This is a genomic window from Paenirhizobium selenitireducens ATCC BAA-1503, from assembly GCF_000518785.1.
In the GTDB taxonomy this organism is placed as follows: domain Bacteria; phylum Pseudomonadota; class Alphaproteobacteria; order Rhizobiales; family Rhizobiaceae; genus Allorhizobium; species Allorhizobium selenitireducens.
On sequence record NZ_JAEG01000015.1, the window covers coordinates 1 to 115,343 of the forward strand.

At 63.6% G+C, this 115,343-nt stretch carries 100 protein-coding genes (1 of these 100 running past the window's edge); 50 read left to right on the top strand and 50 right to left on the bottom strand.

All coding sequences use genetic code 11. The features are described from left to right. Positions 1-874: 874 nt before the first annotated feature. From L867_RS0117320 to L867_RS0117340, 5 genes are all read left to right on the top strand, one after another. Positions 875-1,963 carry a polysaccharide biosynthesis/export family protein gene (locus L867_RS0117320; protein ID WP_232363961.1) on the top strand — a complete coding sequence of 363 codons (1,089 nt, stop codon included), beginning with the start codon at positions 875-877 and terminating at the stop codon, positions 1,961-1,963. Positions 1,964-2,092: 129 nt separating this feature from the next. After that, entirely contained in the window at positions 2,093-2,755 is a 663-nt protein-coding gene (locus L867_RS26525) for a hypothetical protein (RefSeq protein WP_051439060.1), read from the top strand. A gap of 77 nt (positions 2,756-2,832) precedes the next feature. Further along, positions 2,833-5,112: a polysaccharide biosynthesis tyrosine autokinase gene (locus L867_RS0117330; RefSeq protein ID WP_028738050.1), complete on the top strand. Its 2,280-nt coding sequence runs from the start codon at positions 2,833-2,835 to the stop codon at positions 5,110-5,112. A 9-nt stretch (positions 5,113-5,121) separates the two neighbouring features. Beyond that, positions 5,122-5,820 (top strand): hypothetical protein, encoded by a 699-nt coding sequence (locus L867_RS0117335; RefSeq protein ID WP_028738051.1) that lies wholly within the window; start codon positions 5,122-5,124, stop codon positions 5,818-5,820. A 286-nt stretch (positions 5,821-6,106) separates the two neighbouring features. Continuing rightward, on the top strand, positions 6,107-6,772 hold the full coding sequence (locus L867_RS0117340) for a sugar transferase (protein ID WP_232363964.1): 666 nt from the start codon (positions 6,107-6,109) through the stop codon (positions 6,770-6,772). Positions 6,773-7,289: 517 nt separating this feature from the next. Here the strand turns inward: L867_RS0117340 and L867_RS28025 are convergent. From L867_RS28025 to hutF, 8 genes are all read right to left on the bottom strand, one after another. Further along, a complete protein-coding gene (locus tag L867_RS28025) occupies positions 7,290-7,688 on the bottom strand; it encodes a DMT family transporter (RefSeq protein ID WP_232363962.1) in 399 nt (132 codons plus the stop codon). Between the two features lie 15 nt (positions 7,689-7,703). Beyond that, positions 7,704-8,207: a DMT family transporter gene (locus L867_RS28030; RefSeq protein ID WP_232363963.1), complete on the bottom strand. Its 504-nt coding sequence runs from the start codon at positions 8,205-8,207 to the stop codon at positions 7,704-7,706. A gap of 275 nt (positions 8,208-8,482) precedes the next feature. Continuing rightward, positions 8,483-9,055 (bottom strand): HutD/Ves family protein, encoded by a 573-nt coding sequence (locus L867_RS0117355; protein ID WP_028738053.1) that lies wholly within the window; start codon positions 9,053-9,055, stop codon positions 8,483-8,485. 11 nt (positions 9,056-9,066) lie between these two features. Further along, positions 9,067-10,740 (bottom strand): urocanate hydratase, encoded by a 1,674-nt coding sequence (gene hutU, locus L867_RS0117360; RefSeq protein WP_028738054.1) that lies wholly within the window; start codon positions 10,738-10,740, stop codon positions 9,067-9,069. Positions 10,741-10,948: 208 nt separating this feature from the next. Further along, on the bottom strand, positions 10,949-11,761 hold the full coding sequence (gene hutG, locus L867_RS0117365; RefSeq protein ID WP_028738055.1) for an N-formylglutamate deformylase: 813 nt from the start codon (positions 11,759-11,761) through the stop codon (positions 10,949-10,951). A gap of 244 nt (positions 11,762-12,005) precedes the next feature. Beyond that, positions 12,006-13,541, bottom strand: a complete 1,536-nt coding sequence (gene hutH / locus L867_RS0117370) for a histidine ammonia-lyase (protein WP_028738056.1) — start codon at positions 13,539-13,541, stop codon at positions 12,006-12,008. Beyond that, positions 13,538-14,776, bottom strand: coding sequence for an imidazolonepropionase (hutI, locus tag L867_RS0117375; RefSeq protein ID WP_037173750.1), 1,239 nt, complete (start codon positions 14,774-14,776; stop codon positions 13,538-13,540). Before hutI ends, hutH begins: the two co-directional genes overlap by 4 nt. 33 nt (positions 14,777-14,809) lie before the next feature. Then, positions 14,810-16,180 carry a formimidoylglutamate deiminase gene (gene hutF / locus L867_RS0117380; protein WP_028738058.1) on the bottom strand — a complete coding sequence of 457 codons (1,371 nt, stop codon included), beginning with the start codon at positions 16,178-16,180 and terminating at the stop codon, positions 14,810-14,812. 136 nt (positions 16,181-16,316) lie between these two features. On the opposite strand from hutF, the gene hutC reads away from it, so the two are divergent. Further along, entirely contained in the window at positions 16,317-17,051 is a 735-nt protein-coding gene (gene hutC / locus L867_RS0117385) for a histidine utilization repressor (RefSeq protein WP_028738059.1), read from the top strand. Between the two features lie 42 nt (positions 17,052-17,093). Here the strand turns inward: hutC and L867_RS0117390 are convergent, their stop codons facing one another. From L867_RS0117390 to L867_RS0117425, 7 genes are all read right to left on the bottom strand, one after another. After that, positions 17,094-17,786: a response regulator gene (locus L867_RS0117390; protein WP_028738060.1), complete on the bottom strand. Its 693-nt coding sequence runs from the start codon at positions 17,784-17,786 to the stop codon at positions 17,094-17,096. After that, on the bottom strand, positions 17,783-20,473 hold the full coding sequence (locus L867_RS0117395; RefSeq protein ID WP_028738061.1) for a sensor histidine kinase: 2,691 nt from the start codon (positions 20,471-20,473) through the stop codon (positions 17,783-17,785). The genes L867_RS0117390 and L867_RS0117395 overlap by 4 nt, the downstream gene beginning before the upstream one ends. Positions 20,474-20,481: 8 nt before the next feature. Continuing rightward, positions 20,482-21,051, bottom strand: coding sequence for a potassium-transporting ATPase subunit KdpC (kdpC, locus tag L867_RS0117400; protein WP_028738062.1), 570 nt, complete (start codon positions 21,049-21,051; stop codon positions 20,482-20,484). 2 nt (positions 21,052-21,053) lie between these two features. Next, positions 21,054-23,090 (bottom strand): potassium-transporting ATPase subunit KdpB, encoded by a 2,037-nt coding sequence (gene kdpB / locus L867_RS0117405; RefSeq protein WP_028738063.1) that lies wholly within the window; start codon positions 23,088-23,090, stop codon positions 21,054-21,056. Between the two features lie 11 nt (positions 23,091-23,101). Next, the gene (gene kdpA, locus L867_RS0117410; protein WP_028738064.1) at positions 23,102-24,811 is read right to left on the bottom strand and encodes a potassium-transporting ATPase subunit KdpA; all 1,710 of its coding nucleotides are present in this window, start codon (positions 24,809-24,811) and stop codon (positions 23,102-23,104) included. 18 nt (positions 24,812-24,829) lie between these two features. Beyond that, positions 24,830-24,931, bottom strand: a complete 102-nt coding sequence (gene kdpF, locus L867_RS28215) for a K(+)-transporting ATPase subunit F (RefSeq protein WP_084638606.1) — start codon at positions 24,929-24,931, stop codon at positions 24,830-24,832. A gap of 289 nt (positions 24,932-25,220) precedes the next feature. Further along, the gene (locus L867_RS0117425) at positions 25,221-26,669 is read right to left on the bottom strand and encodes an O-antigen ligase family protein (RefSeq protein WP_051439061.1); all 1,449 of its coding nucleotides are present in this window, start codon (positions 26,667-26,669) and stop codon (positions 25,221-25,223) included. A gap of 534 nt (positions 26,670-27,203) precedes the next feature. Here L867_RS0117425 and gmd point away from each other — a divergent pair. From gmd to L867_RS0117490, 13 genes are all read left to right on the top strand, one after another. After that, complete coding sequence (gmd, locus tag L867_RS0117430) at positions 27,204-28,265, top strand: GDP-mannose 4,6-dehydratase (RefSeq protein WP_028738066.1); 1,062 nt, start codon at positions 27,204-27,206, stop codon at positions 28,263-28,265. Between the two features lie 3 nt (positions 28,266-28,268). Beyond that, entirely contained in the window at positions 28,269-29,228 is a 960-nt protein-coding gene (fcl, locus tag L867_RS25615) for a GDP-L-fucose synthase (protein ID WP_051439062.1), read from the top strand. Beyond that, on the top strand, positions 29,225-30,505 hold the full coding sequence (locus tag L867_RS25620; protein WP_051439063.1) for a WcaI family glycosyltransferase: 1,281 nt from the start codon (positions 29,225-29,227) through the stop codon (positions 30,503-30,505). Before fcl ends, L867_RS25620 begins: the two co-directional genes overlap by 4 nt. 214 nt (positions 30,506-30,719) lie before the next feature. Continuing rightward, positions 30,720-31,571: a nitroreductase family protein gene (locus L867_RS27835; RefSeq protein ID WP_210163650.1), complete on the top strand. Its 852-nt coding sequence runs from the start codon at positions 30,720-30,722 to the stop codon at positions 31,569-31,571. Beyond that, positions 31,571-32,632, top strand: a complete 1,062-nt coding sequence (locus tag L867_RS0117450) for a polysaccharide pyruvyl transferase family protein (RefSeq protein WP_028738067.1) — start codon at positions 31,571-31,573, stop codon at positions 32,630-32,632. The genes L867_RS27835 and L867_RS0117450 overlap by 1 nt, the downstream gene beginning before the upstream one ends. A 47-nt stretch (positions 32,633-32,679) precedes the next feature. Continuing rightward, the gene (locus L867_RS0117455) at positions 32,680-34,104 is read left to right on the top strand and encodes an oligosaccharide flippase family protein (protein WP_028738068.1); all 1,425 of its coding nucleotides are present in this window, start codon (positions 32,680-32,682) and stop codon (positions 34,102-34,104) included. A 17-nt stretch (positions 34,105-34,121) separates the two neighbouring features. Continuing rightward, the gene (locus tag L867_RS0117460) at positions 34,122-35,336 is read left to right on the top strand and encodes a glycosyltransferase family 4 protein (protein WP_169734092.1); all 1,215 of its coding nucleotides are present in this window, start codon (positions 34,122-34,124) and stop codon (positions 35,334-35,336) included. After that, complete coding sequence (locus tag L867_RS0117465; protein WP_146086549.1) at positions 35,333-36,595, top strand: O-antigen ligase family protein; 1,263 nt, start codon at positions 35,333-35,335, stop codon at positions 36,593-36,595. Before L867_RS0117460 ends, L867_RS0117465 begins: the two co-directional genes overlap by 4 nt. A gap of 46 nt (positions 36,596-36,641) precedes the next feature. Then, complete coding sequence (locus tag L867_RS0117470; protein ID WP_028738071.1) at positions 36,642-37,712, top strand: glycosyltransferase family 4 protein; 1,071 nt, start codon at positions 36,642-36,644, stop codon at positions 37,710-37,712. A gap of 29 nt (positions 37,713-37,741) precedes the next feature. Beyond that, on the top strand, positions 37,742-38,920 hold the full coding sequence (locus L867_RS0117475; RefSeq protein WP_169734093.1) for a polysaccharide pyruvyl transferase family protein: 1,179 nt from the start codon (positions 37,742-37,744) through the stop codon (positions 38,918-38,920). Then, positions 38,913-39,491 carry an LbetaH domain-containing protein gene (locus L867_RS25630; protein ID WP_051439064.1) on the top strand — a complete coding sequence of 193 codons (579 nt, stop codon included), beginning with the start codon at positions 38,913-38,915 and terminating at the stop codon, positions 39,489-39,491. Before L867_RS0117475 ends, L867_RS25630 begins: the two co-directional genes overlap by 8 nt. Positions 39,492-39,515: 24 nt before the next feature. Then, positions 39,516-40,511, top strand: a complete 996-nt coding sequence (locus L867_RS0117485; RefSeq protein ID WP_169734094.1) for a nitroreductase family protein — start codon at positions 39,516-39,518, stop codon at positions 40,509-40,511. After that, positions 40,508-41,419, top strand: coding sequence for a glycosyltransferase family 2 protein (locus tag L867_RS0117490; RefSeq protein ID WP_028738074.1), 912 nt, complete (start codon positions 40,508-40,510; stop codon positions 41,417-41,419). The genes L867_RS0117485 and L867_RS0117490 overlap by 4 nt, the downstream gene beginning before the upstream one ends. Positions 41,420-41,488: 69 nt before the next feature. On the opposite strand, the gene L867_RS0117495 is transcribed toward L867_RS0117490, so the two are convergent. Further along, entirely contained in the window at positions 41,489-43,111 is a 1,623-nt protein-coding gene (locus L867_RS0117495) for a hypothetical protein (RefSeq protein ID WP_028738075.1), read from the bottom strand. A 144-nt stretch (positions 43,112-43,255) separates the two neighbouring features. Beyond that, positions 43,256-45,430, bottom strand: a complete 2,175-nt coding sequence (locus L867_RS0117500; RefSeq protein ID WP_028738076.1) for a hypothetical protein — start codon at positions 45,428-45,430, stop codon at positions 43,256-43,258. A 503-nt stretch (positions 45,431-45,933) separates the two neighbouring features. Between L867_RS0117500 and bktB the strand changes: the two genes are divergently transcribed. From bktB to L867_RS0117550, 9 genes are all read left to right on the top strand, one after another. Further along, a complete protein-coding gene (bktB, locus tag L867_RS0117505; protein ID WP_028738077.1) occupies positions 45,934-47,124 on the top strand; it encodes a beta-ketothiolase BktB in 1,191 nt (396 codons plus the stop codon). A 75-nt stretch (positions 47,125-47,199) separates the two neighbouring features. Beyond that, complete coding sequence (locus tag L867_RS0117510) at positions 47,200-48,387, top strand: acetyl-CoA C-acyltransferase (RefSeq protein ID WP_028738078.1); 1,188 nt, start codon at positions 47,200-47,202, stop codon at positions 48,385-48,387. A gap of 90 nt (positions 48,388-48,477) precedes the next feature. Further along, positions 48,478-49,362: a DMT family transporter gene (locus L867_RS0117515; RefSeq protein ID WP_332308406.1), complete on the top strand. Its 885-nt coding sequence runs from the start codon at positions 48,478-48,480 to the stop codon at positions 49,360-49,362. A 425-nt stretch (positions 49,363-49,787) separates the two neighbouring features. Beyond that, the gene (locus L867_RS0117520) at positions 49,788-51,386 is read left to right on the top strand and encodes an ABC transporter substrate-binding protein (RefSeq protein ID WP_028738080.1); all 1,599 of its coding nucleotides are present in this window, start codon (positions 49,788-49,790) and stop codon (positions 51,384-51,386) included. 186 nt (positions 51,387-51,572) lie between these two features. Continuing rightward, positions 51,573-52,577, top strand: a complete 1,005-nt coding sequence (locus L867_RS0117530; RefSeq protein WP_028738081.1) for an ABC transporter permease subunit — start codon at positions 51,573-51,575, stop codon at positions 52,575-52,577. Positions 52,578-52,591: 14 nt separating this feature from the next. Next, positions 52,592-53,500 carry an ABC transporter permease subunit gene (locus L867_RS0117535; RefSeq protein ID WP_028738082.1) on the top strand — a complete coding sequence of 303 codons (909 nt, stop codon included), beginning with the start codon at positions 52,592-52,594 and terminating at the stop codon, positions 53,498-53,500. A gap of 1 nt (position 53,501) precedes the next feature. After that, positions 53,502-54,350, top strand: a complete 849-nt coding sequence (locus L867_RS25635) for an ABC transporter ATP-binding protein (RefSeq protein ID WP_037173770.1) — start codon at positions 53,502-53,504, stop codon at positions 54,348-54,350. Next, positions 54,347-55,198: a dipeptide ABC transporter ATP-binding protein gene (locus L867_RS0117545; RefSeq protein WP_028738083.1), complete on the top strand. Its 852-nt coding sequence runs from the start codon at positions 54,347-54,349 to the stop codon at positions 55,196-55,198. Before L867_RS25635 ends, L867_RS0117545 begins: the two co-directional genes overlap by 4 nt. A gap of 111 nt (positions 55,199-55,309) precedes the next feature. Further along, on the top strand, positions 55,310-56,329 hold the full coding sequence (locus L867_RS0117550) for a GlxA family transcriptional regulator (RefSeq protein WP_028738084.1): 1,020 nt from the start codon (positions 55,310-55,312) through the stop codon (positions 56,327-56,329). Positions 56,330-56,392: 63 nt separating this feature from the next. On the opposite strand, the gene L867_RS27495 is transcribed toward L867_RS0117550, so the two are convergent. The 5 genes from L867_RS27495 to L867_RS0117575 all read right to left on the bottom strand — a co-directional run bounded on the left by L867_RS27495 (position 56,393) and on the right by L867_RS0117575 (position 61,006). Beyond that, on the bottom strand, positions 56,393-56,563 hold the full coding sequence (locus L867_RS27495; protein WP_156951575.1) for a hypothetical protein: 171 nt from the start codon (positions 56,561-56,563) through the stop codon (positions 56,393-56,395). 150 nt (positions 56,564-56,713) lie between these two features. Then, the gene (locus L867_RS0117560) at positions 56,714-58,231 is read right to left on the bottom strand and encodes a tripartite tricarboxylate transporter permease (protein ID WP_028738085.1); all 1,518 of its coding nucleotides are present in this window, start codon (positions 58,229-58,231) and stop codon (positions 56,714-56,716) included. Positions 58,232-58,244: 13 nt separating this feature from the next. Then, on the bottom strand, positions 58,245-58,736 hold the full coding sequence (locus L867_RS0117565; RefSeq protein ID WP_028738086.1) for a tripartite tricarboxylate transporter TctB family protein: 492 nt from the start codon (positions 58,734-58,736) through the stop codon (positions 58,245-58,247). After that, positions 58,733-59,677 (bottom strand): Bug family tripartite tricarboxylate transporter substrate binding protein, encoded by a 945-nt coding sequence (locus L867_RS0117570; RefSeq protein WP_028738087.1) that lies wholly within the window; start codon positions 59,675-59,677, stop codon positions 58,733-58,735. The genes L867_RS0117565 and L867_RS0117570 overlap by 4 nt, the downstream gene beginning before the upstream one ends. A 258-nt stretch (positions 59,678-59,935) precedes the next feature. Then, the gene (locus L867_RS0117575; protein WP_028738088.1) at positions 59,936-61,006 is read right to left on the bottom strand and encodes an ABC transporter substrate-binding protein; all 1,071 of its coding nucleotides are present in this window, start codon (positions 61,004-61,006) and stop codon (positions 59,936-59,938) included. 76 nt (positions 61,007-61,082) lie between these two features. On the opposite strand from L867_RS0117575, the gene L867_RS0117580 reads away from it, so the two are divergent. Both L867_RS0117580 and L867_RS0117585 read left to right on the top strand, forming a co-directional pair. Next, positions 61,083-61,760: a response regulator gene (locus L867_RS0117580; RefSeq protein WP_028738089.1), complete on the top strand. Its 678-nt coding sequence runs from the start codon at positions 61,083-61,085 to the stop codon at positions 61,758-61,760. Next, the gene (locus tag L867_RS0117585) at positions 61,757-63,145 is read left to right on the top strand and encodes a sensor histidine kinase (protein ID WP_028738090.1); all 1,389 of its coding nucleotides are present in this window, start codon (positions 61,757-61,759) and stop codon (positions 63,143-63,145) included. Before L867_RS0117580 ends, L867_RS0117585 begins: the two co-directional genes overlap by 4 nt. Positions 63,146-63,156: 11 nt before the next feature. Here the strand turns inward: L867_RS0117585 and L867_RS0117590 are convergent, their stop codons facing one another. The 12 genes from L867_RS0117590 to L867_RS25640 form a co-directional block, all read right to left on the bottom strand. After that, a complete protein-coding gene (locus L867_RS0117590; RefSeq protein ID WP_028738091.1) occupies positions 63,157-64,269 on the bottom strand; it encodes an ABC transporter permease in 1,113 nt (370 codons plus the stop codon). Positions 64,270-64,273: 4 nt separating this feature from the next. Next, positions 64,274-67,066 carry a ribosome-associated ATPase/putative transporter RbbA gene (gene rbbA / locus L867_RS0117595; protein ID WP_028738092.1) on the bottom strand — a complete coding sequence of 931 codons (2,793 nt, stop codon included), beginning with the start codon at positions 67,064-67,066 and terminating at the stop codon, positions 64,274-64,276. Next, entirely contained in the window at positions 67,063-68,136 is a 1,074-nt protein-coding gene (locus L867_RS0117600) for an HlyD family secretion protein (protein ID WP_037173754.1), read from the bottom strand. Before L867_RS0117600 ends, rbbA begins: the two co-directional genes overlap by 4 nt. A 174-nt stretch (positions 68,137-68,310) precedes the next feature. Continuing rightward, the gene (locus L867_RS0117605) at positions 68,311-69,705 is read right to left on the bottom strand and encodes an amidase (protein ID WP_028738094.1); all 1,395 of its coding nucleotides are present in this window, start codon (positions 69,703-69,705) and stop codon (positions 68,311-68,313) included. A gap of 40 nt (positions 69,706-69,745) precedes the next feature. After that, a complete protein-coding gene (locus tag L867_RS0117610; protein ID WP_028738095.1) occupies positions 69,746-70,747 on the bottom strand; it encodes an ABC transporter ATP-binding protein in 1,002 nt (333 codons plus the stop codon). Positions 70,748-71,054: 307 nt separating this feature from the next. Continuing rightward, positions 71,055-72,035: an ABC transporter ATP-binding protein gene (locus tag L867_RS0117615; protein WP_028738096.1), complete on the bottom strand. Its 981-nt coding sequence runs from the start codon at positions 72,033-72,035 to the stop codon at positions 71,055-71,057. 2 nt (positions 72,036-72,037) lie between these two features. Next, positions 72,038-72,910 carry an ABC transporter permease gene (locus L867_RS0117620; protein WP_028738097.1) on the bottom strand — a complete coding sequence of 291 codons (873 nt, stop codon included), beginning with the start codon at positions 72,908-72,910 and terminating at the stop codon, positions 72,038-72,040. Then, a complete protein-coding gene (locus L867_RS0117625; protein WP_028738098.1) occupies positions 72,907-73,857 on the bottom strand; it encodes an ABC transporter permease in 951 nt (316 codons plus the stop codon). The genes L867_RS0117620 and L867_RS0117625 overlap by 4 nt, the downstream gene beginning before the upstream one ends. Positions 73,858-74,209: 352 nt before the next feature. Further along, positions 74,210-75,733 (bottom strand): ABC transporter substrate-binding protein, encoded by a 1,524-nt coding sequence (locus L867_RS0117635; protein WP_051439066.1) that lies wholly within the window; start codon positions 75,731-75,733, stop codon positions 74,210-74,212. A gap of 127 nt (positions 75,734-75,860) precedes the next feature. Continuing rightward, a complete protein-coding gene (locus tag L867_RS0117640; protein WP_028738100.1) occupies positions 75,861-76,781 on the bottom strand; it encodes a LysR family transcriptional regulator in 921 nt (306 codons plus the stop codon). Positions 76,782-76,925: 144 nt separating this feature from the next. Further along, positions 76,926-77,222 (bottom strand): DUF982 domain-containing protein, encoded by a 297-nt coding sequence (locus L867_RS0117645; RefSeq protein ID WP_028738101.1) that lies wholly within the window; start codon positions 77,220-77,222, stop codon positions 76,926-76,928. A 119-nt stretch (positions 77,223-77,341) separates the two neighbouring features. Then, positions 77,342-78,217, bottom strand: coding sequence for a PfkB family carbohydrate kinase (locus tag L867_RS25640; protein WP_051439067.1), 876 nt, complete (start codon positions 78,215-78,217; stop codon positions 77,342-77,344). Between the two features lie 217 nt (positions 78,218-78,434). On the opposite strand from L867_RS25640, the gene L867_RS0117655 reads away from it, so the two are divergent. Further along, complete coding sequence (locus tag L867_RS0117655; protein WP_028738102.1) at positions 78,435-79,220, top strand: ThuA domain-containing protein; 786 nt, start codon at positions 78,435-78,437, stop codon at positions 79,218-79,220. Beyond that, on the top strand, positions 79,217-80,272 hold the full coding sequence (locus L867_RS0117660) for a Gfo/Idh/MocA family protein (RefSeq protein WP_084638613.1): 1,056 nt from the start codon (positions 79,217-79,219) through the stop codon (positions 80,270-80,272). The genes L867_RS0117655 and L867_RS0117660 overlap by 4 nt, the downstream gene beginning before the upstream one ends. An 87-nt stretch (positions 80,273-80,359) precedes the next feature. On the opposite strand, the gene iolG is transcribed toward L867_RS0117660, so the two are convergent. Further along, on the bottom strand, positions 80,360-81,355 hold the full coding sequence (gene iolG, locus L867_RS0117665; RefSeq protein ID WP_028738104.1) for an inositol 2-dehydrogenase: 996 nt from the start codon (positions 81,353-81,355) through the stop codon (positions 80,360-80,362). 223 nt (positions 81,356-81,578) lie between these two features. Here iolG and L867_RS0117670 point away from each other — a divergent pair, with 223 nt between their 5' ends. From L867_RS0117670 to L867_RS28180, 10 genes are all read left to right on the top strand, one after another. Beyond that, positions 81,579-82,397, top strand: a complete 819-nt coding sequence (locus L867_RS0117670) for a MurR/RpiR family transcriptional regulator (RefSeq protein WP_028738105.1) — start codon at positions 81,579-81,581, stop codon at positions 82,395-82,397. Between the two features lie 132 nt (positions 82,398-82,529). Beyond that, entirely contained in the window at positions 82,530-84,455 is a 1,926-nt protein-coding gene (locus tag L867_RS0117675) for a bifunctional 5-dehydro-2-deoxygluconokinase/5-dehydro-2-deoxyphosphogluconate aldolase (protein WP_028738106.1), read from the top strand. Then, entirely contained in the window at positions 84,452-86,272 is a 1,821-nt protein-coding gene (gene iolD / locus L867_RS0117680; RefSeq protein ID WP_028738107.1) for a 3D-(3,5/4)-trihydroxycyclohexane-1,2-dione acylhydrolase (decyclizing), read from the top strand. The genes L867_RS0117675 and iolD overlap by 4 nt, the downstream gene beginning before the upstream one ends. A gap of 2 nt (positions 86,273-86,274) precedes the next feature. Further along, positions 86,275-87,180 carry a myo-inosose-2 dehydratase gene (gene iolE, locus L867_RS0117685; RefSeq protein WP_028738108.1) on the top strand — a complete coding sequence of 302 codons (906 nt, stop codon included), beginning with the start codon at positions 86,275-86,277 and terminating at the stop codon, positions 87,178-87,180. Further along, positions 87,177-87,422, top strand: a complete 246-nt coding sequence (locus tag L867_RS25645; RefSeq protein WP_037173757.1) for a hypothetical protein — start codon at positions 87,177-87,179, stop codon at positions 87,420-87,422. The genes iolE and L867_RS25645 overlap by 4 nt, the downstream gene beginning before the upstream one ends. Next, positions 87,419-88,228 (top strand): 5-deoxy-glucuronate isomerase, encoded by an 810-nt coding sequence (gene iolB, locus L867_RS0117695; protein WP_028738109.1) that lies wholly within the window; start codon positions 87,419-87,421, stop codon positions 88,226-88,228. Before L867_RS25645 ends, iolB begins: the two co-directional genes overlap by 4 nt. A 42-nt stretch (positions 88,229-88,270) precedes the next feature. Continuing rightward, positions 88,271-89,389 (top strand): Gfo/Idh/MocA family protein, encoded by a 1,119-nt coding sequence (locus L867_RS0117700; protein ID WP_028738110.1) that lies wholly within the window; start codon positions 88,271-88,273, stop codon positions 89,387-89,389. A gap of 110 nt (positions 89,390-89,499) precedes the next feature. Then, positions 89,500-90,213, top strand: coding sequence for an SDR family NAD(P)-dependent oxidoreductase (locus tag L867_RS0117705; RefSeq protein ID WP_104367967.1), 714 nt, complete (start codon positions 89,500-89,502; stop codon positions 90,211-90,213). A gap of 74 nt (positions 90,214-90,287) precedes the next feature. Beyond that, positions 90,288-90,671, top strand: a complete 384-nt coding sequence (locus tag L867_RS25650; RefSeq protein ID WP_332308407.1) for a DUF3833 family protein — start codon at positions 90,288-90,290, stop codon at positions 90,669-90,671. A 27-nt stretch (positions 90,672-90,698) separates the two neighbouring features. Further along, positions 90,699-90,827, top strand: a complete 129-nt coding sequence (locus L867_RS28180; protein ID WP_332308408.1) for a hypothetical protein — start codon at positions 90,699-90,701, stop codon at positions 90,825-90,827. Between the two features lie 70 nt (positions 90,828-90,897). Here the strand turns inward: L867_RS28180 and L867_RS0117715 are convergent, their stop codons facing one another. From L867_RS0117715 to gcvA, 7 genes are all read right to left on the bottom strand, one after another. Further along, the gene (locus L867_RS0117715; RefSeq protein WP_028738112.1) at positions 90,898-91,926 is read right to left on the bottom strand and encodes an ABC transporter permease; all 1,029 of its coding nucleotides are present in this window, start codon (positions 91,924-91,926) and stop codon (positions 90,898-90,900) included. A gap of 36 nt (positions 91,927-91,962) precedes the next feature. Next, positions 91,963-93,501, bottom strand: a complete 1,539-nt coding sequence (locus L867_RS0117720) for a sugar ABC transporter ATP-binding protein (RefSeq protein WP_084638614.1) — start codon at positions 93,499-93,501, stop codon at positions 91,963-91,965. 70 nt (positions 93,502-93,571) lie between these two features. Continuing rightward, positions 93,572-94,501: a sugar ABC transporter substrate-binding protein gene (locus tag L867_RS0117725; RefSeq protein ID WP_028738114.1), complete on the bottom strand. Its 930-nt coding sequence runs from the start codon at positions 94,499-94,501 to the stop codon at positions 93,572-93,574. Positions 94,502-94,916: 415 nt separating this feature from the next. Further along, positions 94,917-95,720, bottom strand: coding sequence for a TIM barrel protein (locus L867_RS0117730; RefSeq protein WP_028738115.1), 804 nt, complete (start codon positions 95,718-95,720; stop codon positions 94,917-94,919). Positions 95,721-95,911: 191 nt separating this feature from the next. Next, a complete protein-coding gene (locus L867_RS0117735) occupies positions 95,912-97,126 on the bottom strand; it encodes a TIGR03862 family flavoprotein (protein WP_028738116.1) in 1,215 nt (404 codons plus the stop codon). Between the two features lie 23 nt (positions 97,127-97,149). Next, complete coding sequence (locus tag L867_RS0117740; RefSeq protein WP_028738117.1) at positions 97,150-98,325, bottom strand: aminotransferase; 1,176 nt, start codon at positions 98,323-98,325, stop codon at positions 97,150-97,152. A gap of 17 nt (positions 98,326-98,342) precedes the next feature. After that, the gene (gene gcvA, locus L867_RS0117745) at positions 98,343-99,353 is read right to left on the bottom strand and encodes a transcriptional regulator GcvA (protein ID WP_028738118.1); all 1,011 of its coding nucleotides are present in this window, start codon (positions 99,351-99,353) and stop codon (positions 98,343-98,345) included. 171 nt (positions 99,354-99,524) lie between these two features. Here gcvA and speB point away from each other — a divergent pair, with 171 nt between their 5' ends. The 7 genes from speB (at position 99,525) to L867_RS0117780 (ending at position 105,265) form a co-directional block, all read left to right on the top strand. Continuing rightward, the gene (gene speB, locus L867_RS0117750; RefSeq protein WP_028738119.1) at positions 99,525-100,580 is read left to right on the top strand and encodes an agmatinase; all 1,056 of its coding nucleotides are present in this window, start codon (positions 99,525-99,527) and stop codon (positions 100,578-100,580) included. A gap of 77 nt (positions 100,581-100,657) precedes the next feature. Next, positions 100,658-101,746, top strand: a complete 1,089-nt coding sequence (locus L867_RS0117755; RefSeq protein WP_028738120.1) for an ABC transporter substrate-binding protein — start codon at positions 100,658-100,660, stop codon at positions 101,744-101,746. A gap of 121 nt (positions 101,747-101,867) precedes the next feature. Then, positions 101,868-102,119 (top strand): type II toxin-antitoxin system Phd/YefM family antitoxin, encoded by a 252-nt coding sequence (locus L867_RS0117760; protein ID WP_028738121.1) that lies wholly within the window; start codon positions 101,868-101,870, stop codon positions 102,117-102,119. Continuing rightward, the gene (locus L867_RS0117765; protein ID WP_028738122.1) at positions 102,116-102,550 is read left to right on the top strand and encodes a type II toxin-antitoxin system VapC family toxin; all 435 of its coding nucleotides are present in this window, start codon (positions 102,116-102,118) and stop codon (positions 102,548-102,550) included. Before L867_RS0117760 ends, L867_RS0117765 begins: the two co-directional genes overlap by 4 nt. A 32-nt stretch (positions 102,551-102,582) precedes the next feature. After that, entirely contained in the window at positions 102,583-103,617 is a 1,035-nt protein-coding gene (locus tag L867_RS0117770) for an ABC transporter ATP-binding protein (protein WP_028738123.1), read from the top strand. Then, positions 103,614-104,468, top strand: coding sequence for an ABC transporter permease (locus tag L867_RS0117775; RefSeq protein WP_028738124.1), 855 nt, complete (start codon positions 103,614-103,616; stop codon positions 104,466-104,468). Before L867_RS0117770 ends, L867_RS0117775 begins: the two co-directional genes overlap by 4 nt. Further along, entirely contained in the window at positions 104,465-105,265 is an 801-nt protein-coding gene (locus L867_RS0117780; RefSeq protein ID WP_028738125.1) for an ABC transporter permease, read from the top strand. Before L867_RS0117775 ends, L867_RS0117780 begins: the two co-directional genes overlap by 4 nt. A 639-nt stretch (positions 105,266-105,904) precedes the next feature. Here L867_RS0117780 and mmsB read toward each other — a convergent pair. The 7 genes from mmsB to L867_RS0117815 form a co-directional block, all read right to left on the bottom strand. Further along, a complete protein-coding gene (gene mmsB, locus L867_RS0117785) occupies positions 105,905-106,780 on the bottom strand; it encodes a 3-hydroxyisobutyrate dehydrogenase (RefSeq protein ID WP_028738126.1) in 876 nt (291 codons plus the stop codon). Between the two features lie 22 nt (positions 106,781-106,802). After that, complete coding sequence (locus tag L867_RS0117790; protein WP_028738127.1) at positions 106,803-108,398, bottom strand: GMC family oxidoreductase; 1,596 nt, start codon at positions 108,396-108,398, stop codon at positions 106,803-106,805. A gap of 309 nt (positions 108,399-108,707) precedes the next feature. Beyond that, positions 108,708-109,706, bottom strand: a complete 999-nt coding sequence (locus L867_RS0117795) for a branched-chain amino acid ABC transporter permease (RefSeq protein ID WP_028738128.1) — start codon at positions 109,704-109,706, stop codon at positions 108,708-108,710. A gap of 1 nt (position 109,707) precedes the next feature. Next, positions 109,708-110,595, bottom strand: a complete 888-nt coding sequence (locus L867_RS0117800) for a branched-chain amino acid ABC transporter permease (RefSeq protein WP_028738129.1) — start codon at positions 110,593-110,595, stop codon at positions 109,708-109,710. 2 nt (positions 110,596-110,597) lie between these two features. Then, a complete protein-coding gene (locus tag L867_RS0117805; RefSeq protein ID WP_028738130.1) occupies positions 110,598-111,299 on the bottom strand; it encodes an ABC transporter ATP-binding protein in 702 nt (233 codons plus the stop codon). Further along, a complete protein-coding gene (locus L867_RS0117810; RefSeq protein ID WP_028738131.1) occupies positions 111,299-112,081 on the bottom strand; it encodes an ABC transporter ATP-binding protein in 783 nt (260 codons plus the stop codon). The genes L867_RS0117805 and L867_RS0117810 overlap by 1 nt, the downstream gene beginning before the upstream one ends. A 10-nt stretch (positions 112,082-112,091) precedes the next feature. After that, the gene (locus L867_RS0117815; RefSeq protein ID WP_028738132.1) at positions 112,092-113,294 is read right to left on the bottom strand and encodes an ABC transporter substrate-binding protein; all 1,203 of its coding nucleotides are present in this window, start codon (positions 113,292-113,294) and stop codon (positions 112,092-112,094) included. A 169-nt stretch (positions 113,295-113,463) separates the two neighbouring features. Between L867_RS0117815 and L867_RS25655 the strand changes: the two genes are divergently transcribed. After that, entirely contained in the window at positions 113,464-114,405 is a 942-nt protein-coding gene (locus L867_RS25655; protein ID WP_051439068.1) for a LysR family transcriptional regulator, read from the top strand. A gap of 4 nt (positions 114,406-114,409) precedes the next feature. Here L867_RS25655 and scpA read toward each other — a convergent pair whose 3' ends face one another. Further along, positions 114,410-115,343, bottom strand: partial view of a methylmalonyl-CoA mutase gene (gene scpA / locus L867_RS0117825; protein WP_028738133.1) — the 3' end only. The gene runs 1,202 nt beyond the window's last position; 934 of the gene's 2,136 nt are visible here — the last part of the coding sequence; its start codon lies beyond the right edge, outside the window; it ends in the stop codon at positions 114,410-114,412.

Sequence of the window (115,343 nt, forward strand, 5' to 3'; positions counted from 1 at the left end):
GCGGCGATGAAGCTGACGGTCGGCGTGTCGCGCAGATTGCGGGCAAAGCCGCCCGGGCCGGCAGCGGCCGAAGGATTGGCACTCATGAAGGCCGTCATGGCGACGACGGCAGTAGCAAGAAGTGTTTTCAGCATGTCTTCAATCCCCGTTCAACCATTGCCGCCTGCTTGCATGCAGGCTGTCCTTCGCGGAATTCATCCGTTGGGACAGAGATTAGCGGGGGTGTTTTGCAGTGCGCTTAAACGGATGCCGACAATTTTAGCGAATTGCCGGTTTTTCCCGTTTCGGCACGCAGAGCGATCCCTGTGATGTCGGATGCTCATCGAGCGTCGCCTTTGGACGAGAGGCCAACCTGGTTCACGAGCGCGCAGGCGCCACAGGAGCTGTTTTGCCTCTTTAGCTCAAAGTGTGAGCGATCTGACGAAAAATGCGGCGACCATTTTTGGTGGAATCACCAAATTTTGTCGAGTAATGCACGCAAATGATGCAAATAGCGATAATAGACTCGCGGATTCTTGAGTCTTTCCAAGGAGGATTCTCCTGGATTTTTGTCTGTCGCAATTATTTCTCATATAGGCAAAGTCATATTTAAGTCGATCGTCATTGTCGTGATAAAACGCGACTTGATATACGGATGCTATGTTGTATCACGGTAACAGTATTGTACTGTTGTTATGAATTTCTGTCGAATCGTGGCACAAAAGGCTTGCGCGCTGCGTGTTGATGATAGTTACATCAATTCAAATTTTAGGATGATCATATGCGCCCCACGTCGTCTAAGCTCACTGTCGTCGTAATTTCATCTCTTCTGGCGAGCTGCGCCGCGGTGCCAAATGCCGGCCCGTCATATCATGCCATCGAGGGTCAGGCGGCTGTGAAGCTGTCGACAAAGGACAAGAAGGTCGGCATCGACTATGTGCTGATCGACATCAACAAGACCATGCTGGGATACTTCCAGTCGGAGACGGTTTCGTCCCTCAAGGATGGCTTCGGTGGTGGCCGCGGCGGCGCGCCGACCATTCCGCTCGGTGTCGGCGATGCTGTCGAAGTCTCGATCTTCGAAGCTCAGGCCGGTGGTCTCTTCATTCCAAGCGATGCGGGCAGCCGTCCCGGCAACTTCATCACCCTGCCGGCCCAGCAGATCGACAGCAATGGCAGCATCTCGGTTCCCTATGCCGGCCGTATCCGCGCCGCGGGGCGTGCCAAGGAGCAGGTCGAGCGCGAGATCGAGGATCTGCTGGCCAACCGCGCCATCGAGCCTCAGGTCGTGATCACGGTCACGGAGCGCAAGTCGAGCCAGGTCGCCGTGCTCGGTGACGTCAATGATCCACAGAAGGTCGAGATTTCCTCGGGTGGCGAGCGCGTGCTCGACGTCATCTCGACGGCGGGCGGCATCAGTGCGCCGGGCATCGAGACCTACATCACCCTGCAGCGCAACGGCCGCACGGCGACGATTTCCTATAACAAGCTGTCCAATTCGCCGAGTGAGAACATCTATGTCGCCCCAGGCGATACGATCTTCGTCAACCGCGAGCGGCGGACCTTCCTGGCCTTCGGTGCTTCCGGCGCCAACGGCCGCTTCGACTTCGAAGAGTCGGCCCTGTCACTCGGTGAGGCACTCGCCAAGTCGGGTGGTCTGCTTGATAACCGTGCAGAGCCGGCGCAGGTCGTGCTCTACCGTACGGTGGATGCGAAGACGCTGCACAAGCTCAATATCGACACGTCGTCATTCCAGACCGATGAGATTCCGGTGGTCTTCCGCGCCAACATGCGCGATCCGTCTTCCTTCTTCGCAGTTCAGAAGTTCGCGATGCAGGACAAGGATATCCTCTATGTCTCGAACCATGACTCGGTCGAGTTGATCAAGTTCCTCGACATCGTCAACTCGGTCTCGTCGACCGCATCCGGCGTCTCGTCGGATGTCGTTGCGACCCGTGATGCGGTCCGGGAAATCGCCAATTGAGTGAAGGCTAAGAATATCGGGCGAGATTAAGCTTATTGTTGCTCGATATTCTACATTGCATTGCAAAAGCCCTTCGCTTGGATTATGACTATTAAAAGTAAATTAACTGCGTTCGGAAGGAAGATGGAGATGACAGTGTCTAAGGTAACCTGCAAGCTCGCTGCGAGCTTTGCTGTCGCTATGCTTGCTTCGAGCGTATTCGTGTCCGGCGCCTCGGCTCAGGAGACGATGGCTCCCGTTGCTTGCTTCCAGTCGCCGGCCAAGCTCAGCGAGGGCGACATTGCCGCATTCCTGGCTACTCCGGCCTCTCTGCTGACGGAAAATCCGAATGGTGGTCTGCCCTTGTCGAGCCGCGTTCGTGCGCTGGCCGGTTCCAGTTCCGGGACGATCGACGCGATCCTGGCCTTGGTTTCGGGCGCCAATGCGGATCAGAAGGCGGCGATCGGTTCCGGTCTGGCCCGCGCGGCCCGTGCTTGCGCGGCGTCCAATCCCGAATATGCGGCGCTGATCCAGGAAAAGGTCGCCGGCGCCAGCTCTCCGGAACTCGTGACGGCCTTCCTGGCTGCCAGCAATGAAGTGCAGACGGCTGCGCTCGGTGGCCTCACGGGTGGGGCAACCGGTGGCGGTGGCGCTGCAGGTATCGGCGGTGGCGGAAATGCTGGTCTCGGTACGGCTGGATTGGGCGGTGACACCGTCTACACCCAGGGCACCGGTGGCTTTTCCGCAAGCGGTAGTGGCCAGTACTTCGGCTCGTCCAGTAACGGTAACGGTAGCGTCAGCCCGACCCAGTAAGGGTTGTGGCGTATCGGTGCTGAATGCCGTCGCGTAAGCGACGGCATACGACGTGTATTGTTTTATGAGGTGCTTTGTTGCTGTCCCCAGATAAGATCGCCTCCCGTGATGCAAATGAGTGGGGATCGGATACTGGACCGGACGCTTCGGGCGACCTCGAAAAACTGATTGCGATGGCGCGCCGCCAGTGGCGTGTGGTGGCCGTGTCGGTCGCTGCGACTGTCGTCGTGGCTTTCGGTTATATATTGACCGCTGTGCCGCTTTATACGGCCAACACCTCCGTTCTCATCGATCGCAGCAAGAGCAGTATCGTCGATCAGTTGTCGGCGATGGGCGGCGTCGATGCGGACGAGGCCTCCATTCTAAGCCAGGTCGAGCTCTTGCGTTCGGACACCATCGCCGGTGCCGTCGTCACGAAGTTGAAGCTCGCCGATGATCCGAGCTTCATGGCTTCGGGCGGTTCTCCGGTTTCTTCGGCCACCGGCCTCATCAGCAGTCTTTTCAATTTCACCGGTTGGTTCGCCCCGAACGTCGAAACCGCCGAGGATATCGAGCGAAAGAAGAATGCAGCGATCTCGCGGCTTCTGTCTGGTCTCGAGGTCTCCCGTGTTGGGCGCACCTTCGTTCTCGAAATCAGCTTTACCTCTCCCAGTGCCGGGCAGTCTGCACGCATCGCCAGGGCCATTGCCGATGCCTATCTGGTCGACAAGCTGGAATCCAAATATGATGCGACGCGCCGCGCCAGCATCTGGCTGCAGGAGCGTATCGACGAGCTGAAGCAGAAGGCGGTCGAATCGGATCTGGCGGTACAGAAGTTTCGGGCCGAGAACGGCCTGGTGACGGCAGATGGACGACTGATCAGCGACCAGCAACTGACCGAGTTGAACAGCGCCCTGATCGTTGCCCAGGCCGATGTCGCCAAGGCCCAGGCGCGGTACGACCGCATCAAGTCGATCATCGATTCCGGACGAACCGACGCAATCGTCACCGACGTGCTCGACAGCTCGATCTCCAACGACTTGCGCAAGAAGTATCTCGAGGCTTCGAAGCTGGAGGCGGAGATCTCGAACCGCCTTGGCCCGAACCATGTCCAGGCCGTGCGCCTTCGTTCCGAAATGAGTGAATTTCAACGGCTTATGTTCGAGGAACTTGGGCGTATTTCCGAAAGCTATCAGAGCGAAGTCACGGTCGCCCAGTCGCGTCTGAAATCGCTGCAGGAAAACGTTGCCTCTGCCCAAGGGGCGAGCGCGGTTGCCGGCGAGAGCCAGGTGCAGTTGCGCGAACTGGAACGCACTGCGGAATCCTACCGCAGCCTGTACCAGACCTTCCTGCAGCGCTTCCAGGAAGCGACCCAGCAGCAATCCTTCCCGGTCACCGAAGCGCGCGTCATTTCGGCAGCCACCGTCCCTGGCGGGCCCAGTCATCCGCGCAAGCCGTTCATCCTGGCGCTCGGCCTTCTGCTTGGTATCGGCATCGGCGGAGCGATCGGTGCTTTCCGCGAGTTCCGCGACCGCTTCTTTCGCACGGGAGATCAGGTCCGTGACGTTCTTGGTGTCGAGTTCCTCGGCAGTGCGCCTCTGGTTGCGGAAAGCGACGCGCCGGTCACCAAAGGCGGCGACCATCCCCGCAATATCCGCCGGGCAAGCGCCATCACCAGCTATGTGCTCGACCATCCGCTTTCGATGTTCGCCGAAACGCTGCGTAGCACCAAGATTGCTGTCGATCTCGGCTCCAAGGTGGGTGGCGCAAAGGTCATTGGCATGATCTCGACCCTGCCGGGCGAGGGCAAGTCTACAGTTGCCATCAACTTTGCGGAGTTGCTTGCGATGCAGGGCGCGAAGACGCTGCTGATCGACGCGGATTTGCGCAATCCTGGAGCCACCCGTGCGATCGGTCGCCATGCCGAGGCTGGTCTGCTCGAGGCGCTGATTGACAATCGGCCGATCCGCGATCTGCTTTTGCTTGATCCGAAGACAAAGCTCGCCTTTCTGCCTGCCGTGGTCACGCGCCGGGTTCCCCATTCCTCGGAACTTCTGGCGTCGCAGGCCATGAATGCGATCATCGAGACGGCCAAGGACAATTTCGACTACATCATTCTCGATCTTCCGCCGCTTGCGCCGGTGGTCGATGCACGCGCCGTTGCAACCCGGGTCGATAGCTTTGTCTACGTCATCGAATGGGGCAAGACGTCGCGCAAGGCCGTCGGGGCGGCATTGTTCGCCGATCAGGAAATCGTCCGAAAATGTGCCGGCGTTGTTCTGAACAAGGTCGATGAGGAGAAGATGAAGCTGTACCGAACCTATGGTTCGAGCGAATATTACTATTCGCGCTATTCCTCCTACTATCACGAGGACTAGGAACTGCTCATGTCGCGCGTCCGACCCGCGATCTCCTTGTTCGTCGTCATGTGCGGACTTTTTCTGGCGTTCTCCATCATGGAACTGAGGGCTACCGCTCGTTTCGGCCAGCTGATGCTGATGGCCCGCTACCTGGAAACGGGGACGCCCGTGACGCGTGCGTCTGTCACAAATCTTGCCGCCTGGGCCGATGGCGTCGTTTCCGACGACTATTGCCGCTCGGATATCGTCCGGGCGGGCCTGACGGTGAAGCTCGCGGAACTCGACCAGCGGAATTCCTACTATGATTACGATGCCTGGGCTGAGGGGCTTGCCGCGACCGAGCGCTACATCCGTCACGCCATTGGCTGTACGCCGACCGACGGCAATTTCTGGCTGAGGCTCGCCATGGTCCGGCGCGCCATCGCCGAACGGCCGGAAGAGATCGCATTTCTCATGCAGCAGTCGGTGAACTATGCCCCGGCCGAGCAGGCGGTTCTGGCCGCCCGCTTCATCGTATGGAATGCCGCTGGCGAGCGGACGCTCCAGGCGGCGCGGGCTGCCGTGGACACGGATGTTCAGACCCTGTTGCGTTACGGGGATGTGCGGCTGATCCGCCAGATCGTGCAGAAGCCTGGCGAGGCGCTCCTGCCCTATCTGCGCAGCGCCACGACCTCGCTGCCTGCAGAGCGCCAAGGCGAGCTGTCAGGCGCCAAGATTGCATTTTGAATGCCAGGCTCGACTCTGCATGGTCGGCGTTTGTGCGCCGCGATGGGCGATTGTTGCGCCGCCGTTGCATTGTCGTGCCGGCGCCGATCCGGTGTGTGTGGCAACAAAACAATACTTTTATATTGAAGGCTTCGTGGGTTAACCAAAGGTTAAAAATGAGGATGACATTTGGTTTTCCCTGTTTTATCTTGAAACCTAGTAAGGTGATCTGTAAAGATTATAGGGGTTCACATTGGCGATTCTCGTTAGGTCCGAGTGCTCAAATCGTCAGAACGATGTTTTCGAGCTGCGCAGTTCAGATGCATATGAATTAAATTATGTTTCGTCTGCTGCTTATCAAGGCAAACCTTATCAATTTGCGGCAAAACGTGCGCTTGACGTGTGTATTTCTGCTGTTGCCCTGCTGATACTTCTGCCATTCCTTCTGGCTGTGGCGCTTCTGATCAAGCTGGACAGTCCCGGCCCTGTGCTATTCAAGCAGGAGCGGTGGGGCATGGGATGCCGCAAGATTCGCGTCTTCAAGTTCCGATCCATGCGGACCGACCGTTGCGACATTAGCGGTGTCAATCAGACCGTCCGCGATGATCCCCGGGTCACCCGTCTCGGCGCCATCATTCGGCGCACCAATATTGATGAATTGCCACAACTGTTGAATGTGCTGAAGGGCGACATGTCGCTGGTCGGACCTCGCTGCCATGCGGTGGGCATGTTGGCGGCGGGCATGCTCTATGAGGAACTGGTGCCTGAATACCACCGCCGACATGTGATGCGGCCGGGCATGACGGGTCTGTCGCAGATGCGCGGCCTTCGCGGCCCGACGGATCGCCAGGGCAAGGCTCGGGCGCGTATAGCCTGCGATCTGCACTACGTGGACAATTTCACGATCTGGCTCGACTTGCGCATCATCTTCGGGACCGTCATTTCCGAGCTCAAGGGCGGCAATGGCTTCTGATCTGCTCGGCGTCGCGCAAGTCGGCACCGGCAATCTTCACGTCTGGCAGGATTGATGCTCTGCGGCCATGGTCTCGGCTTGACCAAGCAGAGACCGGCGTTGCCCTCACGGGGTACGCGGGCTCCCTGTGCGTTGCCGGAGGCGGTTTCTACCTCTCCTTTTTTCAGCAGATGTTGGGACAATTGCTGACCCATCCCGGATTGCAGTGAAGCCAGCGCGGAGACAAGACAATGTCCGTGCCAGGCGATCGGCGGCCGAGGGTTCGTTTGTCACCAAGCCGATCCGATGATCCGGGACGCCGGAGGGCGCAAGAGGCGCGTTGCTTCGCCCTTGCTGCAACCGAGGTCGGCGACCGGGTGCCGGGAGCCAGGTCGGCGTGCCTTCGGATCAACGGGCGGCACGGGGATTTCACCGCGCGCGTGCTGTCGATGCCGTGGCATGGCACAATGTCGAAAGGGCCACCCGTCCTGACCAAAAGCTGCGGATCTGTTCCTTGAGGTCTTCTCGTTCGAGGGCGTCAGCGGCTCTTCCGTCTCCTGCCTTCCAGAGCCGCCATCGCCGCGCCGGACAGAACCAGAGGTAAGGCCAGCAGAAACGCGGGCGCAAACGGGATCCGGAAGAGCAGGAGGTCCGCCAGGACCGGCCAAAGGATTGCGAGGTATTCGAAGGGGGCAAGACGCGAGGCCTCGGCATGGCGGAAGGCGAGCGTCATGGCGATGTGGGCGAGCCCACCGAAAATACCTGCGAAGACAAGCAGCAGCAGGGTCTTTCCATCCGGCGCGACCCAGCCGAATGGCAGGGTCAAAACGCCGCCGATCATCGAGGCCAGCACGAAGTAGAAGGCAATCGCGCCGGGACTCTCGGTTCTGTTGAGGCTTCGCACCATGATCAAGGCGAAGGCGGTGAGAACCCCCATCAGGAGCCCCAGACCTTAGCCTACGAGCCGCGAGGTGTCGGCAATTCCTGCCGCGCCCACTTCTGGCCAGACGAGGGCGACCACGCCTGCGACGCCCAGCCCCACGCCGCAGACGCGCCAGACCGTCGCGCGCTCGGACAGGATGACCACGCCGGCGACCGCGGTGAAGACCGGAGACAAATAGCCGAGCAGCGTCGCCTCGGCGAGCGGCAGCCGGGCGATCGAGGCGAAGGAGGCGAACATGGCGGCGGCTCCGAAGCCGGAGCGCAGCAGGTGGCCCAGCGGACGTCTGGTGGCGAGCCCGCCGGGGAATTCTGCGCGAATCCAGAGGAAGATCGCTAGCGGTATCAGCGCGAAAGCCGAGCGGAAGAAGACGATCTGACCAACCGGGACGTGATCCGACAGCGCTTTCACGAAGATCGCCATCGCGGCGAATAGCAGGCCGGACAGGATCCTGAGCCCTATGCCGAGGCTCGGGCGCTCGGTGGCAGCGCCGGTCATGCTGCTGGTAACCGTCATGTTGCTGCTCGGTCTCGCGCCAGGCTGTCGTGCAGATGGTCGCCGGCCAAGTTGATGAACAGCACCGTCTGCATGATGGCAAGACCCTGCCGCAGCATTTGCCGGGGATCGCCACGCAGATGTGCGCGCGCGCACCGAAGCAGAGAAAGCCGGGATGCCGAGGATGGGGCAGCCGAACATGCCCGTCCAGACGACGGAGAGGGACGGAAGCCGCGTTGGCAGACAATGAGATTGATGGAGGTCCGTGAGACTGAGCCCTGCGAGCCGGGCTTTGGCTACACAGTCGCGCGGCACAGGATGACGAAGATCTCGATCGGCCCGATCGCATCGATAATCGCCTGCTCACCATGCTCAAGTTCCAGCGTATCGAAGCGATTGATCTGCGACCAGCCGCCACCGACCTGAACGCGCATGGCGGCAGTCGGAACCAAAATCGTTTGGTCGGAGGCCTGCAGGCGTTGCGAGGCATGGAAGGTCTCACGGGTCATTGAATGCCGATAGCGCCCGCGCCGCGTCATGACGTTGAGGTCCGTTGTCGGGCCGCCGAGGTTGCGGCTGGCAACGGGCCAGTCGCCGGAGAAACCGAACGGATCGCTTGTGCCCGTAAGGGTGACGGTCCGATCGTCCGGCAAATCGAGCAGCAAGCCGTTTCCCTCAAGAAGCACGATGGTGCGGTCCACGCTGGGAAATAGCGAAAACGGTCCATCCGTGCCGACATGGGCGATGGAGACACGCCAGTCGAACCGATCGGCATCGCTGCCGGCTGGGAATGTCAGAATTTCCTCGGTCATGCCCTGGCCGTTTTTCCAGGGCATGCGTCGGTAGTCTTCGCGCCGGATGATGCGCATCGCGGCTCGCCTCAGTTGCCGAGAATGCCGGGCAGGCGGAGCCCCTTTTCCTCAGCGCAGTCGAGGGCGATTTCGTAACCGGCATCGGCGTGGCGCATGACGCCGGTGGCCGGGTCGTTCCACAGCACGCGCTCGAGCCGCCGGGCCGCATCGTCCGTGCCGTCGGCGCAGATCACCATGCCGGAATGCTGCGAGAAGCCCATTCCGACGCCGCCGCCGTGATGCAGCGACACCCAGGTGGCGCCGGATGCGCAATTGAGCAGCGCGTTGAGCAGCGGCCAGTCGGATACGGCATCCGAGCCGTCCTTCATAGCTTCCGTCTCGCGGTTGGGCGAGGCGACCGAGCCGCTGTCCAGATGATCGCGGCCGATGACGACGGGCGCCTTCAGTTCCCCGCTCCGCACCATCTCGTTGAAGGCGAGACCCAGTTTGTGGCGATCGCCGAGGCCGACCCAGCAGATGCGGGCCGGAAGCCCCTGGAAGGAAATGCGCTCGCGCGCCATGTCCAGCCAGTTGTGCAGGTGCGTGTTGAAGGGCAGCAGTTCCTTCACCTTGGCGTCGGTCTTGTAGATATCCTCCGGATCGCCCGAAAGGGCGGCCCAGCGGAACGGGCCAATGCCGCGGCAGAACAGCGGACGGATATAGGCCGGCACGAAGCCGGGGAAGGCGAAGGCGTTTTCCAAGCCCTCTTCCTTGGCGACCTGGCGGATATTGTTGCCATAGTCGAGGGTGGGCACGCCCCTGTTCCAGAAGTCGACCATGGCCGCGACATGGATCTTCATCGAGGCGCGGGCCGCGGCTTCGACGGCCTTCGGATCGCTCTCCTGTTTGGCGCGCCATTCGGCGACCGTCCAGCCGAGCGGCAGGTAGCCGTGGATCGGATCATGCGCCGAGGTCTGGTCGGTGACGATGTCGGGCCTGACGCCGCGGCGCACCAGTTCGGGGAAGATTTCCGCCGCATTGCCGATCAGGCCGACGGATTTCGCTTCGCCCGCTTTGGTCCACTGGTCGATGAGCGCCAGCGCCTCGTCCAGCGTATGGGCCTTGGCGTCGACATAGCGGGTGCGCAGGCGGAAATCGACGCGGGTCTCGTCGCATTCGACAGCGAGGCAGCAGGCGCCGGCCATGACGGCGGCGAGAGGCTGGGCGCCGCCCATGCCACCGAGGCCACCGGTCAGGATCCACTTACCCTTCAGGTTGCCGCCATAGTGCTGGCGGCCGGCCTCCACGAAGGTCTCGTAGGTGCCCTGCACGATGCCCTGGGTGCCGATATAGATCCACGAACCGGCGGTCATCTGGCCGTACATGGCGAGCCCCTTGCGGTCGAGTTCGTTGAAATGCTCCCAGGTCGCCCAATGTGGCACAAGGTTGGAATTGGCGATCAGAACGCGCGGCGCGTCCTTGTGGGTGCGGAACACGCCGACCGGTTTGCCGGATTGGACGAGCAGCGTTTCCTCCTCGGTCAGGGTCTTCAGCGTTGCGACGATGCGGTCGAAATCCTCCCATGTGCGGGCGGCGCGGCCGATGCCGCCATAGACGACCAGGTCATGCGGCCGTTCGGCGACATCGGGATCGAGATTGTTCATCAGCATGCGCAGCGGCGCCTCGGTCATCCAGCTCAAGGCATTGAGTTCGGTGCCGCGCGGCGCGCGAACGTCGCGGATGTTGTGGCGGGGGTTGGTCATCGGTTTGCTCCTCGGAACGAAAAAATCTGGGTTGCCGGAGGTTTCCCCCACTTCGGCGATACTGATGTCTCCTCCCCAGCGTTGGGGAGATCGTTTTTTCCACCTCCCCCTTGAGGGGGGAGGTCGCAGCGAAGCTGCGGGTGGGGGTGACCATGCGTCGCAGTTGGCCGCGTCACCCCACCCCGGCACTGCGTGCCGACCCTCCCCCTCAAGGGGAGGGTGGAACCAGCCCCGGCGCCAGGGCCTCGATCCGCTCCAGGATCGTCCGCAGCGGCACGCGCAGATTCTCGCCCTTGGCCTCGTCATAGGCGAAGGGCGGCGCTTCCGTTTCCAGATGCGAAATCTGAGAAAGCTCCATCTGGATCGCGTGAACGCCGTCTTCCGGACGCCCGTAATGGCGGGTGGTCCAGCCACCCTTGAAGCGGCCGTTGACGATCGCGGTGTAGCCTTCGGCCGATTGCGCCGTCTCAGCAGCGGCTGCCTCGATGCGGGCATCGCAGGTGCGGCCCATATCCGTGCCGATGTTGAAATCCGGTAGCCGGCCTTCGAACAGGAAGGGGATCAGCGAGCGAATGGAATGGCAGTCGTAGAGAATGGCCACGCCGTGGATTGCCTTGATCCGCTCGATTTCGGCGACAAGGGCGGCGTGATAAGGCGCGTGAGAACTCTTCAGTCGATCGTCGATATCGGCTGCGGTTGGCTCCTCTCCGGTCTTCCAGATCGCCTTGCCATCAAAATCCGTTTCGGGGATCAGCCCGGTGGTGTTCTGGCCGGGGTAAAGGCTCACGCCCGTCGGATCGCGGTTGGCGTCGATGACATAGCGGTGAAAGGTCGCGCGCACCGTCGTCGCCTGGGGGAGGAGACCCGCATAGAGGTGGTGGATGTGCCAGTCGGTATCGGCCAGCAGCCTGCCGTTGTCGTTCAGGCGGTCCCAGATCTCGGGCGGGACCTCGGTTCCGGTGTGGGGGAAGGCGAGGATGACGGGGGACGTGCCTCGGGTGATCTCGAAGGGATGGGTCATTGAAGCCGTCCTCGGCTGTGCGGGAACTCACCCCCCTCTGTCCTGCCGGACATCTCCCCCTCAAGGGGGGAGATCGGCCTGCGACCGGCCGCTCGCACGCCTTTCTCGCCGAACGCGTTCAGCGCATATCTGCCGTCGCGGAACACATGTCCGCTCTGGGAGGGGCCGCGGCCCCATGCGATCTCCCCCCTTGAGGGGGAGATGCCCGGCAGGGCAGAGGGGGGTGCGGAAGACGCGAACATTTTCACCCCTCCAATCCCGGAAGCAGCCCGTCGGAGACGCTGGCTACCAGCGAGCCGTCCGCCACCAGCGCGCTGGCCGCAGCCAGGTCTGGGGCCATGAAACGGTCTTCGTCGAGCGTGGCGACGACGCGGCGCAACACGGCGATGGCCTTCTGCAGTTCCGGGCTGGTGGTCAGGGGCGCGCGAAAATCGATACCCTGCGCCGCCGTCAGTGCCTCGATGCCGATGATGGCGAAAAGGTTTTCCGTCATCTGCAGCAGCCGGCGCGCGCCGTGGCAGGCCATGGAGACGTGGTCCTCCTGGTTGGCCGAGGTCGGCGTCGAATCCACGGAGGCGGGGTGCGACATCTGCTTGTTTTCGCTCATCAGGGCCGCCGAGGTGACCTCGGCAATCATCAGGCCGGAGTTCAGTCCGGGCTTCTTCGCGAGGAATGCCGGCAGCCCATAGGACAGGGCGGGGTCGACCAGCAGGGCGATGCGGCGCTGGGCGATGGCACCGATCTCGCAGACGGCAATGGCGATCTGGTCGGCGGCGAAGGCAACGGGCTCCGCATGGAAGTTGCCGCCGGAAACGACGCTGTCGTCGGAAAGCACCAGCGGATTGTCGGTCACCGCATTGGCTTCGATTTCCAGCGTCCTGCCGGCCATGCGCAGAAGATCAAGGCAGGCGCCGTCGACCTGCGGCTGGCAACGAATGCAATAGGGATCCTGTACCCGCTCGTCACCGTCGAGATGGCTGTCGCGGATCACCGAGCCGGCAAGCAGGCTGCGCAGCGCGGCCGCCGTATCGATCTGGCCCTTGTGACCGCGAAGCGTGTGAATACCCTCGGTGAAGGGCGCCGAAGATCCCATCGCTGCATCGGTGGACAGCGCGCCGGTGATGAGCGCGGCCTGGGCTGCCCGATGGGCGCGAAACAACCCCGCCAGGGCGAGCGCGGTGGAGGCCTGGGTGCCGTTGATCAGCGCCAGGCCTTCCTTGGCCGCGAGGATCACCGGCGTCAGGCCCGCCCGCTTCAAGGCCTCGCCACCAGGCAACCGTTCTCCCTGGTAGAAGGCTTCGGCCTCGCCCATCATCACGGCGGCCATATGGGCGAGCGGGGCGAGATCGCCGGAGGCGCCGACTGAACCTTTTTCCGGGATCAGCGGCGTCACGCCCCTTTCCAGCATGCCCTCGATCAGGCGCACAAGCTCGAGCCGCACGCCGGATGCGCCGCGACCGAGCGAGATCAGTTTCAGCGCCATGATCAGCCGCACGATGTTTTCCGCAAGCGGCTTCCCCACGCCGCAGCAGTGCGAGAGGATCAGGTTGCGCTGGAGCGTTGCGGTGTCGGCCGCGTCGATCTTGATCGAGGCCAGTTTGCCGAAGCCGGTATTGATGCCATAGACCGCCTCGTTGCCGGCGGCGATCGCGGCGATGCGGGCGGCGGCGCGGTCGATGCCGGCGTCAAAGCTGCGATCGAGCTTAACGCTCTCCGATTTCCAGTAGATGGTCGACAGTTCTGCGAGTGAGACGTTGCCGGGGTGTAGCGTGATGGTCATGGATGGGTCCCTCCCGTAATTTCCCCGTTCCAGATGCGCTGGTGCAGCGGGTTGAAGCCGATGCGATAGACGAGTTCTGCCGGGCTCTCGATGTTCCAGATGGCGAGATCCGCCTGTTTTCCGACCTCGATGGTGCCGATGCTGTCGAGGCGCCCAAGCGCGCGCGCGGCCTCGCGGGTCACGCCGGTCAGGCACTCCTCGACGGTGAGGTGAAACAGCGTCGCGCCCATGTTCATGGTCAGCAGCAGCGAGGTGAGTGGCGAGGTGCCGGGATTGCAGTCGGTGGCGAGGGCCATCGCCGTCCCATGCTTGCGGAACAGGTCGATTGGCGGTTTCTTCGTCTCGCGGATGAAGTAATAGGCGCCGGGCAGAAGGACCGCGACCGTGCCGGCGGCGGCCATGGCGGCGGCGCCTGCGTCGTCGGTATGTTCCAGGTGGTCGGCCGAAAGCGCGCCGTATTCCGCCGCCAAGGCCGCGCCATGCAGGTTGGACAACTGGTCGGCATGCAGCTTGACCGGCAGGCCGAGTGCCTTGGCCGCATCGAAGACGATCCGCATCTCGTCGGGCGAAAAGGCGATGCCTTCGCAAAAACCGTCCACGGCATCGACAAGCCCCTGGGCATGGGCTGCCTGCAGCCCGGGCAGCCCGACATCGCGGATGAAGTCGGCGTTGCGGCCCTTGTAGTCAGACGGCACCGCATGAGCGCCGAGATAGGTGGTGGCGAGGTTGAACTTCCGCGTCTGCGTCAAGGACCGCGCGGCGCGCAGCATCTTCAATTCGTCCTCGACCGTCAGGCCATAGCCCGATTTGATTTCGACAGTGGTGACGCCCTCGGCGATCAGCGCATCCAGTCGCGGCAGGCTTTCGGTCACCAGGTCTGCTTCGCTCGCCTCTCTCACCTGCCGGACGGAGGAGACGATGCCACCGCCGGCGCGGGCGATCTCCTCATAGCTCGCCCCCGCCAGCCGCATCTCGAATTCCCTGGCGCGGTTGCCGGCATGAACGAGGTGCGTGTGGCAGTCGATCAGACCCGGCGTTATCCAACGACCCTCGCAGTCTACGACCTGCATACCGGCGGTCGCCGAAAAGCCGGACTCCGCGCCGACATAGGCAATCCGGCCGTTCTCGATGGCGATCACGCCCTTGTCGATAGTGCCCAGTCCCGGCAAGACCTGCGCCATGGTGGCCAGTCGGGCATTTCGCAGCAGCAGGGCCGTGGGTCTGGTTGTCAGCATGAGATTCCGCTTTCCTGCTGCCGGGTTGATGGATCAGGCCAATTTCAGAAGAACGTCGCGGAAAGCGCGATCGATCGCCTCCTCGTCCTTGTGGCGGCCATCCCGCACCACCCATTCACCCGCCGCCATGACATCGCGGACCGCTTCGGCGCCTGTGGCAAACAGCCAGCGGCCGAGGATCTGATCGCCGGATGCCGTGCCGATGAACGGATTGTTGCCGTCGAGAACGACGAGATCGGCACGCGCACCGACGCGGATGCCGGCATTGCCGATGCCTGCCGCCTGGGCGCCACCTTTCAACGCCGCATCGAACAGGGTTCTGGCAACGGATGTGCCGGGGCCGGCGGCAAGCCGGTTGCGGCGACGATCCCGCAGCCGCTGTCCATATTCGAGCAGGCGCAGTTCCTCGGCGACGGTTGTCGCGACATGGCTGTCGGTGCCGATGCCGAAGGTGCCGCCAAGGCCAACAAAGTCGGTCGCCGGGAAAATGCCGTCGCCGAGATTGGCCTCGGTGGCCGGGCAGAGGCCGGCAACGGCGCCTGAGCGCGCGAGGCGGGCCGTTTCGTCCGCTGTCATGTGCGTGGCATGGATGGCGCACCACCTCTGATCCACGGGCATCTCGTCGAGCAGGAATTCCACGGGCCGGCGACCGCTCCAGGCAAGGCAGTCCTCGACCTCGCGTTCCTGCTCGGCTACATGGATATGGATCGGACCGCCTGTCTGTTCGCTGGCGAGCACGGCGCGCATTTCATCGGGCGTCGCAGCGCGCAGCGAATGGATCGCGAGCCCAAGTCTGGCACCCGTTGCCGCGCAGGCCGGCTTCAGCATGTCCAGCAGGTTCAGGAACTGATCGGCATCGTGGAGAAAGGGCCGCTGCCCTTCGCTTGGCTGTACTCCACCAAAACCTGCATGGGCATAGAACACGGGAAGGTGGGTGAGGCCTATGCCGGCCGTCTGCGCCGCCCGCAGGATGCGCAAGGATGTTTCGGACACATTGGCATAGCGGCGGCCGCCGATTGCATGGTGAAGGTAGTGGAATTCGACGACATGGCCGAAACCGCCCTTCAGTAGTTCACTATACAACTTTGACGCAACGATTTCGATCTCATCCGGAGACATCCGGCCGACAAGCCGGTACATCGCCTCCCGCCAGGTCCAGAAACTGTCCTCGGTGGATCCGGCGATCTCGGCAAGGCCGGCCATGGCGCGCTGAAACGCGTGAGAGTGCAGGTTCGTGAGGGCGGGAACCACAGGCCCGCGTGCCTCTGGGAGGTGAGACTTGCCCTCCGCATCCTCTTGAATTGCAAGGATCCTGCCGTCGCCGCCGATCGTCAGGACGACGTCCGACACCCAGCCGTCCGCCAGCAATATCTGCCTGCAAAGGAGTTTCTGCGGTGTGCCCATTTGCCGGACCTTGTAAAGTTGTATAGGGAAGATGTCAGAGATTTGAAAATCCGACAAGTGGGTGCCGAGAAAATTGCGCTTTATTTCCGAAGCGTATTTTGTATGCACGAGACAGCATCATCGAGGAGCATCCAGCATGTCCGAGGCCGACCGTGCCGTTAAGCCCGCGGGTGCGCGCGACACGCCGCTCTATGAGCGTCTGAAGGCCGAGATCAAGCAGCGGATCGACAGCGGCGAGTGGCCGGCCGATCATCGGGTTCCCTCGGAAAACGAGCTGTCCGAGACATTGAATGTCAGCCGCATGACGGCGAACCGCGCGCTTCGGGAACTTGCCATGGAAGGCGTCATCGTCCGGGTAAAGGGGCGCGGCTCGTTCGTTGCCAGCAAGAAGCGCAGCGCGCCCTTCATGGGGGTTCGCAACATCGCCGACGAGATCGCCGAACGGGGATCGCTCCACACGTCGCAGGTCATCCTGGCGCAGACCGAGATCTGCGGACACGAGCTTGCGGAAGCGCTCGGTGTCGAGGTCGGCAGCCCCGCCTTTCATTCCGTCATCCTGCACCATGAAGACGATCTGCCGATCCAGCTGGAGGACCGCTTCGTCAACGCTGCAGTGGCGCCGGGTTATCTCGATCAGGATTTCACGACCACGACGCCGAATGCCTACCTGACGCAGGTCGCGCCGATCTCCCACACGGAGCAGTTCGTCGAGGCCGTGTTGCCACAGTCCTGGGAGTGCAGGCACCTGGCGATCGCCCGATCCGAGCCCTGCCTGCTGATCCGCCGCCGCACCTGGTCGGCGGACCGGATCGTCACCTCCGTCCGCCTTCTCTATCCCGGAAGCCGATACCGGCTGGAAAGCAGTTCGTGAGGCATCGCAATGCCGAGGTTCGGCCCCGGCCATCCGCGCCCGTTATTGTTCGGGGAGCATGAACCTGTAACCGACGCCAGATTCGGTGCGGACGATCCTGGGCTGCGTCGGGTCGCGTTCGATCTTTTGCCTGAGCTGACCGATGAAGACGCGCAGGTAGTGGAGGTCATCGCCGTGGGCTGGGCCCCACACCGACGTCAGCAAGGTGCGATGGGTTACGACGCGGCCCGCATGCCGGGACAGATGCAGAAGCAGGTCGTATTCCTTGGGCGTGAGGCGGATCGTCTCCGTGCCGCGCGAGACCAGGCGGCGGATCGGATCGATGGTCAGGCCGTCGACTTCCATGATCGTTGGGACCGCCTCGCTCCGTCCGCGGTGCCGCAGCGCGCTGCGAATGCGGGCGGTCAGCTCACCGATGCCGAAGGGCTTTTCGACATAGTCATCGGCCCCCAGGTCGAGCGCTGCGATCTTTTCGCTCTCGCGGTCGCGGGCCGAAAGGATGACGATCGGGATATCGCTCCAGCCGCGCAGGCTGGCGATGACCTCCTTGCCGTCCATGTCGGGCAGGCCGAGATCGAGGATCACCAGATCCGGCGCCTGCGTCGCAACCGCCTTCAGCGCCTCCGCGCCCGTCGCTGCTTCAATGACGTCGTAACCCGCCGCCGCAAGCGATGGCTTGAGGAAACGCTGGATCTGCGGCTCGTCGTCGACGACGAGAATACGCGACAGGGTCATCTGGGCTCGGTCCTCGATCCCTCGGCTCCGGGGAAGCGCATCACGACGCGGGTTCCCCTCTTCTTCAGTGCCGGGCTTTCGGCATGGATCTTTCCACCCATCGCTTCGACGAAACCGCGCGCGATGGAGAGGCCAAGGCCCGTTCCGGGCGCTCGCCCGTCCGGCTTGCCCCTGCGATAGAATTTTTCGAAGACCCGGTCCAGATCTTCCTGCGGGATGCCCTTGCCAAGGTCCGTCACCGAAATCAGCACGTCCTTGCCATCGCGCCGCGCATAGACGTTGATCGGCTCCTCGCCGCCATACTTGACCGCATTGTCGAGAAGATTGAACAGAACCTGCGACAGCAGCACGCTGTCGCCCTTGATCAGCGGCAGGTCCGGGGCGATGCCCGTATCGATGACGCGGCCGGGCGCATATTTGCGCGTCCGATCGACGGCGGATTGGATCACGTCGGCGACGTCCACCCAGTCCTGCTTGGGCTTCAGCGTGCCGGCCTCGATGCGCGTCATGTCGAGCAGGTTGGCGACGAAGCGGCTCATCCGACCACTTTCCTCCTCGATGGATTGAAGAAGGTCGTCACGGTTTTCGGGCGTCATGCGCTCGCCGAGTTGGCGAAGACCGGTCACTGCGCCCGTGATGGTCGCGAGCGGCGTTCGCAGATCGTGCGAGATGGAGGAAAGAAGCGCCTCGCGGTAGCGTTCGCCCTCGAGGCGTGCGGCCTGAGTCACCGTTTCCTCGGCGAGCCGGGCGCGGTCCAGCGCGATCGCCGTCTGGTCGAGGATGGCGGTGAGGGAGCGTTCGGCATTGAGGTTGAGCCTTTCCGCCGTATGTTCGATGCCGCAGACGCCGGCGATCCCGTGCGGCCCGAGCAGGGGGCGAAACTCGAAGCGGCTGTTGGGCAGCGTGCCGGTCCCGTGGCCCGCCGGCTCGCGCTTCTCCTGGGCCCAGCGGGCCGCCGCCAGGTCGGTCACATCGAGTTCCGTATCCGGGGGCCACGCCGCGGCGACTGCCAGTTCCTCGTTGCGCACGGTCAGCAGCACGACCTTTCTCCTCAGGCTGGTCTGCAATTGCGACACGGTCAGCCAGATGGCGTCATCGGTCTTTGCGGTGCTCGCCAGCTTTCGCGAGAAGTCGTAGAGGGACTGAAGCGCCGTCGCCCTGATCCGCGCAATCTCGGCCTGTTCGCGGATGCGCGAGGCAAAGCCGCCGGCGATGATGGCGACGGCGAGGAATACGAACAGCGCGAAGACCTCGTGCGGCGCGGCGATCGTGAAGGTGTGCACCGGGTCGATGAAGAAGAAGTTATAGGCCAGCGTGGACATCAGCGCGGCGAGAAATGCGGAGACATAACCACCGGACACCGATGCGCCCAGCACTGCGAGCAGGAAAAGAAGGGAAATGTTCGGCAGATCGATAAACCGGTCGATCACCTTGCCGACTGCGGTGATGGACGCAACAAAGCCGAACGCGATCACGGCGGACTGCGGCAACCGGGCAAGATTCGGTGCCGGCAGCCGCAGCGTCGGCCGCTTCTTTTCATTTTTGTCGGGCGTGACCATGTAGACGCCGAGACCGGCGGCTTTTCTTGACAGGGCATCCGGCAAGGCTCTCGAGAAGAGGCGTTCCAGCCCGCGCCGCCGTCGTGTTCCGATCACGATCTGCGTTGCGTGTTCGCGGCGGGCGAGCTTGAGGATCTCGTCGACAAAATCATTGCCGATGATGCGTCGGGTTTCCGCGCCCAGTTGTTCCGCCAGACGGAAGAGAGCCTCGATCTTCTGAAGGCGTTCGGGTGTTTCGACTTCGCGGTCGGCTCGCTCTATGGATACGACGATCCAGGGCGCGTTCAGCCCCGATGCCAGACGGCTCGCCACCCGGACCACCTTCTCCGAGAGCGCATCGGATCCCACGCAGACGATCAGCCGTTCGCCGGTCGCCCAGGGGCCGTCAATGGCGTTCTGCTTCAGGTAGTCGACCATCTGGTCGTCGACGCGGTCGGCCGTGCGGCGAAGCGCAAGTTCGCGCAGCGCCGTCAGGTTGCCGAGGCGGAAGAACCTGTCGACGGCGCGGCTGGCACTGTCCGGCAGATAGACCTTGCCTTCCTTCAGCCGGTCTATGAGCTCGGTCGGCGGTAGGTCGACGAGGATGACCTCGTCAGCGCGTTTGAGAACCAGATCCGGCACGCGTTCCCGCACGGTGACGCCGGTGATCTGGGCAACGAGATCGGCCAGGCTTTCCAGATGCTGGATGTTGAGGGCCGTCCAGACATCAATGCCGGCCGCGATCAGTTCCTCGATATCCTGGTGCCGCTTGGGGTGGCGGCTGCCTTCGGGGTTGGAATGCGCCAGTTCGTCGACGATGACGATGCGGGGCCTGCGGGCGAGGGCCGCATCGAGGTCGAGTTCCTCCAGCATGCGGCCGCGATGGGCGATGCGTTGTCTCGGCAGGACCTCAAGGCCATCGAGCAGGGCCGCCGTTTCGCCGCGGCCGTGGGTCTCGACCAGGCCGACGACGACATCGATGCCGTCGGCCTTCAACCGCCCGGCGCGCGAGAGCATGGCATAGGTCTTGCCGACGCCGGGGGCGGCGCCCAGGAAAACGGTCAGCTTGCCCCGGCGGTCTTTCACCGCCAGGGCAAGCAGGGCATCCGGATCCGGTCTGCGGGTCTTGTCGCGGTCGTCGTCCGCCATTCGTCGTCTCACGTCTTCAGGGCATCAAGCGTCAGATTGAGCTCTAGCACGTTGATACGCGGTTCACCGACGAAACCGAAGTCGCGATTTTCGATCCCCTGTTCGACCAGATCGGCGACCGCCGCCTCGGACAGTCCCCGGGCCTTGGCGACGCGGGCAATCTGGGCGCGGGCAAACGCCGGCGAGATATGCGGGTCGAGGCCCGAGCCCGAGGTCGTGACGGCATCGGCGGAAACCGGAGCGGCGACGCCGGTTGCCTTCAGCCGTTCGACATCGGCGATAACCCGGTCTCGAAGCTTGACGGACGTGGTGCCCAGGTTGGAGCCGGATGACGCGCCGGCATTGTAGGCGTCCGGTCCGGTCGCGGAGGGGCGCGGCCAGAAATAGCGGTCCGAGGTGAAGGTCTGGCCGATCAGGGCGGAGCCGATCACGGTTCCATCCTTCTCGATCAGGCTGCCGTTCGCGGCAGCCGGCAGGACGGCCTGGGCGATGCCGGTGACCGCCAGCGGAAAGGCGAGGCCGGTCAAGGCCGTCATGGCGACGACGAGAGTGATTGCGGGGCGAAGATGATGGATCATGGTTACACCAGATGAAGAGCGCTGACGGCAAGGTCGATGACCTTGATGCCGGCAAAGGGAAGGATCAGGCCGCCCAGGCCATAGACCAGAAGGTTGCGCCGCAGCAGCGAGGCAGCGCCCGCCGGGCGATAGGCGACGCCCTTGAGGGCCAGCGGTATGAGAGCCACGATGATCAAGGCGTTGAAGATCACCGCCGACAGGATGGCGGATTGCGGCGAGGCCAGCCCCATGACGTTGAGGGCCTCGAGCGCCGGATAGGTGGCGACGAACAGCGCCGGGATGATGGCGAAGTATTTGGCCACATCATTGGCAATGGAGAATGTCGTCAGCGAGCCGCGCGTCATCAACAATTGCTTGCCGATTTCGACGATCTCGATGAGCTTCGTCGGGCTGGAATCGAGGTCGACCATGTTGGCGGCCTCGCGGGCGGCCTGGGTTCCGGTCTGCATGGCGACGCCGACATCGGCCTGGGCAAGCGCCGGCGCATCATTGGTGCCGTCGCCGCACATGGCGATCAGCCGACCGCCCTGCTGTTCGCGCCGGATGAAGGCAAGCTTGTCTTCCGGGGTCGCCTGGGCAAGGTAGTCGTCGACGCCGGCTTCCGAGGCGATAGCCGCGGCGGTCACCGGGTTGTCGCCGGTCACCATCACGGTGCGAATGCCCATGGCGCGGAGTGCGGCGAAGCGCTCCTTGATGCCCGGTTTCACCACATCCTTCAGGTGGATGACGCCGAGCAGCCGGTCGCCATCCGCGACGGCCAGCGGCGTGCCGCCGCTGCGGGCCACCATATCCACCGCACGGCGAAACTCGGACGGCGCGTCGTCTTCGGACACGCCGGCAAATTTCAGCACGGCATCTACCGCGCCCTTCCGTAACTGCCGCCCTCCCTGGTCGATACCCGACAGACGGGTTTCGGCGGTGAAGGCGACGACGGCATCGAAGCGGACCTCGGGCGTGGCAATGCCGTGCTCGCCCGTGGCCAAGGCAACGATGGAACGGCCCTCCGGGGTTTCGTCGGACAAGCTGGCCAGAAGGGCCGCCTCCGCCAGCTGCGCCTGGGTGACGCCCGGAACCGGCAGGAAGTCGCTCGCCATGCGGTTACCGAAGGTGATCGTCCCGGTCTTGTCGAGCAGCAGGGTGTCGACGTCGCCGGCGGCCTCCACTGCGCGTCCGGAGGTGGCGATGACGTTGAAGCGAACGAGACGGTCCATGCCGGCAATGCCGATGGCCGAAAGCAGGCCACCGATCGTCGTCGGAATGAGGGTGACGAGCAGGGCCGCCAGGACCGTGACGGAGATGACCGTGCCGGAATAGCCGGCCAACCCCCAGATGGCGACGCAGACGAAGAGGAAGATCAGCGTCAGGCCGGACAGCAGGATCGACAGCGCGATCTCGTTCGGCGTCTTCTGGCGCTGGGCGCCTTCGATGAGCGCGATCATGCGGTCGACGAAGGAGGAGCCGGGCGCGACGGTGATCTTCACCTTGATCTCGTCGGACAGCACCTGCGTGCCGCCTGTCACGGCCGAACGGTCGCCGCCGGATTCACGGATCACCGGCGCAGATTCCCCGGTGATCGCGCTTTCGTTGACCGAGGCAGCGCCCTCGATCACTTCGCCGTCGCCGGGGATCAGTTCGCCAGCCGCGACGAGGACGATGTCGCCGATCTTGAGGCTGGGGGCGGGCACGGTCTGGGTACTGCCGTCAGACGACAGACGGCGGGCCGTCAGTTCGGACTTGGTGCGCTTCAGGCTGTCGGCCTGGGCGCGACCGCGTCCTTCCGCCACGGCTTCGGCAAAGGTGGCGAAGAGGACGGTGAACCACAGCCAGGCGGCGATCTGGCCGGAGAAGCCGGCGTCGGCCCCGCCATTGGCCAGGTCGCGCAGGAAGAGCAGCGTGACGACGGCTGCCACGACCTCGGTCACGAAGATCACGGGATTGCGCAGCAATTGCCGGGGATCGAGCTTGAGCACCGCGTCGCGCGCGGCCGGCAGGAGGATGGCTGGGTCGAGAAAACCCGGTGCCTTACGGTCTTTTGACATGGAGTGATCCTTCAGAAGGTCTGGCCGGCCAGCATCGCGAAGTGTTCGACGATGGGGCCGAGGGCAAGGGCCGGGAAGAACTGCAGCCCGCCGAGAATGAGGATGATGCCGATGAGCAGGCCGACGAACAGCGGACCGTCGGTCGGGAAAGTGCCCGCGGACGCCGGCGACTTCACCTTGGCGGCCAGCGATCCGGCAATGGCCATGACCGGGACGACATAGGCGAAGCGGCCGAGCAGCATGGCGATGCCGAGCGTCGTGTTGTACCAGGGCGTATTGCCGGTGAGCCCGCCGAAGGCCGAACCGTTATTGCCGGCCGTAGACGTATAGGCATAGAGAATTTCCGACAGGCCATGCGGGCCTGATGTGCCGATACTTGCCACAGCAAAGGGCAACATGGCCGAAACAGCGGTGAAGCCGAGAATGGCAAGCGGCAGGACGAGGACGGCGAGCATGGCATATTTCATCTCGCGGCCCTCGATCTTCTTGCCGAGGAATTCCGGCGTGCGGCCGACCATAAGCCCGGCAACGAAGACGGAAAGCAGGGCGAAGACCAGCATGCCGTAGAGACCTGAGCCGACGCCGCCGGGCAAAACCTCGCCGAGCTGCATCAGGAACATCGGCACGAGGCCGCCAAGGCCGGTGAAGGAACCGTGCATGCCGTTGACGCCGCCGTCCGAAAGGCCAGTGGTGACGGCCGCATAGAGTGCGGTCGTGGCCTGACCGAAGCGGACTTCCTTGCCCTCCATGTTGCCAAGCGCCGGATCGACGCCAAGCGAAGTCAGGATCGGATTGCCCTGGGCTTCCGCCCAATAGGTGACGGCGACGCCGGCGATCAGCAGCACGGCCATGGCCGAGATCAGGGCCCAGCCCTGTCGACGATTGCCGACCATCTGGCCGAAGGTGTAGACGAGCGCCGCCGAAATCGACAGCATGGCGAAGATGTTGAGATAGTTCGACCAGGTCGTCGGGTTCTCGAAGGGATGGGCGGCATTGACGTTGTAGAAGCCGCCGCCGTTGGTGCCGAGCTGCTTGATCGCTTCCTGGGATGCGACAGGCCCGAGCGCGATGACCTGTTGGCCGCCTTCCAGCGTCGTTGCGGTCACCGAGGCGTCGAGCGTCTGCGGCAGGCCCATGGCAACGAAGGCCAGGGCGACGACGATGGCGATCGGCAAAAGCACGTAGAGCGTGGCGCGGGTCATATCGACCCAGAAATTGCCGAGCGTCGAGACCTTGGACCGAACGAAGGCCCGGCTGAAGGCGACGGCGAGTGCCATGCCGGTGGCAGCCGACAGGAAGTTCTGCACGGTAAGGCCGGCCATCTGGGCGAAATGGCCGAGCGTTGTTTCGCCGGCATAATTCTGCCAGTTGGTGTTGGTGACGAAGGACACCGCCGTGTTGAAGGCGAGATCCGGAGCCATGCCGGCAAAACCCTGAGGGTTGAGCGGCAAGTAGGCCTGCAGCCTGAGGATCGCGTAAAGAGCGAGGAAACCGGCTAGCGAAAAGGCCAGCATGGAAACCGTGTAGGCGAGCCAGCCCTGCTCCTTGTCGCGCTGGATGCCGGCGGCTCGATAGAGACCGCCCTCCAGAGGGGCAAGCACGGGTGAGAGAAAGGTGCGCTCGCCGGCAAACACGCGCGCCATGTAAAGCCCGAGCGGCTTGATGGCGACGAGGACGGCGAGGAAGAGGAGGCTGATCTGCAGCCACCCGACAATGGTCATGGGAATACTCCTCGAAAATCAGAAGCGTTCGGGTCGCAGAAGCGTGACCACGAGATAGACGCCAAGGGCGACGGCGACGAAAAGGCCGAAAAGAGGTTCAATCATGCTTGCCTCCGTCATAGCCGGTCGAGGGCGCGGGCGTAGAGGGCCAGCACGAGAAGCGTGCCTCCGCCGAGCGCGAGGAAGATGAGGTCGGACATGTCCGTTTCTCCTGTTGATGCAGGCATAGAATTAAGGACTGTCGGGGTCAGATTTCGATTGCGGAGTCGTCAAGGAGGCATAAGGAAAAGATAAAGGCGACCTTGGAAGGATGCCAAGCTGCCTCAGCAGCGATTGCGCACGGGATCTGCCGACGAGAACTGTCGGATCTGGACCGTCGAACCCGTTCACGGCACCGAAATTGGCCGATCTAGCGGGTTGATCCTGACCTTTTGGTGCGGCCAAGCGAGATGGAAGCCAGCGGTGCCAGCACGGCGGCGAAGAACAACGCCAAACCCGGCAGTTGCAGGGAAAAGTCGAGGGCTGAATGGAGCATGGCGAGAATGAGGATGGCGATGCCCATTGCCGGATAGATCCGGGCCTTGCGCCGCTCCCTGAGGCCGGTCATGAAGCTCTTCATCAGGGCGCCGACGGCGATCACCAGGCTGACCAGGAAGATCGCGCCGAGGCCCAGAGTGCCTTCCAGATAAAAATTGTGGGCCCGGTCCCAGACGCCTTCGATGGAGCATTCCGCCGAGCGGTAGGCGGGGAAACCGGCTTCGAAGGTCCCGAAACCCATGCCGGTCAACGGGTAGTCCGATATTGCGCGAAGAATGCCGGCAGCCACGCACAGGCGGCTTTCGTCCATGCCCCCCACCTCGGCCCTCAGGATGACGCGTCCGGAAAACACCAGTCCGATGGCGATCAGTCCGGCGAGCACGGCTGCCATCGCGATCAGTCTTGAGCGTGTCTGCCTGCTCCTGACCGGAGAAGCGTAGCGCGAGGACTGCTGTCGCGTCGCCACCAGATAGGTGAGGAAAAACAGCATGGCGACAAATGTGCTGGCAATGCCGGCGCGCGACTGGGTCAGCATCAGGCCGGCGAAAGTCGGCACGAGCAGGCAAAGAAGCAGGATGACCTGGCCAGTCCCGCGAGACTTGCGGACAGGTTTTTCGGCGGTCAACCGGCGGAACAGCGCCGTCAGCGTGCCCTCCTGTTCGGATTGCCAGAGCAAACCGCTGAGCAAGACCGTCGTGAAGCCGAGAAAAGTCGCGGCAGTGTTGCGGTTGACGAAGACCGCGGTGAAGTTGCGCAGATAGTCGCGCTTTTCCCAGAACAGCAGGTAGTTGGGAAACACCAGGTACTGGACGAGGCTGAGTGTCGCGACGATGCCGGCGGAGATCGCCAGCGCACGCAGCATGCTGCTTGCCCGCGCCTCCGAATGACAGAAGACGAGCCCGCCCATGAAGGCGACAAACGGGGCGGCTATCTGGATGAGGGCGGATAGCGTATCGGCCGGCGCGACCGAGATCGTGCCGCCGCTGCGTCCGCTGGCCGAATTCGCCTCAGGCCAGCCAGGATTGGCAAAGCCAGTGGCGGAAAGATCGACCGTCTGCAGGAAGATCCATAGCGACATCACAACGAGTATCGACAAGGCGGCACAAAACAACCCGTAGGCGCGCTGCGGCGCTCCCAGAAGGACCGCTGCACCCATTGTCACCACGAGCATCAGCGAGGCGAAGACGTTCGTGCTTTCAATGGACACCGAGCCCCGCGGCAGCAGGCCCGCGACCGCAATCGCAACGAAGGCGAAGAAGAGCGCCCTCTCAAGGCGGCTCGTCATGACACCGTCTTCGCGGCTTTCGCTTGTCAATGACATCGCTCCACTCCCTTGTCGCCTGATTTCCACCCGGCACAGTTCTCAATCCTTGGTCAAACGGTGCTTTGACGCAAGGATATCCGGCGGCACGAAAGGGCGCCGCCTCATCGTCATCACGCCGCCCCGGCCTGTCGGAACAATGAAACGCGGTTGTATCGGTGCTTGGCGCTTGTTGTCCAGCAGTCGACGTGAACGGCGGCAAACAGGATAGAATTTCCTGTCAAACGATGTTCATCCGACGATGAATGGCAATATCGTGACGTTCTTATCCACTTCATCGACCAATTTTGGTTATGAAGCGTTTTTGCCTATTATTTCATCTGAGTTGCCTCATGAATAACGGTTTTCTGCCTCAATAGGCGCAAACGCAATAGGTTTGGTCATTTACTCTGTCCGGGGATTGACGTTAACCAATCATAATCTATCTTGTTGCGCTGCACCACGGCGACTAATAGTGTAAGTCTATCAATGGATACATCGCTTAAATTAAATGTATACGCTGGTGCGCTGGAATATCTGCAAAAAGGGGAATAAATGGCGAAGGTAGCTCTGATAACCGGCGTAACGGGGCAGGATGGGGCCTACTTGGCTGAGCTTTTGCTTGCAAAAGGCTATATCGTCCATGGAATCAAGCGCAGATCATCGTCGTTCAATACAGGGCGGATCGAGCAAATATACCAGGATCCGCATGAGAAGGATCAGCGGTTCAAGCTCCACTATGGCGACCTGACGGATTCCACCAATCTCATCCGGGTCGTGCAGGAGTGCCAGCCGGACGAAATCTACAATCTGGCGGCCCAGTCCCATGTCGCGGTGTCCTTCGAGACGCCGGAATACACCGCGAATTCGGACGCCATCGGCGCGCTCAGGCTCCTTGAGGCCATCCGCATCCTGAAGCTGGAGAACAAGACGCGCTTCTATCAGGCGTCCACGTCCGAGCTCTACGGCCTGGTGCAGGAAGTGCCGCAGAGTGAAAAGACCCCGTTCTATCCCCGCAGCCCCTATGGGGCCGCCAAGCTCTATGCCTACTGGATCGTCGTCAACTACCGCGAAGCCTACGGCATGCATTGCAGCAACGGCATCCTGTTCAACCACGAGAGCCCTCTGCGCGGCGAAACCTTCGTCACCCGCAAGATCTCCCGTGCGGCAGCCGCGATCCGGCTCGGCAAGCAGGAGAAGCTCTATCTCGGCAATCTCGACGCCAAGCGCGACTGGGGCCATGCGCGGGAATATGTGCGCGGCATGTGGCTGATGCTGCAGCAGGATATTCCGGACGACTACGTTCTGGCGACCGGCGAAACCACGGAAGTGCGCAAGTTCGTCGAATGGGCCTTCGAGGACGTCGGCATGCGGCTCGAATGGCGCGGCAACGGTGTGGACGAGAAGGGGTATGACGCTGTCACCGGCAAGTGCATCGTGGAGGTCGATCCTCGCTACTTCCGCCCCACCGAGGTCGACCTGCTGATCGGCGATCCGACCAAGGCGCACGAGAAGCTGGGCTGGAAGCACGAGACGAGCGTCAGGGCGCTGTGCCGGGAAATGGTCAACGAAGACCTCAAGGTAATGCAGACCGCGACGATCATGAAAGAGGCCTGATTGATGTACGATCTGGCTGGAAAGCGGGTTTGGGTCGCGGGGCATCGCGGCATGGTCGGCTCGGCCATCGTTCGCCGGCTTGCCTCGGAAGGCTGCGAGGTGCTGACGGCCGAGCGCGGCGAATTGGACCTGCGGCGGCAGGACTCAGTCGAAGCCTGGATGGAAGAAAAACATCCGGACGCCGTCTTCCTCGCTGCGGCCAAGGTTGGGGGCATTCTCGCCAACGACACCTATCCGGCCGACTTCCTCTACGAGAACCTGATCCTTGAGGCCAACGTCATCCACGCCGCCTACCGCAGCGGTGTTGAGAAGCTGCTCTTTCTTGGTTCTTCCTGCATCTATCCCAAGTTTGCTGCCCAGCCGATCACCGAGGACGCGCTCCTGACCGGCGCACTCGAGCCGACCAACGAATGGTATGCGATCGCCAAGATCGCAGGGATCAAGCTGTGCCAGGCCTATCGACGCCAGCACGGTTGCGATTTCATCTCGGCCATGCCGACCAATCTCTACGGGCCGGGCGACAATTTCGACCTGAATACCAGTCATGTCATGCCGGCGCTGATCCGCAAGGCGCATGACGCGAAGCAATCCGGCGCTGGCGCCATCACGATCTGGGGAACGGGAACGCCGCGCCGTGAATTCCTCCATGTGGATGACTGCGCCGACGCCTGCGTCTTCCTGATGAAGTCCTATTCGCAAGAGAGCCACGTCAATGTCGGCTTCGGCGAGGATCTCACCATTCTCGAGCTCACCAGGCTCGTCTGCGATGTCGTCGGCTTCGGCGGCGGGATCGAGCACGACCTTTCCAAACCCGACGGTACACCGCGCAAGCTGATGAGTGCCGAGCGGCTGCGGAGCATGGGATGGGCGCCCAGGATCCGTCTCGCGCAGGGCATCGCCGAGGCTTACCAGGCGTTTCAGGATGGGCAGTTCGTCGATCGCAAGGCGGAGACCCACGCATGAGCGACATCTTCCGAACCGCCCCGTTGCAGGACCTTCCGGTCGCAAGGCAATCGACTGAAGCTGCAAGCCTGACGGCAAGCAAGGTCCTCGTCTACGGGATGAACTACGCCCCGGAAATGGCGGGCGTCGGGCGCTATACCGGCGAAATCGCCGATCACCTCGCGAGCCTTGGCGTCGATGTGACCGTGGTCACGACCCCGCCGCACTATCCCGGCTGGAAGGTTCAGCAGAGCCATGGCAACCGCTATTCCCGGAAACAGGAGGAGCGCGTTCTGGTGTATCGCGTGCCGCTACTTCTGCGCGAGAAGATGGGCGGCATCTGGCGACTGCTGGCGCCTGCAAGCTTTGCGCTGACCTCGGCGCCCGTGGTGTTCTGGCAGATCGTCAAGCGCCGGCCGGCCACCGTCTTCTGTGTCGAGCCCACCCTTTTTGCCGCACCTGTCGCGCAGTTCGCCGCCTGGCTCGTGGGGGCACGGACCGTTCTGCATGTACAGGACCTCGAAGTCGACGCCGCCTTTGCCGTTGGTCATCTGGCCGGGTTCAAGTGGCTGAAGGCCATCGGCCATGCCTTTGAGCGCATGACGCTTCGCAAGTTCGAAAAGGTGATCACCATTTCCAATCGCATGGCCGAGAAGCTCACGGAAAAGGGAGTTTCGTCGGATCGCGTGGCGATCGTCCGCAACTGGGTGGATCTGTCGCATATCTATCCGATGAACGGCGCAAGTTCCTATCGTGCAGAGTTCGGCTTCTCGGATGAAGATTTTGTCGTGCTGTACTCCGGCAATATCGGAGCCAAGCAGGGGCTGAATATTCTTCTAGAGGCCGCCGAGCGGCTGGCAGACGAGAAACGAATCCATTTCGTGATAGCGGGCGAAGGACCCAACAAAGCGGAACTGAAGGCGCGTTACGGCCATCTTGGCAACGTTCGTTTCCTCCCGTTTCAACCTTATGCTCGGTTGAACGCGTTTCTCAATATGCCGGACCTACACGTCCTTCCGCAAGAGCCGGATGCCGCCGATCTGGTGCTTCCCTCGAAGCTCGGAGGCATGTTGGCAAGTGGCAGGCGGGTGCTGGTGACGGCGAATGAAAATACGGAACTTGCGGAATTTTTGGGTGAGGCGTCCATTCTCATCGCGCCCGGAAACGCGGAGCTGATGGCGGCGCGCATCCGAAGCGCACGCGATGAGGTTGACAGTTCTTATAGTATGAGAATCGAGCGGGCAGCACATTTGGCAAAGGATGTGGGTATGGCCAGCCTCGTCGCGAATCTCACCTGATCGGCAGTTCTGTTTCGGTCTACTGGCGCAAAAAATCATGGCGGTTACCCTCATGACTATTTTCACGAGAGCGCGTGTCTTGCTTAGCGCGGTATATTCTTACTTCGTAGATCTCCGACGATTTTGGAGCTATTCGCAAAATGGTCGGCCTCTGCGCAATCCGGACACTGCGCGTTCTCATATGCTACGGATCTCTCACGCACTGGAAAAAGGCATGGTCCTGCCAGCGCCGCGGCCAGGCTTCGGTCAGGATAAGATAAAGCAATTGCTTGGAATTATTGGGGAAACATCGGAACGATGGAATGTCTCCCATGTCGAGAAAATTTCCTTAGCGACCATCGAGCGGCTGGTTGATTTCCATGCTGCCCGCGATTTGAATCTTCCGGAGATCTCGGCCAAGATTGATGCACTCAAAGCGCGTTTTCCCGAACTGTCTAAAAGCGAAGAGATTGAAGCCGGAGCTATCACCATGCGCCGCGCCGATCTTATCGCCACCTTGCCGAACGATCCGGATGCATTTTTTAAGAGTCGAAGAAGCATTCGGCTCTTCGGTCCCCGCGAAACGTTCGACTTTTCATGCCTGGAACATGCCGTCCGTCTGGCACAGCGTGCTCCCTCGGTCTGCAACCGTCAAACCGGGAAAGCCTACATTTTTACCAAGCCTTCCGACATCGATTTGTTGTTACGTTTTCAGGATGGCAACAAAGGGTTCGGCGACACAGCATCGGCTCTGGTGGTCTGCACGTCGGATCTCAGCAATTTCTACAAAGTCGGGGAGCGGAACCAAGGCTTCGTGGATGGTGGACTGTTCGCCATGGCGCTCGTCTATGCGTTCCATTCACTTGGTGTCGGGACCTGCATGCTGAACTGGAGCCAGCCCGCCCATTCCGACAGCAAGTTCAGGAGCGTGTGCAGGATTCCGGAAAAGGAAGTCATCATCACCATGATTGCTGTCGGCCCACTCAGGGAGGAATATCTGGTCGCACAATCGCCGCGCCGCGAGTTGCAGGATGTCCTCTTCATTGATGATCCGGATCTTGTTTCGCTCCCGCGGAAGGTGATGTGATGAAAGTCGGAATCCTGACCTATCACGACACCAACAACTTCGGCGCGCAGCTTCAGGCCGCCTCGGTTCAACGCTTTCTGGCTAGCGAGGGCTTTGATGCGGAACTGATCGATTTTCGGCCGTATAGGCATGAAATTCGTCGGAACATGACCTTGCTTCGTGCCATCAGGCGTTTGGATTTCAAGGGGCTTAAACGCGAGCTGGCGAGCAACAAGCGCTTTCGCAACTCGATTTTCGGCATGGCAAAAGTCTCGAATCGCAGTGCTTTTTTCAGCTCGCAGATTCCCGCCTTGAGTCAAAGCTATGATGCCCTTGTGTGCGGCAGCGACGAACTTTGGAACTTTGGCAACTATCGTGGCTATATGGCGCCATACATTCTCGATTTTGCCGGCCGTCCGGGCGTGCTTAAGATCAGCTATGCGGCGTCGGTCGGTTCCTACAAGCCGTCGCCGGACATGCGTGCCAGGATGAAAAAGGCCTTGACGGATTTTTCCACCATCCTCGTCCGGGATCCGACGACCTTGGCGTTCGTTGGCGAGTTGGGCCTTGAGGCGAAGCGGGTTGTGGACCCGACCTTTCTGGCGGATCTGGACCCTATCAAACCGCCTATCAGTGATTATGTCATGCTGTCCGGCGCCATGAAGGCGCAGCAAGTGGCGCAGGCTCTAGAGGCAGCGAGGTCGCTGGGACTGAGGGCTGTGACTGTCGGCGTCCGATACCCTGGTCACCCGGACCTCTACGTTCCGGCTACGCCGCGTGAATGGATCGGTTACGTCAAACACGCGCGTTACCACATTACCTCCCTTTTCCATGGCGCTGCTCTTTCCCTGAAGTACGAGACACGTTTCTGCGTATTTCGAACGCTGGGCAAGGAACAGAAGATACTCTCGTTGCTGGAGTGGATGGGGGAGCCTTCGCGTAGCGTAAGTCCGGAAGCGGGTGCGGACGAGATAGATCGTGTGGTCGCCAGTGATTTGTCGGCAGATCTGAGATTGACGCGTGACAGTAGGGTTGCGGAGTCCCGCAAGCTCTTCCTCTCGGCACTCACGGGTAACGGCTGATGTTGCACAAGGGTAGAGGTCCCGGCCGTTCAATCGCAGCCAAGGGTATGGCATGGACTGGCATCACGGTCGTGCTTGCGAAACTCATGTCAATCGTCAGCCAGATTGTCCTGGGTCATCTGCTGAGCGTCGAGACCTACGCCGTTTTTGCTGCTGCCACCGCGGCACTTGCATTCGTGTCAGGTTTCCAAAATTCCGGCGTCGGAAAAGTCCTGGTTCAACGCCAGAGCGAATACGAGCGTATTGCGGCCGATTTTGCCGGATTTGCCTTCTATCTGGGCTCCGCCGGAGCCGTTGTTCTCTTTCTCATCGCATTGGGACTCTCTGCCGGCTACGGCATGCCCGATTTGCTGCCCATACTGGCAGTCAGTGCGATTACGATACCGATCATCAGTATCAATAGCATCTATACGGCCAAGCAGAGCATCGCTCTCAGCTTCAAAACCATATCGATTTATTCTACGACCTATACGGCGATTTACTATATCGCGCTTTTGCTATCCGCCTATTTCGGTACTGAAAGCTTCAGTATAGCTCTGGCCACATTGTTTGCCGCCGTTGCGATGCATCTTGTCTACATCCGCCGAATGGGGGTTCTGGACATAAACTTCAGATTTTCGCCTGCCTCCTTTTGGTCGGTGTTCAGCGCACTGAAATGGACGATGCTGTCCAGTTACATCTTTGGCTTTACCCAGAGTGGGGACTACCTCGTCCTCGGCAGGCTCTTCGACAAAGAACAACTGGGCTATTATTACTTCGGTTTCATGCTGACGGCTAATGTTGGACTTTTGTTGTCCCTGGCGATCAGCCAGACGTTGATGCCGATCTTTTCGAAGATCAAGGACGACACGGTGCGTCTGAAGCGGGCCTTTGCGCAGGCCAGTGAAACCATTATTTTCCTGTCGTCGATCATCTGCCTCGGTATCGTGGCCGTTGCTCCCGAAGCCGTGCATTCTCTTTGGTCAGGGAAATGGGATCCGTCGATCTTCGTTGCGGTCGCGATCGCGGTGACGTTCCCATTGCGCGTCCTCGCATCGATGGCGGCCGTTGCGCTCGAGGCCCGAGGCAGATGGCGTCAGCGCACGATGCTATTGGTCTATGACGCGCTTGGTATCATGATCTTTGCAGCTGTTGGCGCCTGGTTGGGCGCATTGTCGGGCGCGGCCGTCGCTGTTGCCTTCCATCGGGGGGTCACCGGTCTTTTGGCTTTCCCTGTGGCGATGCGCTCCCTTGAATTCCACTACGGTGATATCGGGCGCTATTTCCTGCAATCGGCAACACCCTTCTTCCTGATCGTGGCACTTGTCATTGCTTTCAAACAATGGCTCGGGCCTGTGCCGGGTGCGGTGGAACAACTCCTTATAGCCGCAGGTGTGGCGGGCGCGGCAATAGCCGTCTTTCTCGCGGTGACGTTTTTAACCAATCGCAAGGTGCTGGGCTACTTCGTCCCTGCGATTAACAGGCGGGCATGAGAGCCATGGTACACCGCGTGACCAACCAAAAGGCTGAACCGGCTTCTGTGTCCAGCGAGGTTGCTTTGCTGCATGTCGTCGGCCTCATCCTGGGCAATGAGGGATACGGCGTTCGTCGTGGCTGGCTGAGCCTGCTTTCCGGTTTCCAGGCGCGGGGCGTGCCCGTCTCGGCCCTTGTCCTGCAGGAAGGCGAGATCGCGGCCCTCATTCGGGCGCGCGGCGTCGAGGTCACCGCCGGCGGGCTTCAGCCTCCTCCGGCCCTGCAGGGAAGCGGGGCGGGCAAGTTCCTGCTCTTGCTCAAGCGTGCTGTGACGCAATTGAAGGCCGTTGCCGTGGTTCGCCGGGAGATCCGCAGAAGCGGTGCCGGCACCTTGTTGCTGCGCAGTCCGGCGGAAGTACTGCTCGCCGGTCTTGCCGCGCGATTGTCGGGCATTCGGGCCTATTGGCTCATGCCGAATGCAATCAGCTCGGGTTATCCCTTCGATCTCAACCGACGTGTCTATCGTATCATTTTCAGGCACCTGAACGTCGTGCCGATCGCCAACAGCCGGTTCACCGACACCACGATCGGTCCCGGAGACTTCGAGCGGCACGTCTGCCATCTCGGTATCAGCCCGGCAGAATTCGATCCGGCTGTTCCGGGCACCATTCGTCGCGCGGATCTCGGCATCCCGGAGGATGCCATCGTGCTCGGCGTGTTTGCCCGGATGGTGGCGGACAAGGGTCAGCGGCGGCTCGCCGAAGCCCTTTCGGAACTCGGCGAGGAGGCTGCCCGCGTTCATCTCCTGCTGTGTGGCGGGCCTCTCGACAGCGCCTATGCCACCGAGTTGCAGACCTTCGTCCAGGGCCACGGCCTTGCCGGTCGCGTGCACTTCACCGGCCCGATCAGCGACGTGGCGTCGTATTACAAGATCTGCGACGTCGTGGTGAACAGCCGGCTAGACCCGGAACCCTTCGGCTTTTCGGTGATCGAGGGGATGATGCTCGGCAAGCCGGTGCTCGCCCACAAGGCCGGCGGTCCGGGCGAGACCGTGATCGACGGACAAACCGGGTGGCACATCCAGGGACCCGACAAGGCGGCTTTCATTGCCGCGCTCCGGCGCGTCCTCGCAGATCTGCCGCATCTTACTGAGATGGGCCGGGCGGCCCGCGCGCATGCGCTGGCCCATTTCACCAGCGACAAGATGGTGGGACGCATCGTCGATATCGTCGCCGGAGGGAGACAGGCGTGAACACCCGTCCTCAGCGATCCGTCTGGATTTCAAGGCTGCTGCTCGTTTCCGGGGCGGGCATGGCGCTGGTCTATTCGGGCTACATCCTCGCCTGGGTGAAGACGAGCGGCACGGGTGAGGACAGTTTCGTCGAAATCGCCATCGCGCTGGCGATCGGCATGAGCATGCTCTTTGCGGCGTCCTACAAACGTACCGTCTCGCTGACCGCCTATCACGTGCTCTATCTCCTGCCGATTCTCCTCTATTTTCTCGTTTCGGTGACGTCGGCCTACTACTATCAGGACACCAAGATCTTCCTGTGGCTGCTCTTCGGCGTGGTCTATCTCGGCCTGCTGAGCCAGGCGGACATCGCCAAGTCGCGGGTCGTCGACGGCTTCCTGATGGTCGGCCTGATCGAACTCATGTTCTTCCTCGCCTTCAACCGCGAGGCGATCTTTTCCTACTCCGGCGGCCGGGGTCGCGTTTCCTTCGACAACTCCGCCTACACGCTGACCGCCTATGCCATCGCCGGCGGCACGCTCGCGGCGCTTTACTCGATGGTCTTCATGGGCAAAGCCTGGCTGCGCTCCATCGCCGTGCTCGGCCTTTCCATCATCGTGATCTTGGGAACCGGCACGCGTTCGGTTCTCGTGGGATTGGTGGCCGCAGTTTTCTCGCTCTACTTCTTCAACCGGATCGGCAAGCTCGCGCTACGCCGCGTGGTGATCTACACGGGCACGGCATTCGTGATTGCGGCCTTGGTTTTCTCCTCTGTGCCCAGCCTACGCGACAGGCTTGCCAACACCCTGGACCTGATGATGTCAGGTGTCAGTACATTGTCGGGCAGTACGGAGTACGAAGCCTCTGCAGAAGGACGACGAATTTCCCGCGAGATCGGCATCGACAACTTCATGCGCAATCCGCTTACGGGGGCAGGCTACAGGACCCGCCAGCTCGATTTTCCCTTGCTGCAATCCTATCAGGATTTCGGCATCTTCTTCGGGCTTGCCTTCACCTTCGCCTTTCTCGTTCTTCCCTACCTCGTCGCGTTCAAGGCTTTCAGACGTGGCACGGATTCCGAGAAGTTCATTGCGGCGCTCTTCATCCTGAACTCACCCCGTCTGTTCCTGCACGGTACGACCTACGACTGGGTGATTTTTACCTATGTCATCCCCGTCTACAGCGTCCTGTTGAATCGGCCGGAATGGGGCTTGTTGTTTGCGAGCGGTCCGCCATTGCGCCCAAGCGCCTCGACCCGAATGGAAAACCGGAATGTCTAGAGTCAATGTAATTTATCATCACTTTCCCCACTATCGAAGGCCGGTCATGCGTGAGTTGGTCAAGAGTGGCGTACATGACTATCGGTTTTGGGGAAGCCTTGATGCAATCAACGGCATCAAATCGTTCCAAGGTGACGATTTGATCAAGATATCCCCGCTACGGTTCCGCTTTCGGGGAGCAACATGGGTGTTGAAAGACTATTGGCCCGCAGTTCTTGATCGGACTGCGGACGTGCTTGTAGTCCATGGCCATCCGAATATGCCAGCCAGCTGGCTCATAGGTATCGTCGGGCGGCTCACCGGCAAGAAAGTCATCTTTTGGGCTCACGGCTGGTTGAAGAAAGAAACCCCGCTTAAGTCTCTCATCCGGCGACTCCATTATGGCCTAGGTCACCGTGTAATGACTTATGGCGAGCGCGCCCGGCAATTGGCGGCTGCTACCGGATTTCCGCCCAATAGGATTGTGCCTATTTACAACTCTCTGGACTGGCTGACCGCGCAGGCAGTGTTGGAGGGGCTTGGCGCTGAAGGAACAGATATGGTCCGCCAGCGACTTGGCATCCCCCGAGAGGCATTCGTGGTCAGCTGTGTTGCGCGTCTGACACCGATCTGCCGGTTTGATCTTCTCATTGAAGCGATTGCCCATCTCAAGCGCCGGAATATTGAGGCACAGGTAATTCTGATCGGTGACGGCCCTGAGAGGGTGAAGCTTGAAGAATTGGCGCGGATGTCCAATGTCAATGTTCGCTTCCTCGGGGCAATCTATGAAGAAGATCTGCTTGGCGCATACATCTTCGCCAGCGACGTCACGGCAAGCCCTGGAAAGATAGGGCTGAGTGCCATGCACTCGTTGATGTATGGCACGCCCGTGGTTTCGCACGACGAAATGGATATGCAGATGCCGGAGATCGAGGCGGTCTATCCCGGTAGGACTGGTTCCCTATTCAGGCGCAATGATGTGAACGCTCTTGCCGACGCGCTGGAATACTGGAGCAAGGCCAAGGCAAATCGTGAGGCCACGCGCCTACAATGTCGTGATGTGATCGAGACCCGATACAATCCTGTCACGCAGGCACGCCTCATCAACGACACAATAGACCAGACCCTCGGCGGCTGACTGAGCCCAACGTGCGGAAGATGATGTATATGGCTCGAGCAATGCGCATTGGCATCCTCACCTACCACTTCTCCGAGAACTTCGGAGCGCTGATGCAGGCCTACGGCTTGCGGCAGTGGCTGATCAATCAGGGTCATGATGCCGAATTCGTCAACTATCATCCGCGCTATGTGGAAGAGGGTGGCGACTTCGAGCAAATCTTCAGTCCGGCGCGGTTTCGCCGCAATCTGAAGATCGCCTATCTTCGTCTGTCGACACTCCAGCGAAGGCTGTTCGGCAGCCGCCTTCAGACCGAGCAATTAGAAGCTTTCCGCCGCGAGGTGCTCGGCGTGACTGGACCGCGCCTGGAAAGCCAGGCTGAGGTCGAAGCGTTCTTCGCCAGCGCCGAGGGCCGCTTCGACGTCCTCGTCTGCGGCAGCGACCAGATCTGGAACCCGTCCGCCCAGAAGGGGCTCGACGCCGTCTATTTTCTCGCCATGAGCGATGCCGCCGGTGCGCGCCACGTTGCCTATGCCCCGAGCTTCGGCAAGGGCAGCCTTGACCCTTCCTTCGACACGGAGGTCAGGAACTATCTCTCCGGCATGCATGGACTGTCCGTGCGCGAGCAGAGCGGCGTGGACATCATCCGTCGGATCACCGGTCGGGAGGCCGTGTGTGTACCCGATCCGACCATCCTGCTTGGGGATTTTTCCGGCCTGCTGAAGACGGCCGAAGAAGTCCCGGCAGGGCAGCTCTTCTGCTATGCACTGCGCACGGGAGATGGCATTCGTGAGGTGGCGGAGTTCGTCTCTCAGGCGACCGGTGCGCCGATCGCCTCGCCCTACAATGTCCACCGACGTTGGCGCGAGATTGGCCAGACCGTCTATCCTTCGCCGGCCGGTTGGGTGGCCATGATCGAGAAGTCCTCCTTTGTCGTGACGAATTCCTTCCACGGGACCGTGTTGAGCATCCTGCTGAAAAAGCCGTTCCTGACCGTCGGACTGCCGGGCGCCAAGGGCGGGCTCAACGAACGCGTTCGCAACCTGCTGCAACAGTTGGACCTGATGGACCGCTTCGTCGAAGCGGGCGACCGGCATGCAGTGTCCCAGCGCATCGGGCAACCGATTGACTGGGAAGGAGTGCAGCGCGCAATCGACAACCTGCAGCAGATCGGTCGCAGTTACCTTTTTGAGCAGTTGCAGGAAGTTAGCGGGCGCGGCCATGAGTGAGTTCGCCAATCTGCGCTATGTCGATACCATGCCTAGATCGCTCAAGGTGAAGCGAGGGCTTTGGGTTCTGGTCTGGTTGCTTTTCTTTCGCCCGACGCCTCGCGGCATATTCAACGGCTGGAGGTTGTTTCTTCTGCGCCTGTTCGGTGCCCGCATAGGCAGGGGCTCGAAAGTGGCTGCCTCCTGTTTCGTCTGGGCGCCCTGGAATCTCGAGATGGGGGAGTTCTCGGTTCTGGGCGATGGCGTTGATTGCTACACGATGGACAAGATTCGAATTGGCTCCAAAGTTGCCGTCAGTCAGAGATGCTTCCTCTGCACCGGTTCGCACGACATTACGTCGTTGCGGCGTCCCCTCATCACTAGGCCGATCACAATCGGGGATCATTGCTGGATCGCCGCGGAATCGATGGTCTTGCCAGGTGTCAATATTGCGGAGGGCAGCGTCATAGGCGCGCGCTCTCTGGTTACCAAAGATATGCCGTCATGGTCCGTCTGCGCAGGACATCCCTGCGTCGTTCTTAGACCTCGCAGGTTGGCACCCGAAATCAGTCTGCCGACAAAAGGCGCTTGACCGGCACCGCGATGGAGAATGCTCGTGGCTGAATTCTTAGATAAGATCCGGAAGACTCTCTTGTTCGTGACCGAGTACTTCTCGGACGCCGTCAGCTATTTCCGCTATTGTGGAATTTCTCCATTGCAGGACCCAAGCCGCAAGCTCTTCTACAAAATCCTCATTGAGGCACATGCTCTGGAAAAGGGTCTCTCGTTGGCGCAGCCTCGTCCCCTTTTCGGTGTGTCCAAGATCCGTTTCTTGATCAGTGTCCTCGATCGCTACGATATTTCATTCTCGCGCCTTCCCGGCGAAATGGTGTGCGGCATCTTTCACGCGTATCTGAATTTGCATCAGTCACTCGGCGTCAGCGATCCGCTGCTTCATGATGTGAGAGCGTTTCTGACGCGCTACGAAAGGACTTGGGATATCACGCCGAACGGTGGCGTTCGGCAACTGGACCGCGATGATTACGATCAGATTCCCGATGCCGCACGCCTGATTACCTCCCGTCACAGCACCCGGATGTTCTTGCCGGATCACCTGCGATTGGAAGAAGTCGAGCGGGTCGTACATATCGCCCAATCCTCACCCTCTCAGTGCAATCGTCAGTCTGCGAAGGCCTACTTCTATCAGGAGCGAGCGGATATAGACCGCCTTCTGCGGCTTCAGGCGGGGTCGGCGGGCTTTGCGCAGGACGTCAACAATCTGTTCGTTATCACCTCGGAGCTTGCGGCATGGGGTGGGGCGCAGCAGCGCAATCAGGCCTATGTCGACGGTGCTCTTTTTGCGATGAACCTGATGCTGGCCTGCCATGCTAGCGGTATCGCCTCATGTCCGCTCAATCTGGCTGTGACGCACAAGACTGGTCGTGCGATCTGCGAGGCGGGAGCTATTGGGGAGGGCGAACGGCTTATCATGATGATCGCGGTCGGCAGACCGGCTCACCGCGACAGGCTGAAGATCGCACGATCACCACGCCGCCCGCTTCATGAAATTCTGGTCACGAAGCTGATTGGTGATCACTTGGAGCCACGATGACCTCGATTTCCGTCCTGATCCTCACGTACAACGAAGAAGTTCACATCGCCCGGGCGATCGAGAGCGTCGCCTCATTTGCCACGCAGATCGTGGTCGTCGATTCCTTTTCGTCAGATCGCACCGTGGAGATCGCCCGTTCGCTCGGCGCCACGGTGCTGCAGAACCCGTTCGTGAACCAGGCTCGGCAGTTCCAATGGGGGCTGGACAATGCGGCAATCTCCTCGGACTGGGTCATGCGGCTTGATGCTGATGAAGTGGTCGAACCGGAGCTGGCGCGCGAGATCGCCCAGAAGCTGCCGACGCTCGCGGCCGACGTCGCGGGCGTGAACCTGAAGCGCAAGCATATCTTTCTCGATCGCTTCATCCGCCACGGCGGGCGCTATCCGCTGATCCTGACTCGCCTCTGGCGGCGGGGGCAGGGGCGGGTCGAGGATCGCTGGATGGATGAACACGTCATCGTCTGGGGCGGACGCACTGTCCTGTTCGACAATCCGTTCCGCGATCACAATCTTCATGATCTCGGCTATTTTACCGAGAAGCACAACAAATATGCCACCCGAGAGGCCGTCGACGTGCTCAATCGGCGTTATGGTCTGTTCGCCCAGGATGCCGGGCTGACAAGCGAAGGCACTTCGCTGCAGGCATCCGTGAAGCGCTTCGTCAAGGAGCGTGTCTACAACCGGATCCCGTTTCCGGTCTCGACGCTCGGATATTTCCTGTTCCGCTATGTAATCCAGCTCGGCTTCCTCGATGGCCGGGAGGGGCTCATCTACCATTTCCTGCAGGGCTACTGGTACCGTTTCCTCGTTGGCGCCAAGGTCCTCGAGTTCGACAGGGCCATCCGGCCTCTGTCGACACCCGAGGACAAGCGCCAAGCGCTCGCGCAACTGACGGGCCTGGCACTCTAGTCGCATATCCCTTCGCCGGTTGGAGCAAGGCGACGGGTATTGCCATGCCCGTCGCCTGGCCTGCAACGCTCACCAACCGAGCGCTTCAATGCGGGCAAGGACCGCCGCGGAAACCGCATTCATCGCCGCCACGGTCAGATGCGTTCCGTCCGCCTGCAGGCAGGTGGGAGGCGCGCGCCCGGCCGCCAGGGCGGCCAGATCTTCGGTGGAAGTCGTCGCAAGCGCCTGAAGCGTCGGGTGCGGGTCGATGTAGCGAAGTCCGAAGCGCGAGGACAGCCAGCTGTTGCGGGCATTCGTTGTCGCGATCTCCGCCGCCGAATGGTTCATCCGTCGCACCGACCCGACAAAGACATGCCGGGCGGCAAGGGAGGCCATGCTCTCGAAAGTCGCGGGGTCTGTGGCGGCGTTAGCGCCGTTTGCGTCTCCATCCCAGTGTACCAGTACGCAGCCGTAAAGGCCGGGATTGCTGCGCATGGTGGCGAGTTGCGCCACGACCGTCGAACCGCCTGCGCCTGAAGATACAACCAGGCGGCTTGCGTTGGATGTCTCTATGCCCTGTTCCAGCGAAGAGCCGCCCGTTCCGGCAACATAGCTGTCGCCGATCGCCCAGATGAAGCCAGGCGGAGCGTATTCCTGGGCGAACAGTGCCGCGGACAGAATTGTGCCGGTCCACTCCTCGCCGGCCGCGGGCGAGGCCCCCAGCCGCACCCAGCACGCGCCGGCCGGCGTAAATCCTGCTTGCTGACCGTAAAGATGGGTCTCGTCAAACGCGACGAGGAAGCGGCTCGATCCGTCGGAAGAGATGTGGAGCGTGTGCCCCGCGCCCGGCGTGACGAGATTGGAGGCGATCACGTGGGTGGTTCGGTTGGTGCCGTTGCTGTCGAGGGTGACCGTGATCGTACCATCCGCGTTCAAAGCGGCGCGATAGCGGTTGCGCGCGCCGTCGTCATCGAAGGAGAAAAGAACCCTTGTCGAGGCCGGAAGATTGGCCGGCACGCGAAACTTGATGATGACGGCAAAGGCAGGCGAAGAAAACCCGGCAAAGGCCGTGGCTTCCTTGATCGAAAAGCTGTCGCCGCAGATCGTGCCGCCCGGTCCGCTGACCGTTCGCAGACCGAGATAGTGAGCAGCGCCTTCACCCCCGAATGTTCTAGTGAATGTGGTGGGAACAAGACTCGCATTTTGCGCCAAGGCATTGCTGAGTGGAGACATCGTCGCGGAACGACTGGAAATGACCAGGGGGCTTCCGGTGGCGGTTCCCTTCCGGTAGGTGGCCTTCGCGCGATAAGCCTTGCCCTGTTGGGTCGAGGCTGCACCCGACCGCACGGTCGGATTGGTCAGACCCGTTCCGCTCATTTCCAGTTCGCCGGCGACGATTGCGGCGGTCGCGCCATTGAGGGCCGTCCAGTCTCCGATGCCGAGGGACAGGTCCCCGTTCGGCAGCAGTTCCGGTGCATCGGTCGCGACATGATCGCCGATCTTGCGCGTGCCGCCCGAAGCCGTGCCGCCGACGGCAGCGAGCGCTGCAGCTTCGGTCGCATAGGTGCGACCATCGTACCAGCCGCGGTTGTTTTCGAGGTCGAGGACCAAGGCCGGGCGTCGTCCCGTGCCGTCCTTGGGGACCCACTGGGCGCCGTCGGTGTTCCAGCCTCCGCGCATGTCGAGCCCGATCCCAAGTTTCATGTCGTTCATCGCCCTCTCCTCTTCCGCTCTAGCGTGGCCGACGCGCTGGCAGTCGAGGTTCCAGCCGCGTCGTCCGTCGGATTATGGGGCAGGACGGATGGGCGGGGAAAACGGGTGGCGATTTTGTTCGCGAATGGCGGGTGCCGCGCCCTGCTATGGCTGTTTCACCGGCACCCGCACCTCGCGCATGGTGTTTCCCCGGATGATCAGTTCTTCGACGCCCTGGCCGACATCGACGCCGATATCCGTCCGTTCGATCTCGTTCTGCTCGACCAGGATGTTGCGCATGGACGGCACGACGGAGGAGCGTCCGTCGATCCGAATCGTCGAGGCGGAGCGCAGCCGGTTCTCCCGGATGACGATACCGAAGGTCAAAAGCGTGTCGTTGCCCTTGAATTGCCGGCCGGTTACCGAGATTCCCGAGGTTCGTCTGAACGCGGACGCCGTGGTTTCGTTGCCGAGGAACTGGATGTAGAAGTTCGGCTGCGGGTGGCGGTAGTCGAGCGAGACGGCAGAAAAACCATTGCTTCTGAGCGAGCGGTTGCCGGCGAACACATGCTTGTAGCCGGTGCCGAAAATCTGGGCGGCGCCGACGTCCTGAAACCTGTTCTCGATGATGAGATAGTTTTCCTGAAGCGGTACGATGGTGACCTTGGTGCTGGAGTCCGTCAGCCCGGCGATATCACGGTCCAGTTCGATCAGATCGCCGGTTTTCTTCGCCACGCGGGCCATCAGGCCGAGCCCTCGGCCCTTGAGCACGAACAGCCCCGCGCCCTCCCAGTTCCTATCCTTCGAGATGCCAAGCCCGTCGGCCTTGATCTCGACCGTATTGCCGGATCGTGGCGTGATCGGACCGCGGTAATAGCCGCCGGCCCCGTCGGAGGTCAGTGCCTCCCGGTCCCAGCCGTACATGGTCTCGAAGATGTTGTTGCGGACCAGAACATTGCGCGCGGAGGGGCCGCCGAAGGTGTTGATCCCGCCGCCCGACGCTTGAAGATCGGCGCCGATGAGATGGTTGTTTTCGAACAGCACGCCGTCCGGTGCCGAAATGCCGTACCAGCCGCGTCTGCCAATGCGAAACGTATTGCCGGAGAGGCGAGCGCCGACGGGCCTCGTCATCACGAAGGGGCGCATGGAGGTGAGAATGTCGCAATCTTCGACGACGACGTTGCTGCCGGCCAGCAGGAGGCCGACCACACCGGTCTTGGTATGCTGGCGCATTGCCTCCAGCCGTTTGATCGGCTCGTCGGCTTCCAGGTGGCGCAGAAAGGAAGACGCGCGAACGGTAAGCCTGCGGATCGAGATGTTGCGTCCGTCCGCTCCTTTGGGATCGGCGGAAAAGCCGGCCTTGATGATATGGCGGTGGCGTTCCGCATTGATCGTCAGATCCTCCACGGAGACGTCGCGGTATCCGGAAATGAGCGCATCGGGCGGTATCTCCGTATCCTTCCAGATCAAGGTCACCAGATCCCGGGACTCGCCCCTCAGCGAGACGCCATCCGGGATATGCAGCGCGCCGCTCAGGCGATAGGTGCCGTATTTCAGCGTGAGGGCACCGCCGCCACGCTTGGCGAGGGCGGCCAGGGCCGCGTTGATGCGGGCGGTATCGTCGTTGTCGGGATCGTCCGGTTGTTGGCTCGACAGCTCCATCACCGGGCGGTAGACCGCCTCGACAGCCCCGACTTCGATCGTCCCCGCCTCGCGCCAGGCTGTGGCGCCTCCGCGACCATTCCCCAGGCGGATGCTGTAGGTGTTCGGCGGAAGGTCCGCCGGCAAAAGGAAGGTCGCCGACCAGGGATCTGGTTTCTCTACCTTGATTTCGGTTTCGCGGCCGTCGGGGGCGATAAGCTTGACGGTCGCCTTTTCGCTCAAGGCAATGTTGCGGCCCGAAATCCTCAGCCAGCCGCCGGCGCTTGCGGCCGGTCCCCTGTCGCCCTGGGTCCAGTAGACGTCGGGCGCATTCAGCTGGACCGTCACCGGATCGTCCGCACCGCTGAGGGTTGCGGAATACACGCCAGGTTCCAGGCCGTCGGGCAGCACGAAGGAGAGGGTGCTTTCGGTCTTTGCCAGGACTTCCGCGGGTTGAGACTGGGGAGCAGCGTTTCCCGTATCCCCTGTTCCATCCGGCAACCGGAAAACCTCGACCGTCACGGCGCGATCGAGATCGACGCCGCTCAGTTGCACCGTCTGGCCGGGCTTCACCGGATCGCTGGCCCAGAACACCGTGGGTGTCGCAACCGCCTGTCCCGCCAGGAGAAGAAATGCTGCGGCGGCGCTGATGATTGGCGACAGTCGCCGGCGGACGGCTGAAACGGAATCGGACGTCATGGGCGGGTCTCCCTTTCGGGCGCCATCATCGGCGCAGGCTTGGCATGGCTATCGCGAGGAGCCATATTGCCGCAACCTGACAGTTCGTCTGCCGCGCCGCAACAGGAAGCATGCAGGGGGCCGGCATGCCCAATGTCGACGCCGCCACAAACGCATTTCCGTCGAACAGTTTCCGCGCAGTGCGCCCCGGGCGACACCTACAATCTCGCCTGTCGCTGACCGGTGGACCACACTTCGGCAGCACCGGTCGGAAGTTCGATCAGAAAGCGTCGGTCAGTTTTCAGACCGGCCAGTTCAGTTGCATTCGACCCGGGTGCACCACGGCTCGCACCCATTGCTCCCATATGCCGGGCCTGTGAAACCGATTACAAGGTTTCGGGGCTTGCGGGCCGGGGTTCACAGGATGTACGCCCTTTGACAGGGACGAGTGCCGCGTTCATCGCGGGTCGCCGCCAGGATCGCGTTTTCAGCCCGCCAGCGGGCTTCGGGAGAAGGACAGGACCATGAGCAGAACAGTTGTCATCGCCTCGGGTGTTCGCACCGCCATCGGCGACTTTGGTGGTTCCCTGGCGGGAATTTCGCCCTGCGACCTCGCCGCCAGCGTTGCCCGCGAGGCGATCACGCGTGCCGGCATTTCCCCGTCCGACGTCGGCCAGACGGTGTTCGGTCATGTCATCCACACCGCACCCGAGGACATGTACATTTCCCGCGTCGCCTCGATCCGCGCCGGCGTACCGGAAACCGTTCCGGCCCTGACGCTCAACCGCCTTTGCGGTTCCGGCCTGCAGGCGATCGTCACCGCCGCCGAGCAGATCATGCTCGGCAATGCCGACATCACGCTGGCCGGCGGTGCGGAAAGCATGAGCCGGGCCGGCCACCTGCTGACCCAGGCCCGGCACGGCCAGAAGATGGGCGACACGCTGGCGATCGACATGATGATCGGCGCGCTCACCGATCCCTTCGGCAACGGCCATATGGGCATCACCGCCGAGAACATTTCCGAGCGCACCGGTATCGACCGCGCCGCCCAGGATGCCTTCGCGCTGGAATCGCACAAGCGTGCGGCGCACGCCATTGCCGAGGGCCGCTTCGCCGAGCAGATCCTGCCGCTCACCGTCAAGCAGGGCCGCAAGGAAGTCGTCTTCGACACCGACGAGCACGTCCGCGCCGATGTGAAGCCCGAGGACCTGGCGAAGCTGCGCCCGGCCTTCCGCAAGGAGGGTACGGTCACGGCCGGCAATGCCAGCGGCCTCAACGATGCCGGCGCCGCCGTGGTTTTGATGGAAGAGGGCGTGGCGGCGGCGCGGGGCGTCACTCCGCTTGCCCGCATCGTCGCCTATGGCCTTGGCGGCGTGGCGCCCGAGGTGATGGGCCTTGGTCCCGTGCCCGCTGTCAAGCAGGCGCTGTCGCGCGCGGGCCTGAAGGTTTCCGACATCGACGTCATCGAATCGAACGAGGCTTTCGCGGTCCAGGCCTGCGCCGTTTCGGCAGAACTCGGTTTTGCCGCGGAAAAGGTCAATCCCAACGGCGGCGCGATCGCGCTGGGCCATCCGGTCGGCGCATCGGGGGCGATCATCCTCATCAAGACCATCTATGAACTCAAGCGCACCGGCGCCCGCTATGGTCTCGCCACCATGTGCATTGGCGGCGGGCAGGGCATTGCGGTGATCGTCGAGAACCCGGCCCACGGCTGACGCTGCTTGCCGGGTGTACATGTGAGGCGTTGGTCTTGAGGGTCGTGCACATCGTATCGGGTAGGGGAGAGTGAAATGACCATCGACGATCCGGTCGTCATCGTTGGTTCCGCCCGCACGCCGATGGGCGGTTTCCAGGGCACGCTCGCTGGAATGACCGCCTCCGAACTTGGTGCGGCGGCGATCCGTGCCGCGCTTGAGCGCGGCGGCGTGCCGGCCGATGCGGTCGATGAGGTGGTGTTCGGCTGTGTCCTTCCCGCGGGGCAGGGGCAGGCCCCGGCGCGCCAGGCGGCGCTTGGCGCCGGCTTGCCGTTCTCGACGGGCGCGACCACGGTCAACAAGATGTGCGGCTCGGGCATGAAGGCGGCGATGCTGGCCCATGACCTCATCCTGGCCGGCAGTGCGCAGATCTGCGTTGCCGGCGGCATGGAGAGCATGACCAACGCGCCCTACCTGCTCGACCGCGCGCGGGGCGGTTACCGTCTCGGTCACGGGCGGGTCATCGATCACATGTTCCTCGACGGGCTGGAAGACGCTTATGACAAGGGCCGCCTGATGGGGACCTTCGCCGAGGATTGCGCCGAGGCCTATGAGTTCACCCGCGAGGCCCAGGACGAATACGCGATCGCCTCGCTCGACCGGGCGGTGAGGGCGATCGACACCGGCGCTTTCGGAGAAGAGGTCGTGCCCGTCACGGTGCGCACCGGCAAGGCCGAGCAGGTGATCGACCGCGACGAACAGCCGGGCAAGGCCAAGCCCGACAAGATCCCGACATTGAAGCCCGCCTTTCGTGAGGGCGGCACGGTGACGGCCGCCAATTCCAGTTCGATTTCGGATGGGGCCGCAGCCCTCGTGCTGATGCGCCGTTCCCGTTCCGAGGCTTTGGGGCTGGCGCCGCTGGCCGTCATTCGCGGCCATGCTACTCACGCCCAGGCGCCCGGTCTCTTCGCCACGGCGCCGATCGGCGCACTGCGCAAGCTTTCCGAGCGGACCGGTTGGTCGCTGAAGGACGTCGACCTGTTCGAGATCAACGAAGCTTTCGCGGTCGTCGCCATGGCGGCGATGTGCGACCTCGACCTGCCGCATGACAAGGTCAACGTGCATGGCGGGGCCTGCGCGCTCGGCCACCCGATCGGCGCCTCGGGCGCCCGCGTCATGGTCACGCTGCTGGCGTCGCTTCGTCGCCATGGGCTGAGGCGGGGCATGGCGACGCTGTGCATCGGCGGCGGCGAGGCGACCGCCATCGCCGTCGAACTCTGCTGACGGGGAAATGCTGCCCCCGAAACGAGGGATTGCGACGTTCGCCTTCCCCCTTTACTGAACGCCTTTCCAAGTCGCAGGGACAGACTGCAGTTGCGCATCAAATCAGACCGAGCGGGCTACCTCTTCGCCCTTGCCACCTATGTCATCTTCGCCACGCAGGACGCCATTTCGAAGCATCTGGGCCAGAGTTATTCGCCGGTGATGGTCACCATGATCCGCTACTGGGCCTTCGGTGCCTTTGCCGTCGTGCTGGCGATGCGGGCACCCGGCGGCCTTAAAATGGCGATGACGACCACCCGGCCGTATCTCCAGGTTTTCCGCGGCGTGCTGCTGGCGACGCAGATCGTCACCGCGATCTTCTGCTTCTGGCTGGTCGGGCTCGCCCATTCCCAGGCGATCTTCGCCGCGACCCCGCTGCTCGTCGCCGCTCTTTCCGTGCCGGTTCTCGGCGAACACGTCGGCTGGCGCCGCTGGCTGGCGATCGGCGCCGGCTTCGTCGGTGTGATGTTCATCCTGAAACCGGATGCCGGGATCTTCGATCCGATCCTGCTCTTGGCCGTGCTCAATGCGTTCATGCTGGCCGGCTATGCGCTTGCCACCCGTCTCGTGGCCCGCAGCGACCCGCCGATGACGAGCTTTTTCTACATCGGCGTCGTCGGCGCGGTGGCCATGTCCGTTGTCGGACCCTTCGCCTGGGAGCCTATGGCGCCAAAGGACTGGGGCTGGATGGCGGCGCTCTGCTGCACCGGAATGGTCAGCCACTACTGCCTGATCAAGGCGCTCGACCATCTCGATGCGGTCTTGGTTCAGCCGTTCAGCTATTTGCATCTGGTGATTGCGTGTTTCATCGGCGTCCTGCTGTTCGGCGAGCACTTGTCGGCCAATGTGTGGATCGGTTCGCTCATCGTGGTCGGTGCCGGCATCTTCACCGTCTGGCGCGAGATCCGCGCCAAGCGGATGGCCGCCAACTCCTGACCATCCGCCGCTCGAGCGTCTGCCATGCACCGGTCGGGACAAGCAGGGCGACCCGGTGTGTGGGGAACGGGGCATATCGCCCAAGTTCGATTCGCTTTCGTTTGTCGGCGATTTGCTGCACTGCGAAACTTCTAAAGAAACCGCAAGATTACAAAAACTTGTCCAACATGCAGCAAAATTGCGGCAAAAAGTCTCTTTACAAGCGTGCAACAACGGATAAGACGAAAGGAGTGTGTCGACGATCACGGCCAGCGGGCGAGGGAGCGCAAGCGCTTCGGATGCCTTGTCGGGCTCTGTTCGGACGACTCCGGGCTTCGTGGTGGACATCACGGACTTAAGAACCATGGCGCGATTTTGGGGCGCGCCGTTCAGTACAGAAACCAGCGCATTCGGCTCGGCCGAAATAGCGCAAAGGGGAGAATGTCATGAAGTACAAGTTCGGTTTTGCCGCAGCGGCTCTGCTCGCTGCCACTTTCCTTTCCAGCGCCGCAAGCGCCAAGACCTTCGTTTACTGCTCGGAAGGTTCGCCGGAAGGCTTCGATCCGGGTATGTACACCGCCGGCACCACCTTCGATGCCTCGGCGCATCCGGTCTACAGCCGCCTGATGGAATTCAAGCCGGGCACGACCGAAGCGGAAGCCGGTCTGGCCGAGAGCTATGAAGTGAATGCCGATGGCACAGAATACACCTTCAAGCTGCGTCCGGGCGTCAAGTTCCATACCACCGAATTCTTCACCCCGAGCCGCGAACTCAACGCGGACGACGTCATCTTCTCGCTCGAGCGCCAGATCAAGGCTGACCATCCGTGGGCCCAGTACGTGGCCGGCACCTCGTGGGAATATGCCGCCGGCATGGGCTTCCCGGAACTGATCAAGTCGATCGAGAAGGTTGATGACCTGACCGTCAAGATCACGCTGAACCGTCCGGAAGCGCCGTTCCTCGCCAACCTCGCCATGCCCTTCGCCTCGATCGTTTCGAAGGAATATGCCGACAAGCTCGAAGCCGAAGGCAAGAAGGAACAGCTGAACCAGATGCCGGTCGGCACCGGTCCGTTCATCTTCGTCGGCTACCAGCAGGACGCAGTCATCCGCTTCAAGAAGAACGCTGACTATTGGGGTGGCGCACCGAAGATCGACGATCTCGTCTTCGCCATCACCACCGATGCTGCCGTTCGCTACCAGAAGCTCAAGGCCGGCGAATGCCACCTGATGCCGTTCCCGAACGCTGCTGACGTTGACGCGATGAAGACCGACGACACCCTGACCGTCATGGAACAGGAAGGCCTGAACGTCGCCTACCTCGCCTACAACACGACCCAGGCTCCGTTCGACAAGCCGGAAGTCCGCAAGGCGCTGAACAAGGCGATCAACAAGTCGGCCATCGTCGATGCCGTGTTCCAGGGCATGGCGACGCCGGCCAAGAACCCGATCCCGCCGACCATGTGGTCCTACAACGACGCGACCCAGGACGACGCCTACGATCTCGACGCTGCCAAGAAGGAACTCGAAGCAGCCGGCGTCAAGGATCTCTCGATGAAGATCTGGGCCATGCCGGTTTCGCGTCCCTACATGCTGAACGCCCGCCGTGCGGCCGAAATCATGCAGGACGACTTCGCCAAGGTCGGCGTCAAGGTCGAGATCGTTTCCTACGAATGGGCTGAATATCTCGACCGTTCGAAGGCCAAGGATCGTGACGGCGCCGTCATGCTCGGCTGGACCGGCGACAATGGCGATCCGGACAACTTCCTCGACACGCTGCTCGGCTGCGAAGCCGTCGGCGGCAACAACCGCGCTCAGTGGTGCAACGAGGAGTTCAATGCACTGGTGAAGAAGGCCAAGATCACTTCGGACCAGGCCGAGCGCACCAAGCTCTACGAAGAAGCCCAGCTGATCTTCAAGCGCGAAGCTCCGTGGGCCACCATCGACCACTCCCTGTCCGTCGTTCCGATGCGCAAGGAAGTCTCGGGCTTCGTTCAGAGCCCGCTCGGTGACTTTACCTTCGAAAACGTGGATATCGCCGAGTAACGGTCGATCCTGATGAATTTTGCCGCGGGACAGCTTGCCTGTCCCGCGGCAATTGCATTACGAACGACCGATAGTCACGGTTGGCCCGTGAACGCCCGGAACGGATCAAAGATCGTCCGGGTCATGATACGCCCGCTGCGTTTACAGCGACCACAGACCTCCAAGAAGAACAACAGCAGGTCCACCATGTTTGGCTTTCTCTTGCGGCGGATTGCCGTTCTGATCCCGACCTTCATCGGGGTCTCCGTCATCGCCTTCGCCTTCATCCGGCTTCTGCCGGGCGATCCGGTCGCCCTTCTTTCCGGCGAACGCGTGATGTCGCCCGAACGACATGCCGAGATCAGTGCGCATCTCGGTCTCGACCGGCCCATCTTCATCCAATATTTCGACTATCTGGGCGGCGTGCTGACCGGGGATTTCGGCACTTCCATCGTCTCCAAGTCGCCGATCCTCGACCAGTTCCTGGCGCTGTTCCCGGCGACGGTGGAATTGTCGCTGTGCGCCATCATCATCGCCATCGTGCTCGGCATTCCGGCCGGCGTGATCGCGGCGATCAAGCGCGGCTCCTTCTTCGACCAGTCGGTCATGGGCGTCGCCCTCGTCGGCTATTCCATGCCGATCTTCTGGTGGGGCCTGCTGCTGATGATCCTGTTCTCCGGCATGCTGCAATGGACGCCGGTGTCGGGGCGCATCTCGCTGATGTTCTTCTTCCCGCCGGTCACCGGCTTCATGCTGATCGACTCGCTGCTGTCGGGCCAGAAGGGCGCCTTCATGTCGGCGCTCAGCCATCTGGTCCTGCCATCGATCGTACTGGCCACCATCCCGCTTGCTGTCATCGCCCGCCAGACCCGCTCGGCCATGCTGGAAGTCCTCTCCGAGGACTATATCCGCACCGCGCGCGCCAAGGGCCTGTCGCCACTGCGCGTCGTCGGCCTGCATGCGCTCAGAAACGCCATGATCCCTGTCATCACCACGATCGGCCTGCAGATCGGCGTCATGCTCGCCGGCGCGATCCTGACCGAGACGATCTTCTCCTGGCCGGGCATCGGCAAGTGGATGGTCGACAGCGTCTTCCGTCGCGACTATCCGGTGATCCAGGGCGGCCTGTTGCTGATCGCCGGCATCATCATGGTCGTCAATCTCATCGTTGATCTGCTCTACGGCCTGATCAACCCGCGCATCCGCCACTAGAAGGAGCAAATCCCATGGCCGATACCGCCACCACTCAACCGGTCTCCACCGCCGCTCTGCGACGCCAGATGCTGGCCGAATTCTGGTTCTACTTCTCGGAAAACCGCGGCGCCGTCATCGGGCTGTTCGTCTTCCTCGCGCTGGTGCTGATCGCCGTCTTCGCACCGCTGGTCGCACCGCATTCGCCCTTCGAGCAATATCGCGACGCGACCCTCCTGCCGCCGTCCTGGCTTGAGGGCGGCAATACGTCGTTCCTGCTCGGCACCGATCCGGTCGGCCGCGACATTCTCTCGCGGCTGATCTACGGCGCGCAGTATTCGCTGTTCATCGGCGTCTTCGTCACCACCCTGTCGCTGTCGACCGGCATCCTGGTCGGCCTGATCGCCGGCTATTATCGCGGCTGGATCGATACCGTCATCATGCGGCTGATGGACATCATCCTGGCTTTCCCGTCCCTGCTTCTGGCGCTGGTGCTCGTCGCCATCCTCGGCCCGAGCCTGACCAACGGCATGATCGCCATTGCGCTGACGCTGCAGCCGCACTTCGTGCGCCTGACGCGTGCCGCCGTGATGACCGAGAAGACCCGCGACTACGTGACCGCAGCCAGGCTCGCCGGCGCCGGCCCGATCCGCCTGATGTTCCGCACCATCCTGCCGAACTGCATGGCACCGCTGATCGTCCAGGCGACGCTGTCCTTCTCCAACGCCATCCTCGATGCGGCCGCGCTCGGCTTTCTCGGCATGGGCGCCCAGCCGCCGGCACCGGAATGGGGCACGATGCTCGCCGAAGCGCGCGAGTTCATCCTGCGCGCCTGGTGGGTGGTTACTTTCCCGGGTCTTGCCATCCTGATCACGGTTCTCGCCATCAATCTGATGGGCGACGGGCTGCGCGATGCCCTCGATCCCAAGCTGAAGAGGTCCTGACATGGCGCTTTTCGAAATCGAAAACCTGACCGTCCAGTTCGAGACGGCGACCGGCTGGTTCAGGGCCGTCGACGGCGTCTCGCTCTCGGTGGAAGCCGGCGAAGTGCTGGCGATCGTCGGCGAGAGCGGTTCCGGCAAGTCCGTCTCCATGCTCGCCGTGATGGGCCTCCTGCCGTGGTCGGCAAAGATCACCGCCGACAAGATGCTTTTCCAGGGCCGCGACATTCAGGGCATTTCACCGGCGGAACGGCGCAAGCTGATCGGCAAGGACATCGCCATGATCTTCCAGGAGCCGGTGGCGAGCCTCAACCCGTGCTTCACCGTCGGCTTCCAGATCGAGGAAGTGCTGCGCATCCATATGGGCCTTGGGCGGCAGGCCCGGCGCGAGCGGGCGATCGCGCTGTTCAAGCTGGTCGGTCTTCCTGATCCGGCCGAGCGGCTGCATCACTTCCCGCACCAGATGTCGGGTGGCCAGTGCCAGCGCGTGATGATCGCCATGGCGATCGCCTGCAATCCGAAGCTCCTGATCGCCGACGAGCCGACCACCGCGCTCGACGTGACGATCCAGAAGCAGATCCTCGACCTTTTGATGAACCTGCAGGCCGAGACCGGCATGGGCCTCATCATGATCACCCACGATATGGGCGTGGTCGCCGAAACCGCCGACCGTGTCATCGTCCAGTACCAGGGGCGCAAGATGGAGGAGGCCGACGTGCTCTCGCTCTTCGAAGCGCCGAAGAGCGCCTATACCAAGGCCCTGCTTTCGGCCCTGCCGGAAAACGCCACGGGCGATCGCCTCACCACCGTGTCCGACTTCATGGCGGGCGCGGCAGCAGGAGAGAACGCATGACCGACAAAGTCCCCATGCTCGAAATCCGCAACATCACGCGCGACTACCACGTGCCTACCGGCTTCCTGAAGCCGGAGAAGGTGGTTCATGCGGTCAAGGGTGTTTCATTCAAGCTCGATGCCGGCAAGACGCTGGCGATCGTCGGCGAGAGCGGTTGCGGCAAGTCGACGCTTGCCCGCATCCTCACCTTCATCGACGAGCCGACGTCCGGTGAGCTGCTGATCGAAGGCAAGCCCGTCGACACCCGTCCGGGGCACCTGACGGCCGACATGCGCCAGAAGGTGCAGATCGTCTTCCAGAACCCCTATGGCTCGCTCAATCCGCGCCAGAAGATCGGCGACGTGCTCGGCGAGCCGCTGCTGATCAACACGAACATGAGTTCGGCGGAGCGCCGCGAACGCGCGACCGAGATGCTGGTCAAGGTCGGCCTTGGCCCGGAACACTACAATCGTTATCCGCACATGTTCTCCGGCGGCCAGCGCCAGCGCATCGCCATTGCCCGCGCGCTGATGCTGAACCCGAAGCTCCTGGTGCTCGACGAGCCGGTCTCGGCGCTCGACCTCTCGGTCCAGGCCCAGGTGCTGAACCTGCTGGCCGACCTGCAGGAAGAGTTCGGCCTCACCTATGTCTTCATCAGCCACGACCTATCGGTGGTGCGCTACATCGCCGACGAGGTGATGGTGATGTACTACGGCGAGGCGGTCGAATACGGCACGCGCGAGGAAGTTTTCTCCGATCCGAAGCACGACTACACCAAGACGCTGTTCGCCGCGACGCCGCGGGCCGACGTGGAGTCCATCCGCGCCCGCATGGCCAAGCGCGTCCGTCCGGTCGCCAAGGCCGGCTGAGGTCCGCTCGACCGTCTGGTTCGAATGCAACGCTTGAAGGCGGGCAGTGGATATTCCTGCCCGCCTTTGCTATGTGCGAAGCTCCTACAGAAACCGGGTCGCGGTCCATTCATGACGCAGGCAAACGCCAGCAAAGCAAAAGCGCAGAAGAGCCAGCCTGTGCTGCGCATCGGTTTCATTCTCGCGCGCAGCTTCACGCTCAGTGCGTTTTCGCTGTTCGCCGATGCGCTGCGCCTCGGCAGCGACGTCGAGGATCGCTCCGGCCGGGTGAATTGCGACTGGGCGGTGCTCGGCAGCACGCGCAATTTCATCACGGCAAGCTGCGGTATCCAGGTCGCGCCGACCGCGCCGCTGGGGAACCCAAAGCAGTTCAGCTACATCGCCGTAGTCGGCGGGCGGCTCAACGTCGCCGAGCCGATCGACCGCGAGGCGATTGCCTTCCTGCACGAGGCCGCTGCGGCCGGAGTACCGATCATCGGGGTTTGCACCGGCAGCTTCATTCTCGCCGAAGCCGGTCTGCTTGAAAACCGCAGCGCCTGCGTCAGCTGGCTGCACTATGTCGAGTTCCGCTCGCGCTTTCCCTCGATCGACGCCACGTCCAAGCGCCTGTTCGTCGAGGACCATGGCCGCATCACCTGCGCCGGCGGATCGAGCGTCGCCGATCTCGCCACCTATCTGATCCGTCGCCATGTCGGCGAGGCTGCCGAGCGCAATGCGCTGGAGATCATGCAGATCACCCGCCGCCGCGATGCCAGCGAGATGCAGACGCGCAATCCACTCGGCTCTACGCCGGTCAGGGACAAGCGCACCAATATGGCGCTGATCATGATGGAGCAGCATATCGAGGATGTGGTCAGCATCGATGATGTGTCGGAAGCGGTCGGCCTGTCGCGCCGTCAGTTGGAGCGGCTGTTCCGAACCGAGTTCGGCGCGACGCCGGTCGCCATGTATATCCGGCTGCGGCTGGAACATGCCCGCCGGCTGGTGGTGTTCACCGACAAGCCGCTGATCGACATCGCGCTGGAGACGGGCTTCGAGAACGTCTCGCACTTCATCCGCAAGTTCCGCAAGGAATTTGCCATCACGCCGGTCGCCGCGCGGCGGCGCCATGCGGCGGAAACCAATGCCTGAAAAAACAAAAGGCCGGCGAAAACGTCGGCCTTGGTCTTGGGTACTGGGAGTTTCGTTCAGCGCTTAGAGGCGAACCTTGCGGAAGCCTTCCGGATCGATGCCGAGCGTGCGCAGATCACGTGCGCGCGGGCTGCGATGAGCCTCGACGGCTGCTGCGGCGGCGCTTGCTGCTCCGATGACGGCGAAGGCCCTACCAAGGAAACCCTTATGCATGGAACCTGTGAGGACAGACATTGTCTTTGCTTTCTCTGTGTGTTGACAAGAGAAAGATGGTCCTCATTAGCGGTTTCTACAATGGCGATAAGTTCAGTGCAGCCATGCAAGAAATGCGGGCCGGAACTCTTAGGTTCCGGCCCGCCTTGATCTTCGTCATTTCTATCGGTGTCAGTCTTCGCTGGCGGCCAGATGCGACAGGACTTCGCCCTTGCCGCGGGCGCGCAGGATCAGCGGCAGGATGAGCGCCGTGGCGGCCAGCAGCAGCAGGCCGGCGGCGATCGGCGAGGTGAAGAGCACCGTCACGTCGCCCTGGCTGATCGACAGTGCGCGGCGCAGCTGCTGCTCGGCCAGCGGCCCAAGGATCAGGCCGACGACCACCGGGGCGATCGGATAGCCGAAGATCCGCATGATGTAGCCCATCACGCCGAAGGCGAGCAGCATGCCGAGTTCGTAGATCGACGGGTTGGCGCCGATGGTGCCGAGCGTCGCGAACAAGAGGATGCCGGCATAGAGCCAGGGCTTGGGGATGGTCAGCAGGCGGACCCACAGGCCGATCAGCGGCAGGTTGAGGATCAGCAGCATGAAGTTGGCGATCAGCAGGCTGGCGATCAGGCCCCAGACGAGCTGCGGGTTGGTGGCAAACAGCAGAGGGCCGGGCTGCAGGCCGTATTGCTGGAAGCCGGCGAGCATGATCGCCGCAGTCGCCGTGGTCGGCAGGCCGAGGGTGAGCAGCGGCACCAGCGTGCCAGCGGCAGAGGCGTTGTTCGCCGCTTCCGGGCCGGCCACGCCTTCGATGGCGCCGTTGCCGAATTCTTCGGGATGCTTGGTCAGCCGTTTTTCCGTCGCATAGGAGAGGAAGGTGCCGATTTCGGCGCCGCCGGCCGGCATGGCGCCGATCGGAAAGCCGATCGCCGTGCCGCGCAGCCAGGGCTTCCAGGAGCGCTTCCAATCGGCTGCTGTCATCCACACCGATCCCTTGACGGCCTCGACCTTGTCCGGGCCGCGATCACCCTGGGCGGCGAGGAACAGGCTTTCGCCGATGGCGAACATGGCGACGGCCAGCGTCGTCACCTCGATGCCGTCGAGCAGGTCGGGTACGCCGAAGCTCATGCGCGTCTGGCCGGTCAGTTGGTCGATGCCTACGGTGGCCAGCGTCAGGCCGATGAACAGCGAGGTCAGGCCGCGCAGCGTCGAGTCGCCGAAGGCTGAGGAGACGGTGACGAAGGCGAGCACCATCAGGGCGAAGTATTCGCGCGGACCGAAGACCAGGGCGAGCTTGACGATGAAGGGCGCGATGAAGGCAAGCGCGATCGTGGCAATCAGGCCGGCGACGAAGGAGCCGATGGCGGCGGTCGCAAGGGCCGGGCCGCCGCGTCCGGCGCGGGCCATCTTGTTACCCTCGAGCGCGGTGACGATCGAGGCGCTCTCGCCGGGCGTGTTGAGCAGGATCGACGTGGTCGAGCCGCCATACATGCCGCCGTAGTAGATGCCGGCGAACATGATCAGCGATCCGGCCGGGTCGAGCTTGAAGGTGATGGGCAGGAGCAGCGCGACGGTGAGCGCCGGGCCGATGCCCGGCAGAACGCCGACGGCCGTTCCGAGCGTCACGCCGACCAGCGCATAGAAGAGGTTCATCGGCTGGGCTGCAACGAGCATGCCCTGCCAGAGGAATTCGAAGGTATCCATGAGTGGCTACTCCTCAGAGGAACAGGCGTTCGAGCGGTCCGGCCGGCAACGAGAGTTGCAGCAACAGGGCGAAGACCAGCCAGACGGCGAGCGAGATCGCGATGCCGATCGGCAGGGAGAACCACAGCTGGCGCTTGCCGAAGGCACGGGCGGTCGCGGCGAAGAGCACGCCGGTGGCGATCGAGAAGCCGAGCGTCGGGAGCAGCAGCATCTGGCCGGCCAGGCCGCCGATGATCCAGGCGACGGGTGCGATCTCCTGATGCTCGCGCTCGGGGAAGTCGCGGCGGAAAGCGGCGATTGCGGTCCAGACGGCAAGGCCGGCAAGACCGAAGGCGATCCATTTCGGCACGGTGCCCGGACCGACGGGGGAATAACCGACGACGTCGCTCAGGCGATCGACGTCCCAGAATATGAGCGCGGCAAGCGCCGCGAGCACCAGGGCGATGACAAGCGCCGCCCCGTCGGGGCGGCGTGTTTCTGTCGTTGAGGTGTTTGCCTCGCTCATTTCACCAACCCGATGTCCTTGAGGACGGCTTCGGTGGCGGTAACGTCCTTGTCGAGCTGGGCCTTGAAGGCGTCGCCGGCGAGGTAGGTGTCCTGCCAGCCCTTGGTCTTCAGGATTTCCTGCCAGCTGGCGGACTTGACCATCTTCTCGACGTCAGCCGAAACGGCGGCGGTCTGTTCCGGGGTGAGGCCCGGAGCAGCGGCCACCATGCGCCAGTTCTCGACGACCACATCGAGGCCGCTTTCCTTCAGCGTCGGTGCGTCGGCATTGGTCAGGCGCTCGGCGCTGGAGACGGCGAGCAGGCGCAGCGTGCCCGACTTGACCTGCGATTCGAATTCGCCGTAGCCGGAAATGCCCGCGGTCACCTGGCTGCCGAGGATGGCGGCCAGAGCCTCGCCACCGCCGGAGAAGGCGATGTAGTTGATCTTGGTCGGATCGACGCCGGCCGCCTTGGCGATCAGGCCGACAGCGATATGGTCGGTGCCGCCGGCGGAACCGCCGGCCCAGGAGACCGAGCCCGGATCCTTCTTCAGCGCCTCGACGAGATCGCCCATGGTCTGGATCGGCGAAGCGGCGGGAACGACGATGGCTTCATACTCGCCGGTCAGGCGCGCGATCGGGGTGACATCCTTCAGCGAAACCGGGGACTTGTTGGTCAGGATCGCGCCGACCATGACATAGCCGCCGACGATGAGCGCGTTCGGATTGCCCTTCGCCTGGTTGGCGAACTGGGCAAGGCCGATCGTGCCGCCGGCGCCCGGAACGTTCTGTACCTGGGCAGCGGGCGAAATGCCTTCCTGCTGCAGCACTGTCTGCATCGAGCGGGCGGTCTGGTCCCAGCCGCCGCCCGGGTTGGCCGGTGCCATGATGGTGTAGTCGGCGGCAAAGGTCGGCAGCGCGATCGCGCCGGCCAGGATGGTTGCCAGGATAAACTGTTTCAAGATGAACTCCTCCGTCAGGCACTGCTCATCGGCAGTGCATTTCTTGTTGAGCGGACAGGGGGAGCGTTCCGGCTAGCGACAGGGCCGTGTCCAGACGGACAGGTGCCGGATCCTACCAGGTCTCCTCCCGACCTTGCCAGCCAAACGCCTCCACGCGTGACCGCACTCGAATAAGATCATACCAAGCTGACATTTGCCTGACATCGCCGGCGTTCTCCCGGCCGTACGATGTGGGCTCACGGAAAAGCATACGCCGAACTATTGCAGCCGCAAGACTTCGTTCCACCGGCTGATCAGCCGCGCGCGCTTCACCTGGTCGAGATAGACCATGAGGCCGGGGCTGACCGGGACGGGCCTGAGCTGCTTGCCGAGCTGTTCCTGCAGCGTGGTGGCGGTGTTCTCGCCGGCGACGTCGGGGCTCACCGCGGCGATCTGCAGCTGCCGCGCCATGATGGTCTGGCCCTCGCGCGACATGAAGAATTCGAGATAGGCCCGCCCGAGGTCGGGCGAGGCGGCGGCCTGCGGCACGAGGCCGATGCGCGACATGACGACCGTATAGTCCTTGGGCAGGACGATGCCGAGATCGGGATGGCGCGAGGCCCAGTCGGCGGCATAGGAGCCGAGGATGTTGTAGCCGAGCACGAAGCGCCCGTCGGCGATGCGCTCAAGGATGGCGGAACTGGTCGAGTAGAGCTTGACCCCGGCGGCCCCCATGGTCTGGATCACCGACCAGATGTCGCCGAACTGTTCCTGGTCCCTTGCCATGAACAGGAAGCCGACGCCGGAGCGTTCGATGTCGTAGGTGCCGATCCGTCCGTAGACGGCATTGCCCTGGCGCTTCAGGTAGTCGACGAATTCGGCGCGGGTGGCGGGCGGCTTTTCCTTGGTGAAGCTCGGCTTGTGATAGACGAAGACGGCGGGCTCGAAGGTCAGCGCGTAGGCCGTGTTGCGCCAGTTGGCCCAGGCCGGCCAGCGCGCGCTCATCGGCAGGTCGCTGCGCTGGGCATAGCCGTCGTTCGACAGCTTCACCTGCAGGTCCATGGCCGACGAGAAGGCGAAATCGGCGGTGCGGGCGCCGCTGTCGGTCTCCTTGACGATGCGGTCGTAGATCTCGCCGGTCAGCATGTCCTCATAGCGCACGGCGACATCGGGATGGGCCGTCTGAAAGGCTTCGATCATCGGCTGGGCGACCGGCTCGTCGAGCGAGGAATAGACGACGAGGGTGCGCGCGTCGGCGCTTCCCGAGCGTGCCGGAAAGAGCGTCGTGCTGGCGCGGGCAGAGAGCGACTGGCCGAGGATGAAGAGAATGATCAGGAGAACAATGCGCATAAATTCATAATGCCGTGGCTGGCAGGCGTTCACAAGCCGCGGGCTCGCCGCTAGAGTGGTGTCGAGGGGGACCATCTTGCGCATACTTCTGGTCGAGGACAACGAGACGCTGGCGGACGGGCTGTCCTCGATCCTCCGTGGCAGCGGCTATGCCGTGGACGTGGTTGGTGACGGCGCATCAGCCGATGCGGTCACGGCGACCGAGACCTTCGATCTCGTCATTCTCGATCTGAACCTGCCGGAAATGGGCGGCCTCCAGGTCCTGCGCTCCATGCGGTCACGGCAGGACAAGGCGGCCGTGCTGATCCTGACGGCGCGCGGCACGACGGAGGAGCGGGTCAAGGGGCTCGATCTCGGCGCTGACGACTACATGACCAAGCCCTTCGACGTCAGCGAGCTCGAGGCGCGCGTGCGTGTTCTGTTGCGCCGCCGCGCCGGACTGCATTCCTCTTCCGTGCAATACGGCAATGTGTCCCTCGATCTCACCTCGCGGTCGTTTTCCGCCGACGGGGTGCTGATCGACCTGCCGGCGCGCGAGCTCGGCATTCTCGAAGTTCTGTTCATGCGGGCCGGCAAGGTGGTGCCCAAGGATGCGATCATCCAGTCGCTGGCCGGCTTCGACGACGACCTCAGCGCCAATGCCATCGAGCAATATGTCAGCCGACTGCGCAAGCGGCTCGGGCCTTATGGCCTCACCGTGCGCACCGCGCGCGGCATCGGCTACTATCTCGACAAGGCGGCAGAACCGGCATGACCGCCGACGTCTATTCGCTGCGCAGGCGATTGCTGGGCTGGCTTCTGCTGGCGACTGCGGTCCTCGGCATCGTCGCCCTCGTCGACACCTATCGCGAGGCGGTGCGCACGGCCGACACTGTTTCCGACCGCGTGCTTGCCGGTTCGGCCATGGCGATCGCCGAGCGGGTGATCGTCTCCGAGGATGGGACACTCGAAGTTGACATTCCCTATGTGGCGCTCGAAATGCTGACCTCGGCGGCCCAGGACCGCGTGTTCTACCGCGTCGACGGGCCGCCCGGCAGTTTCATCACCGGCTACCAGAACCTGCCCACCTTCGTCGATCTCGGCGGCCAGTCGTCCTTCTACACGGACGCGATCTTCCGCGGCGAGCCGATCCGGGTCGCGGTGCTGCAGCGCTCAGCCTCCACCGGTATCGATTCCGTGCCCTTTTCCGTCACGGTCGCGGAAACCACCATCGCCCGACAGCAGCTGGCGCAGGCGATCCTGCTGCGCTCGGCCGCCCGTCTGGCGCTGATGATCGGCGGTGCGGGCGCGATCGTCTGGATCGCGGTCACCTATTCCCTGCGGCCGCTCTATCGCCTGGGCGAAGCGATCGCCGAGCGCAATCCCGACGACCTCCACCCGATCGAGCAGTCCGTGCCGACCGAAGTCCAGGGGCTGGTCGACACCGTCAATTCCTTCATGATCCGCCTCGGCTCGGCGCTTGATGCGCTGCGCAACTTCACCGGCAATGCCAGCCACCAGCTGCGCACGCCGCTGGCCATCATCCGCACCCAGCTGGCGCTGTCAGCCCGGGCGACGACGCTGGAGGAGGCGAGGGCCGCGGCGCTCAAGGGCGACCGCGCCGTCGGCCATGCCGAGCATGTGCTGGCGCAATTGCTGTTGATGGCGAAGATCGACGCCGCCGGCTCGGATCATCGGCCGCCGGTGGCCAAGATCGATCTGGTCCGGCTGGCGCAGGAGATCACGGCCGACAACGTGCCGAAGGCCACCCAGTCCGGTATCGATCTCGGATTCGAGGGCGAGGGGACGGCCCTGGTGCTAGCCGAGCCGCTGCTGATCGGCGAATTGCTCGGCAACCTGATCTCCAATGCGATCGCCTATGCCGGATCGGGTACGGAGGTCACGGTCCGCGTGTGTACCCGTCCCGAAGGCGTCTGCCTCGAAGTGGAGGATGACGGTCCGGGCATCCCGCCTGAGAAGCTCGCCTCGGTGCGGCAGCGCTTTTCCCGCGGAAACAAGGGAGAGGGTGCCGGCCTCGGCCTGCCCATCGTCGAGGAAATCGCCCGCCTCTTTGCCGGACGGCTCGACCTTTCCCAGGGGCCGAGCGGGCGCGGCCTCAAGGCGACAGTCACCTTCCCCCCGGCTGAAGCGGCAAGCTGATCCGGCACCGCCTATTTCAGGAAGGCGCGGAAGCGTCCGAGCGAGAAGAGGAAGAGCACCGTCCCGATCCCGATCAGCCACAGGAAATCCGGCCAGACGACATCCATGCCGGCGCCGCGGAACAGGATCGACTGCGCCATCGCGATGAAGTGCGTGTTGGGTGCGAAGTTCATGATCAGCTGGATGATCTCCGGCATGCTTTCGCGGGGCGTGAGCCCGCCGGACAGCACCTGGAGCGGCAAAAGGATCAGCATCAGCAGCAGGCCGAACTGCGGCATGGACCCGGCAACGGTCGCGAGGAAGATGCCGAGCGAAGTGGTGGCGAAGAGCTGCAGCGCCGTGCCGGCCATAAAGAGGGGCAGCGAGCCCTGGAGCGGCACTTCGAGAATCCAGTGGGCGACGACCACCAGCGAGAAGGCCGATGCCACCAGCACCACCAGGCTCATGGCGAGCACCTTGCTGACCATGATCTCGAAGGCGGTCACCGGCATGACCAGAAGATGCTCGATCGTGCCGTGCTCGCGCTCGCGGATGAGGGCGGCGCCGGTCAGGATGATCGACAGCATGGTGATGTTCATGATGATGTTGTTGATCGCCCCGAACCAGACATTGTTCAGCTGCGGATTGAAGCGCGCCCGCATGGTAAGATCGACCGGCATGCTCACTGTGCTGCGATAGCGGTTGACGAACTCGCTCACCTCGCTGTTGACGATGCTCTGGATGTAGCCAGAGCCGCTGAAGGCCTGGGTCATGCGAGTGGCGTCGACATTGAGCTGGATGGTCGGAACGCGCCCGGCCAGCACGTCCTGCTGGAAGTTGGTTGGTATGTCGAGCGCGAAGGTCGACAGCCCGGCATCCATGCGCTTGTCCATCTCGTTCGCCGTGATGATCTCCGGCTTGGTGAAATAGGGCGGGTAGAAAGCGTCCTGGATACGCAGCGAAAGCTGTGAAAGATCCTCGTCGACGATGGCGATGGCCGCCATGTTGAGCGTCTCGGGCAATGCCCGCGCCTCGGTGTAGATCGACAGCGAGAAGGAATAGAGGATGAAGACCAGCAGCATGCGGTCCTGCATGAGGCCGCGCAGTTCCTTGACGATGAGCTGACCGATATGGCGGATGCGCATGGCCTTACCTCGCCTGCTTTTTCAGGAGAATGGCGGTCAGCCCGAGGAGGATCGGGATGGCGATCAGCAGGTAGATCATCTGCTGCTGAAGGTCGGCAAAGCCGAGAGCCTTGGAGAAAGTACCGCGCGCAATGGTGACGAAATGGGTCGTCGGATAGATGCTGCCGATGAAGGCACCGGCACCCTTGAGCGATGATACCGGGTCGATGATGCCGGCATATTGCACGGCGGGAATGAGGGTCAGAAGTGCCGTGCCGAACAGGGCGGCGATCTGGCTCGACACGAAGGTCGAGACCAGCATGCCGAGCGCCGTCGTCGAGATGACGTAGAAGAGGGCGGCGACGGCGAAGGTCACAAAGCTTCCGGTGAACGGCACCTTGAAGACAAGGATGGCGAAGGCGGTCAGCAGCACGAAGTTCATCATGGCGAGCAGGATATAGGGTAGCTGCTTGCCGATCAGGAATTCCAGCCGGGTCGTCGGGGTCACGTAGAAATTGATGATCGAGCCGAGTTCCTTCTCGCGCACGACGCTGAGCGCGCCCAGGATTGCCGGGATCAGCAGCAGGAGCAGCGGGATGACGGCCGGCACCATGGCCACCAGGCTCTTGACGTCCGGATTGTAGCGGTAGCGGGTTTCGAGCGTGAAATTGCCCCTGGTCGCCTCTTCCCCATAGGCTTCGCGGATCTTTTCCGTGATCCAGTGGGCGTGCATGCCCTGCACATAGCCGCTGACCGTTTCCGCGCGGGTCGGCATGGCGCCGTCGATCCAGGCGCCGATCTCGACCGCGTCGCCGCGCAGGGCGTCCCGACCGAAATTGGGCGGGATCTCGATCGCCAGGCTGATTTCACCGCTGCGCATGCGCTTGTCGAGGTCGGCATAGTCCTTGAGCGGCGGGTGTTCGACGAAGTAGCGCGAGCCGGAAAGCTGTGCGACATAGTCGTCGCTGATCGTGGTCCGGTCGTAGTCGAGCACGGCGAAGCTCAGCTTCTCGATGTCGAGATTGATACCGTAGCCGATCACGAACATCAGGATGACGCTGCCGATGGTCGCCAGCGTGCCGCGGATCGGGTCGCGCTGCAGTTCGAGCGCCTCCCGGCGGGAATAGCTCATCATCCGCCTGAGATCGAAGAAGCGGCTGAAGAGCGACTTCCGCGGCGGTGCCCCGACTACGGCCGCCGGCTCGGCTGCTTCTGTCGTCTCCGGCGCCGCTTCCGCGGCGAACTCGGCATTGCCGGCGATCGCATCCTCCAGATAGGCGATGAAGGCTTCCTCGAGCGAGGCGGCGCCGCGCTTCTCGACGATCCCGTCCGGGGTGTCGCTCACCAGCACCGTGCCGGCATGCATCAGCGAAATGCGGTCGCAGCGCTCGGCCTCGTTCATGAAATGGGTGGAGACGAAGATGGTGACGCCGTCCTTGCGGGAAAGCTCGCCGAGGATCTGCCAGAAGTCGTCGCGGGCAATCGGGTCGACGCCGGAGGTCGGCTCGTCGAGGATCAGGATTTCCGGCGCATGCACCATGGCGACGGCGAGCGACAGGCGCTGGCGAATGCCGAGCGGCAGCGCGTCGGGCATGGCATCCATGACGTCGATGAGGTCGAAGCGCTTTGCCATTTCCGCGACGCGCGCGCCGATGCGCTCCTTCGGCATGTCGAACAGGCGGGCATGCAGGTCGAGATTCTGCCGTACCGTCAGTTCGCCATAGAGCGAAAAAGCCTGGCTCATGTATCCGATGCGGCGCCGGACGGCGAGATCGGAGCCGTCGACGGCGCGGCCGAAAAGCTGCGCCGTGCCTTCGCTGGCGGTCAAAAGCCCGGTCAGCATCTTCATCGTCGTGGTCTTGCCGCAGCCGTTGGAGCCGAGGAAGCCGAAGATCTCGCCGCGCTCGATGCGGAAGCTCACGTCGTTGACGGCGGTGAAATCGCCGAAGCGCATCGACAGGTGGCTCGCCTCGATGGCGATCTCGCCGTCAAGTTCCGGATTGCGCGGCGGAATGGAGAGTTCGCCGTGACCCCTGCGTTTCTCCTCCGGCAAAAGGGCGATGAACGCCTTGTCGAGGTTCGGCGCGCCGGTGCGCTCCAGCAGATCCTGCGGCGTGCCCGTCGCCAGCACCTTGCCGTCGTCCATGGCGACCAGCCAGTCGAAGCGGGCGGCCTCCTCCATATAGGCGGTGGCCACCAGGACGGTCATGCCGGGGCGGCCTTCCCTAATGCGGTCGATCAGTTCCCAGAACTGGCGGCGCGACAGCGGATCGACGCCGGTCGTCGGCTCATCAAGGATCAAGAGGTCCGGATCGTGGATCAGCGCGCAGCACAGGCCGAGCTTCTGCTTCATGCCGCCGGACAGCTTGCCGGCCGGGCGATCGGCGAAGGGTGAGAGGTCGGTGCTCTTCAGCAGTTCGGCGATGCGGCGCTGGCGCTCCTTGCGCCCATGGCCGAACAGGCGGGCGAAGAAATCGACGTTTTCGAAAACCGAGAGCGTCGGATAGAGGTTCTTGCCGAGGCCCTGCGGCATGTAGGCGATGCGCGGGCAGGTGCGGGCCCGGTGGCCGGAATCCGCCATGTCGCCGCCGAGCACGCGAACCGTGCCCTGCTGCACGGCACGGGCGCCCGAGACAAGCGACAAGAGGCTCGATTTGCCGACGCCGTCGGGACCCAGCAGGCCGATCAGGCGGCCGCTCGGCAGATCGAGCGAGATGTCGCTGAGCGCCTGGGTGCGGCCATAGGACAGGGAGACGCCCTTGATGCCGACGACGGTGCCGGACATCCCGGCCGCCTCGTTCCGCGCGGGCTCGCTCATCGGACGACGTCGCCCTCAACACCGGCCGGCCATTGCGCTGCCGGGTCGAGCCGCACATAGGCGACGCCCGGCAGGCCGGTCTTGACCATCTCGATGTGCTTCAGCAGCAGTTCCGGATTGATCTTCGCCTTGACGCGGAACATCAGCTTCTCACGCTCGATCTGCGTTTCAACCGTCTTCGGCGTGAATTGCGCGACATTGGCGACGAAGGAAACGGTTGCCGGAATGATGTATTGCGGCGCAGCGTCGAGTTTCAGGCGCACTTCCGCGCCGATCGCCACCCGGCCCGCCTGGTCGGTCGGCAGGAAGAAGCTCATGTAGACGTCGCCGAGGTCGACCAGGTTGATGACCTTGCCGCCGCCGGCGACGATCTCGCCCGGCTGGGCGACGCGGAACTGGATGCGGCCGTCACGCGGGGCGGTGAGCGTGCTGTCGGCGATGACGGTTTCGATGTTGTCGATCGCGGCTTCCGCCGCATCGGCGGCGGCCTCTGCGTTCACCACCTGGGCCTTGGCATAGCTGATGGCGGCATCGGCTGCGGCCGACTGGGCTTCGGCTGCGGCAAGGGCCGCGCGCGCGCCTTCCGCGGCGGCCTGGTCGTCCTCCAGCGTCTGCTGCGAGATGGTGCTGGAACTGGCGAGCTGCTTGGAGCGCACCATCCGGCGGTCGGCCGAATCCAGCAGGATCTGACGCTGTGAGACGGCGGCGACGGCCGCTGTCTTCTCGGCATTGCGCTGTTCGACGAGCGCCTGGGCGGTTTCGATACCGATATCGGCCCGGCGCTTCTCGGCCTCAGCCTGGCGCAGCTGCGATTCCAGCTGTTTAGTATCCATCTGAGCGAGTTTCTCGCCGGATTTGATGAAGTCGCCTTCGTCGACAAAGATCTCGCTTATGCGTCCGGCGGTCTTGGCCGCGACATCGATCTCGACCGCTTCGATCCGGCCATTGCCGCTGGCGATGCCATCGGCCAGTTCGGATGCCTGCAGCGACTGCCAGAAATAGTAGCCGCCGCCTGCCGCCGCGGCGAGGACAAGAGCGACAATGATCCCGTTTCGGCTGGCTGGTTTCACTGCTTCGATCTCCTGTAGAGCGAGCTTCTCCCACCGTTGAGATCGGCCCCGGTTCATTTCTAATCATTCGATTAAAGCAACATCCTTCTCGCAGGTGCAATAGCGCGGACGTGACAGTTCGACGAAATCCGAAGCGATTTGGAACAGCCGTGAGACAGGGACCCGCGATCGCCCTCACATTGCGGGCGGCTCCGGCCAGTTCTTCACGCCGCCGGTCCACGTCTCATAAAGCTTGGAGAGCTTCAGCACCCGCATGTCGTCGAAGCGCGGGCCGACGATCTGCAGGCCGATCGGCATGCCGCTCTTCGCAAAACCGCAATTGATCGAGGCGGCCGGCTGTTCCGACATGTTCCACGGCACGGTAAAGGCGATGTGCTCGAACGGCTGTTCGGGGTCGTTGGTCGGCGAGGCCCAGTCGGCCGGGTAGGAGACGATCGGATTGGTCGGGGTCAGCACCGCATCGACCGTGGTGAACAGCCGGCCGCAGGTCTTGCGCATCTCGATGGTCTGGCCAAAGCCCTGCACCGCCTCGACGCCGGTGACGTCCGCGCCCTTTTCCGCCCATTGGTAGATGTAGGGCAGGATCTTGGCGCGGCGTTCGTCGGGGAGGTTACGAATGTCGCCCCAGAACTTGGCGCGCCAGAATGCGTCCAGCCCGTCCAGCATCGCTCGCGTCATGACCGGCTCCACCTCGAAGACCACGGCGCCCGCGTCCTCGAAGCGTTTGGCCGCCGCCAGCACCGCGTCGCGGATCTCCGGCTCTGCCTCGAGGCCGCAGCCGGCGTCGAGCATGACGCCGATCCGCATGCCGCGCACGTCGATATCGTGATCCATCCAGTCGAAGTCGTTGGGCGACAGGCTGGTGCCGTCGCGCCAGTCGGGCCGCGACAGTGTCGCCATGGCCATTGCCGCGTCGTCGACGCAACGCGTCATCGGCCCGGCGCAGCGGCCGACATAATAAGGGTCGACCGGAATGCGGCCATGGCTCGGCTTGAAGCCGAACAGCCCGGTCCAGCCGGCCGGCAGGCGCACCGAACCGCCGATGTCGGTACCGATATGCAAGGGGCCGTAGCCGGCCGCGCCGGCTGCCGCCGCCCCTGCGCTCGAGCCGCCGGGGTTCTGGCTGAGATCCCAGGGATTGCGGCTCAAGGGGTGAAAGCTCGACAGGCCGGAGGACAGCATGCCGTAGTCGGGGCAGGTGGTCTTGGCGAAGATCACCGCGCCGTCTTCCTTCATTCGGGCGGCGACCGGCGCGTCCGTCTCCGCCGGGATCAGTTCGACCGCCGCAGTGCCGAGCGGCACCGGCTGGCCCCTGGTGGCGATCAGTTCCTTGAGCGTCACCGGAATGCCGTCGAGGACGCCTTGCGGCGCGTCCCTCAGCCAGCGTTCCGTCGAGGCCTTCGCCTGGGCGCGGGCGCTTTCCGGGTCATAGGCATAGAGCGCGGCGACATGCGGCTCGAAGGCTTCGATACGGGCTTCCACCGCCAGCCAGTATTCGTAAGGGGACAGCGTTTTCGCCCGGAAGCGGGCGAGGAGATCCTTGATGGTCAAATGCAGGTCATCGGTCATGTCGACATTCCGTCTCTGCTCAAATGAATTGGTTTGAAGTCTATTGCCCATCCGCCGAAGGCGGTCGTGCGGCCATGTCCTCGGCCCTGTGGCAAGCGGCCTGGCGTCCCGGCATGACCGTCCGCAACTCGGGTCGCTCCGTGGCGCAGCGCGCGATGGCCAGCGGACAGCGGTTGCGGAAGGCGCAGCCGCCGGTCTCGCTGAGCGGGGCGGGCGGCGGCGCACGTTCGGAAGGTTGCGGGCGGCCGAACCGCTCGATGCTCGGCTCGGCATCGGCCAGCACCTTCGTGTAGGGATGCAGCGGCTGCTCGAAGACATCGTGCGCCGCGCCCGTTTCGACGAGCCGTCCGCGATACATCACGCCGACCCGGTCGGCGATGCAGTCGACCACGGCGAGGTTGTGGGTGATGAACAGGAAGGTCACGCCGCGCTTCTCGCGCAGGTCCATCAGCAGGTTCAGCACCTGCGCCTGCACGGAAAGATCGAGCGCCGAGACGGCCTCGTCGGCGACCACCAGCTTCGGTTCGGTGACCAGCGCGCGGGCAATGGCGATGCGCTGGCGCTGGCCGCCAGAAAACTCGTGCGGATGGCGCTCGGCATGCTCGGCCTTCAGCCCGACGCTTTCCAGCATGTCGACGACGCGGTCGTTGATTTCAGCCCGGCCCGGCTTGCGGGCCAGTACATGCAGCGGTTCGGCGACGATCCGGCCGACCTTCTGGCGCGGATCTAGCGAGCCGAAGGGGTCCTGGAACACCATCTGGAAGTTCTCGCGCTTGCGCATCAGCTCCTTCGGCGGCAGCGAGAAGAGATCGTCGCCGTCGAACAGGACGTGGCCGGAGGTCGGCTTGTCGAGCGCCATGACGAGGCGCGCAAGCGTCGACTTGCCGCAACCACTTTCGCCCACCACGCCGAAGATCTCGCCGGCATCGACGGTGAGCGAAACGTCATCGAGCGCGCGGGTGTGGTGCGGGGCGCCGAACAGGGAGTGGCTGACATAGTCGCGGGTGAGGGTGCGGATATCGAGGAGGGGGGGCTTGCTCAACGGGGACCTCCACTCTTGCCGGAAACGCGTCCGGCTCCGGGGTGTCGCCATGCGTGACTTGCCCCCCTCTGCCCTGCCGGGCATCTCCCCCTCAAGGGGGGAGATCGATAGGCGGCACGCACGCCATCCCACTCAAACGTCACCGTTTGGGGATTTTGAATTGATTGTACTCTGCCTGTCCCATTGACGCTTGCCACCTTTGGTCTCCATCGAGCGGCATCCGTTCGGCCGATCTCCCCCCTTGAGGGGGAGATGCCCGGCAGGGCAGAGGGGGGTAGCCGCGCAGTTCGTAAATCCGGCCAACCCATCACTTCACCTCCCCTTCCGCCCGGATGCAGCGCACGCCGCGTCCGTCGGCAAAGCTCGTCCAGCCGGGTTCGCCGGCATGGCAGGCGGCGATCACCTCCGGACAGCGGTCGGAAAAGACGCAGCCGGCGGGCAGCCGGTTGAAGCCCGGCACCGTGCCGCGAATGGTCGAAAGCCGGCCGCCGTCGCCGATGCGTTTCGGCACGGCGGCGATCAGTCCGCGCGTATAGGGATTGCGCGGTGCCGTCAGGACGTCGCGGGTCCCGCCTTCCTCCATCCGGCGCCCGGCATACATGACTATGGTACGCCGGCACATGCGGGCGATCACCCCGAGGTCGTGGCTGACCAGCATCAGCGCCATGCCGTATTCGCGGGCCAGTTCGCCGAGAATGTCGAGCACTTCGGCCTGCACCGTGACGTCGAGCGCGGTCGTCGGCTCGTCGGCGATCATCAGGGCGGGCTTCAGTGCCAAGGCGATAGCGATGCCGACGCGCTGGCGCTGGCCGCCGGACATTTCGTGCGGATAGGTCTTTGCCCGGCGTTTTGCATCCGGGATCCGCACCTGGTCGAGCAGGTCCACGGCCTGCGCCCGTGCATCGCGCCAGGACAGGCCGCGATGCCAGACAAGCCCTTCGGCGATCTGGTCGCCAATGGTCATGGCCGGGTTGAGCGCCGTCATGGGCTCCTGGAAGATCATGCCGATACTGTTGCCGCGGATCTCGCACAGTCGTTCTTCCGACGCGGCGAGCAGGTTTTCGCCGGCAAGCGCGATCGTGCCGCTGGCTTCAGCGACGCCGGGAAGAAGCCCCATGATCGCCAGCGACAGCAGCGACTTGCCCGACCCGCTTTCGCCGACCACGCCGAGCGTATCCCCGGCTTCGAGGTCGAAGGCGACATCGGTCAGGATCGGCATGCGGCTTCCGTCTCCGAGACGGACGGAGACCGAGAGATCGCGGACGGAGAGGAGAGGGGCGTCGGTCATCGTCACATCCTCCCCTTCTCACGCGGGTCGAGCAGGTCGCGCAAGCCGTCGCCCAGCATGTTGAAGCCGAAGACGGTGAGCGCGATGGCGAGACCCGGCAGGATGGCGAGCCAGGGCGCGAGGGCGAGATAGGTCTGGGCGTCGGCCAGCATGCGGCCCCAGGTGGGGGCCGGCGGCGGCATGCCGAGACCGAGGAAGCTCAGGCCCGCTTCTGTCAGGATCGCCAAACCGAGCTGGATCGTCGCCTGGACGATGATCTGGTTGGAAATGTTCGGCAGCACGTGTTCGAGCGTGATCAGGAACGGCCCCTTGCCGGCGCCGCGGGCGGCGAGCACATAGTCGCGCGACCAGATCTGCTGCGCGGCACTGGCCGTCACGCGGGCAAAGACCGGCACCATGAAGACGGCGATGGCGATGATCGCGGTGAACCGGCCCGAGCCCATCAACGCGCCGAGCATCATCGCCGAGAGGATCGGCGGCACGGCGAAGATCACGTCGTTGGCGCGCATGACGAAGGCTTCGGTCAGTCCTCTTCGGGCAGCAGCGAGTACGCCGAGAGCCGTGCCGAGCGAGCCGCCGAGGGCGACGGCCGCGGCTGCGGTCGACAGCGAATTCCACGCGCCGACCATCAGCATCGAGGCAATGTCGCGGCCGAACTGGTCGGTGCCGAGAAGGCCGTAGGCGAGCGGCGGCTTGAGCTTGTGGATGATCTGCATCTTGGCCGGCGGCAGCGGCGTCCAGACGAGCGACAGCAAGGCGATCACCAGGAGCGTCAGGATGAACGCGCCGCCGATCGCCAGATTGGGCCGGCGCAGGATCAGCCAGGGGCTGCAGGCAGCAGGTTTTGCCGCGGTTTTCTCTGCGGGCGCGCTCATCGGCCACGTCCTCTCAGCCGCGGGTCGAGCACGAGATAGGAGAGGTCGACCAGGAAGTTCATGACGATGACGAGGCCGGCGAAGAACAGTACGACGTCCTGCATGACGATCACGTCGCGCTGGGTCAGCGCCTGATAGGCGAGGCGGCCGAGACCCGGCAGGTTGAAGACGTTCTCGATCAGGATCGCGCCGGCGATCAGGAAGGTGAATTGCAGGCCGAGAATGGTGATGACCGGCACCAGCGCATTGGGGACGGCATGACGCCAGAGTGCGGCCCTTCGCGGCAGGCCCTTGGCGCGGGCGGTGCGGACGAAATCCTCATGCAGCACTTCGAGCACCGCGGACCGCGTCACCCGCGTCAGCACGCCGGCCTGCGGCAAGGCAAGGGCCACCGCCGGCAGGAGCAGGGCATTGAGCCCGGCGATGAGCCCCGCTTCCCAGCCGGGAAAGCCGCCGGCCGGCATCCAGCCGAGCGAGATCGAAAAGCCAAGGATCAGCAGGAGCGCCACCCAGAAGCCGGGCACGGCGATGAACAGCTGGGAGAGCACGCCGGCGAGATAATCGAAGCTCGAATTGCGTTTTGCCGCCGAAGCGACGCCGAGCGGGATGGCGATCGCCACCGAGATCAGGATCGCCATCACGGCAAGCGGCAGGGTGACGGCCAGGCGCTCGGCGATCAGCCCGGCCACCGGCACGCCATAGGTGTAGGAGGTACCGAGATCGCCGGTCGCCAGGCCGCCGAGCCAGAGAAAATAGCGCACCAGCAAGGGCTGATCGAGGCCGAGTTCGTGGCGAAGGGCCGCCAGCGTGTCGGGACTTGCCGACGTGCCGAGCATGATCGCCGCCGGATCGCCGGGCAGCACATCCATGACGACGAAGATCAGGGCCGAAACTGCGGCAAGCGTCAGCATGAGGCTGCCGAGCCGTCGGGCGATGAGTGTCAGCATGGGTGTTCCCTCCCGGGCGCGGCGAGGCTTGGGCGTGCATGCTGGGCGGCATGAGCCGGGACACCCCCCTCTGCCCTGCCGGGCATCTCCCCCTCAAGGGGGGAGATCACCCGTGGCTGCCAATATGCGTACTCATGAGCGCCGGAAGACGTGGCTGCGCGATCATTCCAGCGTGCGGATACGATGCCCCGGTTGTCGACGCTGGCGGTGTGGCGCGTGGGGCAGCCGCCGCTTAGCGAAGGCGAGCCGCGGTCGATCTCCCCCCTTGAGGGGGAGATGCCCGGCAGGGCAGAGGGGGGTGTCATGCACATCACCTATTCGTGAGGAACCGAAGATCAGCGAACGCCGTCCCTCACTCCTCCCAATAGACCTCGGTCAGCACGTTGGACGGGATCGGTTCGTTTTCCCACAGGCCCTTCAGTTTCTTGTCCCAGATGCCGAGCTTGGGCATGACGAACAGGAACAGCGCCGGCACGTCCTCGGCGAGAATTTTCTGCGCCTCGCCGTAGAGTCTGTCCTGCTCGGCCGTGTCGGCCGTCGCCTCGATCTTCTTCAGGATGTCGTTGAAGGCCGGGTTCTTATAGCCGAAATAATAGGGGTCGCGGGCATAGATGTCGATGTCCATCGGCTCGGCATGGGCGACGATGGTCATGTCGAAGTCGCGGCCCTTGAACACGTCCTGCACCCATTTGGCCGGGAATTCGGTCGGCTCGATGTTCATCGTCACGCCGATCTCGGCAAACAGCGCCTGCATCACCTGGGCGGAGCGCGGCGCATAGGCCATCTGCGGCGTCTTGATGGTGAAGGTGAAGCCGTCCGGATAGCCGGCCTCGGCGAGAAGCGCCTTAGCCCTTTCCGGGTCGTAGGGGTAGGTACCGGTCAGGTCGACATAGCCGCGGTCGTTCGGCGTGTAATGGCTGCCGATCGGCGTGCCGTAGCCCGACCATGCGCCGTCGACGATCACCGCGCGATCGAGCGCCATCATCAGCGCCTGGCGCACGCGCTTGTCGTTGAACGGCTTGCGCTCGTTGTTCATGCCGGCCACGACCTTCAGCTCGGTATTGCCGATCACGGTCGTCAGCTTCGCGTCGTCCTTGAAGCTCTCCACCAGTTCCGGCGCGCCGAATTCCGGGAAGGCGTCGATATCGCCGGATTTGAGCGCCGCGGCCTGGGCCTGCGGGTCGGCGATGAAGCGGAAGGTGACCTTGTCCAGCTTCACCTTGACGTCTTCGTTCCAGTAGTCGGGATTGGCGGCAAGCTCCACCTTGTCGCCCTTGGCCCAGCTGACGAACTTGAAGGGGCCGGTACCGATCGGCGCGGTCTTGGCCTCAGTCGCGCTCTTCGTTCCGACGATGACCGAGGACGGCCAGCCGAGCCAGTAGAGCAGGCTGCCGGCCGGCTCCTTCAGCTTCAGCACCAGCGTTGCCGCATCCGGCGCCTCGATCGTGTCGATGGCGGCGAAGAAGCGCTTCTGCGGATTGACGCTGTCGGCCCCGCGGGCGCGCTCGAGAGAGGCCTTGGCGACCGAGGAATCGAAGACCTCGCCGTCATGGAATTTCACGCCGTCCTCGAGCTTGAAGGTATAGGTCAGCCCGTCCCCGGAAATCGCCCAGCTTTTCGCCAGCTGCGGCTGGATCTTGCCGTCACGGTCGATCGTCACCAGACCCTCGAAGACGTTCTGCCAGGTGACCTGGCCGATGGCCACGGGTGCGGCAATCGTCGGGTCGAGCCCGGTCGGCTCGATGGTCATGCCGAGCGTCAGGTCCTTCTGGGCGGCCACAGCCGGGCTGGAGAGGATGACGGCCACGGTGGCGGCCAGGCTGAAGGCGAGGCTGCGAAGAGCCCTGGGCTTGGCGGCAGGCAAAGCATCGGTCATGAAATTCCCCTGTTCCTGGCGCTCTTTCCGTTCCGGCATGTTAGCCATGGCGCACTGCAAAAAATACTGGCATCTCGCCGGCGCTCACACAATGCGGTTTTTTGTGTTCTCGGTGCATCGAAAATCGCTACACTCCCTTGCCCGGCAGTTTCGGCATGGCATCGCGCATGAAACGGTCGATGGCATCGAGCAGCTTGGCCGCGGCAAAGGACAATTGCCGGTCGGCGGCGACACAGAGGTCGATCGGCGTGCGGATGCCGCGGCCCCCGGCAATCGGGATCGCCACCAGCTGGCCGGCCCGGCATTCGCGCAGCACGGTCAGCGCCGGCAGCAGCGTGACGGCCGCACCCCGCAGCACGAGTTCCTTCTGCATTTCCAGCGAACTGGTGACGAAGACCGGATCGAGGGTCAGGCCGGCCTGCTTGAACAGCGCATCGAAGGCAAGCCGCGCGCCGAAGGACTGGTCGGGAACGGCGAGCGGATATCGGGCAAGCGCGCTCACGCTCAGTTCCGAATGGGCGGCCGCCGGGTGATCGGCGGCGGCGATGACGTCGTAGACGATCTCCGAGCGCAACCGAACCTTGGTGCCGGGCTCCGGCTTGGAGAACAGGGTGACGGCGATATCGGCCTCGGCATTGGCGACGGCCTCGACGGCGGCGCGGGCCGAGGCGATTGTGACGGAAAAGCGGATGTTCGGGAACTTGAGGCTGAAATCGGCGAGTGCCGGCGCCAAGAGGTTGGCGACGGTCGCGCCGCTGGCGAAGATGGCGACTTGACCGCGCTTCAACCCTTCGAGATCGTCGATCAACTGGCGTACATGGTCGAGTTCCCGCAGCGTCTTGCCGGCACGGGCGGCGAGCAGCTCGCCGGCCGAGGTCAGCCGCACGCCCCGGCTGGAGCGTTCAACGAGGGCCGTGCCGAAATAATGCTCGAGCTGGTCGATCTGGCGGGCAAGGGCGGTCGGCTGGATGTTGAGCTTGTCGGCCGCTGCGCGGATCGAGCGGGCGCGCACCAATTCGTCGAAATAGATCAGCGCCCGGATCTGCATGTAAGCTCTTGCCGCCTTCGCCTTTTCGGGCGGCACCTGCGCCGCCTGCTGAAACCGTAGGCGGGGCGGGGAGCCGAGGCAAGCCCGCCCAGGCTTTCTCCCCTTCGGTTGACGGCGAACTGCTTCGCCCTTGACGGTCAGGCATCAGGCGACGGCCGTGCGTGTCGCAGCCGGGTCTGCGCCTTCGGAATTTTCCCCGGCCAGCATGCCGGCCTGTCGGGCCGCGGCGATGAAGGCCTTGCGGGCGACGTCCGCCGCCTGGTCGGTTTCGATCGCCAGCCGGCACCAGCGCCGGGCGCGGTCATAGGCGACGCCGTGCCGGGTCGGCCATTCCTCTTCGAGGAAGTAGAGGGCGTCGAAGGCTTCGCGGAAGGTTCTGTTGAGGCCGGACTGCAGTCTGATCTCGACCGGATCGGGCCAGGTGGGATGGCTGTCGTTCATGGCATACTCCATTGCGCCGAACCGAACACCCGGGCGAGGCAAAAGTTCCGCGCCGGTTCGCTGGCCATTTCAATTGATTGTGATGGCCGGGCGGCAGGTTGGCGCTGTGGTCCGGGCCGCTAGTCTGCGAGATCCTCGGGTTCTTCGGACCAGTCCGGTCTCGACGCTGCGTCGCGCGCTGCCAGCCACGCCGTCGTCGCTTCGCTGGCCCATTCCGCCGCCTGCATCAGGCTCTCGCCGCCGATCAGCGCATGAAGCAGGGCGGCGCTGAAGCTGTCGCCGGCGCCGGTGGTGTCGCTGGTCGAAACGGGGTGGGCGACACGCACATCTCGGCGGTCCCTGCCATCATAAACGGTGGTCTCGCGCGGCCCGTCGGTCAGGGCGAGATGCCGGAGGCGGTCGCCGCAGATTGTGAGGGCCGTCTGCCAGATTTCTTCCAGGCTGCGACCCGGAAAGTCGGCCTTCGAGCCGACCATGATATCGGCCGGGCGAGAGGTCGGCGTACCCAGGGGAAACTGCGAGACCACCAGAGGCGCGAAAGCCAGCGAGCGGACGATGTTGTCGCAGAGACGGGCGCCGTTGACGTAGAAGGCCTTGCCCTCGATCGGGTCGGGTACGGAAAAGCTGCGGCTGATGCGTTTCTCACCCGACAGGATCGTCCGTTCGCCATTGGGTTCGAGCAGGATGTCGGCACAGTCCGTCTCGCCGTTCAATGCGCCGACATGCGAGAGGTCGTAGTGCCGGGCGCTCAGCACGTCGAAGGCCCAGCGTCCGTGGCGGTCATTGCACAGCGTCGACACCAATCGCACCGGGCGGCCTAGATCCATCAGCCGGCGCGCGGTGTAATAGCCGCCGCCGCCGAGCCGGATCCGGCGTTCCGACCAGGTGATCCGCGCACCGGAGCGCAGCGGCGCCTTCAGTCGCCAGATGCGGTCGTGGTTGATGTGGCCGATGACGACGACGGAGGATGCGGTGGCTGTGGGCAGATCGGGCATGCCTTGCGGTCGCCTTTTTGATGGGGTCAGGATGCGAAACGTTCAGTCGCCGGTCAGGAACATGCCCTTGCGGCAGAATGGCGGCAAGGCCCCGCTCCATCAAGAGTGTCCGGCAGGTTGTCCCGCATCCATCATGCTTCTTGCGGAACCGGGCAAGGTCCGATTTCATTTCGACGGGGAGCACCTTCGCTCACGTTACAGCAACAGGAGAACAAGCATGGCGATCAGAGCGGTTGTCTGGGGCGAGAACGTCCACGAGCAGACCAATGACGTGGTCCGGGGCATCTATCCGGACGGAATGCACTCCACCATCGCCGCGGCGCTCAATACGCAGGAAGGCATCGAGGCGACGACCGCGACCTTGCAGGAGCCGGAACACGGGCTGAGCGTCGAGCGCCTGGCTGCGACCGACGTGCTGGTGTGGTGGGGCCACAAGGACCATGGTGCTGTGTCCGACGAGGTGGTCGAGCGCGTGGCGCGGCGCGTCTGGGAAGGCATGGGGCTCATCGTTCTGCATTCCGGCCATTTCTCCAAGCCGTTCAAGCGGCTGATGGGCACGCCCTGCGCGCTGAAATGGCGCGAGGCGGGCGAGCGCGAGCGTATCTGGACGGTCAGCCCGGGCCATCCGATCGCCGAGGGCATCCCGGAAAACTTCGTTCTGGAAAATGAGGAAATGTACGGCGAGTTCTTCTCCGTGCCCGAACCGCTGGAGACGGTGTTCATCTCCTGGTTCGCCGGCGGCGAGGTCTTCCGTTCCGGGCTCACCTGGCGGCGCGGTGCGGGCAACATCTTCTATTTCCGCCCCGGCCACGAAACCTATCCGACCTATCATGACGCCACCGTGCAGAAGGTCATCCGCAATGCAGTGAAATGGGCCCATAGTCCGCGGCCGGCCTATGTCGGCGTGCATGACGCCCCGAACGTGCCCGTCGACCAGGCGCTCGAGCCGATCACCGAGCGGGGTCCGAAACTGCATCAGGCGGGTGACGAGGGCTACAAATGATGACCCCGATCCGTCTCCTGGTGCTGGGCACCGGCGGCATGGCCAATACCCATGCGATGAACTTCGCCACGATTGCGGACGTGCAACTGGTGGCGGCGGTCGATGTCGACCTTGCCAAGGTCCGTGCCTTTGCCGCCCGCCACGACATCCCCAACACCTTCACCTCGCTCGACGAGGCGATTGCCTGGGGGCAGTTCGATGCCGTGACCAATGTCACGCCCGACCGCATCCACCATGCGACGACGCTTGCGCTGCTCGCCGCCGGCAAGCATGTGATGTGCGAGAAGCCGCTCGCCGAAACCTATGCCAAGGCCGACGAGATGGCGACGGCGGCCGAAGCGTCCGGCCTCGTCAACATGGTCAACCTCACCTACCGCAACGTCGCGCAGGTGCAGAAGGCGCGGCAGATGGTGGTCGACGGCGAGATCGGCCGGGTCCGCCACATCGAGGCCTCCTACCTGCAGAGCTGGCTGGTGTCCAAGGCCTGGGGCGACTGGACGACCGAGAGCCAGTGGTTGTGGCGCCTGTCCACCAAGCACGGCTCGAACGGCGTGCTCGGCGACGTCGGCATCCACATCCTCGACTTTGCCGGCTTCGGCGCGGCGACCGAGATCGACCATGTCTTCGCCCGGCTCAAGACCTTCGACAAGGCGCCGGGCAACCGCATCGGGGAATATGATCTCGATGCCAATGACAGCTTCACCATGACTGCCGAATTCACCAATGGCGCGATGGGTGTCATCCATGCGAGCCGCTGGGCTACCGGGCATCTGAACGAGCTCAGGCTCCGGGTGCATGGCGACAAGGGCGCGCTCGAGGTCATCCACCGGCCCGACGCCTCGCAACTGCGCGCCTGCCTCAAGGAGGATGTGGAAAACGCGGTGTGGAAGGACATCGAGGTCGATCCGGTCGAGACCAACTACCAGAAGTTCATCGCGGCGATCCGCGGCGGCCACATGCAGGAGCCGAGCTTCCGGCACGCCGCCAACCTGCAGAAGATCCTCGATCTGGCGCTGGTGACAGAGATCGAGCGGCGGGAACTCGCGGTCTAACTTGCTTGCCCCTTCTCACTGTCGGGGGAGAAGGGGACGCAGCCCCGGATGAAGCGGAGGCGAAACTTCAGAGGATGACCCGAAGCCTCAGTAGGCGACCTTGACTGCCGCCTTCTGTTCCACGGACTTGATCGCCGCGTCGGCCAGCGCCAGCGCGATCAGGCCGTCCTCGGCCGAAGGCGAAAGCGGCGTGCCCTTTTCCAGGCTGTCGATGAAGGCCGAGATCTCGGCGGCATAGGCCGCGGTGTAGCGGGTCATGAAGAAATCGTGCAGCGGCGGGCGGGTATAGCCGTCCTTGGTGGCGATCTCGATCGACACCGGCCGCTGGTTTTCCGCCGACACGGCGCCCAGCGAGCCATGCACCTCGATGCGCTGGTCATAACCATAGGAGGCGCGGCGCGAGTTGGAGATCATTGCCTGGCGACCGCTCTTGGTCGTCAGGATCAGGCTCGCCGAGTCATAGTCGCCGAGCTGGCCGATCTTGGGATCGACCAGAACCGAAGCCGAGGCCATCACCGTGTCGATCTCCTCGCCGAGCAGGTAGCGGGCCATGTCGAAGTCGTGGATCGTCATGTCGCGGAAGATGCCGCCGGACACCTTGATATAGTCCGCCGGCGGGGCACCCGGATCGCGGCTGGTGATCGTCACCATCTCGACCTTGCCGATGGAGCCCTTGTCGATCTCCTTGCGCACCGCCTGGAAATGCGGGTCGAAGCGGCGGTTGAAGCCGAGCATGACCTTGCCGCCGACCTTGCGCACCGTTTCAAGGCAGGCGCGGGCGCGGTTGACATCGAGGTCGATCGGCTTCTCGCAGAAGATCGCCTTGCCGGCTTTGGCGAAACGCTCGATCAGGTCGGCATGGGTGTTGGTCGGCGTGCAGATGATGACGGCGTCGATGTCATTGTCGGCCTCGATTTCGTCGATCGTCTTTACCGCCGCACCGGAAGCCGCGGCGATCGCGTTCGCCGCCTCGGGGAAGGCGTCGGCGACGGCGACCAGTCTCGCCCGCTTGTCTTCGGCGATGGCGCGTGCGTGTACCTTGCCGATCCGCCCGGCGCCCAGAAGGGCCAGTTTCGTTACCATGGTTTTCTCCTCCCTTGGTCGCCTTGCCGAACCGGCCTCAAGCGCCCTAGACACATGTTCTGGCATTCCACCGCGCCCGGTCGTCGCTCTTCGCCGAGAAACGTAAAATACGAGCGGGGTCTGCCTCCCGAATGGACGTTCCAAATCTCCATTTGGAATATACATTCCATTTTGCTAGATTGCGATATCGTTTGTGTCAAGCGGCATTGCGGAAAGGACAGTCATGACGGAAACCGGCGGGCCAACCAGCATCAAGGCCTTCGAGGAGCGATTGCTGGAGGTTTCCGAAAGCCTGCCGAAACGGCTGCGCCAGTGCGCCGACTATGTCGCGGCCAACAAGGATCGCATCGCGGTTTCGACCGTGGCGGAAATGGCCGAAGGGGCGGGCGTCCAGCCGTCCGCCTTCATGCGATTCTGCCAGATCCTCGGTTTTTCCGGCTTTTCCGAAATGCAGAAGCTGTTTCGCGATTCCTTCGTCGGCGGCTGGCCGGATTATACGACGCGCCTGCAGCACCTGCGGGAAAAGGCCGAGGGCAGCCCGACGGCCCTGCTGGCGGAGTTCGTCGAGGCGGGTCGCACATCGCTGGAAGGATTGCTGAAAACGGTCGAGCCGCAAATGCTGGAGCGGGCGGTCGAGACGCTGGCCAAGGCGAAGATGATCCACATCATCGGTCTCAGGCGCTCCTTCCCGGTTGCCAGCTACCTCGCCTATGCGCTGGAGAAGATGAATGTTCCGGCCATGCTGCACAGCGCTGTCGGCAAGCTGGAGAACCATCACGCCATTCGGCCGGGCGATGTGTTGCTAGCCATCACCTTCTCTCCCTATTCCACTGAGACCATCGATCTGGTCGAGGCAGTCGCCGCCCGCGGCATTCCGGTGGTCGCCGTCACCGACACGATCGTCAGCCCGCTGCGGCGGTTCGATGCGATCACGCTTTCCGTATCGGAGGTCGATTTCGGCGCCTTCCGTTCTCTGTCGGCAACGCTCTGTCTGGCGATCACGCTGTCCGTCGCGGTGGGTACGGCGCGGCAGGATGATTGAATATTTGTATTGAAAGTTCCAAAAATAGAATTTATAGTCCATTCTTAGAGGAGATGGGAGGCCGCCGCCGCGCGGTTGCCTGAAAGGACGGACGGCGGGGCAAGCGACCGCGTCGCCGACAGGGAGGTTCGCTTGGCACAACTCGATCTGATCACGATCGGCCGATCTTCGGTCGACCTCTATGGCGCACAGGTCGGCGGCCGGCTCGAGGACATGGCCTCCTTCAACAAGTATATCGGCGGCTCCCCCACCAATATCGCGGCCGGAACCGCCCGGCTGGGGCTGAAGTCCGCCGTGCTCACGCGGGTGGGCGACGAGCACATGGGCCGCTTCATCCGCGAGCAGCTGATGCGCGAGGGGGTCGACATCCGTGGCGTCAAGACGGATCCGGAGCGGCTGACGGCGCTCGTTCTCCTTGGCATCCGTGATGAACACCAGTTTCCGCTGATCTTTTACCGTGAGAACTGCGCCGACATGGCGCTCTGCGAAGACGATGTCGATCCCGACTTCATCGGCGCGGCGCGCTGCGTGCTGGCGACCGGCACCCATCTGTCGCATCCGCGCACCGAGGCCGCGGTGCTGAAGGCGCTGAAGATCGCCCGCGAAGGTGGCGCCAGGACCGCGCTCGACATCGACTACCGCCCCAATCTCTGGGGGCTCGCCGGCCATGGCGCGGGCGAGAGCCGTTACATCGAATCGAGGGCCGTCACGACCAAGCTGCAGGCGACGCTGCACCTGTTCGATCTGATCGTCGGCACGGAAGAGGAATTCCATATCGCCGGCGGCACGACCGATACGGTCGAGGCGCTGAAGGCCGTGCGGCGCGTCTCCGATGCCGCGCTGGTCTGCAAGCGCGGCGCCATGGGCGCCGTGGTGTTCGAAGGGGCCATCCCCGACAGTCTCGACGAAGGCCAGGCGGGAGAGGGCTTTCCGATCGAGGTGTTCAACGTGCTCGGCGCCGGCGACGGTTTCATGTCCGGGCTTCTGAAAGGTTGGCTGACCGGCGAGGACTGGCCGACCAGCCTCAAATTCGCCAATGCCTGCGGCGCCTTCGCCGTCTCGCGCCACGGCTGCACACCGGCCTATCCGAGCTGGGAAGAGCTGCAATATTTCTTCAAGACCGGCATCCGCAACAAGGCGTTGCGCAAGGACGAGGCGCTGGAGCAGGTGCACTGGTCGACCAATCGCAAGGGCGACTGGTCGGAAATGCGCGTCTTCGCCTTCGACCACCGCCTGCAGCTGGAGGCCATGGCCGACGAGGCGGGCGTGCCGCGCGAGCGGATCGGCGCCTTCAAGACCCTGTGCCTGAAGGCGGCCCTCGATGTCGCCGGCGGCGCGCCGGGTTACGGCATCCTGTGCGACAGCCGGCTCGGCCGCGATGCGCTCTATGCGGCCAGCGGATCGGGCCTGTGGATCGGCCGTCCGGTCGAATGGCCCGGCTCGCGTCCGCTGGTGCTGGAACCGGAAATCGGTCCCGACTTCGGCGGGCTCGTCGAATGGCCGCTTGAGGATGTGGTCAAGGTTCTGTGCTTCTACCATCCGGACGATACCGCCGAGATGCGCGCTGAGCAGGAGGCGACCGTACTTCGGCTGTTTGCCGCCGCCCGCCGCAACCGGCTGGAAATGCTGCTCGAGGTGATCCCGTCCAAGGTCGGCCCGACCGATGACGACACGGTTGCCCGGATCATCGACCGCTTCTACGAGATCGGCGTCTATCCCGACTGGTGGAAGCTGGAGCCGATGCGCACCGAAGCCTCCTGGGCCAATGCCTGCGCCGCCGTCGAGCGCCACGATCCCTATACCCGCGGCATCGTCGTGCTCGGGCTCGATGCGCCGCAGGCCGAGCTGGAGGAGAGCTTCGCGCTGGCCGCCCGCTTTGCGCTGGTGAAAGGTTTTGCCGTCGGCCGGACGATTTTCGGCGAGGCGGCACGCAAATGGCTGTCCGGCGCGATCAGCGACGGGCAGGCCGCGGAGGAAATGGCGCAGCGCTACCGCAGCCTCTGTTCCGTCTGGGACAAGGCCCGGCAAGGATCAGGCGCACTGGGAGAAAAGGCATGAAAACGGTGAGACTGACGGCGGCGCAGGCGATGATGCGCTACCTCGCCAACCAGCTGAACGAGGACGGCGTTCCCTACATCGCCGGTGTCTGGGCGATCTTCGGCCACGGCAATGTGGCGGGCATCGGCGAGGCGCTCCACGGCGTGCGGGATCGGCTGCAGACGCTGCGCGGCCAGAACGAGCAATCCATGGCCCATGCGGCGATCGCCTATTCCAAGCAGCTGCGTCGGCGCCGTGCGATGGCCGTGACCTCATCGATCGGACCGGGTGCGGCCAACATGGTGACGGCGGCGGCGCTTGCCCATGTCAACCGCCTGCCGGTGCTCTTCATTCCGGGCGACGTGTTCGCCAATCGCGGGCCCGATCCGGTGTTGCAGCAGCTGGAGGATTTCGGCGACGGCACGATGACGGTCAACGACTGCTTCAAGCCGGTCAGCCGCTATTTCGACCGCATCATGCGGCCCGAACAGATTCTGACGGCGCTGCCGCGCGCACTGCGCACGATGACGGACCCGGCCGATTGCGGCCCGGTGACGCTATCCTTCTGCCAGGACGTGCAGGCCGAGGCTTACGACTACCCCGAGAGCTTCTTCGAGCCGAAGGTCTGGCGCCAGCGCCGGCCGGAGCCGGACGCACAGGAGTTCGAGGCGGCGGTCGCAGTACTGAAGGCGGCCAGGAACCCGGTCATCGTTGCGGGCGGCGGCGTGCACTTCTCCGGCGCGACGGACACGCTCAAGGCCTTCGTCGAGAAACATGGCATCCCGGTCGTCGAGACCCAGGCCGGCAAGTCGGCGCTAGCCTGGGACCACGATCACAATTTCGGTCCCGTCGGCGTCACTGGCGCCGAATGCGCCAACGTCATCGCCGAAAAGGCCGATCTGGTGTTCGGCGTCGGCACGCGCTTCCAGGATTTCACCACCGGCTCCTGGGGCCTGTTCAAGAACCCGGAGCGGCGCATCCTGGCGCTCAACGTCCAGGCCTATGACAGCACCAAGCACGACGCGATCCCCCTGACCTCGGACGCGAAGATCGGCCTTGAAAGACTGTCGGCCGCGCTCGGCGATCATCGCTTCACCCCGCCGGACGCCGCCATCAAGGCCGGCTGGTTCGCCAGGGCCGATGCCGTCACCGCGCCGCCGAAGGATGGCAATCAGTTGCCGACCGACATGCAGGTGATCGGTGCCGTGCAACGCCAGTCGCGCGACAACACGGTCGTGATGTGCGCGGCCGGCACCATGCCGGGCGAGCTGCACCAGCTGTGGAAGGCCAAACTGCCGCTTTCCTACCACATGGAATACGGCTTCTCCTGTATGGGTTACGAGATTGCCGGCGGCCTCGGCATCAAGATGGCCGAACCGGACCGCGACGTCATCGTCATGGTCGGCGACGGCTCCTACATGATGATGAATTCGGAGCTCGCGACTTCGGTCGCCATGGGTCTCAAGATCACGGTGGTGATCACTGACAACCGCGGCTACGGCTGCATCAACCGGCTGCAGATGGGCACCGGCGGGGCCGAGTTCAACAATCTCTACGCCCATACCAATGTGCATCCGATGGCGATCGACTTCGCCGCGCATGCCGGCTCCATGGGGGCGAGCGCCCGCAAGGTGTCCTCGATCGCCGAGCTGGAACAGGCGCTTGCCGCCGCACGCGACGCGACCGTGACCACGGTCATCGTCATCGATACCGACCCCTATCCGACGCCCGAGGCCGGCGGGCATTTCTGGGACGTCGTGGTTCCGGAAGTCTCGCCCCGCGCCGAAGTCAATCAAGCCCGTGTCCGCTACGAGGCGGCTCTCAAGGAAAGACGCTAAGCATGATCTCCTATGGTACCAATCCGATTGCCTGGTCGAACGACGACGATCGCTCGCTTGGCGCCCATATCAGCCTAGAGCAGTGCCTCGACGAAACGGCGAAGATCGGCTTCGACGGCATCGAGAAGGGCCACAAGTTCCCGCAGGATCCGGCCGGCCTCAAGGCCGTGCTCGAGCCGCGCGGCCTGCGCTACGTCTCCGGCTGGCATTCGCTGAACCTGCTCACCCACACGATCGAGGAAGAAAAGGCGGCGATGCAGCCGGCGCTCGACCTGCTGAAGGCCATGGGCTCGAAGGTCATCATCGTCTGCGAAACCTCCAACGCCATTCACGGCAATGATGCGGTGGCCGTCAACGACCGTCCGAAGCTCTCCGACGTCGACTGGGCCAAATTCGGTGCCGGTGTCGAGGCGCTGGCCGAATATGCCGCCGCCCAGGGCATCGCGCTCGTCTACCACCATCACATGGGCACGATCGTCGAGAGCGAAGAGGAAATCGACAGGCTGATGGCCCATACCGGGCCGCATGCGAAGCTCCTGCTCGACACCGGTCATTGCCTGTTCGGCGGCGGCAATCCGGAGCGGGTGGCGCAGAACCACATGGCCCGCGTCGGCCACATTCATGCCAAGAATATCCGGCCGGTGATCGCCCGGCAGGTGCGCGACGAAAATCTCTCCTTCCTCGAAGGCGTGCGCCGAGGTGTCTTCACGGTGCCGGGCGACGCGGAAGGCGGGGTCGACTTCCTGCCGGTCTTGCGGATCGCCGCCGAGCATGGTTACCAAGGCTGGCTGGTCATCGAAGCCGAGCAGGACCCGGATGTCCGCAATCCCTTCGAATATCAGAGCCTTGGTTTGAAATCGCTGAAGGCCATGGCCAGGGAGGCCGGGCTGGACAAGGAGACAGCGTGAAATTTCTCGACCCGCAGCATCCGTTCTTCAAGCCGCTCTGGCGCCGCATCCTGACCGTCGTCGCGCCGGTGGCCTGGGGGCTCTTCGAGTTCTCGAACGGTGAGGCGGGCTGGGCCATCGTCTTTATCGGGGCGGCGGCCTATGCGGGTTACGAGCTGTTCCTGGCACCGCAGCCCGCGCCGGGTGAAAAGCCTGCGGCAGAAGAGGCGGCGGCCAGGGACGACAAGGGAGACGAGGGATGAGCAATCTGCTACGCAAGCCGAAGGGTTCCTTGGGCAAGGTGCATGACATCACGCCGGCGGATGCCGGCTGGGGCTATGTCGGTTTCGGCCTCTATCGGCTGAAGGCCGGCGAGACGGCCACCGAACCGACCGGCGAGACCGAGGTCATTCTCGTTCTGGTCGAGGGCAAGGCGGAGATCTCGGGCGCGGATAAGGACTTCGGCGAACTGGGCGAGCGGATGAGCGTCTTCGAGCGCACCCCGCCGCACTGTGTCTACGTGCCGGCCGGTTCCGACTGGTCGGCGACCGCCACCACCGACTGCACGCTCGCCGTCTGCACGGCGCCGGCCATGCCCGGCCGCGAGGCCCAGGTGATCGGCCCTGCCGGCATTTCGCTGGTGGAACGCGGCAAGGGCGCCAATACCCGCTACATCTATCCGATCGCCATGGAAGACCGCGACGTCGCCGATGCCCTGCTGGTGACGGAAGTGTTCACGCCGTCGGGCAACTGGTCGTCCTATCCGCCGCACCGCCATGACGAGGACCGGTTTCCCGAGATGACCTATCTCGAGGAGAGCTATTACCACCGTCTCAATCCGGCCCAGGGTTTCGGCTTCCAGCGCGTCTTCACCGAGGACGGTTCGCTCGACGAGACGATGGCCGTCAGCGACGGCGACGTCGTGCTGGTGCCCAAGGGACATCATCCCTGCGGCGCGCCCTATGGCTACGAAATGTACTACCTCAACGTCATGGCCGGCCCCTTGCGCAAGTGGCGCTTCCAGAACCATCCGGACCACGACTGGATCTATCGGCGCGACAATCCGTAAGCGCTCAGCGACGTTTCAAAATTCGACTTGTGGGAGGAAGACATGGCGGGTCTCGGTATCGGGCTCATCGGCACGGGCTATATGGGCAAGTGCCACGCGCTGGCATGGAACAATGTCTCGGGCACTTTCGGCGATGTCGATAGGCCGCATCTGGCCACGCTGGCCGAGGTCAATGCCGAGCTTGCGGCGAAGAAGGCGACCGAGCTCGGCTTTGCCCGGTCGACCGGCAACTGGCGCGACCTGCTGTCAGACCCGTCGATCGATGTCATCTCGGTGACGACGCCGAACGCCTTCCACGCCGAGATGGCGATCGAAGCGCTTGAAGCCGGCAAGCATGTCTGGTGCGAAAAGCCGATGGCGCCGGCGCTGGCCGACGCGATCCGCATGCGCGACGCGGCCGCCCGGTCGGGCAAGGTGGCGGTCATGGGCTACAACTACATACAGAACCCGATGATCCGTCATATTCGTCGCCTGATCGAGGAAGGTGCGATTGGTACGGTCAACCATGTGCGCGTCGAGATGGACGAAGATTTCATGGCAGACCCGGCCCAGCCCTTCTACTGGAAGAGCGAGGCCTCGTCCGGCTACGGCGCGCTCGACGATTTTGCCGTCCATCCGCTGTCGCTGCTGTTCACGCTGTTCGGCCATGTCGAGGCGGTGGTGACCGACATGGTGAAGCCCTATGAGTCGCGGCCGCTGGCCAACGGCGGCGACCGGCCTGTCGAGAACCACGACATTGCCAGCGTGCTTCTCCGCCTGGGGGGCGGCATTTCCGCCGCGCTGATGGCCAATCGTTCGGCCTGGGGGCGCAAGGGCCGCATCGCCGTGCAGATTTTTGGCTCGGCCGGCTCGATCCTGTTCGACCAGGAACGCATGAACGAGTTCCAGCTCTACCAGGCTTCCGGTCGCCCGGAGGAGCAGGGGTTCCGCACCATTCTCGCCGCCCCGCATCACAAGCCCTATGACCGCTTCATCCCGGCCCCCGGCCACGGCCTCGGCTTCAACGATCTGAAGGTCATCGAATGCCGCGAGCTGATCGCCGCGATCGGCGGTGACAAGGCGCATGTGATCGGCTTCGACGACGGCCTCAGGATCGAGCGCAGCGTTCATGCCATGGCGCAGTCCTTCGCCGAACAACGCTGGGTCACCGTCGAGGGATAGCCTCGCCTCGCTTCCGGCCCGATTGATCCGTCGTCGCCTTCCGGCCGTAGTCCATGGCAGAGACGCGGGGACAGCTGTCCGCTGCCCCGCCTTGTCGCAGAGGGTCGATCATGGAAAGCAAAATTCTGCCGTCGCTCGGGCGCGGCTATCACGCGCTGGTGCTCGGCGCATCGGGCGGCATCGGCTCTGCCTTTCTCCGCGCCTTCGAAGACGATCCGGCCTGCGCGCGGGCGACCGACCTTTCGCGTCGCGCCGATGGTTTCGACGTGACCGACGAGGCCTCCGTCGCGGACGCTGCAAAGTGGCTGGACGGCGAGGGGATACGGTTCGACGTCATCGTCTGCGCCACCGGTGCGCTCACCATCGATGGCGTCGGCCCGGAGAAATCGATCCGCGCCATCGAGGCTGATGCCATGGCGGCGCAGTTCGCCCTCAATGCCATTGGCCCCGCCCTGGTGCTCAAACATTTCAGCGGGCTGCTGCACCGCGACCGCCGCAGCCTGATGGCCTTCCTGTCGGCGCGGGTCGGCTCGATCGGCGACAATCGGCTCGGCGGCTGGATTTCCTATCGCGCGGCTAAGGCGGCGCTCAACCAGATCGTCCGCACGGCCTCGATCGAGATCGCCCGCACGCGGCCGCAGGCGGTGGTGGCGGCGCTGCATCCGGGAACCGTCGCCACCGCGCTCTCCGATCGCTTCCCGGCCGGCCACGAGCGGTTCACGCCCGAGGACAGTGTACGACGTTTGCTCGCCGTGCTGGATGCTCTGGAGCCCGTCCAGACGGGCGGCTTTCATGCTTATGACGGCCAGACCATCCCCTGGTGAGGTGAACGGCCTAAAGATCCGCCGGCGCTTGCGGTGCGTACTGGGCCAAGAGAACTCACACAGGAACCCTGCCCATGTTCAGGACCGCTTCCTTGTTCTTCGCACTGCTCTTGCCCGCCATGATATCCGCCTCCGGCGTCGCTGCGGCCGAGAGGTTCACCCTGGAGGATTTCTTTGCCGGCAAGAGCAAGGCGGTGGGATCCTTCAGCGCCATCAACGGTGTGAAACGCCAATTCACGGTGGATCTCACCGGCAAATGGGACGGGCGCATGCTGACGCTGCGCGAGGATTTCGTCTTCAACGACGGCACCCGCGATACCAAGACCTGGCGCTTCGTCAAAACCGGCCCGTCCACCTATTCCGGCCCCCGCGAGGACGTGATCGGCGAAACCAAGGTGGCGCTGCAGGGCAACGCCGCGCGCTTCAGCTACCTCGTCTATCTCGACTCCGTCAAATAGGCGAACAAGGTCCGCTTCTACGACAAGATGGTCCTGCGCAGCGACGGCATGGTGCTCAACACCGTCATCGTCACCAAGTTCGGCCTGCCGGTCGCCAGGACCGTCGTCGCGTTCGAAAAGACCGGCGGCGCGAAGGGCAAGGTGCGGTCACGCTGATCGTTCTTCCCTGAAAACAAAAAGGCGGCGCCGGGGCGCCGCCAGGTGGCTTTCGCGGTGGGAGTTATTGTCAGACCTTGCGCTTCTTCTGCCGGTAGACGTCGGCGACCACGGCGGTGACGATGATCATGCCCTTGATGATCTCCTGGTAGTAGGCGTCGACCCTGAGAAAGGTGAAGCCGGAGGTCATCACGCCGAGGATGATCGTGCCGATCACCGTGCCGGTGATGCGGCCGGCGCCGCCGGCCAGCGACGTGCCGCCGATGACGGCCGCGGCGATCGCGTCCAGTTCGTACATCACGCCCATGCCGGCCTGCGCGGTCTGGGCGCGGGCGGCCGTCACGACGCCGGCCAGCCCCGCCAGCATGCCGGCGATGGCATAGACCTTGATCAGGTGGGCTTCGACGTTGATGCCCGAGACGCGGGCCGCCTGGACATTGGCGCCGATCGCATAGGTGAACTTGCCGTAGCGGGTATAGCGCAGCGCGATGTGAAAGATGATCGCAACGACGAGGAAGACGACGACCGGGGCGATGCCCGTGCCGATGAAGATGAAATCCTCGCTGAGGCCGGAGACCGGCTGGCCCTTGGTGTACCACTTGGAAATGCCGCGTGCCGTCACCATCATGCCGAGCGTGGCGATGAAGGGCGGGATCTTGGTGCGGGCGATCAACTGGCCGTTGATGAAGCCGGCCAGCAGGCCGATCGCGATGCCGACGGCGATCGGCACGAAGAAGGGCATGTCGGTCAGGCTCGGATAGAGCGCACGCGGCCAGGTCGAGGCCTGGGCGAAGCTCGCCGAGAACATCGCCGTCATGCCGACCACCGAACCGGAGGAGAGGTCGATGCCGCCGGTGATGATGACCTGGGTCACGCCAACGGCGATGATGCCGATCACCGAGACCTGCAGGATCATGATCGTCAGGCGCTGCTGGTTCATCAGGAAGCTCTGGCCGACGAAGAACCAGCCGAGCAGTTCGAAGACCAGCGCGATGCCGATCAGTACGAAGAGGATATTGGCTTCCGGCGGGATGCGGCGGTGAAGGGGCTGCCCGGTCTTCAGGTCGACCTCGCCCTTGGTCAGGATCTTGCTGTTCATCTCTTCCTCCCTCGAAGGTCCGTGGACGGCTGCCGCTTAACGCGACGCCAGGTCCATGACCTTGATCTGTGTGGCTTCCGCGCGATCGAGGAAGCCGGTGACGCGGCCCTCGTGCATGACCATGATGCGGTCGCTCATGCCGAGCACTTCGGGCATTTCCGACGAGATCATGATCACGGCGACGCCGTTCCTGGTCATCTCCGTCACCAGTTTGTGGATTTCCGCCTTGGCGCCGACATCGATGCCGCGGGTCGGCTCGTCGAGGATCAGGATGCGCGGATTGGTCAGCATCCAGCGGCCGATCAGCACCTTCTGCTGGTTGCCGCCCGACAGGTTCTCGATGCGCTCGGCAAGGTTCGGCGTCTTGACGCGCAGCTTGCGGCACATCTCCTCGCATTCCGCCGACAGCGCCGCCTGCTCGACGAAGCCGCGGCTGACGAACCTGTCCTGCAATACGGCGATCTGCATGTTCTCCAGCACGCTGAGGATCAGCAGGCAGCCGGTATCCTTGCGGTCTTCGGTGAGGAAGGCCATACGGTTGCGGATCGCTTCCGTCGGGCTGAAGACGTCGACCGGCTTGCCGTCGATCTCGATGGTGCCGGACGAGGCCGGCGTGACGCCGAAGATCGTTTCGGCGACGTTGGAGCGCCCCGAGCCGACGAGGCCGGCGACGCCGAGGATCTCGCCGGCGCGCACGTCGAAGGAAACGTCGCGGAAGACGCCGTCGAGCGTCAGGTTCTTCACCGACAGCACGACCTCGCCGAGCGGCACGTCCTCCTTGGGGAACATCTGAGTGATCTCGCGGCCGACCATCATGCGGATGATGTCGTCGCGCGTCACGTCGGTGGAGGCGTGGGTGCCGATATATTTGCCGTCGCGGAAGACCGAGAACTCGTCGGCGATCTCGAACAGCTCGCTCATCTTGTGGGTGATGTAGACGATGCCGATGCCCTGGTCGCGCAAGCCGCGGATGATCTGGAACAGATGCTCCACCTCGCGCTCGGTCAGCGCCGAGGTCGGCTCGTCCATGATCAGCACGTCGGATTCGTAGGAGACCGCCTTGGCGATCTCGACCATCTGCCGGTTGGCGACCGACAGTTCGCCGACCTTGGTCTGCGGATGGATGGAAATGTTCAGCCGGTTGAAGAGTTCGGCCGTCTTGCGGTTCATCTCCTTGTGGTCGACGAAGCCAAGGCGGGTGAGCGGCTCGCGGCGGATCCAGATGTTCTCCGCCACCGTCATCGGCGCCATCAGGTTGAGTTCCTGGTGGATCATGGCAATGCCGTTTTCCAGTGCGTCGAGCGGCGACTGCAACTGGATGTCGACGCCCTTCAGCTGCACCGTGCCCTTGTCGGGATGGTAGATGCCGGCGAGGATCTTCATCAGCGTCGACTTGCCGGCGCCGTTTTCGCCCATCAGCGCATGCACGCTGCCGCGCTTCAGCCGAAACGTCACGTCGTCGAGCGCGACGACACCCGGGAATTCCTTGCGCACGCCCTCGGCGGCCAGAAGATATTCGGAATTGGGGACTGCGCCGCTCCTGCGGACAGCGGCCATCGTAGTCGGGCTGACCATGGCAAATCTCCTCACGCTTCATGCGGGTGGAATGCGGGCAAGAGCCCGCATTCCCGGATCCCCGAAGGGATCAGTTCTTGGCCTGGTAGTCCTTGAGGTTTTCCGGCGTGACGAGTTCGAAGGGAATGTAGACCTTCTTCTCGACGCTCTCGCCCTTGGCGATCTTCAAGGCTGCGTCGAGGGCGCCCTTGCCCTGGCCGGCGGCGTTCTGGAACACGGTCACGTCGAGGTCGCCGGCTTCCATGGCGGCAAGCGCGTCCTGGGTGGCGTCGACACCGGCGACAACATAGTCCTTCATGTCCTTGCCGGCGGCCTTCAGCGCCTGCACGGCGCCGATCGCCATTTCGTCATTGTTGGCGATGACGGCGTTGAACTCCAGCCCGCTCGACAGCCAGTTGGTCACCAGGTCGGCACCCTGCGTGCGCTGCCAGTTGGCGGTCTGTTCCTCGACGATCTCGATGCCCTTGCAGTCGTCGGTGGCGACGACGTCATGGACGGCCTTGGTGCGCATGCGGGCGCCCTGGTTGGACAGTTCGCCCATCATGACGACGGCCTTGCCCTTGCCGCCGAGCAGACGGCAGACTTCCTTGGCTTCCAGCGTGCCGGCGACGATTTCTTCCGAAGCGACGAAGGACTGCTTGTCCGGCAGTTCGTTGACGTTGACCGGCTCGCGGTTGACATAGACCAGCGGAATGCCGGCATCGGCGGCGATCTTCGACATGGCGACGGTCGCGTCGGTATCGACCGGGTTGACGATGATCGCATCGACGCCGGCGGCGATGAAGTTCTGGATCTGGCTCTGCTGCTTGGCGACGTCGTTCTGCGCGTCTTCGACCTGGAGCGTCACGCCGTCGAGTGTCTTGGCATAGTCCTGCATGCCGTTGCGAAGCACGGTCAGGAAGTTGTCGTCGAACAGCGCCATCGATACGCCGACGGTCTCGGCATGGGCGGCCGTGCTCAACAGAACGGACATGGCGGCGCCCAGAATAAGCTTCTTCATGATATTTCCTCCTCAGATGGTGTCCGGCTCCACCTTCTCCTGCCGGAGGTCGCCCGTTCGGGCCGACCCTGCACTTGCTTCGCGCTCCCGACGCGTCGGATAAAACGGAATGAATAGACCGCTGACCCTGAAATGCAGATAATTTATTCCATTTTTTCGATCGCGCGTCAACGGCGCTTGCGGTAGCTTGCAGCAGATTTCCGCTAGGGCTCTGGAAAACCGGGAAAAATCGCACGAGATGCCATGCCGCATGGATGGAATTTCCATTCCATTTCGCTTGCGAGCCGCAGGGGAGGGGTATTGGGAGCAAGAGGCGCGTGGCGATCCCGGATGGCGGTGGGCCCGGCCGAGGACGAAGCCCGCGGCTTGGGTTCGGCGAGCGGGGACCGTCACAGGTCTCCCGCTCGCGCCAGGTTCAGACGGCGGCCGCGATGTAGTCCATGCTCGCCTTGACCGCAGCGCCCGGATCGCTCAGCGCGTGAACGCTGTCGGCGAAGGGCTCGAAGGACAAGGGGCCGTCATAGCCGGCGGCCCGCAAGGCAAGGATCTGGCCGATATTGTCGAGCCGATCGGCAGGATCGACGAGGACACGATGGCTGTCGCGCATGTCGGCGACGGAGACGGACGGATCCGTGACGCCGGAAATGTGCACGAGCCCGGTCAAGGCGGGAAAGAGGGCGGGTTCGCCGGCGAGGTGATGATGGAAAGTGTCGTGGACGAGCCGGAACACACCGCCTCCGCCGACCGCGTCGATCGCATCCGCCGCCTCCTGCTTGGAGCTCAGCGAGCAGACGGCAAAGCCGAGCGGCTCGACCAGGCCGGTCACGCCGGCCGCTTCGAGGCGGGGCTTCAGCGCTGAGAGCGCTTCTTGCAGGTTCCGCTGGCGCTCGCCGTCCTTGAGGCCCGTGCCGTCGTTCTTCGGCACCAGGACCAGGGCCTTTGCGCCGCAATCGCGGGCATAGGCGATCAGTTCATCGGCTTGCCCTGCGCGCGCCTCGGTCCACTCGTTGAAGCGCTGCAGCGCATTGATCGAAATGATCTCGATGCCGCGATCCTCGGCCAGTTTGCGGATCTCGCCGGGCGCTGTGCCGTCGAGGATGGCGTTGTCGGCAAGGTCGTTGCGGATCTCGACGGCGTTGATGCCCAGCGAGACTGCTAGGTCGAAAAAATCCGCGACCGGCATGGCCGGTGTGGTCATGTGATTGAGGGCAAATTTCATCGGTTTTGGTTTCCTCCCGGCGGCGCCCGATCGCCCCGCCCTCGCACGCGTGAGCGTAGGGCAGCCCTGCCGCAGCGTCAAAGCGTCAGCCGTGGCGAACGCAGCGGGAGCGAGCGAGGTCGCCATTCCAGGGCCGCCCCCGACGATGCATGCGTCCTCGGCGGAGATCGGGACTGCGCGGGGCTGAACAGCTAGACGTTCTTCGCCAGCCAGTCTTCGATGCCGCGGGCGGCGGTCCCGCCACTGGCAAGACAGGCCGTCAGCAGGTAGCCTCCGGTCGGCGCCTCCCAGTCCAGCATCTCGCCGGCGACGAAGGTGCCGGTCAGGGCTTTCAGCATCAGGTTCGCGTCGACGCTGTCGAAGGTGATGCCGCCGGCGGACGAAATCGCCTCGGCGATCGGACGGGGCGAAACGACCGGCAGAGGCAGTGACTTGATCGTTTCGGCGAGGCGCCGGGCATCGAGACGATTGGCGTCGGGAGTGAGTTCCCTGACCAGGGCCGCCTTGACCCCGTCGAGGCCGGTTCCCTTGCGCAAGCGATTGGAAAAGCTCGCCTTCGCGTCCTGCCGTTCCAGGTCGCGGGTCAGCTTGTCGACCGTCCGGCCGGGTGCGAGGTCGAGGACAAGGCTGGGTGCTCCGTTCCTCTGCAAGGCGTCGCGCAACGCGCCGGCATGGGCGTAGATCAGGCTGCCCTCGATACCGTTGCGGCTGATGACGAACTCGCCCTGCGTCGTCCCGGCCGCGCTGGTCGCGGTCACCGATTTGACCGGCTCTCCGGCGAAACGCTCGACAAAGGTCTCGGAGAAGGCGCAGTCGAAGCCGCAATTGGCGGGACGGAAGGGGGCGACCTCGACGCCCTGGGCCTGCAGCCAAGGGACCCAGACGGCGTCGGAGCCGAGCCGCGGCCAGCTCGCGCCGCCGAGCGCCAGCAGCACGGCGTCGGCCTCGACGGTCTCCTGGCCATGCGGCGTGTCGATCCGGCAGGCATTGCCGTCGAAGCCGATCCAGCGATGGCGGGTGAGGATCGTCACGCCCTGTGCTTCCAGCCGCTTCAGCCAGGCGCGCAGCAGCGGCGAGGCCTTCATCACCGTGGGAAAGACGCGGCCCGACGTGCCCGTGAAGGTCTCGGTGCCGAGGCCATCCGCCCAGTCGCGCACGTCCTGCGGCGTGAAGCCGTCGAGCATCGGGCGCAACCAGTGCGCCGCCGAGCCGAAGCGGGTGACGAAGCGCGCATAGGGCTCGGCATGGGTGATGTTCAGCCCAGACTTGCCCGCCAGCAGGAATTTGCGCGCCACGGTCGGCATGGCCTCGTAGACCGTGACCGCGTGGCCGGCGCGGGACAGCTGCTCGGCGGCCATCAGGCCGGCCGGTCCGCCGCCGATGATCGCGATGCGCTTTGCCGCCATGGGTCGTCCCTCCTTGTTACGGCTCAGCCGAGGGTGAAAGCGGCGAGGCGGTCGGCCAGCGAGGCGATGGTCGGGCTGTCGGCATTGGCGAAGGCGAAGCGCAGGTAGTTCTCCTGGCCCTCCCCGAAATAGGCGCCGGGAATGCAGACCACGCCGGCCTCGCGCGCCAGCTTTTCCGCCACTTCGGCCGAGGGCGTGCCGGCGAAGGGATGGCGGATGAAGGCGAAATAGGCGCCGATCGAATCCATCTTCCAGTCCGGCAACCCGGCCATGACGGTGCGCAGCGTGTCGGCGCGTCTGGCGATCTCGGCGCGGTTGGCCTTGCGCCACTCCTTCAGCGCCGGGATGGCGCGGGCAACGGCGGCCTGTGGGGCGCGTGGCGCGCAGATCTGCAGGTTGTCCATCACTTTGGCGATCTCCGCGACGGCCTTCGGGCCCGCCGTCACTGCGCCCAGCCGGTGGCCGGGAATGCAGAAGGACTTGGAAAAGGAGTAGAGCAGGATCAGGTTGTCCTCCCAGCCGGGAACCGACAGGAGATCGTGCGGGCGCTGGCCTTCGGGCAGGAAGTCGCGATAGGTTTCGTCCAGCATCAGCCAGGCGCCGGCGTCGCGGCAGGCGTCGAAGATTTCGCGCAGAAGCCCGGCCGGATAGATCGCCCCGGTCGGGTTATTGGGCGAAACCAGTCCCAGCGCCTTGACGCCGGTTGCGAGGATCTTTCTCACGGCGCCGATGTCCGGGACGAAACCGCCGGCCGGATCGAGCCACAGCAGACGGCGCTCGATGCCCATCATCGCCAGCGTCGTTTCCTGGTTGAAATAATAGGGATCGGTCAGCGCCACCGAATCGCCTGGTCCAGCAATCGCCATGGCGGCTGCCATGAAGGCCTGGTTGCAGCCCGAGGTGATGTGGATGTTCTCCATCCCGACGGCCGCGCCATAGACTTCGGCCATCTCGGCTGCATAGGCGGTGCGCAGATCACTCTCCCCTTCGATGGGCCCGTAGCCGGCGTAGGCGCGCGACGCGGCCGTCTCGCCGAGCCAGGCCAGCATGTCGGGATGCGGCGGATAGCCGGGCACGGCCTGGCTGAGGTCGATCAGCGGGCCACGGGCGCCGTCATAGGCGCGCGCCCAGGCAAAGACCGAGGGGATGGGCGGCGGCGAGAGGCGGGAAATCAGCGGGTTGAAGGCGGATGCAGGCATTGTCTTGCTCGTTTGTTTCAAGGGGTCTGGTCGGCGATCTCGCCGGTGTCGGAATGGGTTGTCTCGAGGGCCGGCGCCACCTTGGCGGCACGCGGTGCCCGGCTGCGTCCGGCCTGGCGGATCGCCGGGCTCGGCTGCGAACTGCGCTCGTTTTCCAGCGTGGCAAACAGCCAGTCGATGAAGACGCGCACGATCGGCGCGGCGCGCATCTCGTTGCGGGTCGCGACGTAGAACGCGTCCGAGGCGGGCACCGAAAGATCGAAGGGAATGATCAGCTCACCCGCGGCAATCAGGCTGGAGGCGGTGATGCTGTCGCCCAGCGCCACCCCCTGGCCATGGCGTGCGGCCTCGATCGAAAGCCGCGCATCGCTCATGAAATGTTCGCGCCCGCGCGGCATGTCGAGCTGGTCGGCGGCGGCGAGCCAGGTGTTCCATTCCCGCCCGTCGTCGCCATGCAGCAGCACGTGATCGCGCAGGTCGCGGATCGAGCGCAGCGGGCGCGCGTTGAGCAGGGAAGGCGAGACGACGGGAAAGAGCTGGAGCGTGCTCCACTGGCGAGTCCAGCAGTCGCGCCAGCCGCCCGGGCCGTAGAGAATGGCGACGTCGATGTCAGGCGAGTGGATGAGATCCACATCATTGCTGGACGAGAGCTTGAGGCTGATCTCCGGATATTGCTCGGAGAAGGCGTTCATCCGCGGAATGAGCCAGAAGGACAGGAGGGCCGGAACGCAGGAAATGCGCAGTCGTCCGCTGGTCGACGGTCGGTTCATCAGTGCGGTTGCGGCGGCGATGCCGTCGAAGGCCGACGAGACCGCGGGGAGCAGCAGCGCGCCCTGGGGTGTCAGCTTCAACCGCTTGCCGCCACGCTCGAACAGGGCCGCCTTCAACGTTTCCTCCAGCGTCTTGATCTGGTGGCTGACGGCGCCGTGGGTGACGTTCAGCTCGCGCGCGGCCGCCGAAATCGAGCCGCGGCGGGCCGCCGCCTCGAAGGCGCGGAGCGGGTTGAGCGGCGGCAGGCGGTTCGACATCAGGGGACGACTCTATGAATTTTTCTCACAAGGATTGCTATAACATCGTGAATTGCATTTCCATAGGCTTTGCGAATTAATGCTCACATTAAAGGCAGGCCGACGATCTGCCGCATAAACAGTCGTTGCACGTTCGGCCAGCCATCGTGCGCATGCGAAGAGGGTGATGAGATGACGTTCGACGAAAAGAAGCTTGCGGACCTGCGCGCCAAATACGGCGGCGACAATGCGGGCGAGATCTTCGATCCGAAGTTCGCCAAGGTCGGCGCCAAGATCTTCCAGAACGGCACCCGCGCAGCCCCCTATGCCGGCGTTCCCACCTTCCTCTCGGCGCCGCACCGGCCGATCGATCCGCAGGACCCCGATTTCGGCGACCTGCAGGTGGCGATTGTCGGCGTGCCCATGGACCTCGGCGTTTCCAACCGTCCGGGCTCGCGGTTCGGACCGCGGGCGCTGCGCTCCATCGATCGCATCGGACCCTACAACCATGTGCTCGAATGCTCGCCTATCTTCGATATCAAGGTCGGCGACATCGGCGACGTACCGTTCTCCAGCCGCTACCGCCTGGAACTCAGCCACGAGGACATCGAACGCCATATGTCGAAGATCGTCGAGGCCGGCATCCTGCCGCTGTCGGTCGGCGGCGACCATTCGATCACCCAGTCGATCCTGAAGCCGATTGCCAGGAAGCATGGCCCGGTGGGCCTCGTCCATATCGATGCCCATTGCGATACCGGCGGGCCGTTCGACCAGTCGAAGTTCCATCATGGCGGCCCCTTCCGCAATGCCGTTCTCGATGGCACGCTGGATCCGACCCGCACCATCCAGATCGGCATTCGCGGTCCGGCCGAATATCTGTGGGAATTCTCCTACGAGTCCGGCATGACCGTCATCCATGCCGAAGAGATCACCGGGCTCGGTATGCCGGCGATCATCGAGAAGGCGAAGAAGATCATCGGCGACGGCCCGACCTATCTCTCCTTCGACATCGACAGCCTCGATCCGAGCATCGCGCCGGGCACCGGCACGCCGGAAGTCGGCGGTCTGTCCTCGCGCGAAGTGCTCGAACTGATCCGCGGGCTCAAGGGCATCAACCTCGTCGGCGGCGACGTCGTGGAAGTGGCGCCGCAATATGACGCGACCCACAATACCGCCCATGCGGGTGCGCAGGTTCTCTTCGAAATTCTCAGCCTGATGGTCTATAGTCCGGCAATCAACGGCCGCTGAGCGGCGCCATCTCCGGGGTGGCGCTCGGCGCCCCGCAACAGAGTTCACGACTAGCAATCAAGAAAAGGGAACGGAATATGAAGAACATTCTCAATGCCTCCGTCAGCCGCCGCAGCGTGCTGGCCGGCTCGCTTGCCGGTGCCGGCATGCTCGCCATGCCGTCGATCCTCAGGGCCCAGGACAAGTCGCTGAAGGTCGGCGTCTATGGCGGCTACTTCAAGGATTCGTTCGACAAGAACATCTTCCCGGAATTCACCAAGGCGAGCGGCATCGCCGTCGGATCGGTTGCCGAGCCGACCGGCGAAGCCTGGCTCGTGCAGCTCGAACAGGCCGCCAAGGCCGGCCAGGCGCCGGCCGACGTTTCGATGATGTCGCAGGTCTCGATGCTCAAGGGCCAGTCCACCGAGCTCTGGGCGCCGCTCGACACCGCCAAGATCAAGAATGCCTCGGGCCTGATCGACGCCTTCGTCAACAAGTATCCGGACGGCCGTGTCGCCGGCATCGGCGCGGTTGCCTGGTACATCACGCTCGTCACCAATACCGACGTCTACAAGGAAGCCCCGACCTCGTGGGCCGCCCTTTGGGATCCGGCAAACGAAGACAAGCTCGGCCTTCTGGCGCTCGTCTCGAACTCCTTCCTGCTGGAAGTGACCGCCAAGACCCATTTCGGCGGCACCGAAGTGCTCGACACCGAGGAGGGCATCCTCAAGGTGTTCGACAAGCTTGCCGAAGTGAAGCCGAACGTGCGCCTGTGGTATCGTGACGAAGCCCAGTTCGAACAGGCGCTGAAGTCGGGCGAAATCCCGATGGGCCAGTACTACCACGACGTCACCGGCCTTGCCGCCGCCGACGGCCATCCGGTCCGCTCCACCTTCCCGAAGGAAGGAGGCATCATGGATTCGGGCTGCTGGGCGCTGTCGCGCGCTTCGACCAAGACGGAAGAGGCTCACGTCTTCATCGACTACATGTCCCAGCCGTCGATCCAGGCGACCCTGTCGCGCAAGGTCGGCACCGCGCCGACGGTCAAGCGCGAGCTGCTCGACCTGACGGCGGAAGAGTTCGCCGCCGTGTCGTCCGACATCGCGCCGATCATTCCGCGCTACGACCTCTACCAGACGAAGTCGGACTGGCTGAACCAGAAGTGGACCGAGCTGATCGTCGGCTGATCGGATTGCCGTCGCCTCCTTTCTGTAAGGGAGGAGGCGATGGCTTCGTGTGTGCCCCTTTTTTGCAGTGCGGGCAGGCACGTGGTAATGTTGTTGCGTGTGTATATCCGGAGACGAAGTCATGACGACGGTCAGCTTGCGGGATGTGAATACCGATCTTTCCGAGCTTGTGGACGAGGCAATCAAGGGTGGCAGCGTGACGATCACCCGTGACGGCAAGCCGGTGGCGACGTTGGTGCCAGTTGAGCAAACAGCCAACACGACAACCGAGCCGAAAACCAAGCGTAGTTTCCTTGAGCACCTGATGGCGTTCCCCGAACCCGACATGGTTCTTGAACGCAATCCCTCCCGCGGGCGAGATGTCGATCTTTGAGCGGATATCTGATCGACACAAATGCGATTTCCCTCCTTTCCAACGGCAGGGCTTCACCGGCTTTCCTAGACTGGCTAAAACAGCAGCAGCAACGGGACTTGTTGTATGCCTCATCGATTATGCTTCAAGAAATTGAAAAGGGCGTCGTGAAGCTGGAACTGGTGAAGGCGGGGAGCCCGGCTAAGGCCAAACGTTTGAGGCTATGGCTCGAGACGGTGATGTCGGATTTTCAGGATCGGTTCCTGCCAGTCGATATCGAGGTTGCATTGGCTGCAGGACGGCTTGAAGGAGCGATGCTTGCCCGTGGGCAAAATGTCGAACTCGCCGATATCCTAATTGCTGCAACAGCCCAAACGCATGACCTCACGGTCGTCACGGCCAATATCAGGGACTTCGAGCCTCTAGGCGTCGACTGTCTTGCACCCTTTTGAACAACCTTTCTTCTGATTGGAAACTACATCCCATGTCAGGTCTGACACTCAATGCCGTCACCAAGCAGTTCGGTCCGTTCACGGCCGTCGACCAGGTGCAACTGGCCGTGCCGCACGGCACCTTCGTCTGCATGCTCGGACCTTCGGGCTGCGGCAAGACCACGCTGCTTCGGATGATTGCCGGCCTCGACACGCCGACCGGCGGTTCGATCGTGCTCGACGGCGAGGACATCACGGCCGTGCCGACCCACAAGCGCAATCTCGGCATGGTGTTCCAGTCCCTGGCGCTGTTCCCGCATCTGACGGTGGGCGAGAACATCGCCTATCCTCTGCGCATCCGCGGCATCGGCCGTGAGGAACAGGTGAAGCGTGTCAACGAACTGCTCGCCATGATCCATCTCACCGGCTATGCCGACCGGCCGGTCACCAAGCTATCCGGTGGTCAGCGCCAGCGCGTGGCGATCGCCCGGGCGCTCGCTATCTCGCCAAAACTCTTCCTGCTCGACGAGCCGCTCTCGGCGCTCGATGCCAAGCTGCGCGAGGCCATGCAGGTCGAACTGCGCAAGCTGCAACAGCAGCTCGGCATTACCACCATCGTCGTCACCCACGACCAGCGCGAGGCCATGACCATGGCCGACACCGTGGTGGTGATGAACGGCGGCAAGATCCGCCAGGCGGCAAGCCCGATCGAGATCTACCGCAAGCCCGCCGACCGTTTCGTCGCCGATTTTATCGGCTCCACCAATCTCCTGCCGCTCACCGTCGAGGGCGGGCGCACGCTGGTGCTCGGCCAGGCGGTCGAAGGTTTCGCGCCGCCTGCGGGCCTCGCCGCGGCCAGCCTGTCGGTCCGCCCGGAGGATATTCATCTATCCGCGCCGGGTGAGGGTCGGCTCACCGGCCGCGTCACCTTCATCCGCGATCTCGGCGGCACGATCGAGACTTTCATCGACGTGCGCGGCACCGAAGTGGTGGCCGTCTCGACGCCGCGCGAACGGCCGGTCGTCTCGGTCGGCCAGGATGTCGGCGTGGTGATCGATCCCGCCACCGCCGTGGTGCTTGCCGCATGAGACGCGAACCGCCCCAGAGAGCTCTCGACTATGCGCCGCTCGCCTTTCCGGCGGCCATGCTGATCCTGTTCTTCGTCGTGCCGTTCGCGACGATGATTGCCGTCAGCTTCTTCCAGCGCAATCCCTCCGGTTTCTATTCCCCGGCCTTCGTGCTCGACAATTATGCCCGCTTCATCAGCCCCTTCTTCGCCGGCGTGCTCGGCTTCTCGCTGATGCTGGCGATCGCGGTGGCCGTGGTCTGCGTGGTGCTCGGCCTGCCATTCACCTATCTGCTCGCCCGCATGTCGCGCAAAGCCCAGGTGCTGTGGCTGGTGGCGCTGCTGTCGATCCTGTCCCTGTCGGAAGTCATCATCGGCTTTGCCTGGTCGACGCTGTTTTCGCGCACCGCCGGCATCACCAACCTGCTGGTCATGATCGGGCTGATGGAAAAGCCCGTGGCGCTGATGCCGAATTTCGGCGCGGTGCTGACCGGCATGGCCTATCAGGCGCTGCCCTATACCGTGCTGGTGCTTTATCCCGCGCTCGTTCGGCTCGATCCGACGCTGACCGAGGCGGCCCGCACGCTCGGCGCCTCGCCGATCCGGGCCTTCTTCACCGTGGTCGTCCCGGCGCTTCGCAACACCATTCTCGCGACGCTGATCATGGTCTTCATCTTCGCGCTCGGCTCCTATCTGCTGCCGCAGATCCTCGGGCGGCCGCAGCACTGGACGCTGTCGGTGCTGATCACCGACCAGGCGATCTACCAGTCGAACATGCCGTTCGCAGCGGCCATGGCGGTGTTCCTCGTGCTCGTCACGCTTGGCATGGTGGCGCTGACTCTGTTCGTCGGCCGCAAGGGAGAGACGGCATGAACACGCTGCTGACCCGTATCTACTTCACCCTGATCGGTATCTTCCTCGCCGCCCCGATCGTCGTGGTCGCCGGCGTCTCGGTCAACGAGAAGCAGAGCCTGACCTTCCCGCCGCAGGGCTTTTCGCTGGCCTGGTATGGCGCGATCTTCACCGACACCGGCTGGCGCTCCGCCTTCTTCGCCTCGGTCCTATTGGCGCTCGCCTCGGCGGCGCTGGCGGTTACGATCGCCCTGCCGCTTGCCTGGTTCCTATGGCGGCGTATCGCGCCCTGGGCCAACATCTTCCAGGTGCTCGGCATCGCGCCCTTTACCCTGCCGCCCGTCATCACGGCGCTGGGTCTCCTGACCTTCTGGGCGACCACCGGCTTCTACGGCCAGCCGTGGACGGCGGTGATCGGGCACGCGATCTTCTTCGTGACGCTGCCGCTCGTCACGCTGTCGCTCGGCTTTTCCGCCATCGACCGCTCGCTGGTCGAGGCGGCGGCCACCATGGGGGCCGACGACAGGACGGTGTTCCGCACCGTCGTGCTGCCGCTGATCCGGCCCTATCTGGTGTCCGGCTATGCGTTTGCCTTCGTCCTGTCGCTCAACGAATACATCGTCGCCTACATGACGGTCGGCTTCACCATGGAGACGCTGCCGATCAAGATCTTCAACGCGCTACGCTACGGCTATACGCCGACCATGGCCTCGGTGACGATCCTGTTCGTCGCGGTCGCGGCGTTGGTCTTCGGTCTCGTCGCCCGGTTCGGCGACCTGCCGAAGCTGCTCGGCGCCATGGCCGAAGACGAGCGCTGACCGGCGATCTTGCACAGGCGTCGGGGTTCGCCCCGGCGTCTTTCCAGTTCGTAAGCGCAAATCCTAAAGACTAGCCGGCCAGATTTACCCTTCGTTTAGGTTTGAGGCCTAACCCTTGCTTTGTTCCGGATGGAACTCCGCGCATGACGTAGCGGATGATGAAACATGGGGATGAGGCACATGATGTGCGCAACAGGGTCCGCGATCATTGCGGACATGAATGAACACCTGCCGTCACGGCTCGTGACGCCAAATCGGGCACCCTCGGCGGTGTCCCTTGCGTTTCCCGGCTCTAGCCGGTCCTTGGCCCTTTGGCCAATCCAGTCCACCCTTTTGAGACAAGCGGCCGTCCTTCGGCTGGTCCGCGCCCTGCGACCCGCGCGAGCGGCCGTCGCGGCGAGCCCGCGCGCCCCGAAGTCCAGATAGTCACGCCATCGGTCCCGCCAAGGGACCGTCGCGATGCCTATCGGTGCCGTCCCGTCACCCCATGCCGGACGGCCCATGACCTCGATAGGCATCGCGGGAGGAGCACGGCACGCCCCCACCCCCCCAGAGTCGTGCTCCTCCACCCCTTTCCAAGACAGAACGGCCGACGGAATCGCTTCCGCCGGCCGTTCTGCTGCGCAGGAGGGAGGACACTCAGCCGCGCAGCATCTCGATGATCGCCGAGAAGTCCCGGCCGCCATGGCCCTGCTTGTCGAACAGGTCGAAGAGCTGGGCGGCTTCGGCGCCGAGCGGGGTTGCAGCACCCGCTGCAAGGGCTGCTTCCTGCGCCAGTTTCAGGTCCTTCAGCATCAGGGCCGCGGCGAAGCCGGGCTTGTAGTCGTTGTTGGCCGGCGAGGTCGGCACGGGGCCGGGGACCGGGCAATAGGTGTTGATCGACCAGCACTGGCCGGACGAGGTGGACGCGACGTCGAACAGCGCCTGGTGGCTCAGCCCCAGCTTTTCGCCGAGCGCGAAGGCTTCGCAGACACCGATCATCGAAATGCCGAGGATCATGTTGTTGCAGATCTTGGCGGCCTGGCCGGCGCCGTTGCCGCCGCAATGGACGATCTTCTTGCCCATGGCTTCGAGGATAGGCTTTGCGCTGGCGAAGGCCTCGTCGCTGCCGCCGGCCATGAAGGTGAGCGTGCCGGCCGAAGCGCCGCCGGTGCCGCCGGATACGGGAGCGTCGAGCGACAGGCAATCGGCGCCGGCGGCAAGCTCATGCGCCTTGCGGGCGCTTTCGACATCAATGGTCGAGCAGTCGATCAGCAATGTACCGGCCTTCGCCGCCGAGACGAGTTCGCCCCAGACCGAGAGCACATGCGCTCCCTTCGGCAGCATGGTGACCACCGTGTCGGCGCCGGCGATGGCGTCCTTGATCGACGTCGCGGGCGACACGCCGGAAGCTGTCGCGGTCTTCAGGATCTCGGCCGAGAGGTCGAAGCCCTTCGCGACATGGCCGGCCTTGACGAGGTTGGCGGCCATGGGGCCGCCCATGTTGCCCAGTCCGATGAATGCGATAGTGGCCATTTCAGTCTCCTGTCTTTAAGCGTCAGCGATTGTCCGCGAGGATCATCTCGGCCGCCTTCTCGGCGATCATGATGGTCGGCGAATTGGTGTTGCCGGAGGTGATCGTCGGCATGATCGAGGCATCGGCGATCCGAAGCCGCTTCAGCGCTCGCATTTTCAAGCGCGGATCGACGACGCTCTGCTCGTCCGAACCCATACGGCAGGTGCCGACCGGGTGGAAGATCGTCGTGCCGATTTCACCGGCCGCGCGCATTAGATCTTCGTCTGACTCGTAGGCCGGACCCGGCTTGAATTCCTGCGGATTATAGCGGGCGAAGGACGGCTGCTGGGCAATCTTGCGGGTGAGCCGGATCGACCTGACGGCGACGTCCCGGTCGGCCGGTGCGGTCAGGTAGCGTGGGGCAATGACCGGCTGGGCGGCGAAGTCCGGTGTCGTCGCATGGACCGAGCCACGGCTTTCGGGTCTGAGATTGCACACGCTGGCAGTCACCGCCGGGAAGGGGTGCACGGGCTCGCCGAATTTTTCCAGCGTTACCGGCTGCACGTGATACTGCAGGTCGGGCGTTTCCTTGTCCGGGCCCGAGCGGGTGAAGATGCCGAGCTGGCTCGGTGCCATGGCCATCGGGCCGGAGCGTTTCAACAGGTATTCCAGGCCGATCGAGGCCTTGCCGATCAGGCTCGAGGCTTTCTCGTTCAAGGTCGGCACGCCGGTGACCTTGAAGGCGAGGCGCAGCTGCAGATGGTCCTGCAGGTTCTCGCCGACGTCGCGCACGTCCTTCTTCACCTCGATCCCGGCATTCGTCAGCACTTCGCCACGGCCGATGCCGGAGCGTTCGAGAATATGCGGCGAGCCGATCGCGCCGGCGCACAGCACCGTCTCGCGCCTTGCCGAGAACTTCTTGGTCACGCCGTCATGATGCACCTCGACGCCGGTCACGGCATCATCCTCGATGATCAGGCGCTTGACATGCGCCTTGATCAGAACGGTGAGGTTGCCGCGCTTGACGGCAGGGCGCAGGAAGGCCTTGGAGGTGTTCCAGCGGATGCCGGAGCGCTGGTTGACGTCGAAATAGCCGGACCCTTCATTGCTGCCACGGTTAAAGTCGGCGGTCTCGGGGATGCCGGCTTCCTTGGCCGCCTGCTGGAAGGCTTCGAGCACCGCCCAGCGGACGCGGGCCTTTTCCACCCGCCATTCGCCGCCCGCGCCGTGCATTTCGTCGGCGCCCTTGTAGAAGTCTTCCGACTTCCGGAAGAGCGGCAGGACATCGTCCCAGCCCCAGCCCTCGCAGCCCATCTGGCGCCACTGGTCATAGTCCCGGGCCTGGCCGCGCATGTAGATCATGCCGTTGATCGACGAGCAGCCGCCGAGCACCTTGCCGCGCGGATAGCTGAGCGAGCGGCCGTTCAGGCCCTCTTCCTTGGCTGTGGTGAAGCACCAGTCGGTGCGCGGGTTGTTGATGCAATAGAGATAGCCGACGGGGATGTGCACCCAGTGGTAATTGTCGCTGCCGCCGGCTTCCAGGAGCAGGACGCGCGTCGCCGGATCGGCCGCCAGGCGGTTGGCCATCACGCAGCCGGCCGTGCCGGCGCCGATGACGATGTAGTCGTAGCTTTCCATGCTTCACTCCGCATCGGCCTTGGGACCGATTTTTTGTCAAAGGTGGCGACAGGTCCTGAAGGCACCCGTCTGCCCTTGTGAGTTTGTCAAAGGGCGAGGATCGTCCCTCGGGGGGGGACCGAACGTGGCAGGCCGGTGGCCGACGGATACCCTCTTCTCCCCGACGGGGAGAAGTGCCGAGCGTAGCGAGGCGATGAGGGGGCCAAGTGCACTCAGATCAGTTGGCTTCGCCCCCCTCATCCGGCGCTGCGCGCCACCTTCTCCCCGACGGGGAGAAGAGGGGTACCGCCTCCGCTTTCCGTCTCGTCCTTACCGTCGGTATTCGAAGCCGAACCTGCGGCCGAGGCGCGAGGCGTAGAATTCGCCGACGATGCCGCGCCGGAAGACCAGCACGCAGACCATGAACACCACGCCGGTGATGACCGTCACCGGGAACCCGGTGGTGGCGAGGTAATTGCCGAGCGTCACCACGAGGCCGGCGCCGAAGATCGGGCCGATCAACGTGCCGATGCCGCCGAGCAGGGTCATCAGGATAACCTCGCCGGACATCTGCCAGGTGACGTCGGTCAGCGTGGCGAACTGGAAGACCAGCGCCTTCAGCGAACCGGCAAGGCCGGTCAGCGCCGCCGACATGACGAAGGCGCCGAGCTTGTAGCGGGCGACCGAATAGCCGAGCGAGGTGGCACGCGCCTCGTTCTCGCGGATCGATTTCAAGATCATGCCGAAGGGCGAGTTGATGAAGCGCCAGATGACCAGCAGGCCGATGACGAAGACGGCGAGCACGAGATAATACATCGACAGCGGCTGGCTGAGGTCGATGAAGCCGAACAGATGGCCGCGCGGTACCGACTGGATGCCGTCCTCGCCATGGGTGAATTCGGCCTGCAGGCAGAAGAAGAAGAACATCTGCGACAGCGCCAGCGTGATCATGGCGAAGTAGATGCCCTGCCGGCGGATGGCGAAGAAGCCCATCACAAGTCCGAGGATGGCCGCGCCTATGACGCCCGTCAGGATGCCGAGCTCGGGCGAAAAGCCCCATTCCTTCACCGCATGGGCGGTGAAGTAGGAAGCCCCGCCGAAGAAGGCGGCATGGCCGAAGGACAAAAGACCGGTATAGCCGAGCAGCAGGTTGAAGGCGCAGGCGAACAGCGCGAAGCACAGCACCTTCATCAGGAAGACGGGATAGAGGAAGAAGGGCGCGGCGATGAGCAGCAGCAGTCCGGCGCCGATAAGGACGGCGCGGGCGGCGGTTGCGTTGCCCGAGGCCGGCGGAACGTGGGTCGAGGTTGTTGTCGTGGTATGAGCCATGTCACGCATCCCGGCCGAAGAGGCCTGCAGGCCTGATGAGAAGAACGATCGCCATGATGACGAAGATCACGATGTTGGAGGCTTCCGGGTAGAAGACCTTGGTCAGGCCCTCGGCGATGCCGAGCATGTAGCCGGTGACGATGGCGCCCATGATCGAGCCCATGCCGCCGACGACGACCACCGCGAAGACAACGATGATGATGTTGGAGCCCATCAGCGGCGAGACCTGGTAGATCGGAGCCGCCAGCACCCCGGCAAAGGCGGCGAGCGCCACGCCGAGGCCGTAGGTAAAGGTCAGGAGCACCGGCACGTTGACGCCGAAGGCCTGGACGAGGGTCGAGTTTTCGGTCGCTGCGCGCAGGTAGGAGCCGAGCTTGGTCTTCTCGATCAGCACCCAGGTGGCGAGGCAGACGATCAGCGAGACGACGACAACCCAGCCGCGATAGATCGGCAGGAACATGAAGCCGAGATTGGCGCCGCCGGCGAGGGCCGGGGGCGTGGCATAGGGCTGCCCCGACGAGCCGTAGAAATAGCGGAACGTGCCTTCGATCGTCAACGCCAGGCCGAAGGTGAACAGCAGGCCGTAGAGCGGATCGAGGTCGTAGAGCTGGCGCAGGAAAAAGCGTTCCACCACCGCGCCGACGCCGCCGACGATCAGCGGAGCCAGGATCAGCGCCGGCCAGTAGCCGATGCCGGCGAAGGTGAGCAGCAGGTAGGCGACGAAGGCGCCGAGCATGTACTGCGCCCCGTGGGCGAAGTTGATCATCCTGAGAAGGCCGAAGATGATGGCGAGGCCAAGCGACAGCAGGGCGTAGAAGGAGCCGTTGATCAGGCCGATCAGCAACTGGCCGAACAGCGCCTGGAGGGGAATGCCGAAGATCATCGTCATCGTCAGACCCCCAGGACCTTGTGAAGCATGTCCATGCGTTCCGGCAGTTCCTCGACCTTGAACTCGGCCACCATCTGGCCATGCTCCATCAGGTAGAAGCGGTCGGCGACGCGGCTTGCGAAACGGAAGTTCTGTTCGACCAGAAGCACGGTCATGCCTCGCTGCTTGAGGGTTTTCAGGACGTCGCCGATGCGCTGGACGATGACCGGAGCCAAGCCCTCGGTCGGCTCGTCGAGCAGCAGCAGGCGGGTGCCGGTGCGCAGGATGCGGGCGATCGCCAGCATCTGCTGCTCGCCGCCGGACAGGCGCGTGCCGGGGCTGTTGCGGCGTTCGTGCAGGTTGGGGAAGAGCTCGAAGATCTCCTCGAGTGTCATGCCGCCCTTGGCCACTTCCGGCGGCAGCATCAGGTTCTCGAGCACGGTGAGCGTCGAGAAGATGCCGCGCTCTTCCGGCACGTAGCCGACGCCGTGATGGGCGCTGCGGTGAAGCGGAACCTGCATCAGGTCCTTGCCGCCGAGGCGGATCTCGCCCTTTCGCGAGCGGACGATGCCGGTGATGGTGCGCAGCGTCGTCGTCTTGCCGACGCCGTTGCGGCCGAGAATGGTGACGGTTTCGCCTTCGCGGACGTTCATGTCGACGCCATGCAGGACATGGCTTTCGCCGTACCAGGCGTTGAGGCCGCGGACTTCCAGAAGTGCCGTCATCACGCGTCCTCCGTTCCCATGTAGGCGGTGCGGACGCGCGGGTCGCGGCTGACCGTTTCATAATCGCCTTCGGCGAGGATCTCGCCGCGCTGCAGGACCGTGACGTGGTGGCAGATGTCGGCGACGACGGAGAGATTGTGCTCGACCATCAGCACGGCGCGGGTCTTGGCGACTTCGCGGATCAGTTCGGCGATGACGCTGACGTCCTCCTGGCCCATGCCGGCCATCGGCTCGTCGAGCAGGAGCACCTTGGGATCGAGGGCAAGCGTCGTGGCGATCTCGAGCACGCGTTTGCGGCCATAGGACAGGTCGGCGGCCACATGGTCGCGCTCCTTGGTCAGGCCGACGCTTGCCAGCAGATCCTCCGCATGGCCGTTCAGCGTGTCAAGCGCCGAAAGCGGCCGCCAGAACTGGTGGGCGAGGCCATTCGGCCGCTGCAGGGCGACGCGGACATTGTCGAGAACGGTTAAGTGCGGGAAGACCGCGGAAATCTGGAACGACCGCACCAGGCCCATGCGGGCGACCTTGTCGGGCGGCGTGCGGGTGATGTCGGTGCCAAGCAGGGTAATGGTGCCGGCCGACGGCTGCAGGAACTTGGTCAGCAGGTTGAAGACCGTCGTCTTGCCAGCGCCGTTCGGGCCGATCAGGGCATGGACCTGTGCGTGGTGCACGTCGAGATCGACATCGCGCACCGCGGTGAAGCCGCCGAAGTCGCGGCGGAGACCGCGGGCGGACAAGACCACCCGCGGCTCCTTTTCAGTTGGGACTGAAACGTTCGTCATCAGTCGGCGCTTACTTGACCAGCTCGCAACCGCTCTTGGCGGGGTCGATATAGGCCTCCGCGCCAGGAATGGTGGCGAGGACGTTGAAGTAGTCCCACGGTTCGCTGGACTCGCCCGGCTTCTTCACTTCGAGCAGGTACATGTCGTGGATCATGCGACCATTGGCGCCGACGGTGCCGCCACGGCCGAAGACGTCGTCGACCGGCATTTCATGCAGGGCCTTGGCGACGGCTTCCGTTTCGTCGGTGCCGGCCTTGTCGATGGCCTTGAGGTACTGGGTCACCGCCGAATAGGTGCCGGTGTGGACCATGTTTGGCATCTTGCCGGTGCGCTCGAAGAAGCGCTTGCCGAACTTCTGGCTTTCCTCGTCGCGGTTCCAGTAGAAGCCCTCGGTCAGCGTCAGGCCCTGGGCCGCTTCGAGGCCGAGGCCGTGCACTTCGGCAAGGGTGAAGAGCAGGGCCGCAAGGCGCTGGCCGCCCTGGGTGATGCCGAACTCGGCCGCCTGCTTGATGGCGTTCTGGGTGTCGGCGCCGGCATTGGCCAGGCCGACGACCTTGGCACCGGATGACTGGGCCTGGAGCAGGAAGGACGAATAGTCGGTGGTGGCGAGCGGATGTCGGACCGCGCCGGTGACCGTGCCGCCGCTTGCCTTGACGAAGTCGGAGGTCTGTTGTTCGAGCGAGTAGCCGAAGGCGTAGTCGGCGGTCAGGAAGAACCAGCTGTCGCCGCCCTGCTTGACGAGCGCGCCGCCGGTTCCGACGGCCAGCGCATGGGTGTCATAGGCCCAATGGAAGCCGTAAGGCGAGCACTGTTTGCCGGTCAGTTCGGTGGTCGCCGCACCGGTGACGATGTCGATCTTCTTCTTTTCCTTGGCGATCGCCTGGACGGCCAGCGCGACCGACGAGGTGGTCAGTTCCATGATGGAATCGACCTGCTCGGTGTCGAACCACTGGCGGGCGATGTTGGAGGCGATGTCGGCCTTGTTCTGGTGGTCGGCGTCGACGATCTCGACCGGAACGCCCAGCACCTTGCCGCCGTAATCCTCGATCGCCATCTTCGCCGCTTCGACCGACGACTTGCCGCCGAAGTCGGCATAGACGCCGGACTGGTCGTTCAGGATGCCGATCTTCACTTTGCCATCGGACGGCTCGGCGAGAACCGCCGTGCTCGATGCCAATACCATTGCCATGGACGCGATGAGCTTGTTGCGCATTTGATCTCCTCCCAGAGTGCAGGTCGCAAACCTGTTCAAAATTGACCAGCCGTACTCCTCAGAACGGCATGTCATGGCGGCATGATCCCGGAAAGTGTCGGTTGACGCAAGCGCAAGGCTTGGCTAATTGCAAACAGGGTCTGTTCATTTCTGAACAGAGTGAGGGCCGATGAGCAATGCTAGTTTCACTTGGGACGATCTGCAGTTCTTTCTGGCCGTCGCCAGAACAGGGCAGCTTTCGACTGCGGCCCGGCAGCTAAGGTCAAGCCATGCGACGGTCTCGCGGCGCATCGACCGGCTCGAATTCGACCTCAAAGTCAAGCTTTTCGAGCGCAATCCGCGTGGTTACGTGCTGACGACGATGGGACAGCGCTTCATCGAGACGGCGGAGAAGATCGAGCAGGAGACCGAGCGGCTACAGGCCGATCTCGCCGGTGGGCCGACGGCCCAGCGCGGGGTGGTGCGGCTCTCGGCACCGGAGGGTTTTTCCAACTTTTTCTTCACGCAGATGTTACCGGATTTCACCACCGGGCATCCGGGCATCTCGCTTGAGCTGGTGACGATCCAGCAGATCATGGCGCTGTCGCGCAAGGAGGCCGATGTCGCCGTGGTCCTCGATCCGCCGAAGGGCGGGCCGTATTACACCGAGAAGCTCACCGATTATCACCTGAAGATCTACGCGACCCGCGACTACATGGCGAGGCGCGGCGAGCCGAAGAGCCGGGACGAACTGCTGGAACATGCCTTCATCGGCTATATCCAGGACATGATCTTCGCGCCGGGGCTGGATTATCTCGGCGACATCCATCCGCGCATCCGGCCGCATTTCCAGAGTTCGAGCATTTTTGCCCAGCTGACCGCGACCCGCAGCGGGCTGGGGCTCTGCGTGCTGCCGATCTTCATCGCCGCGCGCTATCCGGAGCTGCAGGTGGTGCTGGAAGACGAGATCGACCTCTGCCGCCATTACTGGATCGCCTGCCATCATGATCTCAGGCAGGTGGCGCGGGTGCGCACCGTGATCGAGTTCCTGCGCGGCGTGGTCAGTGACAATGCCCTGGCCTTTACCGGACGCCCCCTGGTCGGGCGTCCGGTCATCGAGGCGGTGGGCTGACGCCTCAGGCGTTGCGCAGCCGGCCCTCGATCAGGTCGAGAACGGTGCGGGCCGCTTCCATGACATTGGTGCCGGGGCCGAAGACGGCCGAGACGCCGTGCTGCATCAGATAGTCGTAGTCCTGGCGCGGGATGACCCCGCCGACGACGACGATCACGTCCTTGGCGCCCTTGGCCTTCAGCGCCTCGACCAGTTGTGGGGCGAGCGTCTTGTGGCCGGCGGCGAGCGACGACATGCCGACGACCTGGACCTTCTCGGCGACGGCGAGATCGGCGGCCTCTTCGGGCGTCTGGAAGAGGGGACCGGCGACGACGTCGAAGCCGATGTCCCCGAAGGCCGAGGCGATCACCTTGGCGCCGCGGTCGTGGCCGTCCTGGCCGAGCTTGGCGACCATGATGCGCGGCTTGCCGGCCTTCTTCGCATAGTCGTTCAGGCGGCCGGACAGCACCTGCATTTCCGGGTCGCCCTCGTAGGCCTTGCCGTAGATATCGTGCACCACCACGGGGGTCGCGGCATGGTCGCCGTAAACCACGCGCATGGCGTCGGAGATTTCGCCGACGGTGGCCCGCGCGCGGGCGGCTTCGACAGCGGCTTCCAGGATGTTGCCCTCGCCGGTGCGGGCGAAGTCGGTGATGCGGGCGAGCGCGGTTTCGACTGCCTTCGGATCGCGCTGCCGGCGGGTCTGTTCGATGCGCTTGATCTGCGAGGTGCGGACGGCGGTGTTGTCGATGTCTAGGATGTCGATCGGGTCTTCGTTTTCAAGCCGGAACTTGTTGACGCCGACGATGACTTCCTCGCCCTTGTCTACGGCGGCTTGGCGACGGGTCGCTGCCTCCTCGATCAGGCGCTTGGGCAGGCCGTCGTCGACGGCCTTGGTCATGCCGCCCATGGCCTCCACCTCTTCCATCAGCGCCCAGGCTTTTTCCGCCAGTTCGTTG

Coding starts and splice junctions, on each gene's coding strand:
- L867_RS0117645 (WP_028738101.1), bottom strand. CDS start 77,222: ATGAACGACAGCCATCCCACCTGGCCCGATCCGGTCGAGATCAGACTG.
- L867_RS0117475 (WP_169734093.1), top strand. CDS start 37,742: ATGGCTCGAGCAATGCGCATTGGCATCCTCACCTACCACTTCTCCGAG.
- L867_RS26525 (WP_051439060.1), top strand. CDS start 2,093: ATGACAGTGTCTAAGGTAACCTGCAAGCTCGCTGCGAGCTTTGCTGTC.
- L867_RS0117470 (WP_028738071.1), top strand. CDS start 36,642: ATGCGTGAGTTGGTCAAGAGTGGCGTACATGACTATCGGTTTTGGGGA.
- L867_RS0117790 (WP_028738127.1), bottom strand. CDS start 108,398: ATGGAAAGCTACGACTACATCGTCATCGGCGCCGGCACGGCCGGCTGC.
- L867_RS0117395 (WP_028738061.1), bottom strand. CDS start 20,473: ATGGCGGACGACGACCGCGACAAGACCCGCAGACCGGATCCGGATGCC.
- L867_RS0117495 (WP_028738075.1), bottom strand. CDS start 43,111: ATGAACGACATGAAACTTGGGATCGGGCTCGACATGCGCGGAGGCTGG.
- L867_RS0117635 (WP_051439066.1), bottom strand. CDS start 75,733: ATGACCGATGCTTTGCCTGCCGCCAAGCCCAGGGCTCTTCGCAGCCTC.
- L867_RS0117810 (WP_028738131.1), bottom strand. CDS start 112,081: ATGACGAACGTTTCAGTCCCAACTGAAAAGGAGCCGCGGGTGGTCTTG.
- iolG (WP_028738104.1), bottom strand. CDS start 81,355: ATGGTAACGAAACTGGCCCTTCTGGGCGCCGGGCGGATCGGCAAGGTA.
- L867_RS0117545 (WP_028738083.1), top strand. CDS start 54,347: ATGACCGACAAAGTCCCCATGCTCGAAATCCGCAACATCACGCGCGAC.
- gcvA (WP_028738118.1), bottom strand. CDS start 99,353: ATGTCGAACCGCCTGCCGCCGCTCAACCCGCTCCGCGCCTTCGAGGCG.
- L867_RS0117800 (WP_028738129.1), bottom strand. CDS start 110,595: ATGACGATGATCTTCGGCATTCCCCTCCAGGCGCTGTTCGGCCAGTTG.
- L867_RS0117550 (WP_028738084.1), top strand. CDS start 55,310: ATGACGCAGGCAAACGCCAGCAAAGCAAAAGCGCAGAAGAGCCAGCCT.
- L867_RS0117660 (WP_084638613.1), top strand. CDS start 79,217: ATGATGACCCCGATCCGTCTCCTGGTGCTGGGCACCGGCGGCATGGCC.
- L867_RS28025 (WP_232363962.1), bottom strand. CDS start 7,688: ATGGGGGTTCTCACCGCCTTCGCCTTGATCATGGTGCGAAGCCTCAAC.
- L867_RS0117755 (WP_028738120.1), top strand. CDS start 100,658: ATGAAGAACATTCTCAATGCCTCCGTCAGCCGCCGCAGCGTGCTGGCC.
- rbbA (WP_028738092.1), bottom strand. CDS start 67,066: ATGAGCGAGCCCGCGCGGAACGAGGCGGCCGGGATGTCCGGCACCGTC.
- L867_RS0117520 (WP_028738080.1), top strand. CDS start 49,788: ATGAAGTACAAGTTCGGTTTTGCCGCAGCGGCTCTGCTCGCTGCCACT.
- L867_RS0117535 (WP_028738082.1), top strand. CDS start 52,592: ATGGCCGATACCGCCACCACTCAACCGGTCTCCACCGCCGCTCTGCGA.
- hutC (WP_028738059.1), top strand. CDS start 16,317: ATGTCCGAGGCCGACCGTGCCGTTAAGCCCGCGGGTGCGCGCGACACG.
- L867_RS0117720 (WP_084638614.1), bottom strand. CDS start 93,501: ATGGTCAGCCCGACTACGATGGCCGCTGTCCGCAGGAGCGGCGCAGTC.
- speB (WP_028738119.1), top strand. CDS start 99,525: ATGACGTTCGACGAAAAGAAGCTTGCGGACCTGCGCGCCAAATACGGC.
- iolE (WP_028738108.1), top strand. CDS start 86,275: ATGATCTCCTATGGTACCAATCCGATTGCCTGGTCGAACGACGACGAT.
- L867_RS0117575 (WP_028738088.1), bottom strand. CDS start 61,006: ATGCGCATTGTTCTCCTGATCATTCTCTTCATCCTCGGCCAGTCGCTC.
- L867_RS0117510 (WP_028738078.1), top strand. CDS start 47,200: ATGACCATCGACGATCCGGTCGTCATCGTTGGTTCCGCCCGCACGCCG.
- L867_RS0117335 (WP_028738051.1), top strand. CDS start 5,122: ATGTCGCGCGTCCGACCCGCGATCTCCTTGTTCGTCGTCATGTGCGGA.
- hutU (WP_028738054.1), bottom strand. CDS start 10,740: ATGACCAACCCCCGCCACAACATCCGCGACGTTCGCGCGCCGCGCGGC.
- L867_RS0117770 (WP_028738123.1), top strand. CDS start 102,583: ATGTCAGGTCTGACACTCAATGCCGTCACCAAGCAGTTCGGTCCGTTC.
- L867_RS0117425 (WP_051439061.1), bottom strand. CDS start 26,669: ATGTCATTGACAAGCGAAAGCCGCGAAGACGGTGTCATGACGAGCCGC.
- L867_RS0117500 (WP_028738076.1), bottom strand. CDS start 45,430: ATGACGTCCGATTCCGTTTCAGCCGTCCGCCGGCGACTGTCGCCAATC.
- L867_RS28030 (WP_232363963.1), bottom strand. CDS start 8,207: ATGACGGTTACCAGCAGCATGACCGGCGCTGCCACCGAGCGCCCGAGC.
- L867_RS25635 (WP_037173770.1), top strand. CDS start 53,502: ATGGCGCTTTTCGAAATCGAAAACCTGACCGTCCAGTTCGAGACGGCG.
- hutG (WP_028738055.1), bottom strand. CDS start 11,761: ATGACCCATCCCTTCGAGATCACCCGAGGCACGTCCCCCGTCATCCTC.
- L867_RS0117735 (WP_028738116.1), bottom strand. CDS start 97,126: ATGGCGGCAAAGCGCATCGCGATCATCGGCGGCGGACCGGCCGGCCTG.
- L867_RS28180 (WP_332308408.1), top strand. CDS start 90,699: ATGGTCCTGCGCAGCGACGGCATGGTGCTCAACACCGTCATCGTCACC.
- kdpC (WP_028738062.1), bottom strand. CDS start 21,051: ATGATCCATCATCTTCGCCCCGCAATCACTCTCGTCGTCGCCATGACG.
- L867_RS0117620 (WP_028738097.1), bottom strand. CDS start 72,910: ATGAGCGCGCCCGCAGAGAAAACCGCGGCAAAACCTGCTGCCTGCAGC.
- L867_RS0117605 (WP_028738094.1), bottom strand. CDS start 69,705: ATGACCGATGACCTGCATTTGACCATCAAGGATCTCCTCGCCCGCTTC.
- L867_RS27835 (WP_210163650.1), top strand. CDS start 30,720: ATGGTCCTGCCAGCGCCGCGGCCAGGCTTCGGTCAGGATAAGATAAAG.
- L867_RS0117390 (WP_028738060.1), bottom strand. CDS start 17,786: ATGACCCTGTCGCGTATTCTCGTCGTCGACGACGAGCCGCAGATCCAG.
- L867_RS0117615 (WP_028738096.1), bottom strand. CDS start 72,035: ATGACCGACGCCCCTCTCCTCTCCGTCCGCGATCTCTCGGTCTCCGTC.
- mmsB (WP_028738126.1), bottom strand. CDS start 106,780: ATGGCCACTATCGCATTCATCGGACTGGGCAACATGGGCGGCCCCATG.
- L867_RS0117590 (WP_028738091.1), bottom strand. CDS start 64,269: ATGCGCATCCGCCATATCGGTCAGCTCATCGTCAAGGAACTGCGCGGC.
- L867_RS0117805 (WP_028738130.1), bottom strand. CDS start 111,299: ATGACGGCACTTCTGGAAGTCCGCGGCCTCAACGCCTGGTACGGCGAA.
- L867_RS0117565 (WP_028738086.1), bottom strand. CDS start 58,736: ATGAGCGAGGCAAACACCTCAACGACAGAAACACGCCGCCCCGACGGG.
- L867_RS0117740 (WP_028738117.1), bottom strand. CDS start 98,325: ATGCCTGCATCCGCCTTCAACCCGCTGATTTCCCGCCTCTCGCCGCCG.
- L867_RS0117815 (WP_028738132.1), bottom strand. CDS start 113,294: ATGCGCAACAAGCTCATCGCGTCCATGGCAATGGTATTGGCATCGAGC.
- iolD (WP_028738107.1), top strand. CDS start 84,452: ATGAAAACGGTGAGACTGACGGCGGCGCAGGCGATGATGCGCTACCTC.
- L867_RS0117640 (WP_028738100.1), bottom strand. CDS start 76,781: ATGCAGATCCGGGCGCTGATCTATTTCGACGAATTGGTGCGCGCCCGC.
- bktB (WP_028738077.1), top strand. CDS start 45,934: ATGAGCAGAACAGTTGTCATCGCCTCGGGTGTTCGCACCGCCATCGGC.
- L867_RS0117730 (WP_028738115.1), bottom strand. CDS start 95,720: ATGAAATTTGCCCTCAATCACATGACCACACCGGCCATGCCGGTCGCG.
- L867_RS25640 (WP_051439067.1), bottom strand. CDS start 78,217: ATGCCCGATCTGCCCACAGCCACCGCATCCTCCGTCGTCGTCATCGGC.
- fcl (WP_051439062.1), top strand. CDS start 28,269: ATGTACGATCTGGCTGGAAAGCGGGTTTGGGTCGCGGGGCATCGCGGC.
- L867_RS25650 (WP_332308407.1), top strand. CDS start 90,288: ATGTTCAGGACCGCTTCCTTGTTCTTCGCACTGCTCTTGCCCGCCATG.
- L867_RS0117795 (WP_028738128.1), bottom strand. CDS start 109,706: ATGGCTCATACCACGACAACAACCTCGACCCACGTTCCGCCGGCCTCG.
- iolB (WP_028738109.1), top strand. CDS start 87,419: ATGAGCAATCTGCTACGCAAGCCGAAGGGTTCCTTGGGCAAGGTGCAT.
- L867_RS25620 (WP_051439063.1), top strand. CDS start 29,225: ATGAGCGACATCTTCCGAACCGCCCCGTTGCAGGACCTTCCGGTCGCA.
- L867_RS0117625 (WP_028738098.1), bottom strand. CDS start 73,857: ATGCTGACACTCATCGCCCGACGGCTCGGCAGCCTCATGCTGACGCTT.
- L867_RS0117780 (WP_028738125.1), top strand. CDS start 104,465: ATGAACACGCTGCTGACCCGTATCTACTTCACCCTGATCGGTATCTTC.
- L867_RS0117705 (WP_104367967.1), top strand. CDS start 89,500: ATGGAAAGCAAAATTCTGCCGTCGCTCGGGCGCGGCTATCACGCGCTG.
- gmd (WP_028738066.1), top strand. CDS start 27,204: ATGGCGAAGGTAGCTCTGATAACCGGCGTAACGGGGCAGGATGGGGCC.
- L867_RS0117670 (WP_028738105.1), top strand. CDS start 81,579: ATGACGGAAACCGGCGGGCCAACCAGCATCAAGGCCTTCGAGGAGCGA.
- L867_RS0117455 (WP_028738068.1), top strand. CDS start 32,680: ATGGCATGGACTGGCATCACGGTCGTGCTTGCGAAACTCATGTCAATC.
- L867_RS0117355 (WP_028738053.1), bottom strand. CDS start 9,055: ATGCGCATCATCCGGCGCGAAGACTACCGACGCATGCCCTGGAAAAAC.
- L867_RS0117560 (WP_028738085.1), bottom strand. CDS start 58,231: ATGGATACCTTCGAATTCCTCTGGCAGGGCATGCTCGTTGCAGCCCAG.
- L867_RS0117655 (WP_028738102.1), top strand. CDS start 78,435: ATGGCGATCAGAGCGGTTGTCTGGGGCGAGAACGTCCACGAGCAGACC.
- L867_RS0117585 (WP_028738090.1), top strand. CDS start 61,757: ATGACCGCCGACGTCTATTCGCTGCGCAGGCGATTGCTGGGCTGGCTT.
- L867_RS0117775 (WP_028738124.1), top strand. CDS start 103,614: ATGAGACGCGAACCGCCCCAGAGAGCTCTCGACTATGCGCCGCTCGCC.
- L867_RS25655 (WP_051439068.1), top strand. CDS start 113,464: ATGAGCAATGCTAGTTTCACTTGGGACGATCTGCAGTTCTTTCTGGCC.
- kdpF (WP_084638606.1), bottom strand. CDS start 24,931: ATGACGGAGGCAAGCATGATTGAACCTCTTTTCGGCCTTTTCGTCGCC.
- L867_RS0117725 (WP_028738114.1), bottom strand. CDS start 94,501: ATGAAGAAGCTTATTCTGGGCGCCGCCATGTCCGTTCTGTTGAGCACG.
- hutF (WP_028738058.1), bottom strand. CDS start 16,180: ATGGGCACACCGCAGAAACTCCTTTGCAGGCAGATATTGCTGGCGGAC.
- hutI (WP_037173750.1), bottom strand. CDS start 14,776: ATGCTGACAACCAGACCCACGGCCCTGCTGCTGCGAAATGCCCGACTG.
- kdpB (WP_028738063.1), bottom strand. CDS start 23,090: ATGTCAAAAGACCGTAAGGCACCGGGTTTTCTCGACCCAGCCATCCTC.
- L867_RS0117700 (WP_028738110.1), top strand. CDS start 88,271: ATGGCGGGTCTCGGTATCGGGCTCATCGGCACGGGCTATATGGGCAAG.
- L867_RS0117530 (WP_028738081.1), top strand. CDS start 51,573: ATGTTTGGCTTTCTCTTGCGGCGGATTGCCGTTCTGATCCCGACCTTC.
- kdpA (WP_028738064.1), bottom strand. CDS start 24,811: ATGACCATTGTCGGGTGGCTGCAGATCAGCCTCCTCTTCCTCGCCGTC.
- hutH (WP_028738056.1), bottom strand. CDS start 13,541: ATGACCATCACGCTACACCCCGGCAACGTCTCACTCGCAGAACTGTCG.
- L867_RS25630 (WP_051439064.1), top strand. CDS start 38,913: ATGAGTGAGTTCGCCAATCTGCGCTATGTCGATACCATGCCTAGATCG.
- L867_RS0117450 (WP_028738067.1), top strand. CDS start 31,571: ATGAAAGTCGGAATCCTGACCTATCACGACACCAACAACTTCGGCGCG.
- L867_RS0117760 (WP_028738121.1), top strand. CDS start 101,868: ATGACGACGGTCAGCTTGCGGGATGTGAATACCGATCTTTCCGAGCTT.
- L867_RS27495 (WP_156951575.1), bottom strand. CDS start 56,563: ATGTCTGTCCTCACAGGTTCCATGCATAAGGGTTTCCTTGGTAGGGCC.
- L867_RS0117715 (WP_028738112.1), bottom strand. CDS start 91,926: ATGAACAGCAAGATCCTGACCAAGGGCGAGGTCGACCTGAAGACCGGG.
- L867_RS0117490 (WP_028738074.1), top strand. CDS start 40,508: ATGACCTCGATTTCCGTCCTGATCCTCACGTACAACGAAGAAGTTCAC.